General features: G+C 67.6%; 102 protein-coding genes and 1 tRNA gene (2 of these 103 running past the window's edge). 49 read left to right on the top strand and 54 right to left on the bottom strand.

The window, feature by feature from the left end; all coding sequences use genetic code 11:
* The 3 genes in view from HV786_RS01285 to HV786_RS01275 are tightly spaced (at most 42 nt apart) and all read right to left on the bottom strand, a layout consistent with a single transcriptional unit that may run on beyond the window.
* Positions 1-144, bottom strand: partial view of a LysR family transcriptional regulator gene (locus HV786_RS01285; protein WP_128829012.1) — the 5' end (the start) only. It extends 783 nt beyond the left edge of the window; the window shows 144 of its 927 coding nt (coding positions 1-144); its start codon is at positions 142-144; its stop codon lies beyond the left edge, outside the window.
* Positions 145-147: 3 nt separating this feature from the next.
* Entirely contained in the window at positions 148-846 is a 699-nt protein-coding gene (locus HV786_RS01280; protein WP_128829013.1) for a glutathione S-transferase N-terminal domain-containing protein, read from the bottom strand.
* Positions 847-888: 42 nt separating this feature from the next.
* On the bottom strand, positions 889-1320 hold the full coding sequence (locus HV786_RS01275) for a hypothetical protein (RefSeq protein WP_128829014.1): 432 nt from the start codon (positions 1318-1320) through the stop codon (positions 889-891).
* A gap of 345 nt (positions 1321-1665) precedes the next feature.
* Between HV786_RS01275 and HV786_RS01270 the strand changes: the two genes are divergently transcribed.
* The 8 genes from HV786_RS01270 (at position 1666) to HV786_RS01235 (ending at position 10983) form a co-directional block, all read left to right on the top strand.
* Complete coding sequence (locus HV786_RS01270; RefSeq protein WP_254599431.1) at positions 1666-2937, top strand: hypothetical protein; 1272 nt, start codon at positions 1666-1668, stop codon at positions 2935-2937.
* Positions 2938-2993: 56 nt separating this feature from the next.
* Positions 2994-3158: a hypothetical protein gene (locus tag HV786_RS01265; protein ID WP_128827555.1), complete on the top strand. Its 165-nt coding sequence runs from the start codon at positions 2994-2996 to the stop codon at positions 3156-3158.
* Between the two features lie 145 nt (positions 3159-3303).
* Positions 3304-4524 (top strand): CaiB/BaiF CoA transferase family protein, encoded by a 1221-nt coding sequence (locus HV786_RS01260; protein ID WP_175209773.1) that lies wholly within the window; start codon positions 3304-3306, stop codon positions 4522-4524.
* A gap of 17 nt (positions 4525-4541) precedes the next feature.
* A complete protein-coding gene (locus HV786_RS01255) occupies positions 4542-5339 on the top strand; it encodes an enoyl-CoA hydratase/isomerase family protein (protein ID WP_420809618.1) in 798 nt (265 codons plus the stop codon).
* A 10-nt stretch (positions 5340-5349) separates the two neighbouring features.
* Positions 5350-6573, top strand: coding sequence for a CaiB/BaiF CoA transferase family protein (locus tag HV786_RS01250; RefSeq protein WP_128827554.1), 1224 nt, complete (start codon positions 5350-5352; stop codon positions 6571-6573).
* Complete coding sequence (locus HV786_RS01245) at positions 6570-8933, top strand: acyl-CoA dehydrogenase family protein (protein WP_175209771.1); 2364 nt, start codon at positions 6570-6572, stop codon at positions 8931-8933. The genes HV786_RS01250 and HV786_RS01245 overlap by 4 nt, the downstream gene beginning before the upstream one ends.
* Before the next feature lie 46 nt (positions 8934-8979).
* Positions 8980-9951 carry a Bug family tripartite tricarboxylate transporter substrate binding protein gene (locus HV786_RS01240; protein WP_128827553.1) on the top strand — a complete coding sequence of 324 codons (972 nt, stop codon included), beginning with the start codon at positions 8980-8982 and terminating at the stop codon, positions 9949-9951.
* A 69-nt stretch (positions 9952-10020) separates the two neighbouring features.
* The gene (locus HV786_RS01235; RefSeq protein ID WP_056325137.1) at positions 10021-10983 is read left to right on the top strand and encodes a LysR family transcriptional regulator; all 963 of its coding nucleotides are present in this window, start codon (positions 10021-10023) and stop codon (positions 10981-10983) included.
* Positions 10984-11049: 66 nt separating this feature from the next.
* On the opposite strand, the gene HV786_RS01230 is transcribed toward HV786_RS01235, so the two are convergent.
* The 7 genes from HV786_RS01230 to HV786_RS01200 form a co-directional block, all read right to left on the bottom strand.
* A complete protein-coding gene (locus HV786_RS01230; protein WP_128827552.1) occupies positions 11050-11973 on the bottom strand; it encodes an amidohydrolase family protein in 924 nt (307 codons plus the stop codon).
* A complete protein-coding gene (locus tag HV786_RS01225) occupies positions 11970-12581 on the bottom strand; it encodes a carboxymuconolactone decarboxylase family protein (protein ID WP_175209833.1) in 612 nt (203 codons plus the stop codon). The genes HV786_RS01230 and HV786_RS01225 overlap by 4 nt, the downstream gene beginning before the upstream one ends.
* A 13-nt stretch (positions 12582-12594) precedes the next feature.
* The gene (locus tag HV786_RS01220; RefSeq protein ID WP_175209770.1) at positions 12595-13209 is read right to left on the bottom strand and encodes a glutathione S-transferase family protein; all 615 of its coding nucleotides are present in this window, start codon (positions 13207-13209) and stop codon (positions 12595-12597) included.
* A 38-nt stretch (positions 13210-13247) separates the two neighbouring features.
* Complete coding sequence (locus tag HV786_RS01215; RefSeq protein ID WP_128827551.1) at positions 13248-13892, bottom strand: flavin reductase family protein; 645 nt, start codon at positions 13890-13892, stop codon at positions 13248-13250.
* A 19-nt stretch (positions 13893-13911) separates the two neighbouring features.
* Complete coding sequence (locus HV786_RS01210; protein ID WP_175209831.1) at positions 13912-14877, bottom strand: tripartite tricarboxylate transporter substrate binding protein; 966 nt, start codon at positions 14875-14877, stop codon at positions 13912-13914.
* 54 nt (positions 14878-14931) lie between these two features.
* Positions 14932-15912 (bottom strand): Bug family tripartite tricarboxylate transporter substrate binding protein, encoded by a 981-nt coding sequence (locus tag HV786_RS01205; protein WP_128829119.1) that lies wholly within the window; start codon positions 15910-15912, stop codon positions 14932-14934.
* A 102-nt stretch (positions 15913-16014) separates the two neighbouring features.
* On the bottom strand, positions 16015-16761 hold the full coding sequence (locus HV786_RS01200) for a 5'-methylthioadenosine/adenosylhomocysteine nucleosidase (protein ID WP_128829118.1): 747 nt from the start codon (positions 16759-16761) through the stop codon (positions 16015-16017).
* A gap of 428 nt (positions 16762-17189) precedes the next feature.
* Here HV786_RS01200 and HV786_RS01195 point away from each other — a divergent pair, with 428 nt between their 5' ends.
* Positions 17190-18230 (top strand): DUF2235 domain-containing protein, encoded by a 1041-nt coding sequence (locus tag HV786_RS01195; protein ID WP_128829117.1) that lies wholly within the window; start codon positions 17190-17192, stop codon positions 18228-18230.
* A gap of 28 nt (positions 18231-18258) precedes the next feature.
* On the opposite strand, the gene HV786_RS01190 is transcribed toward HV786_RS01195, so the two are convergent.
* On the bottom strand, positions 18259-18540 hold the full coding sequence (locus HV786_RS01190; RefSeq protein ID WP_056325101.1) for a helix-turn-helix domain-containing protein: 282 nt from the start codon (positions 18538-18540) through the stop codon (positions 18259-18261).
* Positions 18541-18629: 89 nt separating this feature from the next.
* The gene (locus tag HV786_RS01185) at positions 18630-19484 is read right to left on the bottom strand and encodes an IclR family transcriptional regulator (RefSeq protein ID WP_128829116.1); all 855 of its coding nucleotides are present in this window, start codon (positions 19482-19484) and stop codon (positions 18630-18632) included.
* A 161-nt stretch (positions 19485-19645) separates the two neighbouring features.
* Here HV786_RS01185 and HV786_RS01180 point away from each other — a divergent pair, with 161 nt between their 5' ends.
* Positions 19646-20635, top strand: a complete 990-nt coding sequence (locus HV786_RS01180) for a Bug family tripartite tricarboxylate transporter substrate binding protein (protein WP_128829115.1) — start codon at positions 19646-19648, stop codon at positions 20633-20635.
* Positions 20636-20787: 152 nt separating this feature from the next.
* A complete protein-coding gene (locus HV786_RS01175) occupies positions 20788-23139 on the top strand; it encodes a cytochrome P450/oxidoreductase (protein WP_128829114.1) in 2352 nt (783 codons plus the stop codon).
* Positions 23140-23213: 74 nt separating this feature from the next.
* On the opposite strand, the gene HV786_RS01170 is transcribed toward HV786_RS01175, so the two are convergent.
* The 17 genes from HV786_RS01170 to HV786_RS01090 all read right to left on the bottom strand — a co-directional run bounded on the left by HV786_RS01170 (position 23214) and on the right by HV786_RS01090 (position 44055).
* Positions 23214-24518 carry an ABC transporter substrate-binding protein gene (locus tag HV786_RS01170; protein ID WP_062839934.1) on the bottom strand — a complete coding sequence of 435 codons (1305 nt, stop codon included), beginning with the start codon at positions 24516-24518 and terminating at the stop codon, positions 23214-23216.
* A 37-nt stretch (positions 24519-24555) separates the two neighbouring features.
* Positions 24556-25680 carry a zinc-dependent alcohol dehydrogenase family protein gene (locus HV786_RS01165; RefSeq protein WP_128829113.1) on the bottom strand — a complete coding sequence of 375 codons (1125 nt, stop codon included), beginning with the start codon at positions 25678-25680 and terminating at the stop codon, positions 24556-24558.
* Positions 25681-25748: 68 nt separating this feature from the next.
* Positions 25749-26501, bottom strand: a complete 753-nt coding sequence (locus tag HV786_RS01160) for a glucose 1-dehydrogenase (RefSeq protein ID WP_056559207.1) — start codon at positions 26499-26501, stop codon at positions 25749-25751.
* Between the two features lie 27 nt (positions 26502-26528).
* Positions 26529-27965: an aldehyde dehydrogenase family protein gene (locus tag HV786_RS01155; RefSeq protein ID WP_128829112.1), complete on the bottom strand. Its 1437-nt coding sequence runs from the start codon at positions 27963-27965 to the stop codon at positions 26529-26531.
* A 20-nt stretch (positions 27966-27985) separates the two neighbouring features.
* Positions 27986-28642: an ABC transporter ATP-binding protein gene (locus HV786_RS01150; protein ID WP_063956832.1), complete on the bottom strand. Its 657-nt coding sequence runs from the start codon at positions 28640-28642 to the stop codon at positions 27986-27988.
* A gap of 3 nt (positions 28643-28645) precedes the next feature.
* Entirely contained in the window at positions 28646-29386 is a 741-nt protein-coding gene (locus HV786_RS01145) for an ABC transporter ATP-binding protein (protein WP_056325083.1), read from the bottom strand.
* Between the two features lie 2 nt (positions 29387-29388).
* Positions 29389-30369, bottom strand: a complete 981-nt coding sequence (locus HV786_RS01140) for a branched-chain amino acid ABC transporter permease (protein WP_128829111.1) — start codon at positions 30367-30369, stop codon at positions 29389-29391.
* Positions 30369-31274, bottom strand: a complete 906-nt coding sequence (locus HV786_RS01135) for a branched-chain amino acid ABC transporter permease (protein ID WP_056325078.1) — start codon at positions 31272-31274, stop codon at positions 30369-30371. The genes HV786_RS01140 and HV786_RS01135 overlap by 1 nt, the downstream gene beginning before the upstream one ends.
* 292 nt (positions 31275-31566) lie before the next feature.
* The gene (locus tag HV786_RS01130) at positions 31567-32097 is read right to left on the bottom strand and encodes a DUF4340 domain-containing protein (RefSeq protein WP_254599429.1); all 531 of its coding nucleotides are present in this window, start codon (positions 32095-32097) and stop codon (positions 31567-31569) included.
* On the bottom strand, positions 32094-33473 hold the full coding sequence (locus HV786_RS01125; RefSeq protein WP_175209766.1) for a GldG family protein: 1380 nt from the start codon (positions 33471-33473) through the stop codon (positions 32094-32096). Before HV786_RS01125 ends, HV786_RS01130 begins: the two co-directional genes overlap by 4 nt.
* Positions 33470-34183, bottom strand: a complete 714-nt coding sequence (locus HV786_RS01120; protein WP_056325070.1) for an ABC transporter permease — start codon at positions 34181-34183, stop codon at positions 33470-33472. Before HV786_RS01120 ends, HV786_RS01125 begins: the two co-directional genes overlap by 4 nt.
* Entirely contained in the window at positions 34180-35199 is a 1020-nt protein-coding gene (locus tag HV786_RS01115) for an ABC transporter ATP-binding protein (RefSeq protein ID WP_175209764.1), read from the bottom strand. Before HV786_RS01115 ends, HV786_RS01120 begins: the two co-directional genes overlap by 4 nt.
* A 9-nt stretch (positions 35200-35208) precedes the next feature.
* Positions 35209-36069 carry an N-acyl homoserine lactonase family protein gene (locus HV786_RS01110; RefSeq protein ID WP_056325066.1) on the bottom strand — a complete coding sequence of 287 codons (861 nt, stop codon included), beginning with the start codon at positions 36067-36069 and terminating at the stop codon, positions 35209-35211.
* A gap of 261 nt (positions 36070-36330) precedes the next feature.
* Complete coding sequence (locus HV786_RS01105) at positions 36331-38337, bottom strand: aconitase family protein (RefSeq protein WP_175209762.1); 2007 nt, start codon at positions 38335-38337, stop codon at positions 36331-36333.
* 10 nt (positions 38338-38347) lie between these two features.
* Positions 38348-39322 (bottom strand): Bug family tripartite tricarboxylate transporter substrate binding protein, encoded by a 975-nt coding sequence (locus tag HV786_RS01100; RefSeq protein WP_252870262.1) that lies wholly within the window; start codon positions 39320-39322, stop codon positions 38348-38350.
* A gap of 152 nt (positions 39323-39474) precedes the next feature.
* Positions 39475-40377 carry a LysR substrate-binding domain-containing protein gene (locus HV786_RS01095; protein ID WP_128829109.1) on the bottom strand — a complete coding sequence of 301 codons (903 nt, stop codon included), beginning with the start codon at positions 40375-40377 and terminating at the stop codon, positions 39475-39477.
* Positions 40378-40515: 138 nt separating this feature from the next.
* Complete coding sequence (locus HV786_RS01090) at positions 40516-44055, bottom strand: indolepyruvate ferredoxin oxidoreductase family protein (protein ID WP_175209760.1); 3540 nt, start codon at positions 44053-44055, stop codon at positions 40516-40518.
* 112 nt (positions 44056-44167) lie between these two features.
* Between HV786_RS01090 and HV786_RS01085 the strand changes: the two genes are divergently transcribed.
* Positions 44168-45073: a LysR family transcriptional regulator gene (locus HV786_RS01085; protein ID WP_128827091.1), complete on the top strand. Its 906-nt coding sequence runs from the start codon at positions 44168-44170 to the stop codon at positions 45071-45073.
* A 29-nt stretch (positions 45074-45102) separates the two neighbouring features.
* Here HV786_RS01085 and HV786_RS01080 read toward each other — a convergent pair whose 3' ends face one another.
* Positions 45103-46011 (bottom strand): LysR family transcriptional regulator, encoded by a 909-nt coding sequence (locus tag HV786_RS01080; RefSeq protein ID WP_128827090.1) that lies wholly within the window; start codon positions 46009-46011, stop codon positions 45103-45105.
* A 122-nt stretch (positions 46012-46133) separates the two neighbouring features.
* Here HV786_RS01080 and HV786_RS01075 point away from each other — a divergent pair, with 122 nt between their 5' ends.
* From HV786_RS01075 to HV786_RS01045, 7 genes are all read left to right on the top strand, one after another.
* Positions 46134-46736: an amino acid synthesis family protein gene (locus HV786_RS01075; RefSeq protein ID WP_056325045.1), complete on the top strand. Its 603-nt coding sequence runs from the start codon at positions 46134-46136 to the stop codon at positions 46734-46736.
* Positions 46733-47557, top strand: coding sequence for an alpha/beta fold hydrolase (locus HV786_RS01070; protein WP_175209758.1), 825 nt, complete (start codon positions 46733-46735; stop codon positions 47555-47557). The genes HV786_RS01075 and HV786_RS01070 overlap by 4 nt, the downstream gene beginning before the upstream one ends.
* Before the next feature lie 103 nt (positions 47558-47660).
* Entirely contained in the window at positions 47661-48632 is a 972-nt protein-coding gene (locus HV786_RS01065; protein ID WP_175209756.1) for a Bug family tripartite tricarboxylate transporter substrate binding protein, read from the top strand.
* A 185-nt stretch (positions 48633-48817) separates the two neighbouring features.
* A complete protein-coding gene (locus HV786_RS01060; RefSeq protein ID WP_128829015.1) occupies positions 48818-49552 on the top strand; it encodes a GntR family transcriptional regulator in 735 nt (244 codons plus the stop codon).
* Positions 49552-52167, top strand: a complete 2616-nt coding sequence (gene acnD / locus HV786_RS01055; protein ID WP_128829016.1) for a Fe/S-dependent 2-methylisocitrate dehydratase AcnD — start codon at positions 49552-49554, stop codon at positions 52165-52167. The genes HV786_RS01060 and acnD overlap by 1 nt, the downstream gene beginning before the upstream one ends.
* A 69-nt stretch (positions 52168-52236) precedes the next feature.
* The gene (prpF, locus tag HV786_RS01050; protein ID WP_128829017.1) at positions 52237-53421 is read left to right on the top strand and encodes a 2-methylaconitate cis-trans isomerase PrpF; all 1185 of its coding nucleotides are present in this window, start codon (positions 52237-52239) and stop codon (positions 53419-53421) included.
* Positions 53422-53641: 220 nt separating this feature from the next.
* Positions 53642-55486, top strand: a complete 1845-nt coding sequence (locus HV786_RS01045) for a methyl-accepting chemotaxis protein (RefSeq protein ID WP_128829018.1) — start codon at positions 53642-53644, stop codon at positions 55484-55486.
* Between the two features lie 34 nt (positions 55487-55520).
* Here HV786_RS01045 and HV786_RS01040 read toward each other — a convergent pair whose 3' ends face one another.
* Together HV786_RS01040 and HV786_RS01035 are read right to left on the bottom strand one after the other, a co-directional pair.
* Entirely contained in the window at positions 55521-55997 is a 477-nt protein-coding gene (locus HV786_RS01040; RefSeq protein ID WP_175209754.1) for a PaaI family thioesterase, read from the bottom strand.
* 4 nt (positions 55998-56001) lie between these two features.
* Positions 56002-56799, bottom strand: a complete 798-nt coding sequence (locus HV786_RS01035) for an IclR family transcriptional regulator (protein ID WP_081259812.1) — start codon at positions 56797-56799, stop codon at positions 56002-56004.
* 168 nt (positions 56800-56967) lie between these two features.
* On the opposite strand from HV786_RS01035, the gene HV786_RS01030 reads away from it, so the two are divergent.
* From HV786_RS01030 to HV786_RS01015, 4 genes are read left to right on the top strand one after another with little or no spacing between them, the layout of a single operon-like run.
* Entirely contained in the window at positions 56968-58545 is a 1578-nt protein-coding gene (locus HV786_RS01030; RefSeq protein WP_128830305.1) for an acetate--CoA ligase, read from the top strand.
* A 40-nt stretch (positions 58546-58585) separates the two neighbouring features.
* Positions 58586-59731, top strand: a complete 1146-nt coding sequence (locus HV786_RS01025; protein ID WP_056559293.1) for an FAS1-like dehydratase domain-containing protein — start codon at positions 58586-58588, stop codon at positions 59729-59731.
* Positions 59732-59760: 29 nt separating this feature from the next.
* Positions 59761-61005 carry a CaiB/BaiF CoA transferase family protein gene (locus HV786_RS01020; protein WP_128830304.1) on the top strand — a complete coding sequence of 415 codons (1245 nt, stop codon included), beginning with the start codon at positions 59761-59763 and terminating at the stop codon, positions 61003-61005.
* Between the two features lie 43 nt (positions 61006-61048).
* Positions 61049-62014: a Bug family tripartite tricarboxylate transporter substrate binding protein gene (locus tag HV786_RS01015; protein ID WP_175209752.1), complete on the top strand. Its 966-nt coding sequence runs from the start codon at positions 61049-61051 to the stop codon at positions 62012-62014.
* A gap of 34 nt (positions 62015-62048) precedes the next feature.
* Here the strand turns inward: HV786_RS01015 and HV786_RS01010 are convergent, their stop codons facing one another.
* Positions 62049-63461, bottom strand: coding sequence for an MFS transporter (locus HV786_RS01010; protein ID WP_254599428.1), 1413 nt, complete (start codon positions 63459-63461; stop codon positions 62049-62051).
* 144 nt (positions 63462-63605) lie between these two features.
* Here HV786_RS01010 and HV786_RS01005 point away from each other — a divergent pair, with 144 nt between their 5' ends.
* The gene (locus HV786_RS01005; protein WP_175209749.1) at positions 63606-64508 is read left to right on the top strand and encodes a LysR family transcriptional regulator; all 903 of its coding nucleotides are present in this window, start codon (positions 63606-63608) and stop codon (positions 64506-64508) included.
* A 59-nt stretch (positions 64509-64567) separates the two neighbouring features.
* On the opposite strand, the gene HV786_RS01000 is transcribed toward HV786_RS01005, so the two are convergent.
* The 3 genes from HV786_RS01000 to HV786_RS00990 all read right to left on the bottom strand — a co-directional run bounded on the left by HV786_RS01000 (position 64568) and on the right by HV786_RS00990 (position 71034).
* Positions 64568-66082 carry an argininosuccinate lyase gene (locus HV786_RS01000; protein ID WP_128829022.1) on the bottom strand — a complete coding sequence of 505 codons (1515 nt, stop codon included), beginning with the start codon at positions 66080-66082 and terminating at the stop codon, positions 64568-64570.
* Positions 66083-66257: 175 nt separating this feature from the next.
* Positions 66258-68753, bottom strand: a complete 2496-nt coding sequence (locus tag HV786_RS00995) for an autotransporter family protein (RefSeq protein WP_158216710.1) — start codon at positions 68751-68753, stop codon at positions 66258-66260.
* 241 nt (positions 68754-68994) lie between these two features.
* On the bottom strand, positions 68995-71034 hold the full coding sequence (locus tag HV786_RS00990; RefSeq protein ID WP_175209747.1) for a sensor histidine kinase: 2040 nt from the start codon (positions 71032-71034) through the stop codon (positions 68995-68997).
* A 78-nt stretch (positions 71035-71112) separates the two neighbouring features.
* Between HV786_RS00990 and HV786_RS00985 the strand changes: the two genes are divergently transcribed.
* Positions 71113-71811 carry a response regulator transcription factor gene (locus HV786_RS00985; protein ID WP_128829025.1) on the top strand — a complete coding sequence of 233 codons (699 nt, stop codon included), beginning with the start codon at positions 71113-71115 and terminating at the stop codon, positions 71809-71811.
* Positions 71812-71850: 39 nt separating this feature from the next.
* Here the strand turns inward: HV786_RS00985 and HV786_RS00980 are convergent, their stop codons facing one another.
* The 6 genes from HV786_RS00980 to HV786_RS00955 all read right to left on the bottom strand — a co-directional run bounded on the left by HV786_RS00980 (position 71851) and on the right by HV786_RS00955 (position 79143).
* A complete protein-coding gene (locus HV786_RS00980) occupies positions 71851-74319 on the bottom strand; it encodes a TonB-dependent receptor (RefSeq protein WP_254599427.1) in 2469 nt (822 codons plus the stop codon).
* A 139-nt stretch (positions 74320-74458) separates the two neighbouring features.
* The gene (locus tag HV786_RS00975) at positions 74459-75451 is read right to left on the bottom strand and encodes a FecR domain-containing protein (RefSeq protein WP_175209745.1); all 993 of its coding nucleotides are present in this window, start codon (positions 75449-75451) and stop codon (positions 74459-74461) included.
* Entirely contained in the window at positions 75448-76002 is a 555-nt protein-coding gene (locus tag HV786_RS00970; RefSeq protein WP_420809620.1) for a sigma-70 family RNA polymerase sigma factor, read from the bottom strand. Before HV786_RS00970 ends, HV786_RS00975 begins: the two co-directional genes overlap by 4 nt.
* Before the next feature lie 161 nt (positions 76003-76163).
* A complete protein-coding gene (locus tag HV786_RS00965; protein WP_128829027.1) occupies positions 76164-76940 on the bottom strand; it encodes an SDR family oxidoreductase in 777 nt (258 codons plus the stop codon).
* 61 nt (positions 76941-77001) lie between these two features.
* Positions 77002-77916, bottom strand: coding sequence for a beta-keto acid cleavage family enzyme (locus HV786_RS00960; protein ID WP_128829028.1), 915 nt, complete (start codon positions 77914-77916; stop codon positions 77002-77004).
* Between the two features lie 9 nt (positions 77917-77925).
* Positions 77926-79143 (bottom strand): ABC transporter substrate-binding protein, encoded by a 1218-nt coding sequence (locus tag HV786_RS00955; RefSeq protein ID WP_128829046.1) that lies wholly within the window; start codon positions 79141-79143, stop codon positions 77926-77928.
* Between the two features lie 147 nt (positions 79144-79290).
* Here HV786_RS00955 and HV786_RS00950 point away from each other — a divergent pair, with 147 nt between their 5' ends.
* Together HV786_RS00950 and HV786_RS00945 are read left to right on the top strand one after the other, a co-directional pair.
* Entirely contained in the window at positions 79291-80043 is a 753-nt protein-coding gene (locus HV786_RS00950; RefSeq protein WP_230964946.1) for a Crp/Fnr family transcriptional regulator, read from the top strand.
* Positions 80044-80289: 246 nt separating this feature from the next.
* Positions 80290-81252: a tripartite tricarboxylate transporter substrate binding protein gene (locus HV786_RS00945; RefSeq protein WP_128829029.1), complete on the top strand. Its 963-nt coding sequence runs from the start codon at positions 80290-80292 to the stop codon at positions 81250-81252.
* A 96-nt stretch (positions 81253-81348) separates the two neighbouring features.
* Here the strand turns inward: HV786_RS00945 and HV786_RS00940 are convergent, their stop codons facing one another.
* On the bottom strand, positions 81349-82146 hold the full coding sequence (locus HV786_RS00940; RefSeq protein ID WP_128829030.1) for a flavin reductase family protein: 798 nt from the start codon (positions 82144-82146) through the stop codon (positions 81349-81351).
* A gap of 11 nt (positions 82147-82157) precedes the next feature.
* Positions 82158-83222 carry an LLM class flavin-dependent oxidoreductase gene (locus HV786_RS00935; protein WP_108005979.1) on the bottom strand — a complete coding sequence of 355 codons (1065 nt, stop codon included), beginning with the start codon at positions 83220-83222 and terminating at the stop codon, positions 82158-82160.
* 108 nt (positions 83223-83330) lie between these two features.
* On the opposite strand from HV786_RS00935, the gene HV786_RS00930 reads away from it, so the two are divergent.
* Positions 83331-84272: a LysR family transcriptional regulator gene (locus HV786_RS00930; protein WP_128829031.1), complete on the top strand. Its 942-nt coding sequence runs from the start codon at positions 83331-83333 to the stop codon at positions 84270-84272.
* Positions 84273-84286: 14 nt separating this feature from the next.
* Here HV786_RS00930 and HV786_RS00925 read toward each other — a convergent pair whose 3' ends face one another.
* Positions 84287-85171: an SMP-30/gluconolactonase/LRE family protein gene (locus HV786_RS00925; RefSeq protein ID WP_128829032.1), complete on the bottom strand. Its 885-nt coding sequence runs from the start codon at positions 85169-85171 to the stop codon at positions 84287-84289.
* 274 nt (positions 85172-85445) lie between these two features.
* Between HV786_RS00925 and HV786_RS00920 the strand changes: the two genes are divergently transcribed.
* Genes HV786_RS00920 through HV786_RS00890 form a run of 7 tightly spaced genes read left to right on the top strand, consistent with a single transcriptional unit; the run spans position 85446 to position 93180 of the window.
* Positions 85446-86216, top strand: a complete 771-nt coding sequence (locus HV786_RS00920) for an enoyl-CoA hydratase/isomerase family protein (protein ID WP_056324996.1) — start codon at positions 85446-85448, stop codon at positions 86214-86216.
* A gap of 2 nt (positions 86217-86218) precedes the next feature.
* Entirely contained in the window at positions 86219-88351 is a 2133-nt protein-coding gene (locus HV786_RS00915; RefSeq protein WP_175209743.1) for an acetate--CoA ligase family protein, read from the top strand.
* An 8-nt stretch (positions 88352-88359) separates the two neighbouring features.
* Complete coding sequence (locus tag HV786_RS00910) at positions 88360-89565, top strand: acyl-CoA dehydrogenase family protein (protein ID WP_175209719.1); 1206 nt, start codon at positions 88360-88362, stop codon at positions 89563-89565.
* Positions 89562-90506, top strand: a complete 945-nt coding sequence (locus HV786_RS00905; protein WP_175209717.1) for an acyl-CoA dehydrogenase family protein — start codon at positions 89562-89564, stop codon at positions 90504-90506. Before HV786_RS00910 ends, HV786_RS00905 begins: the two co-directional genes overlap by 4 nt.
* Positions 90507-90515: 9 nt before the next feature.
* Positions 90516-91274 (top strand): SDR family NAD(P)-dependent oxidoreductase, encoded by a 759-nt coding sequence (locus HV786_RS00900; RefSeq protein ID WP_175209715.1) that lies wholly within the window; start codon positions 90516-90518, stop codon positions 91272-91274.
* Positions 91274-92455: an SDR family oxidoreductase gene (locus HV786_RS00895; protein ID WP_175209713.1), complete on the top strand. Its 1182-nt coding sequence runs from the start codon at positions 91274-91276 to the stop codon at positions 92453-92455. The genes HV786_RS00900 and HV786_RS00895 overlap by 1 nt, the downstream gene beginning before the upstream one ends.
* Positions 92443-93180 carry a carboxymuconolactone decarboxylase family protein gene (locus HV786_RS00890; protein ID WP_175209712.1) on the top strand — a complete coding sequence of 246 codons (738 nt, stop codon included), beginning with the start codon at positions 92443-92445 and terminating at the stop codon, positions 93178-93180. Before HV786_RS00895 ends, HV786_RS00890 begins: the two co-directional genes overlap by 13 nt.
* Before the next feature lie 17 nt (positions 93181-93197).
* On the opposite strand, the gene HV786_RS00885 is transcribed toward HV786_RS00890, so the two are convergent.
* Both HV786_RS00885 and HV786_RS00880 read right to left on the bottom strand, forming a co-directional pair.
* The gene (locus HV786_RS00885) at positions 93198-94607 is read right to left on the bottom strand and encodes an amidase family protein (RefSeq protein ID WP_175209711.1); all 1410 of its coding nucleotides are present in this window, start codon (positions 94605-94607) and stop codon (positions 93198-93200) included.
* A gap of 83 nt (positions 94608-94690) precedes the next feature.
* A complete protein-coding gene (locus HV786_RS00880) occupies positions 94691-95668 on the bottom strand; it encodes a Bug family tripartite tricarboxylate transporter substrate binding protein (RefSeq protein ID WP_175209709.1) in 978 nt (325 codons plus the stop codon).
* 142 nt (positions 95669-95810) lie between these two features.
* Here HV786_RS00880 and HV786_RS00875 point away from each other — a divergent pair, with 142 nt between their 5' ends.
* The 12 genes from HV786_RS00875 (at position 95811) to HV786_RS00820 (ending at position 108521) form a co-directional block, all read left to right on the top strand.
* The gene (locus tag HV786_RS00875) at positions 95811-96719 is read left to right on the top strand and encodes a LysR substrate-binding domain-containing protein (RefSeq protein ID WP_128827570.1); all 909 of its coding nucleotides are present in this window, start codon (positions 95811-95813) and stop codon (positions 96717-96719) included.
* An 85-nt stretch (positions 96720-96804) separates the two neighbouring features.
* The gene (locus HV786_RS00870) at positions 96805-97437 is read left to right on the top strand and encodes a GntR family transcriptional regulator (protein ID WP_175209707.1); all 633 of its coding nucleotides are present in this window, start codon (positions 96805-96807) and stop codon (positions 97435-97437) included.
* Between the two features lie 27 nt (positions 97438-97464).
* Positions 97465-98454 carry a tripartite tricarboxylate transporter substrate binding protein gene (locus tag HV786_RS00865; protein ID WP_128827568.1) on the top strand — a complete coding sequence of 330 codons (990 nt, stop codon included), beginning with the start codon at positions 97465-97467 and terminating at the stop codon, positions 98452-98454.
* Positions 98455-98486: 32 nt separating this feature from the next.
* Positions 98487-99491, top strand: a complete 1005-nt coding sequence (locus tag HV786_RS00860; protein ID WP_175209705.1) for a Bug family tripartite tricarboxylate transporter substrate binding protein — start codon at positions 98487-98489, stop codon at positions 99489-99491.
* A 32-nt stretch (positions 99492-99523) separates the two neighbouring features.
* The gene (locus HV786_RS00855) at positions 99524-100585 is read left to right on the top strand and encodes an isocitrate/isopropylmalate dehydrogenase family protein (RefSeq protein WP_175209703.1); all 1062 of its coding nucleotides are present in this window, start codon (positions 99524-99526) and stop codon (positions 100583-100585) included.
* A gap of 2 nt (positions 100586-100587) precedes the next feature.
* A complete protein-coding gene (locus HV786_RS00850) occupies positions 100588-101460 on the top strand; it encodes an amidohydrolase family protein (protein ID WP_175209701.1) in 873 nt (290 codons plus the stop codon).
* A 25-nt stretch (positions 101461-101485) separates the two neighbouring features.
* Positions 101486-102400, top strand: coding sequence for a LysR family transcriptional regulator (locus HV786_RS00845; protein WP_056324957.1), 915 nt, complete (start codon positions 101486-101488; stop codon positions 102398-102400).
* A 194-nt stretch (positions 102401-102594) separates the two neighbouring features.
* Entirely contained in the window at positions 102595-103569 is a 975-nt protein-coding gene (locus HV786_RS00840; protein ID WP_175209699.1) for a tripartite tricarboxylate transporter substrate binding protein, read from the top strand.
* Positions 103570-103598: 29 nt separating this feature from the next.
* Entirely contained in the window at positions 103599-104747 is a 1149-nt protein-coding gene (locus tag HV786_RS00835; RefSeq protein ID WP_128829310.1) for a mandelate racemase/muconate lactonizing enzyme family protein, read from the top strand.
* On the top strand, positions 104744-105751 hold the full coding sequence (locus HV786_RS00830) for a D-2-hydroxyacid dehydrogenase (protein ID WP_175209697.1): 1008 nt from the start codon (positions 104744-104746) through the stop codon (positions 105749-105751). The genes HV786_RS00835 and HV786_RS00830 overlap by 4 nt, the downstream gene beginning before the upstream one ends.
* Positions 105752-105979: 228 nt before the next feature.
* A complete protein-coding gene (locus HV786_RS00825) occupies positions 105980-107833 on the top strand; it encodes an ABC transporter ATP-binding protein (RefSeq protein WP_128829313.1) in 1854 nt (617 codons plus the stop codon).
* An 82-nt stretch (positions 107834-107915) separates the two neighbouring features.
* Positions 107916-108521: a hypothetical protein gene (locus HV786_RS00820; RefSeq protein WP_252870313.1), complete on the top strand. Its 606-nt coding sequence runs from the start codon at positions 107916-107918 to the stop codon at positions 108519-108521.
* A gap of 32 nt (positions 108522-108553) precedes the next feature.
* On the opposite strand, the gene HV786_RS00815 is transcribed toward HV786_RS00820, so the two are convergent.
* Together HV786_RS00815 and HV786_RS00810 are read right to left on the bottom strand one after the other, a co-directional pair.
* The gene (locus HV786_RS00815) at positions 108554-108949 is read right to left on the bottom strand and encodes a hypothetical protein (protein WP_128829314.1); all 396 of its coding nucleotides are present in this window, start codon (positions 108947-108949) and stop codon (positions 108554-108556) included.
* A 327-nt stretch (positions 108950-109276) separates the two neighbouring features.
* Positions 109277-110182, bottom strand: a complete 906-nt coding sequence (locus tag HV786_RS00810) for a LysR family transcriptional regulator (protein WP_128829315.1) — start codon at positions 110180-110182, stop codon at positions 109277-109279.
* Between the two features lie 186 nt (positions 110183-110368).
* Between HV786_RS00810 and HV786_RS00805 the strand changes: the two genes are divergently transcribed.
* Together HV786_RS00805 and HV786_RS00800 are read left to right on the top strand one after the other, a co-directional pair.
* Entirely contained in the window at positions 110369-111118 is a 750-nt protein-coding gene (locus HV786_RS00805; protein WP_128829316.1) for an SDR family NAD(P)-dependent oxidoreductase, read from the top strand.
* Positions 111119-111239: 121 nt separating this feature from the next.
* Entirely contained in the window at positions 111240-111626 is a 387-nt protein-coding gene (locus tag HV786_RS00800; RefSeq protein ID WP_128829317.1) for a VOC family protein, read from the top strand.
* A gap of 144 nt (positions 111627-111770) precedes the next feature.
* On the opposite strand, the gene HV786_RS00795 is transcribed toward HV786_RS00800, so the two are convergent.
* From HV786_RS00795 to HV786_RS00775, 5 genes are all read right to left on the bottom strand, one after another.
* Positions 111771-111844 (bottom strand) — tRNA-Gly (locus HV786_RS00795).
* Between the two features lie 132 nt (positions 111845-111976).
* A complete protein-coding gene (locus HV786_RS00790) occupies positions 111977-112918 on the bottom strand; it encodes a Bug family tripartite tricarboxylate transporter substrate binding protein (protein WP_128829318.1) in 942 nt (313 codons plus the stop codon).
* 74 nt (positions 112919-112992) lie between these two features.
* The gene (locus HV786_RS00785) at positions 112993-113946 is read right to left on the bottom strand and encodes a hydroxymethylglutaryl-CoA lyase (protein ID WP_128829319.1); all 954 of its coding nucleotides are present in this window, start codon (positions 113944-113946) and stop codon (positions 112993-112995) included.
* On the bottom strand, positions 113943-115136 hold the full coding sequence (locus HV786_RS00780) for a CaiB/BaiF CoA transferase family protein (protein WP_175209695.1): 1194 nt from the start codon (positions 115134-115136) through the stop codon (positions 113943-113945). Before HV786_RS00780 ends, HV786_RS00785 begins: the two co-directional genes overlap by 4 nt.
* A 121-nt stretch (positions 115137-115257) precedes the next feature.
* Positions 115258-115343, bottom strand: partial view of a LysR substrate-binding domain-containing protein gene (locus HV786_RS00775; RefSeq protein WP_056324924.1) — the end only. 811 nt of this gene lie beyond the right edge of the window; 86 of the gene's 897 nt are visible here — the last part of the coding sequence; the start codon falls outside the window, past its right edge; the stop codon is at positions 115258-115260.

Raw genomic sequence — 115343 nt, 5'->3', positions numbered from 1 at the left:
CAACAGGCGCGTGGACAGCTCGCTTTCAAGGCGGCTGATCTGCTGGCTGAGCGCCGAGGTGACCATGCCGATCGACATGGCCGCCCGGCCGATGCTGCCTGCCTCGACCACCCGCACAAAGTAACGAAGCTGGCGCAGTTCCATGGGTCAGCCCGGGATGGTCAGTCCCTTGGCGACGGCCGGGCGCGCGACGAACGCGTCCAGCACGCGCGCGACGTTCTTGAACGACGAAAAGCCGACGAGATCGCCGGCGTCGTAGAAGCCCACCAGGTTACGCACCCAGGGAAAGATCGCGATGTCGGCAATGGTGTATTGGTCTCCCATCACCCAGTCGCGCCCTTGCAGACGCTGGTCCAGCACCGTCAGCAGGCGCTTGGACTCGTCGACGTACCGGTCGCGCGGCCGCTTGTCCTCGTAGTCCTTGCCCGCGAACCGATGGAAAAAGCCCAGCTGGCCGAACATCGGTCCGATGCCGCCCATCTGGAACATCACCCATTGCAGCGTCTCAAACCGTCCGGCCGTATCTGCCGGAATGAACTGGCCGGCCTTGCTGGCCAGGTAAACCAGGATCGCGCCGGACTCGAACAGGCCCAGCGGCTTGCCGTCCGGCCCGTTCGGGTCAAGGATGGCCGGGATCTTGTTGTTCGGGCTGAGCGACAGGAACTCGGGCGTGAACTGATCCTTGGTATCGAAGGCGACACGGTGGACCTCGTAGGGCAGACCCGTCTCTTCCAGCATGATCGACGCCTTCACGCCGTTGGGCGTCGGCAGCGAATAAAGCTGGATGCGGTCGGGGTGCTGGGCGGGCCACTTCTTGGTGATGGCAAAGTCGTCTAGGGAGGACATGCGGGGTTTCTCCGGGGCAGGCGGGGTTGGGTGACGACAATCCTAGCGCAAAACCCGGTGCAATCCCCACCGCAGCGCGGTTGCCGCCACCGCAATGGGCAGCACCATGGGCCATTGCGCCAGGAACAGCTCGCGTGTCGCCTCGCCGGGCGCCCAGGTGTTGCCAAACACCTGCGGCGACGGCGGCGCCAGATACAGGGCAACGAGGGCCGCGGCAAAGGTCGCCAGCAGGCGCCAGGGCGTGGATCGCCGCAGCCGGGCCGGGCGCTCGGCCACGATCAGCACGATGACGCCCGCCAGCCCGGCCAGGACGGCCTCGGCGTAGAAGTCGCGCACGCCGTAGAGGTAAGGCGCGACGGGGACGACCCAGCCATAGGCGCCGGTCGTCAGCACGGAGGTCAGGCAAGCGCCGAACAGCGCGGCGGCGAAGGACAGGAGAAGCAGGTCGAGGGTTCGCGCTAGGAGTTTGGACATGAGCGGATGGCAGCAAGGACGTGGCGGGAGAATGCCATACGTTCCTGCCGAGCGCTGGGCGGGGCGGGCAACGGGTTTGTGATGCACAATCCGCCTCGCGCCCGCAAGGCGGCGCCCTGCCCCGCAGGTCACCCCATACCGCCGTGGCGCCCGCCGCGCCCGGCGCCACTGGCAGTCTCCATGAAGCACCCGCAGCAACGTTCCGGACAACCCGCCACTTTCCATCGCCGCCTCATCCCGGCCCGCGCAGATTGGCGCATAGGGGCCGCTGCGTCATGCCTGGCCGCCGCAGCGTGGCTGACCGGTCCGGCCGCGCACGCCGCGGGCCAGGACACCGCGCAAGCAGTGTCTGACACCCCTGCGGCGCCGGCGGCTGACACCCTGCGCACTACGCGCAGCCTGACGCTGACACTGTGGGATGGCAAGCGCGCCGCCCCCGCGCCCAACACGCCGTACCGCGCCTTCGTCACCGGCAAGGACGACGCCATCCTCGAGACGCCTTCCGGCGACGGCATCCTGCACGGCGTCACCGATGGCGAGGGACGCACGGCGCCGATCCGGACGACGCTGCCGCACGCGGAGGACGACTTCACCCTGATCCGCCGCATCGGCGATGGCCCGTGGGGCCACTTCTTTCAGTTGCACAGCAGCGGCTCGCCCGAGCCCTTGCCCGGCTGGCCGTACATCATGACCATGCGCCAGCGCTGGGGCGAAGCCTGGGTGGACCTGGGCTACACCAACCGCCAGGGCGCGACGGCCTACTTCAGCCACGACGTGCCGGCCGGTGCGATCTCGCTGCACATCGACGCGCAGGTCACGCGCGACGGGCCGTGCTTTGCCGAGCTGGACGCCGTCAACCGCGCGTTCGCCCGGAACGACACCGACGGCGCCCGCGCCCTGATCGACGGCATGCGCTGCACCCGCAGCGCCGACCAGAAGCTGGACCTGGCGCGGCTGCTGCTGGCCGCCGGCCAGCCCGGCCTGGCGCGCCATTGGCTGCTGCAGGCACGCCAGCGGCCATTTCCGGACATGTTCAAGCCCGTCGACCCCGGCGAGCGGCGCAAGCGGCTGGAAGTGGCGCGCCTGCTGGGGATGCCGGATCTGGTGTTGCAGGAGTCGAACGTCCTGCAGGACCTCGCGCCCGGAAAACGCGGCGCGCGTGCCGCCGGCGCAGTGGACCTGGCAAACAACACGGCCTACTACCTGGCGGATTTCCCGGACTACCTGCCGCAAGCCGAGGAGCAGGCCCGCCGCTCGCTCGACCGCGTCGGCCCGCGTCCGTACAACCAGGGCACGCTGGGGTGGATCCTGGCCCTGCGCGGCCAGACCGCCGAAGGCCTGCGCCTGATGCACACGGCGTACCGCGACCTGCCGCGCGACGAGGAGATGGTGGCCGACTACGGCCTCGCGCTATGGCGTAGCGGGCAACGGGACCAAGCCACGCAGCTGTGGGACGAGGCGCAGCGCGAATGCGTGTGGGGCGTGCGCATGCACGCCGCCTTGCGGGAGGCGGGATACCCGCACCCCTACTTTCAGCCCGCGGATTCCGATGCGGTGAACGACTATCGCGCGCGCTGCGCGAAACCGCGGATCAAGGCGAAGACGGCAGGCCTATAATCCGCCCATACGCTGCGAGTAACGCGCCTGCTGAGGGGCAGTCGCAGGAGACCTTTATGAAATCCTTCCCGACGCGCCTGCTTGCTCTGCTTGCCGCCGCACTGCTCCTGGCCGGCTGCGGCGCCGGCCCCGGCGGACCGCCCCACCCCGGCGCGGTCAATCCCTACAGCACCGGCGGCTTCCGTGACGCGGGGCCCAACTATCCCGATACCGGCCGTTGACGCCGCCGCACCCGCCCGGCGTGCAGGGCACCTTGCCGCCGCCGTGACGGCCAGAACCGCATAACAGCTTTGCGCCTGCGGGCCCCTCCCGCGGCGCCCGCCAACTCCTAGACTGCCTGCACATACCGCAGTCAAGGAGAAGGCTTTGCAGCCGCTGTTATCGAATCTCAAAGTGCTGGACCTGAGCCGCATCCTGGCCGGTCCTTGGGCCAGCCAGATCCTGGCCGACCTGGGCGCTGACGTCATCAAGGTCGAGCGGCCAGGCCAGGGCGACGACACGCGCACCTGGGGCCCGCCGTTCCTGAAGGATGAAGACGGCCAGGACACCCGGGACGGCGCCTATTTCATTGCCACCAACCGCGGCAAGCGCTCCATCACGCTGGACCTGCAGACGCCCGAAGGCCAGGCGCTGGTCAAGGACCTGTGCCGCGACGCGGACGTGGTGCTGGAGAACTACAAGGTCGGCACGCTGGCGCGCATGGGGCTGGACTACGAGTCGCTGTCCAAGATCAATCCGCGCCTGGTGTATTGCTCGGTCACCGGCTTCGGCCAGACCGGACCGCGCGCCGCCGAACCCGCGTACGACTTCCTGATCCAGGCGATGGGCGGCCTGATGAGCGTCACGGGCGAACGCGACGACCGGCCCGGCGGCGGCCCCCAGAAGGTGGGCGTGCCGATCGTGGACCTGACCACCGGCGTGTACGCCGCGCTGGGCATCGTGGCCGCGCTGTTGCGCCGCGCGCAGACCGGCAAGGGCGAGTACATCGACGTCGCCATGCTGGACGTGCAGGTGGGCCTGCTGGCCAACCAGGCGATGAACTTCCTGCTGGGCAACAAGGTGCCGCGCCGTACCGGCACCGCGCACCCGAACATCCAGCCGCAGCGCACGTTCGCCTGCGCCGACGGCGACATCGTCATCGTGGTGGGCAACGACGGGCAGTTCGTCACGCTGTGCGAGATGCTGGGCAAGCCCGAACTGGCGCAAGACCCGCGCTACATCACCAACAGCCAGCGCGTGCGCAATCAGGACACGCTCGATCCCGTGCTGGACGCCATCTTCGCCAGCCAACCACGAGCCCATTGGCTGGCCGCGCTGAAAAAGGCGGGCGTGCCGGCCGGGTCAATCAATACCGTGCCCGAAGTCTTCGAAGACCCGCAGGTCGTGCACCGCGGCATGCTGCGGCGCCTGCCGCATCCGGCCGCCGGCTCGGTGCCGCAGGTGATGAACCCGCTGCGATTCGGCAGCTCGGCCCTGCGCGCCGATGCCGCGCCGCCGCTGCTGGGCCAGCACACCGCCGACGTGCTGGCCGAACTGGGCCTGTCCGCCGAGCAGATCCAGGACTATCGCGACCGCAAGATCATCTGAACAACAAGGAGAGAGACATGAGCATGCCGGAGAACCTGGCCGGGCCCTACACGGCGCTGGACGTCGCGATCGCCGACGGCGTTGCCACCATCCTGCTGGCCAACCCGCCCGTCAACGCGCTCAGCACCGAGATGATGAACGAGCTGTCCTGGGTGCTGGACCGCATCTCGGAAACGCCCGAGGTGCGCGCGGTGGTGCTGTCGGGCCAGGGCAAGACGTTCTGCGCGGGCGCCGACCTGAAGAACCGCGCGGCCACCATCAAGGGGCCGGGCGACCTGCCGCAACACTCGCGCCGCACGCGGGAATGCTTTCATGCGATCCGCGAGTGCGCCAAGCCCGTGGTGGGCGCGATCAACGGCGCGGCGCTGGGCGCGGGCCTGGCCATCGTGGCCTCGTGCGACATCCTGATCGCCGCCTCCACCGCGGTCGTGGGCCTGCCGGAAATCAACGTCGGGCTGCTGGGCGGCGGCCGCCACGGCATGCGGCTCTTTGGCCACTCGCGCCTGCGCCGCATGATGCTGACGGGTCTGCGCGTGGACGGCGACGAACTCTACCGGCTGGGCATCGTCGAGGCCAGCGTCCCCGCTGAAGAATTGATGGACCGCGCGACGGAACTGGCGCGCGAGCTGGCCAGCAAGAGCCCGCTGGCGTCCGTGCTGGCCAAGCAGACGCTCAACGCCATCGAAGACATGAGCCTGCGCGACGGCTACCGCTACGAACAGGACATGACGGCGGCCATCGCCAAGACCGAGGACGCGCAGGAGGCGCGCCGCGCCTTCCTCGAAAAGCGCGCGCCGGTGTTCCAGGGCAAATAAGGGAGCCGCCATGACCAGTGCATTGGAAGGCGTGAAGGTCCTGGACCTGAGCCGCGTGTTTTCCGGGCCGTGGGCCGCGCAGATGCTGGCCGACTTCGGCGCCGAGGTCATCAAGGTGGAGCGCCCCGGCCGCGGCGACGACGTGCGGCACCAGGGCTATCCCATGCCGGACCGCGACGGCAAGCCCAGCCGCGAGACCTCTTCGTTCGTCGCGATGAACCGCGGCAAGAAATCCGTGACGCTCGATATTTCGCGTCCCGAAGGCCAGGCGCTGGTGCGCCAGCTTGCGCAGAAGGCTGACATCGTCATCGAGAACTTCAAGGCGGGCGACCTGAAGCGCTACGGGCTGGACTACGCCTCGCTGTCGGAAGTGAATCCGCGGCTGGTGTATTGCTCGATCACCGGCTTCGGCCAGACCGGCCCCTACAGCCACCTGCCGGGCTACGATCCGATCTTCCAGTCGATGAGCGGCCTGATGAGCGTGACGGGCGTGCCGGACGGCGAGCCCGGGGCGGGACCGGTCAAGGCGGGCTATTCCGTGTCGGACCTGACCGCGGGCTTTTATGCAGTGGCGGCCATACTTGCCGCGCTGCGGCACCGCGACCAGATCTCCGGCGTGGGCCAGCACATCGACCTGGCGCTGCTGGACGCGCAGATCGCGGCCATCTCGCACATCGGCATGAACTACCTGGCCAGCGGCCAGTTGCCTGCCCGCATGGGCTCGGCTTCGCAGATCACCGCGCCGTTCCGCGCCTTCGAATGCCGCGATGGCCATCTGATGGTGGCGGTGGGCAACGACTCGCAGTTCCGCAGCTTCTGCAACGTGATCGGCCTGCCCAACCTGGCCGCCGATCCGCGCTTTGACACCAACCCCAAGCGCGCCGCGGCGCAGGCCGATCTGTCCCGCATGATCGAGCCGGCGATGCTGGCGCGCACGGTGGCGGACTGGAACCAGGCGCTGGCAGCCGCCAATGTGCCCTGCGGGCCGATCTACACCATGGATCAGGTTTTCGAGGATCCGCAGGTGCGGCATCGCGAAGTGCTGGGCAGCGTGACGCATCCGGCGCTGGGCAGCATGCCGGTTGTGCGCAATCCCATTCATTTTTCCGGCACGCCCATCGCACTGGGATTGCCGCCTCCCATGCTGGGCGAGCACACGGCCGACGTCCTGCGTGCCGAGCTGGGCCTGACCGACGCGGCGATCGCGCAGCTGCACGCCGAGGGCATCGTATGAGCGCCGCCGACCACGAACTGATCGAGGAAATCCGCGACAGCGCGCGCGACTTTCTGCAGCGCCGCGACCAGCGGCAACGCAAGCGCCGCACCCCGGGCGGCGACCGCGCGTACTGGCAGGAGATTGCCGCCGTCGGCTGGCTGGGCATGAGCGTGCCCGAAGCGCTGGGCGGTCTGGGACTGGGCTGGCACGCGATGGCCGCCGTGCTGGAGGAAGCGGGCCGCGCCCAGTTGCCCGAACCGCTCGTCGGAGCGGGCGTGCTGAGCACCGCGCTGCTGGCGCGCGTCACCCCGGCGGGCGATGCCGCTACCCGCGACGCGTTGCTGCAAGCCTTGTGCGCCGGTGAAAAAATGGTGGGCCTGGCTTGGCAGGAAACCGAAGGACAGCTCGAGGCCGGCGAATCCGCCGGGGCGTTTGGCGTCACGTTCACCGCGCGCGAAGGCGCCTATGTGCTGAACGGCGAAAAGCGCCACGTCCTCCCCGGCGCGGACGTGGACGGCTGGCTTGTCACGGCCGATGGCGAGACGGGGTCTGCGCTGTTCTATCTGCCCGCCGGCACGCCCGGCGTCACGGTGCAGACGCACGAACGCGCGGACGGCTCACCGGCCTGCCATCTGACGATCGAGTCCGCGGTGGTTGGCGGCGAGGCGTTGCTGGCGCGCGAGGGCGTGCTGGACGCGGTTGACGAGGCGCTGGACTACGGCCGCCTGATGCAGTCCGCGGAACTTGTGGGCATCGCGCGGCAGGTGCTGGCCGATTCGGTGGCCTACCTGAACACGCGCAAGCAGTTCGGCCAGACGCTCTCGTCGTTCCAGGCGCTGCAGCACCGTTTGGTGGACGCGACCCTGCAGGTCGAACTGGCGTCCAACAGCCTGCTGGACGCGCTGAACGCCATTGCCGCGGCGCCGGGCGACGTCAAGGCGCGCAAGGCGGCCGCCAGCCGGGTCAAGGCCCGCGCCGCACGCGCCGGCATCGACGCGGCGCGGCTGGCCATCCAGCTGCACGGCGCCATCGGCTACACCGACGAATGCGACGTCAGCCTGTATTTCCGCAGCGCCCTGCACCTGGGCGCCTGGCTGGGCAACGCCACGGCGCATCGCCAGCGTTATGGCGTGCTGGCGGTCGACCCGGCGCCGGAGACGGACGATGCGGCAGAGGACGCCCGGGACGACGAGCCCCCCGGCCTGGATGCCACCGAGTTCCCGCGCGACGCAGACTGGAACGCCATGCCGGAAGCGGCGTTCCGCAAGCTGCTGCGCCGGTTCTTTCGCGCGCATTACCCCGATCACCTGCGGCACGTGCCGTGGCGGCTGCATTGGGACGAGATCAAGGCGTGGTACTTCACCTTGGCGCGCCAGGGCTGGATTGCGCCGTCGTGGCCGCGCGAGCATGGCGGCATGGCGCTGTCGCCCGCCCGGCAGATCGCGTTCATCGAGGAAGCCGAACGCTACGGCGTGGCGCGCGCGCCGGACCAGGGCCTGGTCATGCTGGGCCCCATCCTCATCCGCTACGGCACCGAGGCGCAGCGCGCACGGTTTCTGCCGGGCATCCTGTCCGGCGAGGCGGTGTGGGCGCAAGGCTACTCGGAACCGGACGCCGGATCGGACCTGGCATCGCTGCGCTGCGAGGCGCTGATCGACGGCGACGAACTGGTGGTCACCGGCCAGAAGACCTGGTCCACGCTGGCGCAGGACGCGACGCACATGTTCATGCTGGTGCGCACCGACAAGACCGTGAAGAAACAGGCCGGCATCAGCTTCCTGCTGGTGGACCTGAATAGCCCGGGCGTCAGCCGCCGTCCGATCCGCACGCTGTCGGGCCACGAGGAGTTCTGCGAGGTCTTCTTCGACCAGGTCCGCGTGCCGCGCGGCAACGTGGTCGGCGAACTGAACGCGGGCTGGGGCATCGCCAAGGCGCTCCTGGGGTTTGAGCGCCTGTTCAGCGGCAGCCCCAAGCACGCCAGCCACGCGCTGCAGCAGATCTTCAGCCTGGCGCGCCAGCGCGGCCTGCTGGCCGATCCGGCGTTCACCGACCGGCTGGCCGAACTGCGGCTGGACAGCGCCGACCTGACCGCGATGTACCGCGTGTTTGCGGACATGGCCAAGGCCGGCCGCCCGCTGCCGCCGGAACTGTCGCTGCTCAAGATCTGGGCCACCGAGACGCACGAGCGGCTGGGCGCCCTGCTGATCCAGATCGCCGAGGAGTACGGCGGCGCGGCGATGCGCCTGGGCTATGGCAACGGCGGCGTGCAGGCGCTGGCGCCTTACGTCAATGCGCTCGCGGCCACCATCTTCAGCGGCACCAACGAGATCCAGCGCAACATCTACGCCAAGCAGGTTCTGGGCCTGCAAGGCGCCTGACAATGACAACGCGCCGGCCCGAGCCGGCGCAACCGGAGAGAGACAAATGAAAAAAGCAACCGTACTGGCGGTGGCGGCAATGATCCTGGGCGGCGCCGCCGCGCCCACCGCCTACTCGGCCCAACCTTGGCCAAGCCAGCCGATCCGGCTGATCGTGCCCTACCCGCCCGGCGGCTCGGTCGACAACCTGGCGCGCCTGCTTGCGCCGTCGCTGGGCGAGCGCCTGGGCCAGACCATCGTGATCGAGAACAAGGCCGGCGCCAGCGGCACCATCGGCGTGGACGCCACCGTGCGCGCCACGCCCGACGGCAACACGTTCGGCTTTGGCGTGCCGGGCGCCATCACCGGGCTGCCCCACGTCATGAAGGTGCCGTACGACGTGTCCAAGATCCAGTACGTGTCGCTGGTCGCGCGCATTCCGCAGGTGATCATGGTCAACCCGTCGCTGCCGGACACCACCCTGGCCGCCTTTGTCGACAGCGCCAAGAAACACCCCGGCAAGTACAACTACGGCTCGGCCGGCAATGTCACCACCCCTCACCTGGGCGGCGAACTGCTCAAGCAGCAGACCGGCATCGACATCATGCACGTTCCCTACAAAGGCGCCGCGCCCGCGGTGACCGCGCTGCTGTCCAACGAGGTGCAGATGTTCCCCGGCGATGCCTCGGCCGCGCTGAGCTTCATCAAGGCCGGCAAGCTGCGCGCGCTGGCCGTGGCCAGCCCCGAACGCTTCGAGGGTCTGCCCGACGTGCCCACCACCAAGGAGGCGGGCTTTCCCGGCATCGTCGTGGAATCGAACTACGGCGTCATCGCGCCCACCGGCACGCCCAAGGACATCGTGGACAAGATGTCGGACGCGATCGCCAAGTCGCTGGCCGACCCGGCGCTGCGCCAGAAAATGATCGACCAGGGCGCCATCCCCGTCGCCACGTCGCCGGACGCCTATCGCGCCCTGATGGAGGCGGAGTCGAAGAAATGGGGCGAGGTCATCAAGCGCGGCAAGCTGGGTTTGCAATAACGCCATGCCCGCACGCTTTTGCCGTACGCTTATGCCGATTCCACCGACTGCCGACCTGCGCCATCGACCATGCCATCCGCAAAAGCCACGGGCCTGAGCCTGGACCTGACCGCCGACCTTCACAAATGGCGGGCCTTCCTGGCCATCGCGGAACTGGGCAGCATCACGCGCGCGGCGCTGTATCTGGACCAGGACCAGTCGGTGCTGAGCCGCCGCATCAATGCGCTGGAACGCGAGTGCAATGCGCGGCTCTTTAACCGCACCGGGCGCGGCGTGAACCTGTCGGAAGTGGGCGAGCGCCTGTTCCCGCTGGTGCAAACGCTGCTGGGCGACGCCGAACGGCTTGAGCTGGAACTGAACGGCGAGGCCCGCGAACCTGCCGGCGAGGTCACGCTGGGCCTGTTGCCATCGACCGCGCACCCGCTCATCCGCCGGCTGTTTTCGCGGCTGCGCCAGCAGTTTCCCAAGGTGCATCTGAAAATCCTGGAAGGCTCCAGCGGCCAGATCGAGGAATGGCTGACCGACAGCCGCGTGGACATCGCCATCCTTTACCGCTACGGCGACAAATGCCCGCCCGGCGAGCAGGCGCTGGCGTCCGTGGACTCTTACCTGGTGGGCGCGGCGGGCGATGCGCGCACGCAGGCCGGCGAGGTCACCTTCGATCAGCTGGACGGGTTGCCGTTCATCCTGCCCGGCGCGCCCAATGGCCTGCGCAACGCGCTGGACGGCCTGGCGCGGGCGCGCAAGATCACCATCGCGCCCCTCATCGAGGCCGACTCGCTTCCGCTCATGAAGTCCATCGTCGAGCACGAGAAGATGTACACCGTGCTGCCCCTGCACGCCGTCTGGCAGGAGGTGCAGGAGGGGCGCCTGAGCATCGCCGCGCTGCGCGATCCCACGATGAGCCGCATCATTTCGATGGCGTTCTCGCGCTCGAAGGGTCCCGGACGCACGGTCACAGAAGTTGCCACGCAGATCGAGGCGCTGGTGCGCGAGATCGGCGGCGAGGGCGTCTGGCACGCCAGCCCGTAAGCGGCGTCCACCAGTGGGTCAGGGTGCGGGTTCAGCGCGGGGGCTCAGCGAGCCCCCCGCTTGTATTTATGCAAAGCCGTACAGACGCTCGGGGTTGTCCACCCAAACCTGCTTGCGCAGCGCGTCGTTGCCCAGCCAATCGTGCGCCAGGTCCACCAGCGCGTCCGCGGACGGCGCCGCCGCCCCCATGCGCACGAAGGGCCAATCCGATCCCCAGAGCACCTGATCCGGATTGGCGGCGGTGAAGGCATCGTGGATGCCGCGCGCGTTTTCATAATCGGGCGCGGTGCCCACCCGGCACACCGTCAGCTTCATCCAGATCCTGCCGTCGGCCAGCAGCCGGCGCAGCAGCTGAAACACCGGATCGGCCTCGCCGCGCGCCGGGACCAGGCTGCCCAGGTGGTCGATGACCAGCGGCAAGTCCAGCTTTGCCAGTTCGGGCAGATGGCGCAAATAGGTATCGCACGGCGCCCACAGCTGCGCGTGCAGGCCGAACTGCTTCATGCGCGGCGCAAGCGCCGCGACCTGATCGAATCCCACGCTGCCGGGAAACAGGTTTCCCGCGGGGTCGCGCGCCTCGACAAAGCGCAGGCCGCGCACGCCACCGTCATGCAAGGCTTGCAGCTGTGCATCGGTGACGGACGGGTGTGCCACCGCGATCCCGCGCAGGCGGCCTGCGCCCGCGCGCAGCGCGTCCAGCAAGGCATCCGGGTTCGTGCCATAGGGCGCCGGCTGCACCAGCACCCCGCGCGATGCGCCCAGCGTGTCCAGCATGCGCAGATAGCGCGACGCCGGCGCATCCGGCGCGGCGTAGGACGAGGGATGCTGCAGGGGAAAACGGTCGTAGGGACCAAAGACATGGCAATGCGTGTCGCACGCGCCCGCCGGCAGGGCATGGCGAGGCGTCACCGGCATGCGGGGCGTTTCCACGCTGTCCGGCACATAGGCGCGGGCCTGCCCGCCTGCGGCCGGATGTCCGGCGGCGCTCATGGCTGGCTCCCGGTCAGGGGCGCAAGCCGGCTCAGCACCGGCGCGCCCGCCTGGCGCGGCGTATCCAGCGGCGGCGGCGCGTCGTCGGGCATCGGGATCTCGTGCGCGTTCAGCGTCATGGACACCATCGTGTAGTAGCCGATCACGGCGGTCAGTTCCACCACACCCACGGCGTCCCACCGCGCGACGGCCTGCGCATACAGGCCGGGGTCGACCTGGCCAGTCTCCTGGATCTGCCGCGCAAACTCGTAGACCACCGCGTCGTCGGGACTGTCGAACACGGGAGTTTCGCGGGCCTGGATCGCGTCCAGCACGGCGTCCGAGATACCGGCGGCGCGCGCCGCCTGCGCATGGATGTGCCATTCGATCTGGCTGTTCCAGCGGCGCGCCGTCACCACAATGGCCAGTTCGCTGACGCGCGGCGCCAGGCTGGTGCCAAAGCGCAGCAACGCGCCCAGCGCCTGCCAGCGCTCGGCCAGTTCCGGGCTGTGCAGCGCGGCGCGCAAGGGGCCGACAAGGCGTCCGCGCGGACCGGAAACGATCTTCTCGTATACGCGCTTCTGATCGTCGGTCATGGTGTCTGGCGTGGGCAGCGGGATACGGCTCATCATCGTCCTCTCGTTACGGGGTTTCGTCGGGCTGCGTGCGCATCACGGACGGGCGCGCGGCAAACCGCGCGTGCCAGGCCGCCAGCGCCGGGTGGCCGTCGCGCCAGGCGATATCCGGGAAACGATAGTCCATGTATGACAGTGCGCAGCCGATGGCGATCAGGCCCAGGTCGAAGCGGCTTGCCTGCAGCGCGGGCGCCTCGGCCTCCAGTGCGGCCAGCACCGCCCGGGTCTTCAGCGCAAAGGCGTCCAGCCACGCGGGCGTCTGCCGCGCCTCGGGCTTGTTGCGCTCCTGGCGGAACAGCAGCAGCGCGTCCAGAAAGCCGTCGCCCAGCGCCTGGCGGCGTTCGGCGGTCAGGCGCGCCTGCGGGTCGGCCGGCACCAGGCCGCAGCCCGTCAACGCGTCCAAGTAGGCGCAGATGACGCGGGAGTCGTACAGCGCCTGGCCATCGTCCAGCACCAGCGTCGGCAACTTGATGAGCGGATTGTCGGGCACCAGGTCCAGGTTGGGCTTATCCATCGCGACCGGCGTGCGCACGAGCGTCACGCGGTCCTCGATGCCGGCCTCGTGAATGACGATCATCACCTTGCGCACGAAGGGCGATCGCGGCGACCAATGCAGTTTCATCGACAGGCTCCAAAAGGGTTCAAGGTCTTCTCGGGCATTCAATGCCCCTGCGCGGGCCGAACGGCGGGATCGTTGGCCGCGTCGGGCGTGCGCATCTGAAAGAGATCGCTGGTGTGCGCATACCAGCCCGCGCCGTGCATGCGGCCCAGAAGGCGCAGCGCGGGCGTGTCCACGTAGAATTTTTCGGCGTTGAGCAAGGCGTCGTCGCGCAGGTACAGCGCCACCACGCGCGCCAGCACGATCACGCGCTGCGGCGCAGCATCCAGCACCTGCCAGACCTCGCACTCCAGCGCCGCGGGACTTTGCGCGATGCGCGGCGGCCCCACGATCAGGGATGATTCTGTCGACAGACCCGCGCGGGCCAGTTCATCGATGCCGGCGTCGTAGTCCAGGCTGGTGTGGTTCATCTGCTCGGCCAGCTCCGCCGACACCAGGTTGATCACGAACTGCCCCGTCTGCAGGATGTTGCGCGAGGTGTCCTTCAACTGGCCGCCGCGCGGTCCGATGCCCAGCGCGACGATGGGCGGATCGCTGCTGACCACATTGAAGAACGAGAACGGCGCGGCATTGCGCGCGCCTTGCGGCGACTGGCTGACCACCCAGGCGATGGGCCGCGGCACGACCACGCTGGAAAGCAGCTTGAAGGCGTCGGCCGAGGCCAGTTTGCTGAAATCGAAGTTCATGGCGCGGGAGGATTGATCGTCATTTGGCCAGCAGCCCCAGCGTGCCGAGCAGCCGCTGCATATCGGCGCGGTCCTTGCGGACATAAGCGCCAGCGTCCTGGGGCGACAACGCCATCAACGATATCGCCTGATCCTGCATGACGCGGCGGTAGTCTGGATCGTCGTTCACGCGCCGGACGGTGTCGCTCAGCGTCTGCACGATGTCTGCGGGGGTGCCGGCGGGCGCGGCCAGGCTGTACCAGGTGGCGGCCTGCGCGCCCGGCACCCCGGCCTCGTCCAGCGTCGGCACGTCGGGCAGCAGCGGCGAGCGCTCGCTGGCCGCGTACGCCAGCGGCAACAGCCGGCCCTGGCGGATGAACGGCAGGCTGGCCGACAGGTTCAGCATGGCCAGGTCGATCTGTCCGCCGACGGCGTCATTGATCGCCGGCGACGCGCCCGCGTAGGGAATGTGATTGAGCTGCACGTGCGCGGCCTGCTGGAACAGTTCGGCGCCCAGGTGCGTGGCGCCGCCCACGCCGGCCGAGCCATAACTGAGCTTGCCGGGCTCGGCCTTGGCGCGGGCGATCAGCGCCTGCACCGTCTTGATGCCGCGCGACGGGTTGACGACCAGCATGATGGGCTGCACCGCCACCACCGAACAGAATTCGAAGGCCTGGATGCCGTCATACGTGGTCTTCTGCATCAGCGGCGTCACCACGTGGCCGGCCGAGGTGCCCAGCAGCAGCGTGTAGCCGTCAGGCTTGGCGCGGGCCACGAAGCCCGTGCCGATGGACGCGCCCCCGCCCGGCTTGTTCTCGACCACGACGGGCTGGCCCAGCCGCTTTTCCAGGGCGCGCGCCAGGCTGCGCGCCACCACGTCGGCCGGGCCGCCGGCGGCGTAAGGATTGATGAGCGTGATGGGGTGGTCGGGATAAGCCGCCGCGGCGGGCGCGGCCAGCGAGACGGCGGCGAGCGCGGCCGCCGCCGTCAGCAGGATTCGAAGCATCGAAGGCATGGCAGGTCCTTGCGTGAAAGAGGCGATGGCGAGACGGGGTGGCGCTCAGTCGGCGCGTGCGCCGGAGGCCTCGATGATGCGCGCCCACTTCTGCGTATCGGCGCGGATGCGCTCGGCAAACGCCTCAGGCGTGCTGTAGGTTGTCTGGATGCCGTATCCGGCCATGCGCTCGACCATCTGCGGCGCCAACATCACGCTTTTGATGTCCGCATTCAGACGGTCGATGATCGGGCGCGGCGTGCCCGCGGGCGCCAGCACGCCTGACCACAAGCTGACTTCGAAGGATTCGAAGCCCGGCGACTCCGAGATGGCGGGCACGTCGGGCAGCGCCGCCAGGCGCTGGCGGCTGGTCACGCCCAGCGCCTTGACCTTGCCCTGCTTGACCTGTTCGACAAAGTTGGACGAGGTGTCGATCATCATCGAGATGCGTCCGGCCATGAAGTCGTTGATCGCCCCAGACGTGCCCTTGTACGGAATGTGGCGGATATCCGCGCCGGCCGTGGACTTGAACATCTCGCCCGACAGATGGCTGGTGGTGCCGCTGCCCGAGGAACTGAAGGTCAGCTCGCCCGGCTTCTTGCGGGCCAGTTCCGCAAGCTCCGCGACCGAGTTCACCTGAAGCGCCGGATTCACCACGAGCAAGTTCGCGGTCAGGTTGGTCATCGCGATCGGCGCAAAGCTTTTCTGCGGGTCGTAGCGCAGCTTGGCGTACAGCGTGGGGTTGATCGTCAGCACCCCCATGGTCGAGTACAGCAAGGTGTAGCCGTCCGGCGCGGCATTGGCCACCGCCTCGGCGCCAATCGCACCGCCGGCGCCGCCCCGGTTCTCCACCACGACGGATTGGCCCAGTTTCTCGCCCAGCCCCTGCGCCAGGGCGCGGGCCATCAGGTCGGTGGCCCCGCCCGCCGGAAACGGAACGACCAGCCGCACGGGCCGGTCGGGATAGGTGGACGCGGCCCCCGCCACGGAAATCAGTCCCATGCCAAGGCAAAGCCCGGCCGCGGTCAGCGCACTTGCGATTTTCATGCTGTCTCCAAACTTCGTTCTTGTGTTTGCAGCATGGTAGGCGCGGGACCTGGCCGGGGCTATGCGCGGGATCGCATATCTGGTTTGCGCGGGGATTGAAATTCAGGCGTCGCGCAGCGCGCCCGATTGCAGCAGCGGCTTCAGGATGCCGGCGGTGTACAGCCGCGCCAGATTCACCAGAAAGTCCGTGAAATCCGTCTTCGCCGCGTGATCGGCGCTGTCGGAAATCACGCGCATCACGGCGAACGGCACGCCGAACTCGTGGCACACCTGCGCCATCGCCGCGCCTTCCATCTCCAGGCACAGGGCATCGGGCAGACGCTCGCGCAGCGTGTGCGCCAGGTCGTTGTCGTTCACGAAAATGTCGCCCGTCGCAATCAGGCCATGATGGACACGCGGCGTGGTGGTTGCGGCCGGCAGGCCGCCCTTGCCCGCAAAGTCCCGGGCGCTGTCCAGCAGCAGCGCGCTCAGCGCGGCATCGGTATCGAATCGTTCGCGTCCCAACAGCGGGATTTCATGGCGGCCGAACAAGGGACGCGCGTCCATGTCGTGCTGCATCAGGGCATTGGCCACGACCACGTCGCCCACGCGCACCTGCGGATGCAGGCCGCCCGCCAGGCCCGTGAAGAGCACGCGCGTCACGCCAAATTCCTGGATGACGATCGACGCCGTCGCCGCCGCGGCCACCTTGCCGATGCGGCTGAGCGCGATGACGCACGGCGTGCCCCACAGCGTGCCCACCTGGAAATCGCGCATGGCGATGCGGCGCGTTTGCGCGCCGGGGTCCATGGCCGCCAGCAGGTCGGCGATCTCTTCGTGCAGCGCGCCCAGAATGGCGAGACGTCCCATGTGTGGTGTTTCCGTGATCGTTGCGTTGCGCGGCCCGTGCCGCCAGCGCGCAACATACTCCAATGCCGCCTTGCCCGCCAATGACGGGGCTTTGCAGTTCCGGATCGTCTGACCCGGTTTCAAGTGCCCTGTAAAAGCGGCCTGCGGGCCGCTTTTTTGCGCTGGCCGGATACCAACCTCGCCAGCCGTGGATTGCTACTGATGCGGTAGTGCCGGCGCACTCCAGCAATCGGCGGATCGGCTGTTTTCCCGTGCAATTCAGGATGACGCCCACCTCGGGCTAGGCAAAAAGGTGGTGTACGGACATGCAGCAGGGAAACCCCGCGCCCTGCTGCGATCGCCGCGCATGCTAGCTTGCCTCACGCAGGCGTTGTCCCGGCCAGCGGCATAGGTATCGCAAGCCTTTATCTGTGTGTGGGGAGACGATCATGGTCAAGAAGAACCTCGCCGTTTTCTTCGACGGCACGTGGAACGAACCCAACGACCGCACCAACGTCTACGAGCTCTACAAAGCCGCGCCCGAGACCAGCACGCAGGAAACGCTCTACATCGAGGGCGTGGGCACGCAGGGCCAGGGCCTGTGGGCAGCCATCGACAAATTCATGGGCGGCGCGTTCGGCGCAGGCCTGTCGGCCAACATTCGGCAAGGCTACCGCTGGCTCTGCCAGCGTCACCAGCCCGGCGACCGCATCTTTCTTTTCGGCTTCAGCCGAGGCGCCTACTCCGCACGCAGCCTCGCGGGCATGGTGCGCAAATGCGGCCTGCTCAATGAAGCCACCGAGGCCAACGTGTCCGAGGCCTACGCGCTGTACCGCGACGACTGCACCCCGTCATCCCTGGAAGCCGCCGCCTTCCGCGACCGCTTCTCGCGCGATACCGACCTGCACTTCGTCGGCGTCTGGGACACCGTCGGCAGCCTGGGCATCCCCGTGGGCGGCATCTCGTTTCCCGGCTTTTCCAGCTTCTACAACTTTCACGACACGGAACTCAGCAACCACGTCCTGAACGCATACCACGCCATCGCCACCAACGAATACCGCGAGCCGTACTTCCCCACGCTCTGGACCCGCCGCGCGGGCTCGCCGCCACGACCCGCGCACCTGCCCGTCGAGCAACGCTGGTTCATCGGCGCGCATTCCGACGTGGGCGGCGGATATCAGGATGGAAGCCTGCAGACGCTGCCGGCGTCGTGGCTACAGGAAAAGGCCCGGCAGGCCGGGTTGGAGGCGGGGACGGTGCAGCGGATCTCGACGGATTATGAACAGTGCGAACCGCATGATTCGTATAAGGAATTCACGGAGAAGGTGCCGATTCCGGTGAAGAAGCGTCCGCGATTGTGGGACCGTGACACCGTGCTGAATCTGACGATCGATGATCGGCTGGTCAGGCGGTTCGAGCGCAATCTGGCGTTTCTGAAGGAGTATCCGGATTTCCGGGATGCGTTGGGGAAGTTGGAGGTGGGGAGGTAAAGCTTCCGCCACGAAATACGAGGGGTGATCAGGCAGCCTCGTGCAGGCGCATTTCCACACGCAGCCCGGCGGCCGCCGCCATGTTGACCAAAGCGTCTAGCCCAAACAGGTTTATCTTGCCGCGCATCAGGTCCGACACGCGGGGCTGCGTTACTCCAAATAGGCGGGCGGCCTGGGCCTGGCTCATCCCCGACTGCGCCAGGTGACTCGTCAAAGCCATCATGAGGGCGGAACGCAACTTCATGTTTTCCGCTTCCGCTGGCGTGCTTTCGATGGCGTCCCACACGCTGTCGTATCGTTGCTTGCTCACGGTTTCAGCTCCTTCATCGAACACTGTCGCAAGGCGCGATTGGAGTGTCGATGAGGAATGGTCTGAATCTGTGGGGCTTCTGCGCAGGATCACCCCGCCACGTACCCCAACGCCACACTGGCCGCCAGCGCCTCGCGCTTTACCGCGGCCACCACCGCCCCGCTCTCGGAAACGTCAAAACCGCCGGTCGCGCCCAGCGCCGTCAATACCGCGCAGACCCGGCCGGTATGGTCATACAGCGGCGCCGAGACGGCGCTGATGCCGCGCAGGTTCGTGTCCTTCACCGTGGCGCACCCCAACGCCCGCACGTCTCGGCGCAAGACGCCGATGGGATCGTCGCGATCCAGCAGCTCTCGCTGCTCGGCAGGCGCGCCGGCCAATTCAGCCTCCGCCAGCGCCCGCACGGGCGCCTCGTCCAGCAAGCCAAGAAACGCGCGTCCCGTCGCCGACCACAGCATCGACAGCACCGACCCCACGCGTACGTTCACGGTAACCGGCAGGCCGGGTTCCTCAAACCGCACGATGGTCGGACCTTTGTTGCCCATGACGGCGATGAAGCACGTGACGGCCAGGCTTTCGCGCAGGCGAACGAGCGCGGGTTCGCCGATGCGTAGCGGGTCGGCCTGGCGCATGGCGGCTACCCCTACATAAAGCGCTTCCAGGCCCAGGTGATATTGCTGCGTCGCCACTTCCTGGTCGACCAGGCCTTCGGCGATGAGGCTCATCAGGTAGCGGTGCACCTTGGCGGGGCTTTCGCCGACGTGGGCGGCCAGTGCGGTGAGGCTGGCTCGGCCGCCTAGGCGGGCAAGCCCTTTCAGGACGGACATGCCGGTTTCCGCGGCCTGGACCCGCTGCCGGCGTTCGCGCGGCCGGACGGTAGGGGCTTCGGCGGATTCAAGATCAGACGCGAGGTCGGATTCGGGCGGCAAGACGGCTTTGCTCATGGGGGAATACAACTCCGAGGGCAGGCGCTCGCCGGCAAACGAGGGACCGAAAGCCTGGAGCGGCACTAAGGTTAACCCTTCTTCAAAAATTACGCATTGCGTATATGATTTACGCAAATAAGGAATGCACTTTTGACATTCCACAACTAGGAGACTTGTCCATGCGCAGTGTCAAACACCACATCCTGGCCGGCCTGATGGCCCTGCCCCTCTTGGCTTGTGCCAGCGCGTCCGCGCAGCAGGCGGCTGCCGATTACCCGTCCAAGCCCGTGCGCTGGATCGTGCCGTACGCCGCCGGCGGCGGGTCGGACTTCCTGGCGCGCAGCATCGGGCATGGCCTGACCGGACGCCTGGGCCAGCCGGTGGTGATCGAGAACAAGCCGGGCGGCAACACGGCAATTGCGGCGTCGGAAACGGCGCGCGCCCCGGCCGACGGCTACACGATGTTGTCCGCCGACAACGGCACGCTGGTGTTCAACCCCGCCCTCTACAAGAAGCTGTCGTATGACCCGGCGAAGGATCTGGCGCCGGTCACGCTGATGGGGCGGTTCCCGATGATCCTGGTGGTCGGCCCGGCCATGAAGGTCAACTCGGCCAAGGAGTTCCTGGCCGAAGCCAAGGGACGCAAGGAGGGCCTGGATTACGCCTCGGCCGGCGCCGGCAGCCCGCACCACCTGGCGATGGAATTGCTGAAGGTCGAGGCGGGCCTGACGATGACCCACGTGCCGTACCGTGGCGCCTCGCCTGCGCTGGCGGATGTTGCCGGCGGTCAGGTGCCCGCGATGATGGTGGACCTGGCCGCGGGCGCCGGCTTCATCAACGGCGGCAAGGTCAAGGCGCTGGCGGTCGCCAATCCGACGCGTCTGCCGCAATTGCCCGACGTGCCGACGTTCGCCGAGATCGGCCTGAAGAACGTGGAAGCCGCCGCGCAGGTCGGCGTGGTGGTGCCGGCCGCCACCCCCAAGCCGGTGATCGACGCCCTGAACAAGCAGGTGGTCGCGACCATCAATGACCCGGCCACGCGCCAGCGCCTGGTGGAGTTCGGCATCGAGCCGATCGGCAACACGCCCGCGCAATACGCCGAGATGCTGACGGCCGAACGCGCCCGCTGGCAGAAGCTGATCAAAGATCTGGGCATCACGCTGGATTGAGCATTACGCGGGAATGCGCGTCATGCCGGCCTAGGCATCACGCTCGACCGCATCACGTTGAACCCCGCACCACCGGCCCGCCGCATGCATATGCCGCAAGCATGTGCCGCACCCCGCGGCGGGCCCGCAAGACGAACACACGGAACGACCTCATGAACCAAGCATCCGCCACGCCGCGCCCCTCGGGCTGTCCCATCGATCACGCCGCGCTGTCCGCCGCGCAAAGCCCGACGGGCTGTCCGGTCAGCCCGCGCGCCGCCGCGTTCGATCCCTTTGGCGACGGCTATCAGCAGGACCCGCCCGAATACGTGCGCTGGGCGCGTGAGCAGGAGCCGGTGTTCTACAGTCCGCAGTTGGGCTACTGGGTCGTGACGCGCTACGACGACATCAAGGCGATCTTCCGGGACAACATCACCTTCAGCCCGTCGATCGCGCTGGAGAAGATCACGCCGACGGGGCCGGAGGCCAACGCGGTGCTGGCGTCGTATGGCTACGCCATGAACCGCACGCTGGTGAACGAGGACGAGCCCGCGCACATGCCGCGCCGCCGCGTGCTGATGGACCCGTTCACGCCCGAGGAGTTGAAGCACCACGAACCCATGGTGCGTCGCCTGACCCGCGAATACGTGGACCGCTTTATCGACGACGGGCGCGCCGATCTCGTCGACCAGATGCTGTGGGAAGTGCCGCTGACCGTGGCGCTGCACTTTCTGGGCGTGCCCGAAGAAGACATGGACCTGCTGCGGCAATATTCCATCGCGCACACGGTGAACACCTGGGGCCGCCCCAAGCCCGAGGAGCAGGTCGCCGTTGCGCATGCGGTCGGCAACTTCTGGCAGCTGGCCGGCAAGATCCTGGACAAGATGCGGCAGGACCCGTCGGGCCCCGGCTGGATGCAATACGGCTTACGAAAGCAGCAGACGCACCCGGAGGTGGTCACCGATTCGTACCTGCATTCGATGATGATGGCCGGCATCGTGGCGGCGCACGAGACCACGGCCAATGCGTCGGCCAATGCCATCAAGCTGCTGTTGCAGCATCCGCAGGCCTGGCGCGAAATCTGCGAGGATCCGAACCTGATCCCCAACGCGGTCGAGGAATGCCTGCGTCACAACGGATCGGTTGCCGCGTGGCGCCGCCTGGCCACGCGCGACGTCGAAATCGCAGGCGTGGCGATTCCGGCCGGGTCGAAACTGCTGATCGTGACCTCGTCTGCCAACCATGACGAAGGCCAGTTCGAAGACGCCGACCTCTTTGACATCCGCCGGGAAAATGCCAGCGATCAGCTCACGTTCGGTTATGGCTCGCATCAGTGCATGGGCAAGAACCTGGCGCGCATGGAGATGCAAATCTTTCTGGAAGAACTGACGCGCCGGCTGCCGCATCTGAAGTTGGCGGAGCAGTCCTTCACCTATGTGCCCAACACCTCCTTCCGCGGGCCGGAGCACCTGTGGGTGGAATGGGATCCGGCGCAGAACCCGGAGCGCGCGAACCCGTCCCTGCTTGAAGACAGGCATCCCGTGCGCATCGGCGAACCTTCATCGCACGCCATCACCCGGCCCGTCGTGGTGCAAAGCGCAGAGCAGGCCGCGGACGGCATCCTGCGGCTGCGCCTGGTGTCACCCGACGGCAAGCCCCTGCCCCGCTGGTCGCCCGGATCGCATATCGACGTGGAATGCGGCGACACCGGCCTGTCGCGCCAGTACTCGCTGTGCGGTGACCCGGCCGAGACCGGCGTGTTTGAAATTGCCGTGCTGCGCGAGGCGGATGGCCGTGGCGGCTCGGCCTGGATGCACGCGAACGCCACACCCGGCGCGCGCCTGCGCATCCGTGGCCCGCGCAATCACTTCCGAATGGACGAGTCGGCTTCCAAGCTCATATTGATCGCGGGCGGAATCGGCATCACGCCCATCAGCGCGATGGCGCGGCGCGCGCGTGAGCTGGGGCTGGACTATGAATTGCATTACAGCGGGCGATCGCGCGGTTGCATGGCGCTGGCGGACGAACTGGCGGCGCTGCACGGCGACCGGCTGCATCTGCACGTCAAGGACGAAGGCAGCCGCGCCGATTATGCGGCCCTGCTTGCCGAACCGCGCGCGGGCGCACAGGTATATGCGTGCGGTCCGCAGGGGCTGCTGGATGCGCTGACCGATTGCTGCGCGGCGTGGCCGGAAGATGCGCTGCGGGTGGAGCACTTCCATTCCACGCTTGGGACGTTGGATCCGTCGAAGGAACAGGCGTTTGAAGCGGTGCTGAAGGATTCGGGCATCGTCATCACCGTGCCTGCGGACCAGACACTGTTGACGGCATTGCGTGGCGCCAACATCGATGTGCAGAGCGACTGCGAGGAAGGGTTGTGCGGGTCGTGCGAGGTACACGTGCTGGAAGGCGACATCGACCACCGCGACGTGGTGCTGACGCGGGCGGAACGCGAGGCGAATAACAAGATGATGGCGTGTTGCTCGCGGTCTTGCGGGGGGAAGAAGGTGGTGTTGGAACTGTAGAAAAAAACGCCCCGGCGTTCACGCCGGGGCCATCCCTGCACTACACACACTGCTGCTTGCTCAGTCCACCCCGATCAGTTCGGGAACACCTTGATCTGGTCGCTTTTCAATACCTCAGGCGTCAGGCTCTTTTCGATCCACGCCATCGACGTATCCGTCACCCCCGGCGTAACCAGCTCAGCCGGCACAATGGTGATGTCGGACAGGACCTTGAACGGGTACTTGTCGCTCTTCTTGGTCACGCCGAACAGCTGCGCTTCCAAAGCCTGGCCGTCGGCGCGGTGCATCTTCACTTCGCGGCCGTAGCCCTTGAAGGTCACGTCGTGCATGGCGGCCGCGACCTGTTCAGGGGTGGGCCAGTTGCCGCCGTTGTCCTTGATGGCCTTTTCGTAGCCGGCTTTCAGGCCGTAGATGCCTTGCACCATGTGATAGACCGAGTAGATCGGATAGGCGCCGGTCTTGTCGTGGAATTTCTTCACAAAGGCCTGGTGCTTGGGATCGTCCTTGGTTTCCGGATGCAGGAAATAGTGATCGCCGCGCGCGCCAACCAGGACGCCTTCGGGCAGGGCGTTGCCCAGGCGTTCCAGCGAGCTTTCCGCCAGCGACAGCACGAACGTCGAGTTCTTGAACAGGTTGCGCTGCGAGGCCTGGCGAACGAAATTGTCCAGGTCGCCGCCCCACGAGGTGGAGACGATGACATCCGGGCGCAGCGCCTGCAGGCGGCTGATTTCGGTGGAGAAGTCGGCGGCGCCGAACTTGGGGAACATCTCGGCGACGACCTTGACGTCGGGCTTGAACTTCTTCAGCGCAGCCAGGAAGATGTCGCGCGAATCGCGGCCCCAGGCGTAGTCCTGGTTCACGATGGCGATGGTCTTGAAGTCGGGCTTGACCTTCATCAGGTACAGCACCTGCGCGACCATCTCAGTCGTGGCGTTGGCCTGCGTGCGCACGACGTATTTGTACTTCTTGCCTTCCAATGCCTTCTCGGTGCCGCAGTCCCACAGCACGTTCAGCACCTTCAAGTCCTCGGCCACGGGCGCGACGATGTTGCAGTGGCCGCTGGAAATGGCCGACAGCATCACGCGCGTGCCGCCTTCGGCCAGGCGCCGGTATTCGGACAAGAGCTTTTCGCCGCCGCCGCCTTCGTCGATGTAGCTGGGCACGATCTTCACGCCGTCGATGCCGCCGCCCGCGTTGATCTCTTCGATCAGGATGTCGGCCGCATCGCGCGCCGGCACGCCGAACACGGACGCCGAGCCCGACAGGAAGGTCGAGATGCCGACGTTCAGTTCCTTGGGTTTGTCGGCGGCGATGGCCAGCGTGGCCAGGCCCGACAGCAGGGTGGCGCCCAGCAAGGCCGCCAGTCTTGAGGTCTTCATGGTGTTGTCTCCAGTGTTGTTGATCGGGTCTGTGCCCTTAGAAAACGATGGCGTCGCGCAGGCTGCCGCCGGTGGCGAGGTGATCGAACCCCTCGTTGATCTGGTCCAGCGAAAACGATTGGCCCATCATCCTGTCGACCGGCAGGCGGCCGGCCTTGTACAGGTCGATGTAGCGGCTGATGTCGATGGCGGGCACGCCCGAGCCCAGGTAGCTGCCCCGGATCTCGCGCTCTTCGCCCACCATCTGCGACAGCGACAGCGGAAAGCTGAATTTGGGATTGGGCAGGCCGGAGGTGACCGTCGCCCCGCCGCGGCGCGTGAGCTTGTAGGCGGTTTCGAAGGCCGGCACGGCGCCGGCCATGTCAAAGCCGAAGTCCACGCGGCCGCCGGCCAGATCCATGAGGTCGTCGTCGGTCTTGATCTGTTTTGGGTTGACGAGGTGCGTGGCGCCCAGTTCCTTGGCCAGAGCCAGCTTCTCGTCGCTGAGGTCGATGGCGACCACCCGGCGCGCGCCCGCGGCCACCGCAGCCAGCAGTGCGCTCAGGCCCACGCCGCCCAGCCCGACGATGGCGGTCGTGTCGCCCATCTTGATCCGTGCGCGGTTGATGACGGCGCCAGCGCCGGTCAGCACGGCGCAGCCGAACAGCGCGGCCTCGCGGTGGCTGAGTTCCACATTCACCTTGACGCACGAGCGCCGCGACACCACGGCGTATTCCGCAAAGCAGGACACGCCGGTGTGATGGTTGATGTACTCGTCGCCGATGTGCAGCCGGCGCTCGCCGCCCAGCAGCGTTCCTTTCGTGTTGGCCACGGCGCCCGGTTCGCACAGCGCGGGCCGGCCTTCCATGCAGGGGTTGCAGCAGCCGCAGCTGGGCACGAACACCATGGCGACGTGATCGCCGGCCTTCAGGTCCGTAACGCCAGGGCCGGTCTCGACGACTTCGCCCGACGATTCATGGCCCAGCACGATCGGCACGCCGCGCGGCCGGTCGCCGTTGATGACGGACAGGTCCGAATGGCACAGCCCTGCCGCACGGATTCTGACCAGCACCTCGCCGAAGCCCGGCGGGTCCAGCTCGATGTCCGTGATGGTCAGGGGCCGGGACTGCGCATACGGTCCTTCGACCCCCACTTGCCGCAATAACGCCGCTTTGATTTTCATGCGTCTTCATCCACAGAAGTGATCCGGACCGCGGGTGGACGCGGCATCCGGCATGCTGGCGCCCAACCCTACACCGTGCGGCCGCCGTCGACAGGGAACTCCACGCCGGTGATGAACTCGGCGGCGTCGCTGGCCAGAAACAGCGCGGCCGCAGCCACATCGGAAGGCTGGCAGAAGCGGCCCAGCGGTATGGTCGAGACGAACTTGGCGCGGTTCTCGGGCGTGTCGGGCAGGCCCATGAAGAGTTCGAACATGCCGGTCACGCCCATGACCGGGCAGATGGCGTTGACGCGGATGCCTTCACCGCCCAGCTCCACGGCCATCGACTTGGACAGCACGTTGACCGCGCCTTTGGACGCGTTGTACCAGCTGAGGCCCGGGCGCGGACGGATGCCGGCCGTCGATCCGATGTTCAGGATCACGCCGCGCTTTTGCTTGCGCATGACGGGCACGACGGCCTGCGCCATGTGGTAGATCGACTTGACGTTGATGTCGAACATGCGATCGAAGGTGGCCTCGTCCACGTCCAGCATCGGCTGGTTCTTGTGGGTGATGGCAGCGTTGTTGACCACGATGTCCACAGTACCGAATTTGTCGAGCGCGGCGCGCACCACGTTGTCGATGTCGGCGCGGCTGGACACGTCGGCCTTCACGGCCAGCGCGGCGTCGCCGATTTCGGCCGCCACGCGGTCGGCGGCCTCTTTATTGATGTCGGCGATCACGACCTTGGCGCCTTCCTTGGCGTACAGCTTGACGATGCCCTCGCCGAAACCGTTGCCCCCGCCCGTGACGATGGCAACCTTGCCTTGCAACTGGCTCATTTTCTGTCTCCGTATTGTGCGCGGCGATCACTCGCCATAAAACTGAATCAGGGTCTTGGTCGTGCTCATTTCTTCCAGCGCGATGAAGCCCTTCTCGCGGCCATGGCCGCTTTTCTTCACGCCGCCAAAGGGCAGCTCCACGCCGCCGCCCGCGCCAAACCCGTTGATGTAGACCTGGCCGCACTTGATGCCGCGCGCCACGCGCTGCTGGCGCCCGCCGTTCTCGGTCCAGACCGCGCCCAACAGGCCATAGTCCGTGGCGTTGGCCAGGCGGATGGCCTCGGCCTCGTCCGCGAAGGGCAGCGCGACCAGCACGGGCCCGAAGATCTCTTGCGTGAGCAGGTCGCTGTCGTGATTGGCAGCGGCAAACAGCGTGGGTTTGACGAAGAAGCCGCCCTTGGGCACGCCGTCCGCGATGCCGCCCTCGGCAGCCACTTTCAGGCCGTCGGATAGCCCCTTGGCGATATAGCGGTTGACACGGTCGTATTGCGCCTTGTTGACGACGGGTCCGCAGGTCAGATCCATGTCCGGCGTGCCGGCGCGCACCTTCGAGAATTCCTCGCCCAGCGCCTTCATGAAGTCCGCGTAGATGCCCTTCTGCACCAGCAGGCGGCTGCCCGCCGTGCAGGTCTGGCCGGTGTTGTGAACGATGCCCTTGACGATGGCCGGAATGGCGAGCTTGTAGTTGGCGTCGTCAAACACGATGTGCGCCGACTTGCCGCCCAGCTCCAGCACGCACTTGACCGCATTGAGGGCGGCCGCCTGCTGGACCAGCACGCCGACTTCGTTGGAGCCGGTGAAGGTGATGAAGTTGATGCCGGGATGGCGCGACAGCGCGGCGCCGGCTTCTTCGCCCAGGCCCGTCACGATGTTCAGCGCGCCCGGCGGAAAGCCGACTTCCAGGGCCAGTTCGGCCACGCGGATGATCGACAGGCAGGCGTCCTCGGCGGGTTTGACGACGGCGGCGTTGCCCATGGCAAGCGCCGGCGCCACGCTGCGGCCGAACATCTGCGCGGGGTAGTTCCACGGAATGATGTGGGCGGTGACGCCCAGCGGCTCGCGGATGAGCTGCACCGAATAGTCTTTCTGGAACGGGATGGTCTGGCCGTGGACCTTGTCGGCCGCGCCGCCGTAGAACTCGAAGTAGCGGGCCAGCACCGTGATGTCGCCGCGCGCGGTGGACATGGGCTTGCCGGTGTCGCGCGACTCCAGCTGCGCCAGCTCTTCGTGGTGCGCCAGCACGCTCTCGCCCAGGCGCATCAGCAGGCGGCCGCGCTCCAGCGCGGTCATGTCGCCCCACGCGCCTTCCAGCGCGTCGCGCGCGGCCTGCACTGCCGCGTTCACGTCTGCCTGCTGACCGCGCGGGATGGTGGTGAAGACCTCGCCGTCTACGGGGGAAACGACCTCGATCGTGCGCCCGTCCTGGGCATCGACCTGGCGGCCGCCGATAATCATCTGCGTCATGGAAATGTCTCCGTGGGGTATCAGTTCAGCGTGATCGAGCCGCGCTCGATCGTCCATATCTGGTCGGGGATGTCGCCCAGCAGCTTCACGTTGGATTCCGTGATGACCACGCACAGGTCGGGCTGCATTTCCTTCAGGCGGCCCAGCGCCTCGGTGTAATCGCGCGCCAGCTTGGGCGCGAGCCCCTGAAAGGGCTCGTCCAGCATCAAGAGCCGGGTGCCGACCATGACGGCGCGCGCCAGCGCCACCATCTTGCCCTGCCCGCCCGACAGCGCGGAGCCCGAGCGCTTGAGCATCGGTTCCAGCTGCGGCACCACCTTCAGCACCGTGTCCATGCGGGCCTGGATCTCGGCCTTGGACTGGCCCTGCACCTCGCACGGCAGATGCAGGTTTTCTTCGACCGTCATGGTCGGGAAGATGACACGGTCCTCGGGCGCGTAGCCCACCTTCATGGCGGCGCGTTTGTGCCCGGGCAGCGACGTCAGGTCGGTGCCGTCGAACGCGATCTTGCCGGAGCGAATGCGCGTCAGGCCCATGATGGTGCGCAGGAGCGTGGTCTTGCCCGCGCCGTTGCGGCCCACGATGCCGATGGTGCGGGACGCTTCAAAGTTGGCGCTGACGTCGCGCAGGATGCGATTGCCCGCCAGGTCGACGTTGATGGCCGATAGGTTCAACATGGTTCAGGCCCCCAGCACTTCGCTTCTGATCTGCGGATTGTTCAACACGTCCTCGGGCGAGCCGTCCGCGGCCACCTTGCCCGCGATCCAGGCCGCCACGCGGGTGGCGTAGCGCGACACGATGTCCACGTCGTGCTCGACGAACCAGCTGGTGACGCGGCGCTCGTCCAGCGCGTGCATCACGGTTTCCATCAGCGCGAACTTGTCTTCCGATGCAACGCCGCTGGTGGGTTCGTCCATGATCAGCAACTTGGGCTGCAACGCCAGCGCCATCGCCACGTCCAGCAGCTTGCGCTTGCCTTCGGGCAGCTCGATGCAGGCTTCGTCGGCATCGGGCAAAAGGCCCACCAGGTCCAGCGTCGCGTCCACCTCGCGTGCGTCGATGGTGCTTTCCAGCGACCGGAACCAGCTCAGTTCCTTGTTGCGCCGGGCGGCCGCGATCTGCACGCACTGGCGCACGGTGTGTTCGGTAAAGAGCTGCGGAAGCTGGAACGAGCGCCCCATGCCCAGCCGCACGATCTTGCGCGGGGCCATCGCGGTGACGTCCTTGCCGTCGAAATAGACCTTTCCCTTGGATGGCGTGAGGTAGCCGGTGCAGATGTTGATGAAGGTCGTCTTGCCCGCGCCGTTCTGGCCGATCACGGCCAGCCGTTCGCCTTCGTGCAGTTCGAAGTTGATGTTGTCGGCGGCCACCACGCCGCCGAAGGCCAGATAGAGGTCGGTGGTTTGAATGAGCGGTTTCATCGTCAATTCCTTGCCGCGGCCTGCAGGGGCGCCTGCGCGCGGCGCTGGGCGCGTTCCCGCGACCGGATGCGCTTGGTGATCTGGCCGACGAAGCCGGTGGGGAACATGAAGATGACCAGGATCAGCGTCAGGCCCAGCAGGAATTGCCACAGGCCGGGGAAGTAGGCGGCGGACACGAGCTTGACGGATTCGAAGCCCACCGCGCCCAGGAACGCGCCGGCGGCATGGCCCGCGCCGCCCAGGATGGTGATGAAGACGAACTCGCCGGAACGTAGCCACGAGCCGATTTCCGGCGTGACCAGCCCCTGCATCAGCGCCAGGATCGCGCCCGAGAATCCGACCACCACGGCGGACAGCAGGTAGCCCTTCCACATGATGAAGTAGGCGGAAAAGCCCAGGTATTCGATGCGGGTTTCGTTGGTCTTGATGGCCGACAGCGCCTGGCCGCTGCCCGAGCGGAAGTAACGCTGCACCCACCAGGCCAGCACCAGCGAGAGCATCAGCGTCAGAACCAGCAGCGCGCGTTCGAAGGATTCGCGCTCCATCACGATGCCGGCCATGGTCGGGCGCACGATGCGCATCCCGTCCGAGCCGCCGGTCAGCGTGTAGAGCTTGCCCAGGAGCGCGAACAGCACCATGCTGAGCGCCAGGTTCAACATGCCGAAGAAGATGCCGCGGTAGCGCACGACGAACAGGCCGATGACCACGGCGGCGACAAAGCTGGCGACCACGCCGGCCAGGATCAGGACCAGCGCGTCCAGGCCGGGCATGGCTTTGGCCAGGAACGCCACGGTGTAGGCCGAGATGCACGCGAACATGGCGTGGCCGAACGAGATCTGGCCGGCGCGCGCCATCACCGACACGCCCAGCGCGGCAATCGCGTAGGTCAGGCCGATGACGATGGGCGTGATGGTCCAGGAATAGGTGTAGCCAAGAAACAGCGTGAACAGCGCGGCCAGCACGCTCAGGACAGGGACTTTCATCAGATCGTCCTCGCTTGGGCAACGGTGAACAGACCGTGCGGTCGGATGATCAGCACCAGCACCATGATGATGTAGGGCACGGCGACTTCCAGTTCCGGCGCGGCGTACACGGCGATGGCGCGGATGATGCCGATGAGCAGCGCGGCGATCAGCGCGCCGGTGATCTGGCCGAGGCCCGCGGTGGCGACCACGGCAAACGACAGCACCGTCATGTCCGTGCCCGCCCCCGGCACCAGCGAGGTGGTGGGCGAGGCCAGCGCGCCGCCCAGCGCGCCCAGGATGGTCGCGATCACGAAGGTGACGTAGCCGATCTTCTTGGCGTTGATGCCGAGTGACGTGGCGACTTCGCGGTTGTGCGTGGTGGCCACCGTCTGCTTGCCCAGCTTGGTGTGACGCAGGAAGAATTCCAGGCACACGTAGGCCAGCAGCGCCGTGGCGGGCACGACCACCAGTTGATACGTCGTATAGGTGATGTCGCCGATCTCGATGTTGCCCAGACGGTTGACGACTTCGCTGGCGCTATAGGGCTGCGCGCCCCACAGCATGCGCTGGATGTCTTCCAGCATCAGGAAGGCGCCGAAGGTGAGCAGCAGCTTGAGGATGGGGTCGTAGTTCTGTGCGCGGCGGATCAGGACGAATTCCATGATGCTGCCAAGCAGTAGCCCGATGGCGATGGCGGCCACGAACAAGGCCGCGAACAGGAGGATGGGCGAGTCGGTCTTGGGCGCCAGGAACATGACGAGGCTGGCCGCGGCGTAGCCGCCAAAGGCGTAGAACGCGCCGTGCGCGACGTTCAGGATGCCCATCACCCCGAACACCAGGGTTAACCCCATCGATACCAGGAACAGCAGACTGGCGTATGCCACGCCATCCACCAAGGCGAGAGGCAATAGATCCAAGGTCAAGCGTCTTCTCCCAATACGCTGAGCACGGCGGCGGCGATTTCAAAATGCCACGCGCGGCGTGCGGGCTTGCGCCCGGGCGCGCCCGGCGCGCCCTTGTCTCGTTATCAACCTTTCCGTGCTGACTTGCGCACAGCGCCAGCCGCCGGAAGGCCCTTTTATTGCAGGCTGTGGGCCCGCCCCGCTACGGCTTGGGCACCTGCGCCTGTGTATGTGTGCGAAGTATAGGTAGGGGTGAATCGGCCTGCTATTTATCTTTGTGCAAGGCGGGTTTAACAAGCGATGGAGTGGGTGCCTATTGCCCCAACGCCGCCAGCGGCGCCCGCGTTTGATAGTCCGGGATAATCCGGATCTGCGCCTCGTCCGGCAGGCGTACATAACGGCCTAGTCCATCCGGCGCAAGCGCGCCGACGTCCAACTGGGCAAGCGTCACGCCCGCGGCATCGCGCACGGCGATGCGCAACTGCGGCGGTGTAAGCCCATACGTTTCGCCGTCCTCGGGCGTGAGCGTGCGGTCGCTGCGCGCCTGCGAAAACAGCGCCACAAAGCCCGCCGCATCAAAGCCCGCCGCCGTGCCGTCCGGGGATGCGACCCAGCCCTGCGCCTGCCGTGTCAGGCGGACCGAGCCACCCGGACCGTCCAGCGTGACCAGCGCGGCCTTGTCGGCCTCCCAGGCGTAGAGCCTGGCGGGCTTGCCACTGTCGTCATGCAGGTGGGTATGGCCGTGATGATGCGCCGGGGCATGCGCGGCCTCTTGCCATTGCCATGCCGACAGCGCGATGCCGGCCGCCAGCAGCCCGGGCCACAGCAGGCGCCCGGCCTTCAACGGCGCCTCCACCACAGCAGCAGTCCCGTCAGCAGCGCAAGCAGCGGCAGGGCCACCGTGCTGGTCCAGAACACCGCGCGCATCTGGCGGTTGGTCAGTTCCACGCGGCGGTTCTCGTAGTGACGGGGCCGGATCGTCAGCAAGGCGTCTTCGCCCGCCAGCAAGGTGACGGCGTTGGTGAACAGGGCGCCATTGCCCAGCGTGGCGAAATGCCGGTTGATGGCGAAGTCGCTGTCGCCCGCCACCAGCAGCGTGGGATGGGCCGCGCCTTCCGCGCTGGCGGCCTGCGCGTTGCGCGTGGCCAGCGCCATCAGCGTGTAGCGCGAGGGAGGCTGCCCCGGAGGATGCGCTGCGGCTGACGTCTGCGCGAGCGGCGTCACGACCACGCCTGGCGGCAAGGTGTCGCCCGCCGGCTCAAGCCCCGCCGCGCCGGGAAAGAAGCTCAGCGGCAGGCCGCGCGTCATCTTGTGGCGCGTGTAGTCGCTGACCGCGGGACTGCCGGGATCGTTGCGGTAGTGGCTGCCCGGATCGGCCAGCGCGCCCGGCGCGAGCGCGATGCCGAAGTCCGCCAGCAGGCCGTCCAACCCATGCCGCGTGTCGGGTTCCAGCAGCAACAGCGTCTTGCCGCCCGCGCCGGTCCAGCGGCGCAGCGCCTGCGCATCGTCGTCGCCGAACGGCGTGCGAGGACCGGCCGCCACGACCACGGCGCAACCCGGCAAGGCCTGCGCCAGGCTGCCCGCGCCCACCGCGCGCGTGGAAAACCCCAGCGTCTGCAACGCATTGCGCGCCATCGCCATGCCGTGCTGTTCGTGGACCTCGACGCGCGCCACCAGGTTTTCGTCGCTGCTGTGATCTTCCAGGTCGTCCAGCGACGTCAGGCTGTCTAGCGTTGCCTCGCGATGGCCCTGCGTGAAGCAGACCGTCTGCGCCCCATTCTGGCTGATGCGGATGAGCGCATTCGTGAAGTCCGTTTCGGTGCCGCCGTTGATCGTGGTGCGCCGCGCGCCCGAGGCCAGCACCGCACTGCCCGCGAACTGGATGCCGGCGGCGCGCGCCTCGGCCGGACGCAGCGCGGGGTCCACGCCGCGCACGCGGATCAGCGGATTCTCGCGCTCGTACTGGCGCAAGAGTTCCAGCGCGTCGACCATGCTCTTGTTGCGCAGGTCGTAGAACCACGTCACCTCGACGGGCTGACGGATCTGGCGTGCGACCTCCAGGCTTTCCGGGGCCAGGCTGTAGACCCGCTGCGCGGTCAGGTCAATGCGTCCCAGATTGCGCGACGCCCACAGGTTCAGCGCCAGCAGCAACGCGGCCACGGCCATCACCGGCAGCCACAGCGACAACCGCCGCCCGGCGCGGCGCACGGCGGGACTCATCGCAGCCTCCAGCGCTTCAGGTTGACCGAGGCCACCATCAGGGCCAACACGGTGACGCTGGCCAAGGTCACCGTGGCCGGTCCGGGCAGCACGCCCCGGATGAAGTCCACATGCTGGGCCGACAGCGACAACGCCTGAAAGAACGGCGACAGCGCCGGAAACGCGTCCAGCGCGGCCGGATAGTCAATGAACCACAGCAGCACCAGGATGCCCCACGTGGCGCTGGCGGCCACGATCTGGTTCGAGCAGGCGCTGGACACGGCAATGCCGATCGCCAGGAACAGCGCGCCATACAGGAACACGCCGATGTAGCCGCCCACGATGGGGCCGTAGTCGGGCTCGCCGTACCAGGCCAGCGGCAGCACCGCCGACATGGTGCCCGCCAGCATCAGCGCCAGCATGGTCAGCCCCGCGGCATACTTGGCCGCGACCAGCGTGAAGTCCGACAGCGGCAGCGTCAGCAGCAATTCCAGCGTGCCCTGCCGCGCCTCTTCCGCGAAGGCGCGCATGCTGACCAGCGGCATCACCAGCATCAGCAGGATGGTCATGTTGTGAAACGCCGTCACCATCTGCCCGGTGCTCACAAAGAACAGGTTGAAGCTGAACAGGTAGCCCGACAGGGCCCAGAACACCGCCACCACGGCCAGCGCCACGGGCGAGCCGAAGTCGGTGCGCAGTTCCTTGCGGTACAAGGCCGCGAAACCCTTCATGCGCGTCTCCGTAACGGGGGATCGTTGGGCGCCAGCGCCGCCAGCAGGCGGGCCTCGACCGCTTCCTGCGCGGGCAGCACGGCGCGCAGTTCCGCGTGTGCCAGCGCCGTGCGCATGACGGCGTCGCAGGCGGCGGCGTTGGGGGTCGGGTTGGGAGTCGGGTTGGGAGTCGGGTTGGGAGTCGGGTTGGGAGTCGCGCTTGGACCCGGCGGGTCCCACGTAACCCGCCACTTGCTGGTGCCGGCATCCAGCAGCGTGATGTCCACGGCCTTCACGCCCGGGCACGCGCACAACGCCGCGTGCAAGGCGGCATGCCCGGCAGTGGGCAGGGACAGCTGCATTTGTAGCGCTGCCTGCGATCCGCCCAGCGGCTGGTCCTGGACCAGCCGGCCCTGCCGCAGGATCGCGATGCGCGAGCACAGCGCCTCGACTTCCTGCATCAAATGGCTGCTGAACACCACCGCGCGGCCTTCGGCGCAGCGCCGGATCATCGCGCGCGCTTCCACGATCTGCACGGGATCCAGGCCGTTGGTGGCTTCGTCCAGCAGCAGCACGGGCGGGTCGTTCAGCACGGCCTGCGCCAGCCCCACGCGCTGGCGCTGCCCCTTGGACAGCCGCCCGATCAACGAGCGCGCCACGCCTTGCAGGTCAAAGCCGTCGATGGCGCGTTCGATGGCCTGCCGGCGCGCGCGGGCGCCGCCCTGCACCTTCACGCCGGCGCCGAACTCCAGATACTGGGTCACCGTCAGCGCGTCATAAAGCGGTGCGCGCTCGGGCAGATAGCCGATGTCGGCGTTGCCGCGTCCCGGCACGGGCTCGCGCCCCCGGATGGCGATGCGTCCGCTGTCGGGCGTGTAAAAGCCCGCCATCAGGCGCAGCGTGGTGGTCTTGCCGCTGCCGTTCGGTCCCAGGAGGCCCAGGATTTCCCCGGGCCTGACGGACAGGCTCAGGGATTCAAGGACCTGACGGGAACCGAACGACTTGCTGACCTGATGCAAGGCGACGGCGGGCTCCATGGGGGGCCTTCAGTCGAAGACTTTGGTCTTGGCGTTCTGCGCGTGCTGCTCCGCGTCGTGGCTGTACCAGAGCTGGCCCTGGCGCGCATCGCGGATCTGCTTGAGGCGGTCGATGGCCTGCATGGACGCTGCCGTGTTCCAGGTGATGCCGGGGATGACGCCGGCCTCGTTTTCACCCGTGTAGATGGCGTCCGCGGCCAGCAGCACCGTACCGGTCTTGGGCAGCTTGACCTGCAGCGACTGGTGGCCCTGCGTGTGGCCCTTGGTGTCCAGCAATACGATGGTGCCGTCGCCAAACAGGTCGAAGTCGCCTTCCACCTGGATGAAGTCGTAGTCGCGCGTGGTGTCGAAGTCCTTCATGACGTAGGCGGCGCGCTGGAATTTTTCTGGCCACCAGGCGGCGCGCAGCTCGGCCTTCTGCACGACGTGCTTGGCCTTGGGGAACATCTTGATGTTGCCGGCGTGATCCAGGTGAAAGTGCGAGTACACGACGTACTTCACGTCGCTGACGTCAAAGCCGGCGGCCTTGAGCTGGCGGTCGATGACCTCGTCGCGGCCCTGGATGGAATTGAAGGCGCCGCACAGCCCCTGCCCCCAGTAATTGGCGCAGTTGCCATCGGCCGTGGCCTGGTTCATGCCGGTGTCGAACAGCACCAGCCCGCGCGGGTGCTGGATCACATAGGCCGGCACCGGAATCTTGATCTTGGTGCCCACGTCCACCATGGCGGTCATGAAGCCCTTGTCCAGCTCGATCTTGCCCACCGACAGCTGCATCAGCTTCACGTCCACCGGCGGCGCGTCGGCGGCGTGCGCCCATCCGCCCGCCATGACCGCCACCGCCCCAACCATTGCCTTCCAGCTCTTGCGCATTGTTGTCTCCTCGGACCAACAGGGGGAAGCCGCAGCCCGGACGGCGCGGCCGATCAGCAAGCTCCCGGTGTGTCCCGGGTTCACATCGTCGACAGGTGTTTTTTGTGCGAAGGCGCCTTGCGGCGGGGCCACGCGCAGCGCGTGGCCGGAAACGGCATCTGGCGGCCGTTTTCTCTGTTGCGCACTCTGACGCAGCCCGGATTGGCTGCCAATTAAGGATTTGTGAAGCTGGGCTTCGCGGCGGACGAAGTGGGGGGAACCCTAGTACCGCACCTGCAGTTCGGCAAACGACGCCAGCTCTCCGGCCAGCGCGCTGGCCATGACCGTGGGCGGGCTGGCCAGCCAGACGCTGCCGGGGCCCGAGCGGCCGGGGAAATTCCGGTTGATGGCGCTGATCGTGACCTGCGAGGCGTCGGTGGATGACCCCGGTCCGCAGTTGGCGCACGCGCCGCAGGACGGCTGCAGGATGCGCGCACCCACGGCGGCAAAGGTCTTGTCGTAGCCCCGCGCCACGCAGTAGTCGCGCACGGCCGTGGTGCCGTATTGCAGATAAAGCGTCACGCCGTCCGGCAGCCGCACGCCGCGCGCCACCGCCCACGCCAGCACCTGATGGTAGTAATCGAAATCCTCGCGCTTGCCGGCCGTGCAGGAGCCGCCATACGCGATGTCGATGCGCGGGCGCGCCGTCAGGCTGGACAGGGGCACGCCATTGCCCGGATCGCCCGGCGCCGCCACCAGCGGCGACAGCGCCGCGCAGTCCACGCGCAGGGTGGCCGCGTAGACCGCGCCCGGGTCGCTGTGCATCCACGGCGCGATGCCGGCATCCACGCCGCGGCGTTCCCGCAGGAATCGCGCGGTCTCGGCGTCGGGCGCGACGATGCCCGTCAGGCCGCCCAGTTCGGCGGTCATGTTGGTCAGCGTGGCGCGTTCGTCGATGGACAGGGCCGCGATGGCCTGGCCGGCAAACTCGAACACCTTGCCCACGCCCGCGCCCGCCCGGATCTCGGGCAGCGCCAGAAGATGCAGCACGATGTCCTTGGCCGTGACGCCGGCCGGCAGCGCGCCGTCCAGCTCGACGCGCAGGGACGCGGGCAGCGTCAGCCGCACCGCGCCGGTGACGAACGCGTTGGCCATGTCGGTGGTGCCCACGCCGAAGGCCACGCAGCCCAGCGCGCCGCTGTGCGGCGTGTGCGAGTCGGTGCCCACGACGACCTGCCCCGGCAGCGCGTAGTGTTCGGCCATCATGGCGTGCGAGATGCCCGCCACGTTGGCGCCGGTGTCGCGCGCGGCCTCGGCCTCGGTCAGCGTCCGGTGCTGGCGCAGGCCGTAGACGTCGGCGAAGTCGCGCTGCGCCTGGCACATGGCGCGCACGTTGGGCACGATGCCGGCGCGCACGTGATTGGGGCTTTCCTCGACGTAGGACGTGTGGTCCTCGAACACCACGATGCGATCCGGGTCCACCAAACGCAGGGGCCGGCCAAACCGCGCATGCAGCATATGGGCGGCCATGCCGGAGTAGTACTCATGGATGAAGCGCCAGTCCGCGCGCAGGAAGACGCCATCGCCTTGCCGGGGGTCGGCGGCGGTGGCGGGCGTTTGCAGGAGATGGCGCAGGATGATCTTTTCAAACAGGGTGCGCGGCGGCCCGCCGTCCGGCGCGGCGGGATCGGCCGCAGGATGCCCGGCAACCAGACCGGCCGCCACCGACACATCGCGCAGCTGCGCCTGCCCAAACGCCAGCAGACCACCCGCCTTGACGATGGCCGCAGCCAGCGCGTCGCGACCCGCCACGATCTCGTCGACCGTGATGCATTCGCCCGCCTGAAGCCGCGCCACCAGCCCCATGTCGGTGCTGGTGTAGAGCCCGATGTTATCGGCGTTCTGGCGGTAGATGCGTTCAAAGCTCTCGGCGATCACCAGCCGCACGCCGGCGGACTTTTCGGCCATCGGGCTGTGCTCGCGCGACGAGCCCTTGCCATACCGCTTGCCCGCGACCACGACGTTGATGCCTGCCTGCCGGATCGCGTCGATGCCGATGGGCTGGGTGTCGCCCGCCCGATAGCCCGTGTACGGATACCGGCCCAGTTTCTCGTCGAAGTGCGTCAGGATCGGCACCGGCGTGATCTCGTCGGTGGAAATGTCGTCGCGCAGCGGCGCGGCCTCAGGCAGCGTCAGCGCCGCGCCGCCCAGTTGCGCGGCCACCCCGATTGGGTCCTGCGTCAGAAACAGCAGGCGGGCCGGGGCGTCGAGTACAGATACGGCAGTCATGGCAGTCCGGTCATTCGATGGTAACGCCCGCCGCCTTGACCAGCGTCTGGCTCTTGGTGACCTCGGCGGCCAGGGTCTGCGCCGCCTGCTCCGACGTGGTGCCCTGCGCCACAAAGCCCTGCGGCGACAGCGCCTTGAGCACCGCCGGCTCCTGCATGGTCTTGCGCGTGGCGTCTTGCAGCTTCTGCACGACATCGGCGGGCAGCCCCGCCGGCCCGATCAACGAGATCCAGGCATCGTACGAATAGCCCTTCACGCCGGCCTCGTCCAGCGTGGGCACATTGGGCAGGATGGCCAGGCGCTCGGGCGTGCTGACGGCCAGCGCGCGCAGCTTGCCCGCCTGCACCTGCGCCAGCACGGACGGGGTGGCCAGGAACGCGACCTGGATCTGCCCCGACATGACGTCGGTGATCAGCGCGTTGCCGCCCTTGTACGGGATGTGCATCATGTCCACGCCCGCCTTGGACTTGAGCAGTTCGCCGGCCAGGTGCAGCACGCTGCCCGTGCCGGACGAGCCGTAGTTGATCTTGCCGGGCTGTTCCTTTGCGGCCTTGAGCAGGTCGCCCATCGTCCTATACGGCGAGTTCTCGGCCACCACGACCACAAGCGGCGTCGTGCCGATGACGGAAATCGGCGTGATGTCCTTGACCGTGTCGTAGGGCAGGCTCTTGTACAGGCTGGGATTGATGGCATGGTTGGACGACACGATGCCCAGGGTGTAGCCGTCGGGCTTGGCCGACACCAGTTGGCGCGTGCCCGGAATGCCGGCCGCGCCCGCCAGGTTCTCCACGATCATGGGCTGGGCCAGCGTCTTGCCCAGGTTCTCGGCCACGACGCGCGCGACCACGTCGGCCGTGGAGCCGGGCGAGGTGGGCACGATCAGACGGATGGGACGGTCGGGGTAGCCGGCCGCCGACGCGGCAGGCGCCGCGCCAAGGACGCCAAGCGCAAGCGCACAGCTCGCGAGCAATCTGGTGGGGGTCATGATGTCTCCGTATGGGACGCAGCGGGGTCTGGATGCCCCGTACCGGCGATGAACGCGCCTTGACTATACGAACGCCGCCGGCAACGGCGAAGTGTCATCTCGGCAGCCCCGCCATCGCGAATGGCGAGGGCGGGTTCCGACGGTGCGGCCCGTCAGCCCTGCTGCGACAGAAACCGGACCAGCTTCCCGGCGGTGGCCGACAGCTGCGCCTGGCTGGGAAACACGATGCAAAGCTGGCGCCTTGCCCAATCGTCCGACAGGGGACGCACCACCACGTCCAACGCCTGCAGGTAAAGCTCGGCCACCTGCTGCGGCATCACGGCAATGCCCAGGCCCGCGTGCGTCATGCGGCACAGCGCATCCAGACTGGCCACGCGGATCTTCACCGATAGCGTCTTGCCCTGTTCGGCGGCCCGCGCCGCCAGCAGCTGCGTCAACGCGCTGTTCTCGCGCAGGCCGACAAAGGTCTCGTCGGCGATGTCCTGCAGGCTGAGCTGCCGCGCCGCCGCCTTGGGGTGCCCGGCCGGCAGCATCACCGCCAGCCGGTCGCGGCGGTAATCCAGCTGTTCCAGCCCTTCCGCGCCAGCGATCCGGTTACAGATGCCGAAGTCCGCCGCGCGCTCTCGCACCAGGCGCAGCACGTCGGGGCTGTGCTGCTCTTCCAGGTCGATATCCACGTCCGGAAACAGGCGCTGAAACGCCGCCACGTCCTCGGGCAGGAACTGCACGATGGCCGACAGGTTGGCCACCACGCGCACGTGCCCTTTCACGCCTTCATAAAAGCGCGACAGCTCCGCCCCCATCGCCTCGACGTCGCCGATGATCTGGCGCGCATGGCGCAGGACGGTCTGTCCGGCGGGCGTCACCGACACGCCGCGCGTATGGCGCGCGATGAGCGGCAGGCCGATCAGCGCTTCCATGTCCGCAATGCGGCGGCTGACGGCAGACGGCGCGATGAATTCGCGCTCGGCCGCCCGCGCGATGCTGTTCTCCTGGCACACCGCCACAAAAAGGCGCAGTGAGGTCAGGTCGAGTTTGCGTAGGATGCTTTCCATGGCGGATCGGACGAGAGCGGCGGGGACGGCCCCCGCATCGACCGGGGGATCGTACACCACGCCCCTCGCGGTATGGGACGGGAGGCCCCGCCGCGTATCTGAGGGCCATCCGCGCCGCCGGGCCGCCCTGCGTCGCGTTCAGGCCGCCAGCCGGTCCGCGCCGCCGCCGCGATACCGCTCCCACAGGCCGGCCTGCCGGACGCGGGCCTGCTCGACGCTCTTTTCCTTCACATGCCCATACCCACGGATCGCATCCGGCACGTTGGCCAGTTCCAGCGCCACGTCGCGGTTGCCGGCGTCCAGCGTGCGGGCAAATTCGTCGGCCAACGCCAGATAGTCGGCCGCGAGCTGACGCTCCATGCGGCGCTCGGCCGTTCTGCCGAACACGTCCAGCCACGTGCCGCGCACGCGCTTCAAGGGCGCGAGCAGCCGGAATGCCGATTCCATCCAGGCGCCGTACGCACGCTTCTGCAACCGCCCGCGCGCATCGCGGCGCGCCAGGATGGGCGGCGCAAGGTAGTAACGCAGCGTGTAGTCGCGGCCCGGCTCGCCCTCGAACTGCGCGCGCAGCCGGTCCTTGAATGCCGGATCGGCATGCAGCCGCGCCACCTCGTATTCGTCCTTGTACGTCATGAGCTTGGCAAGGTTGCGCGCCACGGCGCGCGTCACGTCCTGCCGCTTTTCTCCCAGCGCGGCTTCACGCACGCGCACCGACTCCACCGCCGTCAGATAGCGCTGCGCATAAGCCTCGTCCTGGTAATCACGCACGTGCGCCGCCAGCCGTTTGACCAGCGCGTCCAGCGATTCCGGCATGGCCACCACCCGCTCGGCCGCCGTGGGGCGCAGCGCATCCACGCCGCGATGCGCGGCCTGGCGGCCCAGTTCGAAGGCGGCCAGATTCTTGTCCACCGACACGCCGTTGATCTGGATCGCGCGGCGCAGGCTGTCCAGCGACAGCGGCAGTCCGCCCTTTTGCCACGCGTATCCCAACAGCAGCGGGTTGGCGTAGATGCTGTCGCCCAGAAGGGCCTCGGCCAGCGGGCCGGCCTCCAGGAAGTCGCAATTGCCTCCCGTGCTTTGCGTCAGCGCAGCCTGCGCCTGCGCCCCCGGAAAACGCCACGTGGGCTGCGACAGGAACGCGGCCGTCGGCGCGGCGCTGCTGTTGACCACCGCGCGGCCATGGTCGGGCCGCAGGCGCGACAGCACCTCGGGCGACGCCGACACCAGGGCATCGCAGCCGATCACGAGGTCGGCCTCGCCCAGCGCGACGCGCGTGGCGTGCAGGTCCTCGGGCCGGTTGGCCAGCTGCACGTGGCTGAGCACCGCCCCGCCCTTTTGCGCCAGCCCGGCCATGTCCAGCACGGTCACGCCCTTGCCTTCGATGTGCGCGGCCGCGCCGATCAGCGCGCCCACCGTCACCACGCCCGTGCCGCCGACGCCGGCCACCACCACGCGATATGCCGCGCCCGGTGCAATGACAGCCTGGCCGGGCCGCGGGACCTCAGCCAGCGACGGCGCGCCGCCCTGCTTGCCGGGCTTGCGCGGCGTGGCGCCTTCGGCCGTCACGAAGCTGGGACAAAATCCCTCCACGCACGAAAAATCCTTGTTGCACGACGACTGGTTGATGCGCCGCTTCGTGCCCAGCGGCGTATCCAGCGGTTCCACCGACAGGCAGTTCGACTGCACCGAGCAATCGCCGCAGCCTTCGCACACCGCTTCGTTGATGAAGGCGCGTCGGGGCGGATCGGGATACTCGCCGCGCTTTCTGCGGCGGCGCTTCTCGGTCGCGCAGGTCTGGTCGTAGATCAGCACCGTGGCGCCGTCAATGTCGCGCAGCGCGCGCTGCACGTCGTCCAGCGCCTTGCGGTGGTGGACCTCCACCCCTGCCGGCAAGGTCTGCGCCCCCGTGTACTTGTCGGGTTCGTCCGTCACGACCACCGTCTTGACGACGCCTTCGGCCAGCATCTGCGCCGCGATCTGCGGCACGGTCAGGACGCCGTCCACCGGCTGCCCGCCCGTCATGGCGACGGCGTCGTTGTAGAGGATCTTGTAGGTGATGCGCGCGCGCGCCGCGATGGCCGCGCGAATGGCGAGCAGGCCCGAATGAAAATACGTGCCGTCGCCCAAATTGGCAAAGATATGGCGCTCGGACGTGAAGTCCTTCTGGCCCAGCCACGCCACGCCCTCGCCGCCCATCTGGCTGAAGGTGTCGGTATTGCGGTCCATCCACATCGCCATGTAATGGCAGCCGATGCCCGCCACCGCGCGCGATCCTTCCGGCACGCGCGTGGAGGTGTTGTGCGGACAGCCCGAACAGAACCAGGGCTTGCGTTCTTCGACCAGCGTGGGGCGGCTGGCCTCGCGCTCCTTGGCATCGATGACGGCCAGGCGCGCCGCAATGCGCGCGCGCAACGCGTCGGACAGGTTGGCTTTTTCGAGGCGGGCGGCAATGGCGCGAGCGATCAGCGCGGGCGACAGCTCATACCGCGCCGGCAGCAGCCAGCCGCCGCGCGGCGTGGACCATTCGCCGCCGCCATTCTCGCGCTCGTCGAACTTGCCAAAGACACGCGGCCGCACGTCGTCGCGCCAGTTGTACAGCTCTTCCTTGAGCGCGTATTCCAGGATCTGGCGCTTTTCCTCGACGACCAGGATCTCTTTCAGACCCGTGGCGAATTCGCGCGCGTCCTGCGCGTCCAGCGGCCAGATGCAGCCCACCTTCAGCACGCGGATGCCCGCCTGCGCACAGGCCGCATCGTCCAGCCCCAGGTCGTTCAGCGCCTGGCGCACGTCCAGATACGCCTTGCCGGCCGTCATGATGCCGAAGTGCGCGTTGGGCGAGTCCAGCACCACGCGGTTCAGCTTGTTGGCGCGCACATAGGCCAGCGCCGCGTACCACTTGTAGTCCAGCAGCCGCGCCTCCTGCGCCAGCGGCGAGTCCGGCCAGCGGATGTTCAGCCCGCCCGGCGGCAGGCTGTCCTCGGGCAGCACGATCCGCACGCGTGACGGGTCCACGTCCACCGAGGCGCTGGACTCCACCACGTCCGTCACGCATTTCATCGCCACCCACAGGCCCGTGTGGCGGCTCATGGCCCAGCCATGCAGGCCGTAATCCAGATACTCCTGCACGTTGGACGGGTACAGCACCGGGATGCCGCTGGCGATCAGCACGTGTTCGGACTGATGCGCCACCGACGAGGACTTGGCGGCGTGGTCGTCGCCAGCCAGCATCAGCACCCCGCCATGCGCGGACGTGCCGGCCGAGTTGGCGTGCTTGAGCACATCCACCGACCGGTCCACCCCGGGCCCCTTGCCGTACCACATGCCAAAGACGCCATCGCGCTGCGCACCGGGAAACAGATTGAGCTGCTGCGATCCCCAGACGGCGGTCGCGGCCAGGTCCTCGTTCAGGCCGGGCTGGAACACCACATCGTTGTCTTTCAAATGACGCTTGGCCTTCCAGAGCGCCTGGTCCAGGCCGCCCAGCGGCGATCCCCGGTAGCCCGACACATACCCGGCGGTGTTCAGGCCGGCCTCCTGGTCGCGCTGCTTTTGCATCAGGGGCAGGCGCACCAGCGCCTGCGTGCCGCTCAGGTAGACGCGGCCGGTGGGCTGCGCGTATTTGTCGTCCAGCGACAGGCCATGGGTGTCGGCCACGCCAGGGGGTAGAGGGGCGTTCATGGGGTTGTCTCCTGCAATCTGCGGTGCGGGCATTTACGTGTTTTCCGCAGTGTAGGAACGCGAAGTCCTATCGTATATTCATATATTCGACTAGCTGGTATGTGAAAAACACATGGCTAATGAGGTCACGCTCCGCCAACTCCGGTACTTCGCCGCGGCCGCCCGCACAGGGCGGTTTTCCATGGCGGCGGCCGACGAGCACGTGTCCCAATCGGCCGTCACCAACGCCGTGCTGGCGCTGGAGGCACAACTGGGCGTGCGCCTGTTCGACCGCCATGCGCACGGCGTGACGTTGACGCCCGAAGGCCACAACTTCCACCAACGCGCCCGCGACGTGCTCGATTCCCTGGACGACGCGCTGCGCGAACCGGGGTTCCAGCGGTATGCGCTGCGCGGTTCGGTGCGGATCGCGGCGTCCTACACGGTGCTGGGGTATTTTCTGCCCGACCTGCTGGCGCGGTTCCGGCGGCGCTATCCGGACGTCGTGCTGGACCTGGTGGATCTGGACCGCCCGGAGATCGAACAGGCCGTGGCAAGCGGCGACGTGGAGCTGGGCGTGGCGCTGCTGTCCAACGTGGACAAGCGCGAGCGCTTCGGCCATCACGTACTGGTGCGTTCAAGGCGCCAGCTCTGGACCGCGGCCGGGCATCCGCTGACGCAGGCGGCCGCGCCCGCGCTTGCCGACATCGCGCGCTATCCCTACATCCTGCTGGAAATGGACGAAGGCGAGCGATCCACGCTGGGTTATTGGCGCGGTCACGGCCTGCAGCCCGACATCGCCTTTCGCACGCGGTCGATGGAGGCGCTTCGCGGCCTGGTCGCGCATGGCTTTGGCGTCACGATGCTGTCGGACATGGTTTACCGGCCCTGGTCGCTGGAGGGGCGCAAGATCGAAGCCGTGCCCATCACCGATGCCGTGCCGCCCATGGAGGCCGGCCTGCTGTGGCACCCGCGCGCAGCCATGGCCAAGCCGGCCGAGGCCTTCCGGCAGTTCATGATCTACGCGTGCGGAGGATGACGCCAGCCGGCGCCGCAGGCTGCCCGGCCCTACACCAGCACCGCACCCTTGCGCCGCGTGAACTGCGCCAGCGACCGCAGCGCCAGCGCGTGCATGGCGGCCACCGACGGCAGCAGCGTCTCGTCCTTGCGCGTCAGCACGCCGACGATGCGTTCGACCACGGGTTCGGCCAGCGGCACAAACGCCAGCCCGCTGCCGGCCGCGGGCCGCGCCAGCACCGGCAACACCGTCACACCCAGGCCGCCCACCACGCTGGCTAATAGCGAGGCGCGGTTGGACACCACGATCGCCGGGTCGTCGATGCCGCTGCCCAATTGACGGTTCTTCAGCGTTTCAAAGGTGGCGTTGCCGATCAGCCGTTCATCGGCCAGCGCCGCCCAGGACACCGGGCCGCGCCGCCGGGCCAGCGGGTGGCTCTTCTTGCAGACCAGCCCGAAGGCGTCGCGCGCCACGGGCGTGAACGCCACCTCGTCCGTGCGCGGGGCCTGCCCGGCCACGCCCACCTGAACCTCGCCTGCCAGCACCAGCCGGTGCACTTCGGGCGAGGTTTCGTCCAACGCGCGGATCCGCACGTCAGGATGGGTGTGCGCAAAGCGGGCGAGCAGCCGCGGCAGCCATTCGTCGGCCAGCGACGGCATGACGGCCATCGCCACCGGCCCCTGACTGCCCGTGCCGAACTGCCGCGCCGCATCCAGCACCCGGTCATGCGTGGCCAGCAGCTCGCGAAACAGCGGCGCCACCGCCTGGCCCAACGCGGTCAGCTGGGCGCGCTTGCCGGGTTCGAAGAGCGGCGCGCCCAGTTGTTGCTCCAGGTCCTGCATGGCGGCCGACACCGCCGCCTGCGACCGGAACGTGCCCTGCGCGGCGACGCGAAAACTGCCGTGATCGGCGGCCAGCAGGAACTGGCGCAGGTGCTGGATCTTCAGGGAAGTAGGCATGGGGAAAGCCGCCGTGAATTCGGATTTTCTGAAATTAGCTCACGTTAATTTGGATTGTCAAAATCGCACGCAGCGTCGAACAATGGGTTCGTCATTCATCCCCACGATTTCGGAGCAAGTGCATGTCGCTGCAAGTGCGCAAGGTAGTCAGTTACGTCGAGAAAACCCTGATTGAAGGCGGCCGAGCGGCCGAGCGCCCGCTGGTGATGATCGTGGCCGCCGCCGTGATCCGCAATCCGTGGGCCGGCCTGCCGTTTCAGGAAGACCTGCGGCCCGGCATCCTCGAAGCCGCGCCGCCGCTGGGCGAACTGCTGGTCGGCGAGATCCTGCGCCAGGCCGGTTCGGCGGACAACATCGAGGCCTACGGCAAGGCCGCCGTGGTCGGCACCGCGGGCGAAGTCGAACATGCGTCCGCGCTGATCCACACGCTGCGGTTCGGCAACTTCTACCGCAACGCGGTGGGCGGCACCAGCTATCTCAGCTTCACCAACATGCGCGGCGGACCGGGCTGCGTGATCTCCGTGCCGCTGATGCACAAGCTGGACGAAGGCCTGCGCTCGCACTACCTGACGGTGCAGACCACCATCAACGACGCGCCGGCGCCCGACGAGATCGTGATCGCGCTGGGCGCGGCCACCTCGGGCCGTCCGCATCACCGCATCGGCAACCGCTATTCAGACATGAAGGAACTGGAGCAGGAAGCACAGGAGGCGCGCGCAAAATGACCATGCAACGGCGGCGCACCGGCCGCGGCGAACCGCTGGTCCTCTTGCACGGCGTCGGCCTGGACCACACGCTGTGGGACGACCTGGCTCCCCTGCTTGAGCCGGACTTCGACGTGCTGCGTTATGACCTGCTGGGCCACGGCGCCGCGCGCGCGCTGCGCGGCCCGGCGGACATCCACGACTTCATCGCGCAACTGGATGCCGAACTGGACCGCGCGGGCTGGCAACACGCGACCGTGCTGGGCTATTCCATGGGCGGCCTGATCGCGGGCGCCTACGCGGCGGCGCGCCCCGAACGCGTCAGCCGGCTGGTGCTGCTGAACACGGTGTTCCGGCGCACGGACGAAGAAGCCGTCGCCGTGCGCGCCCGGCTGGATGCCGCGGCCACGCAAGACCCCGAAGCTGCCGCCAAGGTGTCGCTGACGCGTTGGTTCACGCCGGCCTTTCAAGCCGCGCACCCCGCGCGCGTCGCGCAGATTGAACAGCGCCTGCTCGGCAACGACCGCCAGAGCTTTCTGTCCGCGTACGCGCTGTTCGCGTTGGGCGACCCGCTGCTGGCGCAGGCCGCGCCGGACATTGCCTGCCCCGTGCTGGTCATGACCGGCGAGCATGACGTCGGCTCCAACCCGCGCATGACGCGAGACCTGGCGCGCGCCCTGCCCCGCGCCTGCGCCCGCGTCGCCCCCGGCCAGCGTCATATGCTGCCGGTGGAGGAACCGGGCACGGTGGCCGCCGCGCTTCGCAGCTTCGTGTCGGCGCATCCGGCAGTGGCCCATCCCGCGCAGTCGCCCTCGACGCAGGCGCATGCCGCAAAGGCCTAGCCGACGCAATCGCCACTCTGATTTCCCCCGAACCCTGACATCGTCCGCCGACAGAGACGATGCGCGACAACCCCGCCACGACGCGGGGACGGAGACAAGACACATGGACCGCAGAACCCTCATCAAGACCCTGGCGGCACTGTCGCTGGCCCCGCTGGGCGCCGCCGCCCCTCGGCTGGCCGCCGCGCGCGAAGCGCCCCTGCGCGTGATCGTGCCGTTCCCGCCGGGCGGCGGCACCGACGTGCTGGGCCGCGTCATCGCCGCCTCGCTGGAAGGCGCGCTGGATCGCCCCGTGGTCGTGGAAAACAAACCCGGCGCCAGCGGCATGCTGGGCGCGGACTACACGGCCAATGGCGCGAAAGACGGCAGCATGCTGCTGTTTGCCGGCCTGGTGCCGTCGGTGCGCTACTACGCCCGCCCGCCCGAAGACGTGCTCAAGCAGTTGGCCCCCGTCTGCCCCATTGCGCGCTCGCCCTACATGGTGGCGGTCAATAGCGACCTGCCCGCCAAGACGCTGGCCGAACTGGTCGCGCAGGCGCGGCGCGAGCCCAAGGGGCTGACCTTTGGCACGCCCGGCAACGCCACGCCCCAGCACCTGGCCACCGAACTGCTGCAAGCCGCCTGCGGCATCGAGATGCTGCACGTCCCGTATCGCGGCACCGGCCCGATGATGACCGACCTGCTGGGCGGCCAGATCCAGGTCGTCGTGGCCACGGTGGCCGCGGTCGAACCGTATCTGAAGAGCGGCCGCCTGCGGGTGCTGGCCGTGACAAGCCCACAGCGCCTGCCGAAATATCCGGATATCCCCACCGTTGCCGAAAGCGGCTTTGCGGGGTTTTCGGCGCAGATCCAGTTCGGAACCTACTGCGCGGCGGGCACGCCCGAAGCCACCATCGCGGCGCTGAACCAGGGCATCAACCGCGCCCTGAAAACCGAATCCGTCCACACCAAGCTGGCCGAGCAGGGATTCGAGCCCACCGGCGGCACGCCGGCGCAACTGCAGGACGCGCTGCTGGCGGAGATCCGGGACGTGGCCGGATTGGTGAAGGCGGGCAAGGTGCGGGTCGACCTCTAAGGTGATGGCCCGCCTGCGCAGGCGGCCCTGAACCGACCGGGCCTGCGCCCTGTCCGGCGCCCGCCTCCGGGACCGGGGGCCGCTTGCACCCGCGCCCTTGCCGGGAGTAAATTGTTGACAATTCAGCGCACCAATCGCGCTTTATTCCGAAAATACCCCCTTTAACGGAACGAATTGTCAACACCATGAGCAAAGTGCTCACCTTGCCGGGCGCGCAGGCGACCGATGGCGCCCCCGTTGGCGAACCCATCGGCGAAACCCTGTCGGACCACATCTTCCGCAAGATCCAGTCCGCCATCGTCAAGGGCGAGATCGCCCCGGGCAGCAAAATTTCCGAGCCCGAGCTGGCGCGCATCCACGGCGTCAGCCGCGGCCCGCTGCGCGAGGCCCTGCACCGGCTGGAAGGCCAGAAGCTCCTGGTGCGAGTGCCGCACGCAGGCGCGCGCGTCGTGTCCCTGTCGATCCAGGAACTGATCGAACTCTACGAAATCCGTGAATCGCTGGAAGGCACCGCCTGCCGCCTGGCCGCCGAACGCATGCCGCCGTCGGAAATCGACGAGCTGCGCGGCGTGCTGGAAGCGCACGAACGCGACGAAGCCTTCCAGGCCGGCCTGGGCTATTACCAGCAGGAAGGGGATTACGATTTCCACTACCGCATCGTCAAGGGCAGCGGCAACCAGATGCTGTTTCGCATGCTGTGCGACGAGCTTTATCAATTGGCGCGCATGTACCGCATCCAGTATTCGACGACGCCCAATCGCCCGCGGCAGGCCTACGCCGAGCATCACCGCATTCTGGACGCCATCGCCGACGGCGATGGCGAGCTGGCCGAACTCCTGATGCGCCGGCACATCCGCGCATCCCGCATCAACATCGAACAACAGATCGCGCAAAGCACCCAACAGCGCACGGAGGCATGATGAACAAGTCGTACCGCAAGAACCTGCCCGGCACCCGCCTGGACTACTTCGACGCCCGCGCGGCCGTGGAGGCCATTGCCCCCGGCGCATATGACGGCCTGCCCTACACGTCCCGCGTCCTGGCCGAAAACCTGGTGCGCCGCTGCGATCCCGCGCTGCTGACCGACGCGCTCAAGCAGCTGATCGAACGCCGCCGCGATCTGGACTTTCCGTGGTTTCCGGCGCGCGTGGTCTGTCATGACATCCTGGGCCAGACCGCGCTAGTGGACCTGGCGGGCCTGCGCGACGCCATTGCCGACAAGGGCGGCGACCCGGCCAAGGTCAATCCCGTGGTGCCGGTGCAGCTGATCGTCGACCACTCGCTGGCCGTGGAATACGACGGCAACGACCCGGACGCCTTTGCCAAGAACCGCGCGGTGGAAGACCGCCGCAACGAAGACCGCTTCCATTTCATCGACTGGACCAAGCAGGCCTTCGAAAACATCGAGGTCGTGCCGCCAGGCAACGGCATCATGCACCAGATCAATCTGGAGCGGATGTCGCCCGTCATCTACACGCAGGACGGCGTGGCCTTCCCCGACACGCTGGTCGGCACCGACAGCCACACGCCGCACGTGGATGCACTGGGCGTCATCGCCATCGGCGTGGGCGGCCTGGAAGCCGAAAACGTCATGCTGGGCCGCGCGTCGTGGATGCGCCTGCCCGACATCGTCGGCGTCGAACTCTCCGGCCGCGCGCAGCCCGGCATCACCGCCACCGACATCGTGCTGACGCTGACCGAATTCCTGCGCAAGGAAAAGGTGGTGGGCGCGTACCTGGAGTTCTACGGCGAAGGCGCCTCCAGCCTGACGCTGGGCGACCGCGCCACCATCTCGAACATGGCGCCTGAATACGGCGCCACCGCGGCGATGTTCTCCATCGACCAGCAGACCATCGATTACCTGCGCCTGACCGGCCGCGAAGACGAGCAGATTGCGCTGGTGGAAAACTACGCCAAGACCGCCGGCCTGTGGTCCGACAGCCTGAAGACCGCGCAGTACGAGCGCGTGCTGCGCTTTGACCTGTCCACCGTCGTGCGCACGCTGGCCGGCCCGTCCAACCCGCATCGCCGCCTGCCGGTGTCCGACCTGGCCGAACGCGGCATTGCCGGCGTGGTCGAGAACCAGCCCGGCCTGATGCCCGACGGCGCCGTCATCATCGCCGCCATCACCAGCTGCACCAACACCAGCAACCCGCGCAACGTGATCGCCGCGGGCCTCCTGGCGCGCAACGCCAACCGCGCGGGCCTCGTGCGCAAGCCCTGGGTCAAGAGCTCGCTGGCGCCCGGTTCCAAGGCCGTGCAGCTTTATCTGGAAGAGGCCGGCCTCACGCACGAACTGGAACGACTGGGCTTTGGCGTCGTGGCGTTTGCCTGTACCACGTGCAACGGCATGTCCGGCGCGCTGGACCCGAAGATCCAGCAGGAAATCATCGACCGCGACCTCTATGCCACCGCTGTCCTGTCCGGCAACCGCAACTTCGATGGCCGCATCCACCCGTACGCCAAGCAGGCCTTCCTGGCCTCGCCGCCGCTGGTCGTGGCCTATGCGATTGCCGGCACCATTCGTTTTGACATCGAACGCGACGTGCTGGGCGTGACCGCCGATGGCCGCGAGATCCGTCTGAAGGACATCTGGCCCAGCGACGAGGAGATCGACGCAATGGTCAAGTCGGCGGTCAAGCCCGAGCAGTTCCGCAAGGTCTACGCCCCAATGTTCGGCATCAAGGACGACCGCCAGACCGCCGTCAGCCCGCTGTACGACTGGCGCCCGCAAAGCACGTACATCCGCCGTCCGCCGTACTGGGAAGGCGCGCTGGCCGGCGAACGCACGCTGCGCGGCATGCTGCCGCTGGCTGTGCTGGGCGACAACATCACCACCGACCACCTGTCGCCGTCCAACGCCATCCTGATGGACAGCGCCGCGGGCGAATATCTGCACAAGATGGGTCTGCCCGAAGAGGACTTCAACTCGTACGCCACGCACCGCGGCGACCACCTGACCGCGCAGCGCGCCACCTTCGCCAACCCGAAGCTCTTCAACGAAATGGTGAAGAACGCCGACGGCACCGTGAAGCAAGGCTCGCTGGCGCGCGTCGAGCCGGAAGGCAAGGTCATGCGCATGTGGGAAGCCATCGAGACCTACATGGACCGCAAGCAGCCGCTCATCATCGTGGCCGGCGCTGACTACGGCCAAGGTTCTTCGCGCGACTGGGCCGCCAAGGGCGTGCGCCTGGCCGGCGTGGAAGCCATCGTGGCCGAAGGCTTCGAGCGCATCCACCGCACCAACCTCATCGGCATGGGCGTGCTGCCGCTGGAGTTCAAGCCGGGCGTGAACCGCAAGACGCTGGCGCTGGACGGCACCGAAAGCTACGACGTCATTGGCGAGCGCAAGCCGCGCGCTGACCTGACGCTGGTCATCCACCGCCGCAACGGCAGCACCGAACAGGTGCCCGTGACCTGCCGGCTGGACACCGCCGAGGAAGTGTCCATCTACGAAGCCGGCGGCGTGCTGCAGCGCTTTGCCCAGGATTTCCTGGAAGCCGCTTCCGCGTCGGACGCCGGCAAGCTGGCCTGACCCGCGCTGTAAAGACCGGCGGGCGGTTGCAGCGCCCGCCGCCCTACTCCGATATTTCAGGATCGTTTCATGTCACATGCTCCCCAAACCAAGATCGCCGCCACCTACATGCGCGGCGGCACCAGCAAAGGCGTGTTCTTCAAGCTGGACGACCTGCCCGAATCGGCCCGCGTGCCGGGCGCGGCGCGCGACGCGCTGCTGCTGCGCGTGATCGGCAGCCCCGACCCCTACGGCAAGCAGATCGACGGCATGGGCGCGGCCACCTCCAGCACCAGCAAGACCGTCATCGTCGCCAAAAGCACGCGCCCCGGCCATGACGTGGACTACCTGTTCGGCCAAGTCTCCATCGACCAGCCCTTCGTGGACTGGAGCGGCAACTGCGGCAACCTGTCCGCCGCGGTCGGGCCCTTTGCCATCACCAACGGCCTGGTCGACGCCGCCCGCATCCCGCAGGACGGCATTGCCATCGTGCGCATCTGGCAGGCCAACATCCAGAAGACCATCGTCGCGCACGTGCCCATCACCGGCGGCGCGGTGCAGGAGACCGGCGACTTCGAACTGGACGGCGTGACCTTCCCGGCCGCCGAAGTGCGCCTGGAATTCATGGACCCGGCCGAAGAAGGCGACGGCGGCTCCATGTTCCCCACCGGCAACCTGGTGGACAACCTGGAAGTCCCGGGCGTGGGCACGTTCAAGGCCACGATGATCAACTCCGGCATTCCCACGATCTTCCTGGAAGCCGACGCGCTGGGCTACAGCGGCACGGAACTGCAGGACGCCATCAACGGCGATGCCGCCGCGCTGGCCCGCTTCGAGACCATCCGCGCGCACGGCGCCGTTCGCATGGGACTCATCAAGGACATCGCCGAGGCGGCCAGCCGCCAGCACACGCCCAAGGTTGCCTTTGTTGCCTCCCCGAAGGAATACGTGTCCTCCAGCGGCAAGAAGATCGGCACCGGCGACATCGACGTGCTGGTGCGCGCCCTGTCGATGGGCAAGCTGCACCACGCGATGATGGGCACCGCGTCCGTCGCGATCGCCACCGCGGCCGCAGTGCCCGGCACGCTGGTGAACCTGGCGGCTGGCGGCGGCGAGCGCGACAACGTCTGCTTCGGCCACCCGTCGGGCACGCTGCGTGTCGGCGCGCAGGCGCAGTTGGTCGATGGCGAATGGAAAGTGACCAAGGCCATCATGAGCCGCAGCGCGCGGGTGCTGATGGAAGGCCGCGTGCACGTGCCGCGCGAAGGGTTCTGACCCCGCTTTCTTTCGTGCTTGATGCGCAAACGGGGCAGATTCTGCCCCGTTTCTTTTTGCGCTGAAAGCCGGCTGAAACCGCCGCGACGATATTGCTCCGGTTCTGGCGCGGCCCCCTAAAGTCGCCGCCTGCATCTGCCGTTAGCGGGTTGCGGCCGGGGGTTTCCTGGCCGACTTGCAACCCGCCGGCCTTCCCCGCCGGCGTATCCAGTACACGAGCATGAAGATAACGTCGCTGCGCAACCGCATTTTGCTTATTACCTGCTTTACGGTGGTGGGAGCCCTCACGCTCTCCGGCCTCATCACCTACCAGATCGTGCGCGACAACATGATGTCCACCATCGCCGCCACGTTGGACGCCGTGGCCTCGGGCAACGCCAGCGCCATCGAGCGCTGGTCGGCCGACAAGGCGCAGGCGGTCGACGCCACCGCGAAAGTGGTCGAAAAGGGCGATCCCCGCGGTCTGACCCCGCTCATGGGCCAGACCAATGGCTTTCCCATCACCACCATCGGCTGGTCGGACAAGACCTTCTTTTCCACCACCAAGACCGCGGCGGATTACGATCCGACCGCCCGGCCCTGGTACAAGAGCGCCGTCGCCGCCGGCAAGCTGACGGTCACCAAGCCTTATGGCGATTCCACCACCGGCGTGCTGTACGTCGCATTCACCGCGCCGATGATCCGCAACGGCCAGACGGCGGGCGTGCTGAGCGGCGCCGTGCCGCTCGATGGCGTGAAAGACATCATCAAGGCCATCCACCCCACGCCTTCCAGCAGCGCCTTCGTGGTGGCAACCGACGGCCAGGTGATTTCGCACCTGAACGACAAGCTGGCGCTCAAGCCGTCGACCGACATTTCCCCGGCGTTGACGGCCGATGTCGTGGCATCCCTGGCCCGCGACGGCGCCGCCCCCGCCGACATCATGCTGGACGGCGCGCAAAAGCTGCTGAAGGCGCGCCGCGTTCCCGGCACCGACTGGTATCTGGTCGTGGCGCTGGACAAGGCCGAAGCCACGGTCGGCCTGACGCAGGTGCTGCACGCAACCCTGATCTCGCTGGTCGTCCTGACACTGATCGCCGTGACCATCGCCAGCGTGATCACGTCGCGGGCGTTCAAGCGCCTGTCCGCCGTGCGCGATGCCATGGACACCATCGGCTCGGGCGACGGCGACATGACGCACCGCCTGGCCGTGGTCGGCCACGACGAGGTCGCGCAGATCTCGGCTTCGTTCAACGCGTTCGTGGAGAAGATCACCCACGTCATGCGCGAAGTGCGCAGCGGCGTGCATTCAATGAGCGCCGCCACGCGAGAAATCGACATGGGCAACCGTGACCTGTCGCAGCGCACCGAAACGTCGGCCGCCTCGCTCGAGGAGACCTCTTCGGCGCTGACCGAACTGGCGTCCAGCGTGCGCCAGACCGAGGAAACCGCCGAGCACGCAACGCGCCTGGCCGACGAAGCCAGCGCCGTCGCCGCCCGCGGCGGTCAGGTGGTCAACGACGCGGTCAGCACGATGGACGAGATCTCGAAGTCGTCGCAGCGCATTACCGAGATCATTCGCGTGATCGACGGCATCGCGTTTCAGACCAACATCCTGGCACTGAACGCGGCGGTCGAAGCCGCCCGCGCAGGCGAACAAGGCCGCGGCTTTGCGGTGGTGGCCGGTGAAGTGCGCACACTGGCGCAGCGCAGCGCCGCGTCGGCGCAGGAGATCAAGACGCTGATCGAGGCGTCCGTCCAGAACGTCAAGAGCGGCACGCAACGCGTGCAGGCCGCGGGTTCGACCATGACCGAGATCGTTGACGGCATCAACCGCGTGCAGCGGATGGTGAGCGAGATCCACGGCGCGATGGCCGAACAAAGCACGGGATTGGGTCAGATCGACCGCTCGGTCGCCGACATGGACCAGGCCACGCAGCAGAATGCCGCACTGGTCGAGCAGTCCACGGCGGCGTCCGGCATGCTGAGCGATCAGGCGCGCGTGCTGGCCGATGCCGTGGCGCGTTTCAAGCTGCGCGAGGAAGAAGCGGCGGGTTCAGCCAGGCTGATCGCGCTGCCGGCCTGATCGCGGGCGTGCCTGGCGGGATCCGGGGCGGGGTTTACTTCGCCGCGGGACCGCCCGCCGCGGGATCGCCCGCCGCGGGACCGCCCGCCGCTGCCCCCACCTGCTTGAGCACGGCAACGGCCGTCGCAACGACCTGCCCGTCCGTGCTCAGCTCTCCTTGCATGAACACCAGCGAGGACGTCGCCCGCGCCACGCGGCCGCGCACTTCCAGAAACTGCCCCTCGCGCGCCGCCGCGAGAAAATGCGTGTCCAGCTGCACGGTCACGCAGGCGCGCCGGCCCAGCGCTTCCCACGCGATCGCGCTGATGCCGTGATCCAGCAACGCCGTCAGCAATCCGCCATGCACCACGCCAGCCGGATTCAGGTGATCGGCGGTGGCCAAGAGGCCATACGCCCAGCTCTCGTCCTCCTTGCGCACCCACAACGGCCCGATCAGGCCCGCAAAGCCCGCAAGCCCTCTTTTGCGCCACCCTTGCGGCACGGCCGGTTCGACATCCGGTTGCGTGGTCATGCGCTCAGCTCCTGGCGGCCATCAGTTGCGACAACGCGCGGGACTCGTCCTGCAGCGCGCGCGCCAGCGATTCGACGCGCGCCGCGTCAAGCTGTTCGGCCAATCCCGCGGCCACCAGCGCATGCGTCAGGCGCTGATGGCTGTCGAAGACGGGCACCGCGATCACGACGACGCCGTTGATGTAGTTGTTGCGGTCCACGCTGTAGCCTTGGCGGCGCACCGCGTCCACGTCGGCCTTCCAGGCCGAAAACTCGGGCGCCTGATCCCAGCGCAACGCCTTGAAGCGCCGCTCCAGTTCCTTTTCCGACAAATCCGCGAAGGCCGCGACGAGCCGGCCGGTCGCGCTGATCAACGCGGGAAAGCGGCTGCCCACGTCCACGTGCAGCCGGAACGGCGCATTGGACCGCGACAACGCCAGCACGACCATGTGATCGCTGCCTGACACCTCGACGCCGATCGCGGTGACGCTGGCCGCGTTGGCGATCCGGTCCAGCACGGGTTGGGCCAGCGCGGGAAACGGATTGCTCTCGATCACGCTGCGCGCCAGCGTCAGCATGCCCACGCCCAGGCTGTAGCGCTTGGCGCCGGGATCGACCTTGACCAGGCCTTCTTCCACCAGGACGCGAAGAATGTGCAGGCAGGTGCTGGTCACCATGCCCAATTCCTGCGAGATGGCCTTGAGCGTCATGGGCTCGCCGCCACGCCCGAGCAGGCGCAGGATCGCGATCGATCGCGTCACGGCCGGCACCGGCCGCACGCGCGGGCCGGCGGCGGCAGGGTCCGGGGTACTGGTTTCACTCATCGGTTTCTCCGTTTTTATTGCGGCAAGCATACCGTGCGGCGACCGCGTCGCGGGTCCGGCCTAGCGCCACGAAATTGTATATATACAATCCATAAACGCGATTGACAATTTATTTGGTGGCGCGCATAGTGAGTTCCACAGGTTGCCGACCCACACAGGTACGACGAAATGACCAAGCTGACCGATACCCTTTCTTATGCGGACGCCCAGGCGCTTTGCGCCCCCGACAAGCTCTGGGAGCTTTTCGACGGCAACCGCGAACACATGAACATCGCGCACGAATGTATCGATCGGCACGCGGACAAGGCCGAGCCGGCGATCATCCTGGTGCGTGCGGCGGGCGGGGACGAAACCTACTCGTTCCGCCAGATCGCCGAGCAATCCTCGCGCCTTGCGCACTACCTGGCCGAACAGGGCATCCGCCCCGGCGACCGCGTGGCCGTCATGCTGGAACCGTCGCTGCCGTTCTACGTGGCCATGTTCGGCGCCATGAAGATGGGCGCGATCGCCGTGCCGCTGTTCACGCTGTTCGGCCCCGACGGCATCCAGCTGCGCGTGCAGGACTGCCAGCCGCGCATGCTGGTGACCAACGCGGAAAAAGCGCCGCTGGCCGCGGGCGGCGAGGACATGCGCGTCGTGATCGCCGACGAGGCGTTTCTCGGCACGCTGGCCGCCTATCCTTCGCACTACGAATGCCGCACGCGCGGCGACGATCTGGCCATCTTCCAGTACACGTCCGGCACGACCCGCGAGCTGCCTGACGCCGTCAAGCACACGCACCGCGCCCTGGTCACGCTGATGCTGGCCGCGCTGTACGGCACCGGCATCCGCCCGGGCGACCGCTACATGTGCCCGTCCTCGCCCGCCTGGGGACATGGGCTGTGGCACGGCACGCTGGCGCCGCTGGCCTTGGGCGTCACCATCGGCGCGTATGCCGGCAAGTTCAACGCCGAGCGCCTGCTGCAGGCCTTGCAGGAGCACCGCTTCAACAACATATCGGCTGCCGCCACCCATTACCGGATGATGCGCAACAGCGGCGCGGCCGGGCGCTACCGCTATCACCTGGACAAGGTGTCCTTCACCGGCGAACCCATCGACAGCGAGACCGCCGCCTTCGTGGAAGCGACCTTCGGCCGGCCGGTCTGCAGCATGTACGGCACGACGGAGATCGGGGTCTGCCTGGTCAATTACCCCGGCGCGCCGGACTTCACCGTCAAGGCCGGCTCGCTGGGCAAACCCGTGCCGGGATTGCGCGTCGAGGTCCAGGACGCCAACGGCCAGCCCTGCGCGCCTGGCGAAACCGGCGAACTCAAGCTCTGGCGCCGCGACGCATGGGTCGCCACCAAGGACCTGGGCCGCGTGGACGAAGACGGCTACTTCTGGCACGGCGGCCGCGCCGACGACGTCATCATTTCGGCCGGCTGGACCATGAGCGCCGTCGAGATCGAAGACGCCATCCTCAAGCACCGGGACGTGGCCGAGGCTGCCGCCATCGGCGTGCCCGACCCGCTGCGCGGCCAGGTCGTCAAGGCCTTCGTGGTGTCGGCGCGCGCGGGCGACGACACCTTCGTGGAAGAAATCCAGGACGCCGTGCGCAGCCGCCTCGCGCAGCACGAGTATCCGCGCCAGGTGGTGTTCGTGGCCGAGCTGCCCAAGACGCCCGCCGGAAAGATCCATCGCAGGAAATTGCGGGAGCAAGAGCTTGCGACCGCCAACACCACGCCCGCCGGGGCCGCCCACGCCTAGGGCAGTCCGGCACAGGCCATCTTCAAAACCAGGAGACATCATGCTGACCCAGACCAAGACCGAACGCAGCTTTCCCAAGATCACCGAACGCGGGCTGGACGAGCTGCGCGAACGCATCGGCGTGAAGATCGGCGCCACCGCCGAACCGTGGTGCTACGAGGCCACGCGCGACAACATCCGCCATTACGCCCACGGCATCGGCGATGACAACCCCCTGTGGTCGGACCCGGAATACGCGGCCAAGACCCAGCACGGCGGCATCATCGCGCTGCCCAGCTTCCTTTTTGCCACCAGCCGCATCGTGTCCGGCTACGTGGGCGGGCTGCCCGGCGTGCACGCCATGTGGTCGGGCGCGGACTGGACCTGGCACAAGACCGTCAAGCGCAACGACACCATCTCCACCGAAGCGCACCTGAAGAACCTGATCGAACACCAGACGCGCTTTGCCGGCCGCGCCGTGCAGCAGATCTATCACGTGGACTTCTTCAACCAGGACGGCGACAAGGTCGCCGAGGCCGACAGCTGGTGCTTTCGCACCGAACGCGACCACGCGCGAGAACAGGGCAGCAAGTACGCGGAAGTCCGCGCACGCGAGCCGCGCCGCTACAGCCCCGAGGAAATCAAGGAAGCCTACAAGCTCTACGCCCAGGAAGAAGTGCGCGGCGCCACGCCGCGCTACTGGGAAGACGTGAAGGAAGGCGAGGAACTGCCCGTGATGTTCAAGGGCCCGATGACAGTGACCGGCTTCATCGCCTTCGCGCAGGGCTGGGGCGGCCTGTACATCCGCGCCAACAAACTGGCGTGGCAGCTCATCGACGCGCATCCGGGCGTGGGGATCACCAACCGCTTCGGCATTCCCGACGTGCCCGAACGCGTGCACTGGGAAGAAGACTTCGCGCTGGAAGTCGGCGCGCCCGGCGCCTACGACTACGGTCCCGAGCGCAACTCGTGGCTGACCCATCACCTCACCAACTGGATGGGTGATGCGGGGTTCCTGCGCAAGTCCACGTGCAAGATCCGCCGTCACAACCCCGAGGGCGACATGCTGTTCTTCAAGGGCAAGGTCGTGCGCAAGTACGTCGAAGACGGCCGGCACCTGGTCGAGATCGAACAGGAAGCGCGCAATCAGGACGACGAGCTGTCCGTGCTGGGCTCCGGTGTGGTCGAATTGCCTACCCGCGCCTGACCGGCGGCAACCCCAAGACGAGGTGGGCGATGTCTGATTCATCGGAACAAGCTGCACCCTGCCCCGCGCCTCGCGCGCGGGGCGCGCTGGACGGCCTGCGCGTCATCGACCTGTCGCGCGTCCTGGCCGGTCCGCTGTGCTCGCAAATGCTGGCGGACCAGGGCGCGGACGTCATCAAGATCGAGCCGCCCGGCGGCGACGAGACCCGCAGCCTGGGGCCGCCGGTCAACGAAGCGGGCGACGCGGCCTACTTCACCGCCGTCAATCGCGGCAAACGGGCCATCGGGCTGGACCTGTCCCGGCCCGCCGGCCGCGACGTGCTTTTCGCGCTGCTGGCCGATGCCGACGTCCTGATCGAAAACTTCATCCCCGGCACGATGGCCAAATGGGGGCTGGACTACGAGGCGGACCTCAAACCCCGCTTTCCCCATCTGATCTACTGCGCCATTACGGGCTTCGGTGACGACGGCCCGCTGGGCGGCCTGCCCGGCTACGACGCGGTGCTGCAGGCCATGTGCGGCCTGATGAGCATCAACGGCGAACCAGCCAGCGGCCCGACCCGCATCGGCGTACCCATCGTCGACCACCTGACCGGCTACACCGCGCAGTCCGGCATCCTGCTGGCGCTCTACCACCGGGCGCGCACCGGCCTGGGCCAGCGGGTCGAGGTCACGCTGTTCGACACCGCGCTCAGCCTGCTGGTGCCGCACGCCGCCAACTGGATGCACACGCAGCAAACGCCCGGCCTCTTGGGCAGCGCGCATCCCAACATCGCGCCGTATGACCGCTATGCGTGCCGCGACGGCGAGATCTTCCTGGGCGTGGTGAACGACCGCCAGTTCCGCCGCTTCTGCGACTACGCCGGCCTGACGGCATTGCCCGAAGACCCGCGCTTTGCCACCAACCGGTCGCGGCTGGCGCACCGCGACGCATTGCGCGACGCCATCGAACACGCCCTGGCGTCGCGTTCACGGGACGCGCTATGCGCCGAGCTGATGCAGCTGGGCGTGCCGGCGGGCCCGATCAACAGCGTGCCCGAAGCCTTTGCGCAGGCGCACACCGCGCATCGCGGCATGCGCGTGGATCGCGATGGCTATCACGGCATCGGTCCGGCAGTCCGGCTCTCGCAGGCGCCCGCGCGCGTCAAGCGCCCGCCGCCCGCCTATGCGCAACACACCGTCGAGGTCCTGCGGGAGGCTGGCTTTGACGACTCACAGATCGCGGCGTTGCAGGAACAGGGCATCCTGCCGCGATGGCCGCCTCCCAAGCCCTAGCCGCACCCGCATGCAGCACACCATAAAAAACGAGGAGACCACCATGAAGACCATACGCCTCATCGCCGCGCTCGCGGCGCCGCTGCTGTTCGCGCAACCTGCCTCGGCCGCCGACAGCTATCCCTCCAAACCCGTCAAGATCATCGTCCCCTATCAGGCCGGCCAAGGCACCGACGTCGCCGCCCGCTACCTGGCCGAATACCTGGCCCGTGACCTGGGCCAACCGTTCATCGTGGAAAACCGCCCGGGCGCTGGCGGCAACATCGGCGCCTCCGAGGTCGCGCGCGCCGCCCCCGACGGCTACACGCTGCTGATGGGCACCAACGGCACGCACGTGCTGAACCAGTACATGTACGCGTCCACCAACTTCGACCCGGAGAAAGACTTCACGCCGGTCATGCTGGTCAGCTCGTTTCCCATGGTGCTGCTGACCACGCCGTCCTCGCCCTACGCCAGCCTGGCCGACCTGCGCAACGCGTCCAAGGCCAAGCCCGACAGCGTCAACGTGGGCATGCCCAGCACCACCGCACGCCTCGTCTACGAACTGCTCAAGCAGCAGGGCGTCAACAGCATCCGGGGCATTCCCTACAAAGGTTCGGCCACCGCCACCACGGACCTGATGGGCGGTCAGGTGCAGCTCGGCATCGACACCGTCAGCGCCGCGCGCTCGTTCATCACCAGCGGCAAGTTGCGTCCGCTGGCGGTGACCTCGTTGAAGGAGTCGGCCCTGCTGCCCGGCGTGCCTTCCGTGGCGGCGCAGGGGCTGGACGGCTTCCAGGTGATCGCCTGGAACGGCCTGTATGCGCCCAAGGGCACGCCGCCCGCCGCCGTGAAGCGGCTGAACGACGACCTGACCAAGATCCTCGCGCGTCCGGAAGTCCGGCAGAAGCTGCTGGACCTGGGCCACGAACCGGGCGGCGGCACGCCCGACGAACTGGCGGCCTTCGCCCGCAGCGAACGGCTGAAGTGGCAGCCGCTGATCGTGCAGGCGGGCCTGAAGGCGGAATGATGCGCTGACGGCGGGCGGCCCGGTCCGGACTGCATTACGGCTGGACGGCGGCAAGCCGCTTGCCGCTTGCCGCGACGGCGGCCATCGCCAGCACGCACAGCACAGCGGCCAAGATAAATGTCGCGCGCAGCCCGGCCGCAAGCGCGGCGGGCGGCGCATCGGCCAATGACGCGGCCCCGGCGCCCGCGGCAAACACCGCGCCCATTGCCGAGGCGCCCGTGATCAGGCCCAGGTTGCGCGACAGGTTCAGCATGCCCGACACGGCGCCGCGTTCGCTGCCGCCTGCGGCCGCCATCACCGCCGTATTGTTGGCTGCCTGGAACAGCGCGTACCCCGCCGTCATCGTGGCAAGCGCCGCGACGTAACCCGTCACGCCGAACGCCTGCGCGGCAGCCGGCAGCGCGGCGCAGGCGCCGCCCACCGCGCCCAGCGAAAGCAACGTCATCGGCCGGCTGCCGAAACGATCCACGCAGCGGCCCGCCGGCACGCCGGCCAGCGCCGCCACGAGCGGGCCGCAGGACATCGCCAGCCCGACCTGCACGGCGCCCAACCCCAGCCCTCCCGACAGATAGAACGGCCCCACCACCAAGGTCGCCATCATCACCGTGGCGACCAGCGCGTTGGCCGCAAACCCGCCCGCCAGCAACGGGTTGCCGATCATGGCCGGCCGCACCAGCGGCTGCGCCGTCCGCGCCTGCACCCACATGAACAGGCCCGCGCCGCCTGCCGCCGCAGCCAGCAGAATGACATTGAGCACCCCAAGACTGCCGCGGCCCAGTGTCATGGACAGCGCATAGGTGGCCAGCGTCAGCGCCAGCAGCATGCTGCCCGGCCAGTCGAAGCGAACCGGTTGATGCGCGGCGCGCTGCGCATCGCGGGGCAGGCGCCGCCAGGCCAGCCAGAACGCCAGCAGCCCCAGCGGCAGATTCACCAGGAAGATCGCCCTCCACCCCGACCCGGCGATCAAGGCCCCGCCCAGCGTCGGCCCGAGCGCGGTGCCGGCCGCCGACATCGTGCCCAGCAGACCCATGGCGCTGCCGGCCCGCCCCTTCGGCGCCGCCTCGCCGGCAAAGGCCATGGCAAGCGTCATCAACACGGCCGCGCCCATGCCCTGCGCGGCGCGCGCGGCCACCAGCGTCCACAGGCCTGGCGCCACCCCGCACAGCACCGACGCGGCGGTAAACCACGCCAGCCCGAACAGCATCAGGCGCCGCCGGCCGATCAGGTCGCCTAGCCGCCCGGCGCTGACGACCGCAATCGTGATGGCCAGCAGATAAGCCAGCACGACCCACTGCACCGACTGGAAGGGCGCGCCGAATGCCTGCGTGAATGCCGGCAGGCCGACGTTGGCGATGCTGGTGCCCAGCGAAGACAGCAGCATCGCCAGCGACAGGCAGCACAGCAGCGCCAGACGGGGCTGGGATGGCGAGGGATCGGAAATCGGCATGATGGCGTCCTGAATGGAAGAGACAGGACACCAGCGTAGGCCGCAATATCACCTGGCGGAAGGCGCAGCATTTGCAGCTAATACCTGCACACGGCGCCATGCCAAATGTCAGCGCGCCGGCCGCCGGCGTGCTACGTTTGCCGCATGTCCATGCCCGACCTGAACCTTCTCATCACCCTGGACGCGCTGCTCGCGGAAGGCAGCGTGGCCGGCGCCGCCCGCCGGTTGCGCCTGAGTCCCTCCGCCATGAGCCGCGCGCTGGCGCGGCTGCGCGACGTAACAGGCGATCCGCTGCTGGTGCGCGCCGGGCGCGGATTGGTGCCCACGCCCCGTGCGCTGGCGCTGCGCGAGCAGGTCGGCGGGCTCGTCCGGGACGCGCAGGCCGTGCTGCGCCCCACCGAAACGCTGGATCCCGCGGCCCTCGTGCGCACCTTCACCCTGCGCGTCACCGACGGCTTCGTGGAGAACTTCGGCGCGCGCCTCCTGGCCCGCATCGACACGCAAGCGCCGGGCGTGCGGCTGCGCTTTCTGCAGAAACTGGATAAGGACAGCGCGCCGCTGCGCGACGGCGCCGTGGACCTGGAGACCGGCGTGGTGGGCCAGTCAGCCAGTCCCGAGCTGCGCACGCGCGCGCTGTTCCAGGATCGTTTTATCGGGGTCATGCGCGCGGGCCATCCGCTGGCCCGCAGCAACGTCACGCTGACGCGCTACGTGAACGCCCGCCACATTCTGGTGTCGCGCCGCGGGCGCGAATCCGGCCCGATCGACGAGGCGCTTTCGCAGGCTGGCCGCGCGCGGCATGTCGCCACGATTGCCAGCGGTTTTTCCACAGCGCTTGCGCTAGTGCGCGACACCGACCTGATCGCCACGGTGCCGGACAGGCACACCGCCGCGCTACGCACAGGCATGCGCAGCTTTGCGCTGCCCTTCTCGATGGCGCCCTTCACGGTGTCGATGCTGTGGCATCCCAGGATGGACGGCGATGCCGCCCATCGCTGGCTGCGCGGCTGCGTGCTGCAGGTCTGCGGGGAAGACAGAGCCGCCTAGAAGGGGCCGCCCAGGTGGGGCCGCCTCCGTAGGACGGCCCCAGCGCGTTTCATCCGCCGCTACGGCTTCGGTGCGCTGGCCACCAGCGCGTCGAACTGCTTGTCCAGTTCCGCCAGCGAATCGCGGATGTGCGCGCGGCGCGCCTTGATCCACTTGTCCTGTGCGGCCAGCTGCTCGCGCGCCTCCTGGATCATGCGATCCATCTCCTTGGGCTGCGGTCCGCCGCTGGTGGCGCGGTTCTTCACGATGGCCACGGGATCCAGCGTCGCGCGGAACTCCGCTTCGCTCATCGGCAGGTCCGTGCCGTACTTGGAATCCTTCATGGCGTCGGCATAGATGCGACGCGCCTGTTCGTACGGAAAATCCAGCGGCTTGATGTTGTTGGCCTTGGCGTACGACACTACCTCGGACGCAAAATGATGGCCCGCGCGGAACGGCAGCTTGTATTTGTGCATCAGCACGTCCGCCAGTTCCTGCGAGGCCGTCCAGTCGCTGTTCAGCTCTTCCAGCGCGCGGTCCGGGCTGATGACCATCGCCTTGAGCACGCGGTCCCAGCGCTTGAGCGCAGAGATCGCGCTGTCGACCATCGCGGAATTCTGCTTCACGTCCTTGGGATCGCTCATGCCGGGCGTGATGTTGTGCGTCTGCAGCACGGGTCCCATCGCCAGCGTCACCGCGGTGGAGGCATCGCTGCGCGTGTCGTTGAGCAGGCCGGGATTGCGCTTTTGCGGCATGGCGCTGGACACGTAGGTATTGCCGCCGCCTTCCTGCAGCAGGATCCACGGACGCGACTGTGCATACTGCGTCATCACGTCTTCGACGAAATTACCGGTACGCAGCGCGATGCTGGTGACGATGGACGCGACCTCGACCGGCTGGTCCATGGACGAGATCTGCGAGGCGTCGTAGGCGTTGTCGACCAGCGCCTCGAAGCCCAGATATTGCGCCATGCGCTTGCGGTCCAGCGGCCAGCTCGTGCCGTTCAGCACGGTCGTGCCCATGGGCGAGCGGTCGATGCGCACGTAGGCCTCGCGAATGCGCTGCGCATCTCGCGCCAGGCCCGCCGCCTGGCCCAGCAGGTAATGTCCGTAACTGTTGGGCTGCGCGGCCACGCCGTTGGTGTAGTTGGGAACGATGGTGCCCGCATGCTTGGCGGCCAGCTCCACCAGCGTGGTCGACGTGGCGTTCAACTGGTCGGCCAGTTCCAGCAGCTTGTCGCGCAGGATCGCGCTGCGATAGGTGGCGTGCATGTCCTGGCTGGAACGGCCCGCGTGCAGCAGGGTCACATCCTCGCCAGCGGCCTTGATCAGCAGGGGCTCGAAGGTGATGACCGTGGCCGCCCGCTTGGCGCCGGGCTGATTGCCGTCGCTGATGACCTTGGCCACGCCGGCGGCGATCCGCGGCGCCATGGACTTGTCGAGCAGACCCTCGTCGGTGTTGATCACCGCCGTGGCCTTGTTGATTTCTCCCAACCAGAAGAAGGGATCGCGGGGCGGGGATTGCTGCGCGGCGGCGGCGTTCGCGGCCAGCGATAGCACCAGGGCGGCGCCCAGGGTCGGAAGCATCTGTCTCATGGCGTTCTCGTTATAGGGGTGGCCAGACAGTGTATCGAAGCGCCATGCCGCCGGACACCCGGTATTGCACCGAGGCGCGGGCGCCTGACACCATGCCGAGCGAAGACGGGCCCCGCACGAAAAAAGGCCGGCCTCCAAGAGGCCGGCCTTCGCATCCGATCAGAATCGAATCGCCTTAGAAGCGCCAGCTCACGTTGACCGTGCCGGTGTTCTGGCGGTTGCCGTCGCCGAACTGGCCGGAGTACGCCAGACCCAGCGTGGCGTTCTTGCTCATCGCCAGATCCACGCCCACTTCCATGACCGCCGCGTCACGCGCCAGCGGGTTGCCCGCGACGGTGAACGGCTGGCTGCCGTCGAACGACATCGTGGCTTCCGGATTGAGGTCGCCGTAAGCATGGCGCCAGCCCAGCATGCCGCGCAGGCGGCCCGCGTTGTCCTTCACATCGAACGTCGTCTGTGCGCGCAGGCCCAGCGTGGTGGTGCCCACGTTGTTCGTGCTGCTCTTGCCGCTCAGCGCGGCGTCACCGCCCGATTCCGAGAAGCCGCGGGTGCGCAGGTCGCTGAAGTCCGCGCCGAAGAACGGCTCAAGGGTGACGCGGTCGTTCAGCGGGATGGCGTAGCCCACGTCGGTGAAGACCTGGCCGGTGCTGGCGCTGTAGTCGGCCTTCAGCTCCTGGTACTGGCCCGCCGCGTTGATGTTGCGCTTGCTGTCGATGTCGTGCCACGTGTAGGCCACGCCGGCGGTGAAGTTGATCTTGCCCGAGCCGGCTTCGAACGACTTGCCGCCGTACAGGATCGCGCTGTAGCTGTTCACGTCGGACTTGGCCGAGCGGTCGTCCACCGTGATGCGGCTGTCGGTGTAACCGAACGCGCCGCCCAGACGCCAGCCGTTGCCCACGCCGTGATCGCCACCGACGAAGATGCCGACGTCGCGTTCACGGGACTTGGCGACGTCGCCGTTGCCGTCCATCGTGCGCCAGTTGCCGAAGGCCTGCGCCCACAGCGGCTGCGCGTTCGAGCGCGGCAGCATGGAGGCGTCTCCACGGCCGACCTGCGCCGTGGGGGGGCCGGCCACGAAACCGGCATTCATGTTGGCGCGCAGCTGTGCCGTGGGCAGGCTGGCCACGTTGTTGCTGACGTTCTGCATCGCCGACACGCTGCTGCCGAACGATTCGCCGGACAAGTCGGCAAACACACCGGCCGGCGCGCCGTTGGGCAGGTTCAGGACGCGCGTGTACAGCGCGCTGGTCTTGGGCAGGCTTTGCAGCGCGTTCGCGGCCGAGCGCTGGTTGCTGGTCACAGCCAGGTCGGCGAATTCGATCGGGCGGGTGCCGCCGTTGCCGATGGGCGTGGGGGCCGGTTCGGTCGGTGTGGGAGCCGGTTCGGTCGGCGTGGGAGTCGGCTCGGTCGGCGTGGGAGTCGGCTCGGTCGGCACTTGCTTCTTGTCGAGCGTCAGCACGACCTGGTTGCCTTGATGGCTGAGCGACGGTTGCAGGAAGGCCATGTCGCTGGTCGCGCTGTCGAAGTGGCCGTTCAGGGTGTTGGCCGACAGGATGGTGTAGGCCGTCGATTCAGCGTACGTGCCGCCAGAACCCACGTGCACCACAGAACCCGCCAGATTGGCCGTGCCGGTGACCTTGACGCGGTCGCTCTTGCCCTCGGCGGTGGCGTCGACGCGATAGGTCGAGCCCGGCTTGAAGGTCAGGTCGCCATTCACCGTGATGGTGCCGATCGGCGACGGCGGGGTGACGACAACCGGCGACACCGACATCATGAAGATGTGGTTCGACTGCGCCGCGGCGTTGGGCGACAGGGTCGAACCCGACTCCAAGGTGGTCGGGCCGACTTCGCCGGAACCCGCCAGCGTGCCCTTCACGTTCACCAGGCCCTTCATGGTGTTGCCGTTCAGCGTCAGCGTCGCGGCCGGCGCGACGTTGATCTGGCCGACGCTGATCTTGGAGGTTGCCCCGAAGTCGCCATTGATGTTCATGATGGCGTCGGGGCCCACGACGCCGCCCGTAATGGTGCCGCCGGTGATGTCCAGGGTGGACGTGCCAAGCATCACGTCGCCGGCGATCGTGCCGCCGTTGACGATCGTCATCGGCGCACTGGCGCCGGCGACGTCAAGTGCAATGCCATCCATCTTGGCATTGATGACGCCGTTGTTGACGATGCCGCCGGTGACCGTGCCGTCCGAGACAACGATGCCCGCGTCAATGCTTCCGTTGTTGATGATCTTGCCCAGGACCGTGCTCGAGGTGATCACTTCGATACCGACGCCCGCGCTGTACTCGCCCGAAATCCGATATTCGTTGATGATGTCGCCCTTGACCATGCCGCCATTCGAAATGCTGATGCCGGCGCGATTGCTGGTCAGTTGCCGGGCGGCCTGGTTGATGATCGAGCCGTTGACGGTCGACCCCTGCACCTTGATGCCGCCGTTGGGGCTGAAGGACATCGGCCACATCAAGCCATCGTTCACGACGTCGCCGTCCACGATCGTGCCGCCGATCAGGGTAATCGAGGTGTAATCGCCAATGTTGACAACGGTGGGCACATTACCGGCGTGGAGGATGTAGTCGGTGGGCTGTGCAAGCGCCGACGGGGCAGAAAACGGCAGGCTCAGGCTAAGCAAAACGGCGAGGCGGGTAAGCGGAAAGCGGCGAGACATTTTGTAGTGACCATGTAAATTTCGTGTCTGAAATGTACCGATCATTGCAAAACGGAATCTGAGCGAATCTGAGCAACTTGTAATAGCTGCGGCCGCTTCTCGTCGAATAGGCACAAATAGGCCCAAAAGACCGCGCTTTTCCCCCGTTTGGACCGTCGGCGGCCCGCGAGGGCTGGCGTCGAATGGAGGCATTTACGCAACAATTGCCGCGCACTTCGCAATATTCGCGGCAGTACCGCCTTCAGTCGGCTCGCAGGTGAGGCAACGTAATGCAAAAGCGCACCGGCTCGACGCCCCCGGCCGCTTCCAGTGCCACCGAACCACCCAGCCGCGCTGCGATGGAACTGACCAGATACAGTCCCAGTCCCGCCCCCGGATGCCGGGTGGCATTTTGCCCCCGATAGTATTTCTGAAACAGCCGCTCTTGCTCTCCGGCGGGAATGGCGCTGCCGGGATTGGAAACCGCAATGCGCAACTGGTCCCCGTCTTCGCGCACCGACACGCTGACCGTCCCGCCCTCGGTGCAATGCCGGTCGGCATTGGCCAGCAGGTTGCGCAGCGCGATCCGCAGCAGGCCCGCGTCGCAGTCGAGCGTCCGGGTCTTCGATTCGTAGGCGCACTGCACCCTGCCCGGCGGATACTCGCTCGCCAGATCCTGCAACAGCGCAGGCAGGTCGCACCGGGTCAAGCGCAGTTCGGCGCGCGGCTCGCGCATGCGGTCATCGGTCAGGTATTCGTCCACCAGCGCCAACAGTCGCATGGCCGCATCGCGGATGTTGGCGCAGCGCGCCAGGCTCTTTTCCAGCGGCGCGGCAAGGTTGCGGCCCAATTGCTGGGCCGACGTCGTGATGATCGCCAGCGGCGTGCGAAACTCGTGCGACACCATCGCCACGAATTCACGCTGCTCGGTGAACATCTGCCGTTCCTTTTCCAGCGAGGTGCGCAATTCGCCTTCCAGCGCGACCCGGCGTTCGATCTCGCCCTGCATTTCTGCCGTGCGCAGGGCCACTTCGCGTTCCAGCCAATGGCTGTGCTGGCGCGCCAGATCGGCCGCCAGATTGGCCTGCTGCAATTCCCGGACGCGGCGCCGGCGCTCGTAGCGTCCCACGATGAACAGGCTGAGCAGCAGCATGTGCAGCATCGTGCCCAACGTGGACACGTACTCGGTGAAGGCGTTGACCGGGAACACTCCCAGGTTGCGCAGGAAGGCGATCAGCACGCCCACGTAGAACACGCCAAACGCCAGCGCGAAAAAGCGCGCCGGCCGCCAGCCCCGCTTGAGCAGGTACGCGCCCAGGACGATGAACGCGATGATCACCAGCAGCCCCAGCGTCTGGATCGGCAGCATGCCGGCGCCATAATGCCCCGTCACGATCAGCGCCGAGCACACGGCGGCAATGCCCCAGAACAGCCAGTACAGGCCGCGTACGGCTCGCGGATACAGCGCTTCCAGATTCAACTGGCGGAACGCGACGCGCAGCGCCACCGGCAGGCTGACGGCAATGCCCACGCCCAGCAGGCGGTCGCTCCAGGCAACGGGCAGGCCCGTCAACTGCTGCACCAACCCCAGCGACAGCACCTCGTTGAAGACGCAATTGCCGATGTAGGCCAGGAACAGGCCGCTCATGGGCGCGCGCGTCACCAGCCAGAACGCGGCGTGCGCGCAGATCAGGAGCAGGTAAAAGCCGAAGTACAGCCCGAACAGCAGGCCTTCGCGGCGCGACTGGTTATCGAACGCCAGCCGCTGCCAGACTTCCAGCCGCGTCGCCAGCGCGTTCTTGCTTTGAAGCCGCACCAGGATGACGTAGGCGCCGGGTTGCGACGGATTGAACTGGATCACGGGGCTGCGATAGTCCACCGGCCACTTGCGCCGCGCCAGATCCTCGCCGCTGCGCCCCAGCATCGTCCAGCCGCCGGCGTGGCCCACATAGATGCGCACGTCGTCCAGCAGCGAATTGCTCAGGCGCAGCATCCAGCCGCCGTGCATGACCTTGTCCACCTGCACGGGCAGGCGCAGCCAGATCGTCGCGGGCGTGAACCCCGCGCTCAGGCTGCCCGGCAGCGCCGTCCAGCCGTCCGCGGCGGCCGCGTGCGCGACATCAAGTCCGCCATCGGGATCGATCAGCCGCTCAAGATGGCCGCTTGCGTCCTGCACGCGCTCCTGGCCGTCCAGGCGCAGCGGCTCGGCGCGCGCCGGCCCGGCCGCGGCTACAAGACCCGCGAAGAGGCAGGCCAGCAGCGCCAGCCACAGCGTGGCCCTGGAGTAACATTCCCGTTTCATCAATCGCAATTTACGCAGCATTCCCGTGCAACCCGGCAGATTACACCAGCCCTTCACGCGGCATTCCGCGGGCGCGCCATGCCCGAAGTGATCCTGCTCGAAGACGAACCCGTGCTGCGCCAGGAGCTCGGCGAGTTCCTCGAAGAGTTGGGATACGCGCCTTCGTGCGTGTCCAGCCTGCAGGAATTCGACCAGCGCTTCGACCCCAACCGCCACCATCTTGCCGTCATCGACATCGGCCTGCCGGACGGTTGCGGCCTGGACCTGATCCAGCGGCTGCGCCAGCAAGGCCAGCAGGTCGGCATCGTGGTGTTCAGCGCGCGCCAGACCGGTCGCGACCGGATTTCGGGCCTTGGCATGGGCGCCGATCACTACCTGGGCAAGGGCTGTGACCTGGACGAACTGGCCGCCACACTCGCCGCGCTGGTGCGCCGCCTGGGACTGCCCCAGCCGGGCCAGGATCAGCCGCTTCCCAGCTGGCTGCTTGAAATCGGCCCGCGCCGCCTGCACATTCCCGGCGCCGAAGCCATGCCGCTGTCGCAGCAGGACCTGACCGTGCTGCATGTCCTCATGAGCCAGCCCGGCGAAAACATCAGCCGCCGCCAGATCGTCGAGGCGCTGGGCGCCGACTATCTGGAATACGACCAACGCCGGCTGGACACGCAAATGCGCCGGTTGCGCCGCCGCGTCGAAGCCCTGAGCGGGCAGACGCTGCCGGTCAAGACGCTGCGCAGCAGCGGCTACTGCTTTTATCAGTCAGCGCAGGTCAAAGGCTGACGGCCGGGCGGATCGTGGCCCGGCAACCGAAGGCCAGCTTCAGAATTCCGTGCTGACGGACAACAGCACCGTCAGCGGCGCTCCGACCGTCAGGCCTTCGCGCGCCGCCGACTGCCAGTAGTTCTTGTTCAGCACGTTCTCGACCATCGCGCGGATGACCACGGGCTTGCCGTTGGCGTTGAAGGCATAGCGCGCGCCCACGTCGAACCGCGTCCAGCCCGGGATCTCCTGCGTGTTGGCGACGTCGACGATCTGCGAGCTGGTGCGCAGCATGCGCGCCGTCAGCGTCAGGCCCGGCACGAACGGCGTGTCCCATTCGGCCGACGCGTTGAACTGCAGGCGCGGCACGGCGGGCGCGCGGTTGCCGTCGTTCACGCCGCCTTGCGTGCGCGTCAGCCGCGCATCCGTGTAGGCCACGCCGCCCAGCAGCCGTACACCGTGGGTCGGCTCGCCTTGCACCAGGAATTCCAGGCCGCGGTTGCGCTGCTCGCCGTCGGACACGTAGCGCAGGGAGGCCGGATCCAGGTAGCTGCTGGGGCGTTCGATCTGGAACGCGCTGAGGGTGGTTTCGAACTGGCCGAAGTCGTACTTGGCGCCCACTTCGAACTGCTTGGAGATTTCCGGCGCAAACACTTCACCGGCGTTGACGGCCCCTTGGGGCGCGGTTCCGCCCTGGCTCAGCCCTTCGATGTAGTTGCCGTACAGCGACAGACGCTCGGTGGGTTTGACGGTCAGCGCAAACGCCGGCGTGACGGCGGACTCGTTGTAGTTCGACGTCTGGCGGCCGCTCATCGCGTCGAAGTTGGTGGATTCCACGCGCTGGTGCCGCACGCCCGCAATGAACTGCACGCGGTCGTCGGCCAGGGAAATCGTATCGGCCAGCGCAATGCTGTACAGCCGCGAGTCGCTGACACGGGGCAGATCCGACGGACGCGCGATGTTCGGCTTGGCAAGGTCCACCGGGTTGTAGATATTGGAGAACACCGTGCTGGACCGGATCCGCGCCGCCGAATAGTCGATGTCCAGCACGCTGGCGCTCAGCGCCGGCTCGTGCTTGAGCGGGCCGGTCTGCACGCGGCCGCGCACACCCACCTCGCCTGTCTTGCTGATCAGCGATTCGTTCAGGCGGGCCGGCACCGCGCCGATGTCGCCCGCTTCGTTCAGCATGAGCCAGCTGGTCTGCATGCTTTCAAAATCATGCTTGCGCGCGCCCACCGCGCCGTAGACGGTCCAATCGGGCGATACGTCGTATTCGGCGCGCAGCGCGCCCGACCATTCCTTGGTCTTCCAGTAGGTCCACGACGGAAAGAAATTGCGGCGCGCGTCCGGCGCCCGGCCGATATCGACGCCCGAAGGCGGCGGGAACAGGAGGCCGCTGCGCGCATCGGTGGTGCGGTTCTGGTAGTTGATGTCGCCTTCCAGGCGCAGGCGCTCACCCTGGTAGTCCAGGCCCAGCGCCACCGCGCCCAGGTCTTCCTTGGCCCCGTCCATCGGCAGGTCGCCGCCGCTGCCCGCCACGTTCAGGCGCACGCCCCATTCCTGACTCTCGCCATAGCGGCGCGACAGATCGGCGTGCGCGCCGAACTGGCTGTCGCTGATGTAGGACACGGTAAAGCGGTTCAGCGGATCGGCGCCCGCGCGCTTCGGGACTAGGTTGATGGACCCGCCCACCGATCCATACGGCGCCATGCCGTTCAGCAGCGCGTTGGGGCCGCGCAGCACTTCCACCCGCTCCACGCCGATCAGCGAACTCGAATTGCGCGGCGACACGCCGTACAAGCCGTTGAACGACACGTCGTAGTTGAACAGCGTGAACCCGCGGATGTTGAACTCGTCGCGTCCCGCGCCGCGCGAATACGTATTGCGCACGGTCGGGTCGTTGACCAGCACGTCGCCGATGTTCTGCGCCTGCTGGTCCTCGATCAGCTTGGCGGTGTACTGCGTCGCGCTGAACGGCGTGCTCATGTCATCGCGGTCGCCCAAGAGGCCCAGGCGCCCGCCCCGCGCCACCTGGCCGCCGGCGTAAACGGGCGGCAGGCCGCTGGACAGGCTTGACGCCGTCACGGTCACCGGTTCCAGCGTCGTGGCCTGCGCGGTGGGCAAGAGGCTCAGCCGGTACTGGTTCGGCGCCTCGCGCGTGGCGCGCAGTCCCGTCCCGGCCAGCGCCCGGTCCAGGGCCTCGTGGCTGGTATAGCGGCCCCGCACGCCGTTGCTCTGGCGGTCGGCCACCAGCGACGGCTGGGCGGCCAACAGAATGCCGGATTCATTCGCCAGCCGCGTCAGCACCTGGTTCAGCGGCGCGGGCGCAATGTCGAAGGTGATGAGATCGGCCACGCCAGCCGCGGCGGGCGCCGCCTGCGCGTGGGCGGGCGGCCCCCAGACGGCGGACATGGCCATCGCCAGGGCCAGCGGCAAGCCCCAGGACGGGATTCGCCCGCGGCGGCGGGCCAGGGCGCGCGCGCGGGTCACGGGGAAGGCCGCGGCGGGGCAGGAATGACGGTGGGACATGACGGGACCAGTGCTCTCGTGCGTAGGGTTCGGGAAGTCAGAGCGGCGCGCCGGCCCCGCCGATGGCAGGGCGCGAGCGTCTCTTACTCTCCTTATTCGAACGGGCAGGCAAAACCCGGAACCGTTTCGCGGATTTTTTTCAGGCCCGCGCTTCGAGGCTGATCCACCAGGGCATCGTGCGGCGCACCTGGACCGGCAGCACCGAGGCCAGCATGTTCAGCGCGCGGTCCGTTTCGCGGATGGGATAGCTGCCAAAGACGTGCAGGCCGGCAACTTCAGGCGCCACGGCCAGGTGGCCGAAGTGATACCGGCGCAATTCGGCCACCACGTCGGCCAGCGGCGTGTCGTCGGCCACCAGCACGCCGCGCGTCCAGGCCTCGCGCGCCGGATCCGCGGGCACGAAGCCGTCCAGCGCGTTTGCGGTGAATCTCGCCTGCTGCCCCGCCGCCACGATGCCGCTGGCGCGGCTGGCCGCCGTGTCGATTCGGACGGCCCCTTCATGCACGGCGACCACCACGCCATCGTCTTCGCCACGCACCGTGAAACGCGTGCCCAGCGCCTGCAGCCGCCCCTGGGCGGTGTCGACCACAAAGGGACGCAAAGGATCCTTGGCGGTATCGATCAACAGTTCGCCGGCGACCAGCTGCAACCGGCGCAGCGTGGCGCCATAGTCGACATCGAACGCGCTGAGCGCCTTCAACCAGACCTGGGTGCCGTCCTCAAGGGCGATCTGCCGGGTTTCGCCCAGTCCCGCCCGATGATCCGCGCCCCAGGTCGAGGCGACGAGCGGCAGCGGCGTCTGCCGCCACGCCGTCCATCCCAGCCCCGCCATGCCCAGCGCGCCCGCCATTCCCAACAGCAGTTGCCGGCGCGCGCGGGGCCGGGCCGACGCGGCTTGCCCGAACGCCGTCACGGCGGCATCCCGGTCCGGACTGGATTGCAGGGGCGCAAAGCGGCGGCCGATGCGTTCGACGTAACCCCAGGCTTCACGGTGTTCTGCCGCGCGGTCGATCCATTGCTGCCATTGCTGGCGTTCGGCGGCCGACGCATCGCCCGACCGCAGCAGCGCATACCATTCGGCGGCCTGCTCCATCGCGCGATGGGAGGGCTCGCGCGCTTGCGCGGCGGTCATGGGGCCGCCACCTGCGGCGTGCCCGCCATTCCCGCCGCCAGCCGCGCTTCCAGTTTCATGCAGATCAGCATGGCCTGCGCGACATACTTGCGGACCATCCGCGATGACACGCCCAGCACGTCGGCCACTTCCTGGTCGGTCATTTCGCACGCCACCGCCATCACGAAGGCGTGCGCGGTCTTGGGCGGCAGTCCGCGCAACATGGCGTCGATCTCGCCCAGCGCCTGCAGCACCATGGCCTGGTCTTCGGCCGACGACACCATGGGTTCCGGCTGCGCCGCCAGGGCGTCCAGCCAGGCCTGCTCCAGGTCTCGGCGGCGCCACAGGTCGATGCACATGCCGTTGGCCATCCGGCGCAGATAGGTCCTGGCATGCCGGGCGTTGTCGAACTTGCACGGGCGCGTCAAAAGGCGCACGAACGCGTCGTGCGCCAGGTCGGCGGCATCGGCCGCATTGCCCAGGCGCCAGTTCACCCAGGCCAGCAGCCAGCCGTGGTGATTGCCGTACAGGCTTTCGAAGTCCTGGGATGCCCCTTCCGATCCGCTCACGATCCCGCCCGCGACACCCTTCGCATTGACAATAATGCGAACGGTTATCAGTTAACAAAGCGCAGATTATGGACCGGGGCGGCGGGATTTGGCAACGGGTCCGAAGGGGGGCAGGCGCGGCTGACGGCGGGCGCCGGCGGCAAAGAGCGCGCCCCGCCACGGCGTCACCCCAGATACTCCACGTTCCCGCACACGGAAATGCTCTGCCCGCTGATCATCGCCCCTTGATCCGAACACAGGAACACCACCTGATTCGCCACGTCTTCCGGACGGGTCATGCGGCGCAGCGACACCTTTTCCACAAGCTGTTCGCGCATCACCTCGCTACTGACCCCGCCGGCCTCGGCGCGAGCGGCGATGATGCGCTCGACCCGGTCGCCCGACACGACGCCCGGCAGCACGGAATTGACGCGGATGTTCGACGGTCCCAGTTCCATCGCCCAGGTCTGGGTCAGCCCGGCCAGCCCAAATTTGCTGGCGCTATACGGCGAGCGCAGCGAAAACCCCAGCCGCCCCGCCACCGACGAGATGTTGACGATGGCGCCGCCGCCCGCGGCACGCAGCAGCGGCACCGCGCTGCGCGCGCACAGGAACGTGCCCGTCAGGTTGACGTCCAGTGTGTTGCGCCACGCGTCCAACGTGGTGTCCTCCAGACGGCTGGTCGGCCCGGACACGCCTGCATTGTTGACCAGCACATCCAATGCGCCCCACCGCCCGCGCAGCGCCTCGAACATCGCCAGCACCTGCGATTCGTCAGACACGTCCGTCCGGCTGGCGCTCAGGGCGGGCAGGCTTTCCCGCGCTGCCTGGAGCGACTGTTCGTCCACGTCGCAGATATGCACGTCGGCGCCCAGACCGAGGAACCTGCGCGCGATCGCCAACCCGATGCCCTGCGCGCCCGCCGTGACCAGTACGCGGGCGCCTTTCAATGATTCGGTCATGTCCTTTCCCGATGATGAATGGCGGCGGCGCGGCCCTGCGCCGCACCGCCTGACGGTTGCGTCAAAGCGCGAACTCCGGGCGGATGCCGCTTTTGAGCGGCAGGCCCATGATTTCGCGCGCCTCGGCGGGCGTGGCCGGCTCCATGTCCATTTCGCGGATGATGCGCACAATGCGCTCGGTCAGCTGCACATTGGTGGCCAGCTCGCCGTGCCGGTAGTACAGGTTGTCTTCCAGCCCGACCCGCGCGTGGCCGCCCAGCAGTAGCGCGCTGATGTTGGCCTCCAGCTGCGACGGCCCGATACCGCTTACGCAGAAGACGCTGTTCCTGGGCAGCAGGTCCACCATCATCTGCAGGTGCCGCGGCGAAAACGGCATGGCGTTCTGGAAGTTGCGATGCACGTTCATGACCAGATTGATGAAGTGCGGGCCTTCGTCCAGGTCCTCGTTGATGAGCGTGGTCACGTCCTGCAGGATATGCGTGGGACTGAACACCTCCCACTCGGGCTTGATGCCGCGCGCCTTCATGCCGGCCGCCAGCTCGCGCCCCTTGCTGAGCGGCGTGTTCATCAGGTATTCGCGGTCGCCGAACGCCAGGTTCAGCGTGGTGGCGTCCAGCGTGCACATCTCGGCGCCCGCATCCATGCCCTTCAACCGCTCCTCCCACAGGATCTCCCACGTGCCGGGCGACGTCTCGGCCACCATGTCGCCGTGCACGCCGCCGCCGGTGGAGTTGTTCAGGACGATGTCGCACCGCTCCCGGATGAGCTGGTTCATTTTCCGGTACACGCCGGCATCGCACGTCGCCAGGTCATCCGCGCGCCGCGCATGCAGCGCCACGACGCTTGCGCCGGCGTTGTAGCAGCGGTAGACATCTTCCGCGATCTCCGCGGGCTGCGTCGGCAGGTGCGGATTCTGGCCCTTCAAAGCCATGCCCCCCGTCGGGGCGATGGTCACGATCACTTTGCGTTTGGCCATGCTGTTCTCCTAGGATTTCCACAGCGCGCAGCGGCTTTCTGACTGCTTCGTGAAGGCCTCGTTGCCGTCGATGGCCTGCACCACCGTGAAGTAATCCCAAGGCTCTTTCGACTGGTCTGGGCGCTTGACCTGCAGCAGGTACATGTCGTGCACGACGCGGCCATCGGGACGCACGACGCCGTCCTTGATGTAGATGTCGTTCAGCTTGTTTTCGCGCAGGTAAGCCAGCACCTTGTCCGCGTCGTCCGTGCCGGTTGCCTTGACCGCGCGCAGGTACTGCAACGCCGCCGAATAGTCCGCCGCCTGCAGGGAGGACGGCATGGCCTGGCGGCGCTCGAAGAACTTGCGAGCCCAGGCGCGCGTTTCGTCCGACGCGTTCCAGTACCAGCTGTCGGTCAGGTACATGCCCTGCGCGGCCGGCAGGCCCATGGCGTGGATGTCGTTGATGAACATGATCATGCCCGCCAGCTTCATCGTCTTGGTGATGCCGAACTCGTTCGCGGCCTTGATCGAATTGGTCGCGTCCGCGCCGGCATTGGCCAGCGCCAGGATCTCCGCCTTGCTGCTTTGCGCCTGCAAAAGGAACGACGAGAAATCGCTGGCGGCCAGCGGATGCTTCACACTGCCCACGACCTTGCCGCCGCCCGCCTCGACGACCTTGGTGGTATCGGCCTGCAGCGCGTGTCCAAAGGCGTAGTCGGCCGTCAGGAAGTACCAGCTCTTGCCACCCGTCTTGACCACCGCCGCGCCGGTGCCGCGCGCCTGCGCGACGGTGTCGTACGCGTAGTTCAGCGTGTAGGGCGTGCACTGCTCGTTCGTCAGCGCGGGCGCGCCGGCGCCCACCACGATGATGGGTTTCTTCTTGTCGGCCGCCACCTTGGACATGGCCAGCGCCGTGCTGGAATTGGTGCCGCCGATCAGCATGTACAGACCGCGCTGGTCGAACCATTCGCGCGCCTTGGCCGAGGCCACGTCGGCCTTGTTCTGGTGGTCTGCCGTCAACAATTCGATCTTCTTGCCGTCGATCTGGCCGCCCATTTCCTCGATCGCCATCTTGATGGCTTCCGCGCCGCCCGGGCCGTCCGGGCCCGAGTAGACGCCGGACATGTCGGTGATGAATCCGATGCGGATCACGTCGTCCGAAATTTGCGCGTGCGCGGCCGTGGCGGGCAGCAGCGTGACGGACAGGGCGCCGGCGATGGCGGTGGCGGACAGCAGGCGTGGCATTGACAACATACCGGTCTCCTCTTATGGTTTTTGGCCCGTAGGCGTCAAACATTCTGCGGTCCGGCTGCCCTTGCGGACAGTCATCACGTTGACAAAGAATCCTAGGGTTTACCTGGGCCGCATCCCACCTCCAGACAGGGAACGAACATGCGTGAACCGCCTGCCCTGGCGGGCAACGACGTGTCGAACGCAAGCCGCCGGCCGGTGCGCAGCGCGGTCGACAAGATGCTCGACGTGGTGCCCTGGTACAAGGGCCTGCCGGAACTCGAGCGCGACGTGGTGCGCGCCGAACTGCGCACGGTGTCCCTCGCGGCCGGCGAATACCTGTTTCGCGCGGGGTCGCGGTCGCCCGGCTGGTATGGCGTGGTCGAAGGGCTGGTGAAGTGGTCGTCGCCCGGCACCGACGGCCGCACGCTGTCGCTGGCCGGCTTCAGCACGGGCAGCTGGTTCGGCGAAGCCACCATGATCCGCCGCGAGCGCTTCGAATACGAAGTCGTTGCCCTGCGGCCCAGCCGCATCGTGATCCTGCCGCGCGACACCTGCGAACGCCTCTGGAACAACAACATCGAATTCACCAAGGCGCTGATGACGCACCTGGCGCAGCGGGTCAACTGGCTGATGGGCTGCTACACGGGCAACGTGCTGCTCGACGTCGACACCACCGTTGCGCGCGCCGTCGCCGCGCAGCTGGACGCCGAGGTTCATTCGGGAACGCAGGGCCGGCTGCGGATCTCGCAGGAAGAAATCGCCGGCCTGTGCGGCGTCTCGCGCCAACGCTGCAACGCCGCACTGACCCGGCTGGCGCGTGAGGGGGTCCTGCAAACGCATTACGGCGGATTGACGGTGCTGGACAAGGAAGCGCTGTACCGGTGCGCAAAGATCAGCCGCGATCCGGCATAATGCCGGTCACGCGCGCCGCCGCCACAAGATGGCGATGCCGCCGCAAGCCGCAGTATTGCTGGCTTCGCAGAACAGTTCTGCAGATCGATGGGGTAATCGCCCGGTCCGATAAAAATTATCATCGGCAATGAGACAACCCCAGGCCGGACCCTGATTCCGGCCGACCCAGCCGCCAGCGTCAAAGCAGAAGAACCGGCCCGCGCAAGGCACGGTCCCGCGTGGCGGCGGGAACCTGGAGAGAGACAGATGCGCAAGCTAACGCGCCGCGGCTTCATCGCGGCCGGCACCCTCATGATGTTCGCCCGTCCGTTGCGGGCCGCGGCCAAGCCCGTGACCCTGATCGTGCCTTATGCGGCGGGCGGCCCCAACGACAATTTCGCGCGCCTCCTGGCCGAAGGCATGGGCGCCGAACTGGGCATCAACTTCATCGTCGAGAACAAGCCCGGCGCCAACGGCATCATCGGCGCCTCGCAGGTTGCGCGCGCACCCGCCGACGGCAGCATGCTGCTCATGGGCGGTTCCGGCCCCCTATCCCTGAACATCCTGCTGCGCCCCAGCCTGAACTACAGCTTCGACAGCTTCAAATCCGTCGCCATGATGTTCGACGGTCCGCTTACGATCACCGTGCCCGCGAAGATGGGCGTCAATTCCCTGGCGGAACTGGTCGCCTATGCAAAGCGCGAGAACCGCGCGCTTACCTACGGCTCGCTGGGCCCGGGCAGCGTCACTGACCTGTACGGGCTGATCATGTCCAAGACCCTGGGGATCCCGCTGACCGCCGTGCCTTACAAAAGCACGCCCACCAGCCTGATCGACCTCATCACCGGGCGCAATGATCTTTCCTACATGACGCCCATCGCCCTGGCCGACCACCAGAAGGCCGGCGCGGTGAAGATCCTGGCGCTGACCACCGACCAGCGCGATCCGGCGCTGCCGGAAGTGCCCTGCGTGACGGAACTGGGTTATCCCCAGCTCAAGGCCAGCTACTGGACCGCGCTGCATGCGCCCAAGGGCACCCCGGACGCGATCGTGCAGGCCTATTCGGCCGCCGCCATCAAGACCGTCCAATCCGAGAGTTTCCGTAAGCTGCTCGTGGCCAACGGGCAGACCGAGAAAGCCGGCGGCCCGCAGGCGCTGGAAGCCCAGCTGGAAGCCGACCGCCAGTACTGGGGCAAGGTCATCAAGGAAAACGGCATCGTCCTCGATTGAACCCGCGGGCGCCGGCATCGCGCCGGCGCATCGTGTCCGCCATGCAAAAGCCCGCCAAATGGCGGGCTTGTCGTTCAGGCAAATGAGGTCATCGGTTCATTGCAGCTGCGCTGGCGCAATGCCGTGCGTGGCGGACTTGAAGTTGATCACCGGCCGCGCCTCGCGGCAGGCCGTCCTGCGAATCTTGCCCACGATGAGATCGTGCGTGCCGAGCTTCTCGGTGCAGACGATGTCGCACTCGATGCTGGCCAGCGCATCGGGCAGCACGGGCGCGCCATGTTCGTTCATCACCCACCCGCCCTGAGCGAACCGCGCCTTGCCCTGAGGATTCTTCATGAAGGCCTCGATCACCTCGCCGTGGCCTTCTCCCAGGATGTTGGCGACGAAACGGCCGTTGCGCAGCAGCGGCGCGTGCGCCGACGCGGTCTGCTGCACAAAGAACCCGACCATCGGCGGGTCGGCCGAGATCGATGTCAGGCTGGAAACGATCATGCCCGCCATGTCGTCGCCGTCACCCGTGCTGACGGCGCTGATGCCGGCCGGCAGCGACCGCATCGCCGCCTTGAAGTCATCCACCGACACCACCTCGTCGCATTCGTTGACCACCATGTGCGCACGGATGTCGCCGCGTTCATCGACCCATCCGTGCCGCGCCGCGTAGTCCACCATCTTCAAGAAGCTGGCTTCCCAGGCCGGTTCGCCCGCATGCTGCGACAAAAAGCGCAGCACAGACGGCGACAGCCGCACGTGCCGCTCGTCCTCGCGCCGGCCGATGCGCGCGATCGCGCGTTCCAGCCGATCCGCGGGCTGCGGGTCCGCCATGACATCCAGACGGCCGAAATCGGCCGCATCGCGCAGCGCAATGGCGCCGGCATTGCTCAGGTAGATACGCATGCTGCCCTCCTTCAGGCAAGGACGGTCGTGCTGCCGACTTCCTTGCGGATCGCGGGAATGATCTTGTCGCCCCAGAGTTCGATCTGCTTGAGCATCGTCTTCTGGTCGAAATCGCCAAGCTGCGTTTGCAGCGCAATGTGCTTCGGACGCAGGATGCTGATCTCTTCCAGCATCTTGTCGATGACCTCGTTGACCGAACCCACCGGCAGGTTCTTGCGCAACTGCTCGAACGTCGGGTCCGTTTCCGAAGGCACTTCCTTGACCATGTAGCCGTCGTCGCTCTGCGCGCGGCGAAACTTCAGGCTTTCGGAAATGCGGCGCTGAAAGCGCGCGCAATCCAGATAGGCATCTATCTCGGCCTTGTTGTCCGACGCATAGCCACAGCGCAGAAAGCCGAACTTCACGTCGCGGTCCAGGTCCTTGCCGTTGTCCTCGGCCACCTTCTCCAGCCGCCCGCGCAGTTCCGCAATGGCGTCGTTGCCCTTGAGCAGCGCCGTCACGAACAGGTTGTGGTTCTCACGCACGCCGCGGCCAAGCGTCACCGGGTTGCCCGACGTGATCCACAGCGGCGGCATCGGATCCTGCACGCAGCGCACCGCGATCGAGCTGGGCGGAATCTTCAGGAACTTGCCGTCATGCTCGAAGATCTTTTGCGTCAGGCCCTTGGGAATGACGTCCAGGAACTCATTGAAGATCGCGCCCGACTCCTCGATCTGGACGCCGAAGCGCTCGAACTCGAATTGCTGGTAACCCGACCCGACGCCCAGATCCAGCCGTCCGTTGGACACCGTGTCCACGAAACCAACCTCTGCCAGAAAGCGTGCGGGGTGATACAGCGGCAGAATGCACACTGCCGTGCCCAGGCGGATCCGGCGTGTCTTGGCCGCGGCATGGGCCACCGTCATCAGCGGCGACGGCGACAGGGAGTAGTTGTTGAAGTGATGCTCGGCGTACCACGCCGTGTTGAATCCGGCTTGCTCGGCCGCCACCGTCTGCTCGATGGAGTTGTTGATGACTTGCGCGGAGGACTGGTGGTAACCTCGTTGCTGCGCCAGAATGAATACGCCGAATTCCATTGTGTCTCCTCATTGATGCTTGAATCCTTGAGGAAATTCTAGAGGCCGGTAGTCATGGGCTGGAATACAAGAAAAGCGGCGTTCTGTGCTGCATAAAGTGGAGGAATGATGGACAGACTGCGCGCCATGGAGCTCTTTCTGTCGATCTCGAAGTCCGAGAGCTTCTCGGAAACCGCGCGCCAGTTCGGCATCTCTGCCACCTCGGTGTCGCGCATGATCACCGACTTCGAAACCGAGCTCAACGTCAAGCTGCTGCTGCGATCCACGCGGCAGGTCGTGCTGACCGAAGCGGGCCAGGAATACGCGCGCCAGCTCGAACCCATCCTCTGGAACATCAACGAGGCGCATCGCAACATCACCGAGATCCGCGCCGCGCCCAAAGGCGTGCTGCGCGTGCATTCGCGCATGATGTTCGGTCTGGGCGTGCTGCCGCAGCTGGTCGCGGCCTTTCGCGAGGCCTACCCCGAGATCCACATCGAACTCGTGCTGTCGGAAGCCAAGACGGATCTGAGGCGCAACAACTTCGACATCGATTTCCGCATCTCGCCGCCCGTCGAGGCCGGCCTGAAGCGGCGCATCCTGTTCAAGAGCGAACGCTATCTCGTCGCTTCGCCCGCGTATCTGGCCGATCGCAAGCCGCCCGAAACGCCGGCCGACATCGCCCAGCATGCGTGCCTGGCGTACCTGCTTCCTGGCGACCAGTACCTCTGGCGCTTCAAGCAGGGCGAGGTCATCGATGAAGTGCCGATCCAGCCAAGACACGTCACCAACAATGGCGTGGCGTTGCTGGAACTGGCCAGGCTGGGGGAAGGAATCGCGCTGCTGGACGACTACACCGTGCACCACGACATCGCGCGCGGCACGCTGGTGCGGCTGTGTCCGGACTACCGCGTCACCAACACCACCTTCGAAGAAGGCATGTACGCCACCATCCTGGACACGGCCATGATCCCCGTGAAGATCCGGCTGTTCCTGGATTTTGTCGCCTCGCACGTGTCGGGCGCCGAGCTGCGATTCGCTGCGTACGGCAAGCCGGCGGCCGACGCCTGACCCGGCGGTAAGCGTCAGGCGCCGGGCCGGATCGCGCAGCGCGGGCGCGGCGCGCCTGCGTAACCCGCGCCGCGGATCCGCAGCAGCGCGCCGTCCAGGGGGCCATTGGCCGACAGGCGTCCGCTGTCGCTGATGGACGTGACGTAGAGGTCGGTCAGGTCGTCCCCGCCAAAGCACAGCGACGCCGGATGGGCGACCGGCACGTCGATGCGCCGGTCCAGTTTTCCGTCTCGGTCGAACCGGACGACGGCGCCCGCATGCACCAGCGCCGTCCAAAGCCCGCCTTCCCGGTCAAAGCAGCAACCGTCCGGCGCCGATCCAAGCGCGTCCGTGTCGGCAAACACCTCGCGGCCCGATAAGCCTGCCTGCGCATCCATGCGATACCGGTAGATGGAGCGCGCCGCGCTGTCGCACACATGAAGGTGCGTGCCGTCCGGATGCAGGGCCGGGCCGTTGACCACGCCGATCCCCTGCGCGATCCGGGCAAGCGTGCCGCGCGTATCCAGGCGATACAGTCCACCCAGCGGCGCCTCGCCGGCCTCGCGGTAGATGTGCATGGTGCCCGCGACAAAGCTGCCGTCCGGCAGGGGCGTGCCGTCATTGAGCCGCAGGTTGGGATGGCTGACGCCGATATCGGCCAGCGTTCGCAGGCTGCCGTCCGCCGGCCGGAAAAGCGCAAACGATTCCTTCAACGCCACGACCAGCTCGTCCTCGCCGTTGAAGGCAAATGACCCGAGCGGCGCGGGCAGCTGCCAGCTTTGCAGGCGGCCCGAATCCGGCGTCACGGACAGGATCAGCCCCTTGCGGCAATCGGCCATCCACAGCTGCCCGCCCGCCGCGTCCCACACCGGGCATTCGCCCAATGCCGCACGCAGCGTTCCGATACGTTCGATCTGCATCTGCCTCCCTCTCTTTAACACGCGCGCTGGCGACGATTTTTCCCCATGGTATCGGCTGCGGGGAGCCCGGAATATGCGCCATTCCTGCAGAACACAACCACCGTTTTTGCCGTAGATCGGGCCCAGGCCCCTTCCTAAAATCAAAAAAAGTCCAGTGCCGGCAGGCGTGGACAGCAGACAAGACCGGTCATCAGACCCCGAGGAGACTTACGATGCAGCATGCCCACGGCGCCCGGCGCCCCGCTATGTGTTTCCAATCGAGCGAGGTGCGGGCATGAGCGACACCCCCGTCAAGTTCGAAGTCAATGAAGGCGTGGCGCTGGTCACGCTGAACAACGCGCCGGTCAATGCGCTCAATCGCGCCATGCGCCGCCGCATCGTGGCGATCTTCGACGAGATCTCCGAGCGCGATGACATCCGCTGCGCGGTGCTGACCGGCAGCGGCACGGTCTTTTGCGCCGGCGCCGACCTGAAGGACCGTCCCAACGCCGACATCGCCGGCGACTTTCTTGAACACAACCGCATCACCCGCGAAACCGGCAACGCCATCAAGGAATGCGCCAAGCCAGTCATCGCCGCTGTCAACGGCGCGGCGCTTGGCGCGGGGCTGGGCCTCATGGCCGCCTGCGACATCATGTATGCGTCCGAGAACGCCACCTTCGGCATGCCCGAGATCAACGTGGGCCTGGCTGGCGGCGCGTCCATGCTGCGCACGCTTTTCGGGCGTTCGACATTGCGCCGCATGTTCTTTACCGGCCAGCGCCTGACCGCGCACGACCTGCTTCGCCGCAACGTGCTGGAAGACGTGCTGCCCGCCGACCAGCTTCTGCCCGCCGCTCTGGCGCTGGCGCACGAAATTGCCGGCAAGGCGCCGCTGGCCGTGCTGTACGCCAAGCGCGCCGCGAACATGGTCGACCTCATGCCGCAGCGCGACGCCTACCGCTTCGAGCAGGACTTCACCATGGCGCTGGCCAAAACGGAGGACGCGCGCGAAGCCCGCATGGCATTCCTGGAAAAGCGCCAGCCGCAATTCAAGGGACGTTGAGCATGGATACGCAGCATCAACGCCCCGGCGCGGGGCTGGCGCCCTTTTTCCAGGCCGCGGGCATCGCCGTCATCGGCGCCTCGGACGACATCACCAAGATCGGCGGCCGTCCCGTCCACATGCTGATCAAGCACGGTTACCGCGGCGCGGTGTACCCCATCAATCCCAAGGGCGGAACCATCCAGGGGCTGCCGGCGTACGCCAGCGTGACGCAGACACCCACGGCGCCCGACCTTGCGATCCTGGCCGTGCCCGCCCCCGCCACGCCCGCCGCGCTGCGCGACTGCGCCGCGCGCGGCGTGAAGGCCGCCATCGTGCTGTCGGCCGGCTTCACGGAGGCCGGCCCCGAAGGCGCCGCGCTGCAGGCCGAATTGGTGGCCATCGCCCGCGAACACGGCATGCGGATCCTGGGCCCCAACTGCCTGGGCACGGTCAATGTGGCCGAGCGCCTGATCGGTTCCTTCTCGATCGCGCTGGAAGAGAACATGCCGCCCGTCGGCCACGTGGGCATCGTGTCGCAGTCGGGCAACGTGGGCAGCCACACCATGCAAAGCGTCGCCCGCCGCGGCATGGGCGTCAGCCGCTTCATCGCGACCGGCAACGAAGCGGATGTGGATGCCGCCGACGGCATCGCCGCGCTGGCCGACGATGCGGACACGCGCATCATCCTGTGCTGCATGGAAACCTGCCGCGACGCCGGCAAACTCATCGGTGCGCTGCGCCTGGCGCGCGAGCGCGCCAAGCCCGTCATCATCCTCAAGATTGGTTCCACGGAAAAAGGCCAGGCCGCCGCCGCCTCGCACACTGGCGCCCTCACCGGGTCGGACGCCGTGATCGACGCGGTCTTTCGCCGCCACGGGGTGCTGCGCGTGCGCTCGGTCGAAGCGCTGATCGACATCGGCCACGCCGCCTCGCTGCTCTTGCCCCGCCGCCTGCCGGCCAACGATGCGGTGACGCTCGTGGCGGCGTCCGGCGGCTTCGGCATCATGATGGCCGACGCCATGAGCGAGGTGGGCCTGTCCCTGCCCCCGCTCGCGCCCGACACGCAGCGGCGCATCCGGGAAGCCGTGCCCACCGCCAGCACCGGCAATCCGGTGGACGCGTCCGCCCAGATGTCCGCCCGTCCGGACATCCTGCTCAAGATGCTGACCGCCCTGCTGGAGGACCCGTCGGCCAGTTGCGTCGCGCTGTTCATGTCGCTGTCGCTCTACAACGCGCGGCTGCGCGGCATCTACCTGCAAGCGCTGGCCGAGGTGCGCGCCAGCCACCCGCACCGCCTCTTGATGGTCATCAGTCAGGGGCCGGCCGACGCCGTCGAGCAGATCAACGCGCTGGGCATTCCGGTGTTTTCCAGCATCGACGCCGCCGCCACGGGGCTGGCCGGGCTGGTGCAGCTGGGCCGCCTGCGCAATTGCATTCCCGACGACACGGCGCTGCCCGCTTCGGAACCCGTCGACCCGGTCGTGTTCCGCAACGAATTTCACGCCAAGCAGGCGCTGGGCAAAGCCGGCATCGATGTGCCGCGCGAGATCATCGCCCGCGATGCCGACGAGGCCGTGCGCGCGGCCGGCGCCATCGGCTATCCCGTGGTGCTGAAGATCGCCTCCGAAGACGTCGCGCACAAGACCGAAGCCGGCGGCGTGCTGCTCGACCTGGCCGATGCGGGCGCCGTGCGTCAGGGCTACGCGCAAATCCTGGCCAACGTGGCGCGGCACGCGCCTGCCGCGCGCATCGACGGCGTGCTGGTCGCGCCGATGGTCGCGGGCGGCACCGAGCTGATCGCCGGGGTATCGCAGGATCCCGTCTTCGGTCCCATCGTCATGGTGGGCATGGGCGGCATCTACGCCGAGGTGTTGAAGGACGTCGCCGTGCAGGCCGCGCCCGTCAGCGAGGCCGAAGCCGCCGAGATGATCCGGTCGCTCAAGATGTTTCCCATCCTGGATGGCGCGCGCGGCCGGCCCAAGGCCGACATCGCCGCCGCCGCGCGCAGCGTGGCGCGCCTGTCCGAATTCGCGTACCGCCACCGCGCGGACGTGTCCGAAATAGACATGAACCCCATTCTGGTGCGGCCGCAGGGCCAAGGCGTCGTCGTCCTGGACGCGCTGATGATTCCGCGCGCCGCCCCCGCCCACTGAGGACAGCCATGCAATTCGAACAACACGCCGCGGTCCCGGATCCTGCCGCGGGCCCCGAGGTCTACCGCCAGCACGCGCGCACCTGGCTGCGCGCCAACCTGCCCGGCTTCATGCGCGCCGACAGCCTGGACTGGCGCGCCCCCTCGCTCGCCGAAAGCAGCGCCTGGGAGGCCGCGATGTACCAGGCGGGGCTTGCCGGCATGACGTGGCCCAAGGCCTACGGCGGCCATGGCCTGACGCTGCGCGAGCATCTGGCGGTGAACAAGGAGATTGGCGCGCTGCCCATGCCCGAGAGCGTCAGCTCCATCGGCAAGGAACTGGCCGGTCCCATCATCATGGCCGTGGGCACCGAACAGCAGAAACAGGACTTCCTGCCCGCGATCCTGGCGATGCGCCAGTACTGGTGCCAGGGGTTTTCGGAACCGGACGCGGGATCGGACCTGGCCCGCCTGCGCACCAAGGCCGAACAGCAGGGCGACACGTGGCGCATCAATGGCCAGAAAATCTGGACCAGCGGCGCGGCCAAGGCGCACTACTGCCTGCTGCTGACGCGCACCGGCACCGTGGCCGACAAGCATCGCGGCCTGCTGATGTTCGCGGTCCCGATGGACACGCCGGGCATCCGCGTCGTTCCCATCAAATCCATCGACGGCAAGGAATCCTTTGCCGAGGTGTTCTTCGATGACGTGGTGGTGCCGGACAGCGCACGCCTGGGCGCCCCCGACGAAGGCTGGAACGCCGCCATCCGGGTGCTGTCCATCGAGCGCGCCACCAACCGCATGTACCGCCCGTGGCGCTTCGAATGCGAACTGCGCCAGCTCATCGCCGCCTGCAAATCCGATGCGCAACTGGCCCCCGCGCTTGACGACGGCTACGTGCAGCGCCGCGTCGGCGACCTGGTCTGCGAGATCGACGGCTTGAAGGGTCTGGTCGAACTGACCGTGGCCCGCATGCTGCGTGGCGAGACCATCGGCGCGCGCGGTTCGCTCACCAAACTGTATTGGTCGGAATGCCATCAGGGGTTCGCCGGACTGGCGCTGTCGCTGCTGTCGCAAGTGGGGCCGCATTCCAGTGCCCTGGCGCGCCGCGCGCAGAAGGCCTTCACCACCGCCTACCTGTTCTCGCGCGCCGAGACGATCTATGCCGGCACCACCGAAGTGCAGCTCGACGTCATCGCCCAGCGCGTCATGAATCTGCCCAAGGACCTGACATGAGCCACGAAGAACTGCGTCCCGAGGAATTCGCGCAGGCCGCCGACGCCGCGATCACCGATGCCCTGACCCGCCAGGATCCCCGCGCCATGGCCCAGGTGCTGGCGCAGGCGGGGCTGTGCGGGGTCATGGCCGCCGAGGACGACGGCGGTCTGGGTCTTCCGCTCGAATTCGCGCTGCCGATCGCGCATGCGGCCGGGCGTCTGCGTTTGCCCTTGCCGCTTCCCGAACAGATCCTGCTTGCGGGCGCGCTGGCCGGCACGCCGCAGGCAGCGGCCCTGGCCGCCGGCGAACGCCTGGCCGGCATCGCCTGGCATGGCAGCCTGCAGGCTGGTCACGCGCGACTGGATCAGGGCCCCGCCGACTGGGTGCTGGTGGCCGACGGCGCGGGCGCGGCCCTTGTCGATGCCACGGTATTGCCGCGCGACGACCAGGCGGCGCTGGATCCCGATCATCCGCAAACCTGGATCGCGCTCGCGGACGCGCCGGTGCTTGCGCGGCTGGACGAAGCCGCATGGGCCGCGCTGCGCCGCCAGGCGCACCTGCTGCTGGCCGAGTTCGCCAACGGCGCCGCCGAAGGCGCGCTGCAAGCGGCGGCCGATTACATGGCCACCCGCGTGCAGTTCGGCCGGCCGCTGTCGGCCAAACAGGCCGTGCGCCACTTGCTGGCCCGCATGCGGCTGCTGCAGGACGTCTCCAGCGCCGCGATACGACGGGCTGCGCACGCCGACGAATACGGCGCGCCGCGCGACACGCAGCCCGCGCTGGCTGGCGCGCTTGCCAACGCGGCCTTCGTCATCGAAAAAGCCATCCACCTGCACGGCGGCATGGGCTTCACGTGGGAACTGCCCCTGCATCGCGCGCTGCGCGCGGTGCGCAAGCTGGACGCCGCGTTTGCAGGGCTGTCGCGCGGCGCCGGCCACGCATTCATTCAATCGGTATAGGAAGCAACCATGGCACAAGATCTCGCCGGGCGCGTCGCGCTCGTCACTGGCGCCGGCGCCGGCATCGGGAGGGCCACCGCCCGCCTGCTCGCCGCGCGCGGCGCCACGGTCGGCGTCAACGACCTCAAGCAGGAACTGGTGGATGACGCCGTGGCCGGCATCGTGGCCGAAGGCGGCAACGCCTTTCCCGTGGTGCAGAACGTCGCCACGCGCGAAGGCATCGGCGCAGCCGTCCGGCAGGCCGCCGAGCACGGCTCACGGCTGGATATCCTGGTCAACAACGCCGCCTGGGTGCGCTACCAGAGCGTGCCCGACATTCAGCCCGACACGCTGGAGCGCATGCTGGACATCGGCTTCAAGGCCGTCATCTGGGGCATTCAGGCGGCGGCCGAAGTCATGGACCCCGAGCGCGGCGGCGCCATCGTCAACGTCGCATCCACTGCCGCACTCAAATCCGCACCCAATTCCATCGTGTATTCGGGCATCAAGTCCGGCGTGCTGGGCGTGACGCGCGCGGCGGCCGCCGAACTTGGTGCGCGCCGGATCCGCGTGAACGCCGTCTGCCCGTCGGCGGTGCCTACGGAAGGCACGCAGCGCAACCGCAACGCCGAGCGCGACGCGCGCCGCGTCGCCAGCACGCCGATGGGCCGCCTGGGTACGGTGGACGACATCGCCGAAGCCATCGTGTTTCTTGCCAGCGACGAGGCCCGCTTCATCACGGCGCAGGCGCTGGTGGTGGACGGCGGCATCACGTTCACGACCCTTTGATGGACACCGTCCTGCTCACGGGCGCGGCCAGCGGCATTGGCCGTGCGGCGGCCCGCCGGCTCGCGGCCGCGGGCCATCGCTGCGTCCTGGTCGATCGCAATGCGCCGGCGCTGCAGGCCCTGCGGGTCGAGCTGCCCGCGCCCGCCGATGGAGAGCATCTCGCGCGCGTCACTGACCTGACGGACGCGTCGCAGATTGCCGCCCTGGCGGACGGCATGCCGCGCCTGGATGCGCTCATCAACAACGCCGGGATGACCGACAGCAGCAATAGACCCACCGTCGACCAGGCGGCCGGCGACTGGCAACGCCTGCTCGATCTGAACCTGCGCGCGCCAGCTCGCCTGGTGAGCGCGCTGCGCAGCCGCCTCGTCCCCGGCGCGCGCATCGTCAACGTGGCTTCCGGCGCGGGACTGCGCGCCATCCCGTGGCGCGGCGGCTACAGCCCCAGCAAAGCCGGACTGATCGCGCAGAGCCTTGCGCTGGCCCAGTCCGATCCGGGCCTACGCGTCACCGTGCTCTGCCCCGGTTACGTGCAGACGGAACTGGTGGACGGCCTGATTGCCTCGGGCCGCCTGGACCCCGCACGCGCGGTGGCCAAGATTCCGCTGGGCCGGTTGGCCGACCCTGACGAGATCGCATGCGCCCTCGCCTTCCTGGCCAGCACGCAAGCGGCCCCGCTTGCCGGCGGACTCGTGTGCGTGGATGGCGGTTCGTCGGTGTACGGCGGAAGCCAGACCTATGCCCCTGCCGCCGGAAACGGGCACGTTCCGACGGATACGCCCCTATCGCTTACCGTTCGCGGCGACTGGCCGCCGCTGCCCGGTGAATCCGCTGGCGACGGCTACCCGGCCGTGCTGGACGCAACGGTGCTAGCCAGCGCACCGGGGCAACGGCTGGCGGCGGCATTGCAGGCCGCGCAGCGCTTTACCGCTGACGGCCCCGCCAGCCTGACGCTGCTGCTGCCCGATGACGACGACCTGGATTGGGAACACGCCGGCGATCACGCCGCCGCGCGCATGCTGATCGCCTCGCTGGCCTGCGAATGGGGACCGGCGGCGCGTCGCATCAATGCGGTGCAGGTCGCGCAAGGCACGGCGCCCGAGGCGCTGGCGCCCCTGCTGCGCTTTGTGGCCGGCGCGCAGGCCCAATATCTGACGGGGCAAGTGCTATGCAGCCGCTGACCGACCTGGACGAGATCAAGGCCCGCTTCATCGCCGCGCGCGGCTATTGGCGCCCCTGGACGGACGCGATGCTGCGCGCCAACCCCGGCTTTCTGGCGCATTACGCCGAGTACGCGGGACACCCGGCCAAGACGGGACCGCTGACGCCGCGCATGGTCGAGCTGATCTACGTGGCGCTCGATGCGTCGGCCACGCACCTGTTCGAGCCGGGCCTGACCACCCATCTGCGCATGGCGCGCGAGGCCGGCGCCACCGATGCCGACGTGTTCGACGTGCTGCACCTGGTCACGATGCAGGGCCTGAGCGCGGTGCTGCAAGCCGCCGACCTGCTGCACGAGGCCGCGCCCCAACCGGCGCTGAATCCGGGCGACGCCCTGCGCGCCCGCATCGCCGCGCTGTGGCCGGAACAGGCGGGCAGCCTGCTGCGGCTGGCGGCGATGGACCCGGGCTACGTCGCTGTCCTGCTCGACTTTCTGGAACATGGCGCGCCTGCCGGTGGATTGACCCGCGCGGAGCGCTTACTGGTGCGGGTCGCCCTGCACGCCTGCTTCACGCAGGGCGACATGGACACCACGCGTGCGTTGATCAACGAAGGATTGGCGCAAGGGGTGACGCGCCAGGCCCTGTTGCAGGCCATCCAGCTGGGCGCGCATCTGGCCGTCCACGGCGCGGCGCTGGGCGCCGCCGTCCATGCGCGGCAGAAGGATCCAGGCGCTTCGGGTTAGGTCCGCAACGGACGCCGTCAGATGCCAAGCCGTTCCAGCACCGACCAGCCGGCCCGCGCCTCGATGACCTCGCCGGCCGCCAGGCACAGGTCTTCGCGGAACCGACCGGCCACCAACTGCACGCCAACTGGCACACCGTGCGCCACCCCCACCGGCACCGACAGCCCCGGCAGTCCCAGAATCGCCGTCGAGATCAACGGACTCTGCGCCCGCAGGATATCCGCCATCACGTCGGCGCCCTGCTGATCCCGATCCACCGGGAAAGGCAGCGCGAAGGACACCGGCATCAGCAGGACCGGATAGCGTTCAAAGAAGCGGCCCCATTCGCGCAGGATCGTCGTGCGCATCGCCATGGCTTGAACGAAGCCGTCCTTGTCCCGGCGCGGCGTGTGCGCCAGCATGCTTTGGTACGCGTTCTGGATGGCGCGGTCGCCCGCGCGCTCGATCTCGCGCTGCATGGACCCGGCGGCTTCGTTCATCAGCACGTCCAGCCACAGCGCGGCCGCGGCGTCGAACTGCGGCGGCTCGGCGACTTCGACGATATAGCCCGCGTCCTGCAGCCAGCCGGCGGCACGTTGCAGCGCGTCGGCCACTGCGGCGTCGGCCTTGTGCTGCGCCGTGCCCGCGAACAGCGCGACGCGACGGTTGCCTTGCAAATCGGGAAACGCCAGGGGCGCAGGCACCCACCAAGGATCGCGCGCGTCGCCACCCGACATCGCCGCCAGTCCCAAGCGCAGATCGGCGACGGTACGCGCCAAAGGCCCTTGCGTGGCCGCCATCTGCGATGCCACCGGGCGCTCCGAGCGCTGCGTGGCGTTGTAGCCCGGCACCCGGCCCTGCGAGGGCCGCAGCCCCGCAACGCCGCAGCAATACGCGGGATAGCGGATCGAGCCGCCCTGATCGCTGCCATGCGCAAGCGGCCCGACGCCCAGCGCCGCCGCCACCGCCGCGCCGCCGCTGGAGCCGCCCGGCGTGCGCGCCACATCGAACGGATTGACGGTGCGGCCGTGCAGATCGTTGTCGCTGAACCAGCGCCACGAAAACGCCGGAACATTCGTGCGTCCGATGACGATCGCGCCCGCGCGGAGCCAGTTGTCGACCGCCGGATTGTTCTCCTGCGCGATGAGGTCCCGATAGGCTGTCACGCCGTTGGTCGTGGCGGTGCCAGCCAGATCCGCGTTGGCCTTGATCGTGACCGGCACGCCATGCAGCGCGCCCAATGCCTGCTTGCCGCGCACCGCCGCGTCGGCGGCATCCGCGGCGCGCAGCGCCTGTTCCGCATACGTCTCCGTCAGCGGATTGAAGGCGGCGTTGACCGCGCCAGCGCGGTCCAGGCAGCTTTGCACGGCTTCGCGGCTGGATACTTCACCGTCGCGGATGGCACGGGCCAGGTCGAGCGCGTTCCAGCGCCAGAGTGCGTTCGTCATGTTGTCTCCCTATTCTGATAACCCTGTTCTGCGCGGACCGCTCCGGAGCATGCGCGCTGCAATACCCGTTCCGCGCCGCACACTCAATCCGCCGATGCGCCGGACTGCTTGACCATCGCCGCCCAGCGCGGAATCTCCGCGGCGATGAGGCTGGCAAACTGCTCGGGCGTGGACGGCGTGGCATCGACCGACAGGGTCTCGTTCTGCTTCTGCACCGCGGGGTCTTGCAATGCCTTGGCAATGGCGGCGTTCAGCTTGGCGATCACCGGCGCCGGGGTGCCCGCCGGCGTCACGATGCCGCCCCACGACACGACCTCAAACCCCTTCAAGCCCGATTCGTCCAGCGTCGGCACATCCGGCAGCACCGGCACGCGCGTCAGGCTGGTGGCGCCCAGCACCTTGACCTGGCCCGCGCGGATAAAAGGCAGCACGCCCGCCACGTTGTCGATCATCACGTCCAGCTGTCCGCCCGCCAGATCCACCACGGCCTGCTGGCCGCTCTTGTACGGCACGTGCAGCATGGTGGTGCCGGTCTCGCTCTTGAGCATCTCCCCCGCCAGATGCGCGCTGGATCCTACGCCCAGCGATCCCACACTCACCTTGCCCGGATGCTGCTTCGCGTACGCGGCCAGCTCCTGCACGTTGCTGGCCGGCAGGCCGTTGCGCGCGATCAGCACCAGCGCATTGCTGATGGCCAGGCTGACGGGCGCCAGGCTGCGCTGCGGGTCGTAGGGCAGCTTGGCGTACATGCTCTTGTTGATCGCCAGCGTGACGATATTGCCGAAGCCGATGGTGTAGCCATCGGGCGGGGCCGACGCCAGCGCCTGCGTGCCGACGATGCCGCCCGCGCCGCCCCGGTTCTCCACGATGACCGGCTGCCCCAGCTCGCGGCCCAGCGCGTCGGCGATCGGGCGCAGCACCACATCCGGGCCCGACCCCGCGGCATACGGGACGATGAGCTTGATCGGCCGCTGCGGCCAGTCGGCGCGGGCGGCGCTGGCGCCGGTGGCGGCCACGAGGACAAGAAACAAGGAAACGGCACGGCGGGCAAAGATCGGCATGGCATTCTCCTGAAGCGCTTTTCGGGCCAGGCCATCGGTCTTTCCGGGCCTGATCGACGATCAGCTTAGGGATGGTCCGCGCTGCGTGTAAGGCTATATTTTTGTTAAGGTGACCACCCCAGGTTGTCAGGGGCACATCGCCGTGAAAGACCATCAATTGCGCGCGTGGCTGAAAGTGGCCGAACTGCGCAGCATCCGCGCCGCCGCGCGCAGCCTGCACCTGAGCCAGGCCGCCGTGACCAAGGCCATCAAGGAACTCGAAACCGAACTGGACGCGCCGCTCCTGACGCGCAGCCCCAAGGGCATCGCCGTCACGGAATGCGGCGAGCACCTCACGGTTCGGGCTCGCCTCGCGCAGGCGCAGCTCGCGCTGGCCCGCCAGGACATCCGCCAGTTGCTCAGCGGCGCGCAGGCGCGCGTGGCGGTCGGCGTCACACCCATGGTGATGATGAGCGTGCTGCCCGACGTGCTGGCCGAATTCCGCGCAAGCATGCCGGCCGCCAAGGTCAAGGTCTCCGAGGGATTGCTCCCCTCGGTGATGCCCGCGCTGCGCAACGGCGCCCTGGATTTCGCGCTGGCCTCGCGCATGAACGACGGCGCCGGCGGGCAGGAATTCGACTTCGAGGAACTGCGGCCGCTGGAATTCATGATCGCGTGCCGCAAGGGGCATCCCCTGGCGCGCGCACGGCGTTGGGACGACATCCGCGGCTGCGAATGGCTGCTCAACGTATCGCCCGGCAGCCACACCGAAGCCTTTCTGCGAGGGCTGCGCGCGCACCGCCTGCCCGAACCCGAGCGGGTCATCGAGTGCGACACCTTCGGCGTCATGTGGAACCTGATGACCCGCAGCGACGCGCTCATCCTTTGCCCGTCCGGCATGCTGGACATCAAGCCCTACGGCGACGAGGCCCGGCGCATCCGCGCCGACGTGCCCATGCCGGTGGCAAGCATCGGCATCATGACGCTGCAGGGCACGCCGCTGTCGCTGGCGGCGGCCACCATGGCGGACCTGTTCCGGCGCCACCTGTCGCGCGCGCCGCTGGGCGGATAACGCGGCCAAGCATCTATTTTCAGGGGCCGGATTGTCGGCCGATTTTTTGTATGCAAAAATATACAAAAAACGCATTGAGACAGCCTTGCCCATTCCCAAGAGCAGTTCGCAGGCCTTCGCGGCCTACAACGAGATCAAGCGCCGCATCCTGGCCGGCATGTTCACGCCCAGCCACCGGTTGCGCGAAGTGGAAGTCGCCGACCAGCTCGAAATGGGCCGCACCCCCGTGCGCGAAGCGCTCAAACGCATCCAGGACGAAGGCCTCATTACGCACGAGCCCGGCCGCGGACTGGTCGTCACCACGATGGACCAGCAGGAAGTCGGCGAGCTTTACTCCATGCGCGAAGTGCTTGAGGGCGCTGCCGCCGCATTCGCCGCGCGCCATGCCACGGACGCCGAGGTCGCCAACATGCAGGCCATTCTGGACGAAGGCGACGGCGGCGACCCCGTCGCCCAGAACCTGCGCTTTCACCAAGCCATCTACAGCGCCGCGCACAACCGCTACCTGATCCGCTCGCTGCATTCGCTGACCGAGACCACCTACCTGCTGGGCCGCAGCACGCTCAGCTCATCGGAGCGGGCCGGCCGCTCCAACCAGGAACACCAGGCCATCGTCGACGCCATCCGCGCCCGCGATGTCCAAGGCGCGCAAGACGCCGCGCAGCACCACATTCACCAGGCCCTGCTGGAACGCCTAAAGATGCTGCGCCAGGGTTAAGCGCGGCCATCGATCGGAGACAAGTCGATGAAGCAGTTCAACGTATCCCCGCAGCGGCTGCTTGCGGGGCTGGCCCTTCTGTTGCCCGCGCTTTGCGCGCCGGTGGCAGCATCCGCCGATTCCTACCCCAGCCGACCCATCACGTTGGTGGTGCCCTTTACGGCAGGCGGCGGCACCGACAGCATTGCGCGGGACATGGCGCGCACGCTGGCCGACAAGCTGGGCCAGTCCGTGGTCGTGGAAAACCGCGGCGGCGGCGGCGGATCCATCGGCGCCGCGCTGGTCGCCAATGCGCGGCCCGACGGCTACACGCTGCTTTTTGCGACGTCCACATTCGTCACCAACGCCGCCGCTGGCATCAGCACCACCTATGACGTGCGCAAGTCCTTTGCGCCCATCGCGATGCTGGGCCGCGGCCCGCTCTTCGTGGTGACGGCCAAGGACCTGAAGCTGAACTCCATCGCCGACCTGCGCCAGCTTGCCGCCAAACCGGGCGCAGACCTGAACTTCTGCTCGGCAGGCAACGGCAGCATCAACCATCTGGCCGGCGAACTGTTCAAGCAGAAGACCAACGCCGCCATGACGCACGTGCCCTACAAGGGCAGCGGACCGGCCACCGTCGATCTGCTGGCCGGGCGCGTCCAGGTGTTTTTCGCCACCGTGCCCACCATCCTCTCGCAAGTGCGCGACCAGCGCGTGGACCTGCTGGCCGTCACGGGCAAGACGCGCTCGCCGCTGTTCCCCGACACGCCCACCGTGGCCGAGGCAGGCGTTGCCGACTTCGACATCACGACGTGGTGGGGCGTGCTGGCGCCGGCAGGCACGCCGCCCGAGGTCGTCGGCAGGCTGAACCAGGCCATCAACGACGCCGCCGCCGACAAGCTGGTCGCCGACCGCCTGAAGCACGAAGGCGCCCAGGCCATCAGCGGATCGCCCGACGACTTCGGCAACGCCCTGGCCGCCGAACTGGAGATGTGGGAAGGCGTGGTCAAGAAGTCCGGCATGAAGCTGGACTGACCGGCCCGCCGCACGCACAACAAGGAGACACCATGCAGCAGCCCCAACATCCCCTGAACCCCGCGCGCCGCCGCCTGCTGCAAGGCGCGGCGGCCGGCGTGGCGCTGACCCTTGCCGGCGCGGCGCGAGCGGCGGATGCCTATCCCGCCAAGCCCGTGACGATCATCGTGCCCTATGCCCCCGGCGGGCAGGGCGACGTCTTCGCCCGCATCCTCGCCGAACGCCTGGGCACGGAATTCAAGCAGACCTTCATCGTCGAGAACCGCCCCGGCGCCTCGGGCGCGGTCGGATCGCGCATCGTGCTGCGCGCGCCCGCCGACGGCTACACCCTGCTGCTGGGCCAGACCGGCGAGATCGCCGTCAACCCATATGCCATGAAGTCGCTGGGCTACGACCCGCTGCGCGAGTTCGCGCCGGTGATCCTGGTAGGGGATTCGCCCCTGGTTCTGGTCGTGCCGGAAAAGTCGCCGCATGCGGACCTGGCCGCGCTGATCGCGGCCGCCCGCGCCAAGCCGGACGCCATCGCATACGCGTCGTCGGGCACCGCCACGCCGGGCCATCTGGCCGCCGCCGCGCTGGCGCTGGGCACGCAAACACGCATGATCCACGCGCCGTACAAGGGCGCCGGCCAGGCCATGTCGGACCTACTGGGCGGGCACGTCGACTGCTTCTTCTCCAGCGCATCGGCCGCCATGCCGCACATCAACAGCGGCCGGCTGCGGGCGCTGGCGGTATCCTCGCGGGAGCGCCTGGGCATCCTGCCCAAGGTGCCCACCATCAGCGAGGCCACCGTGCCGGACTTCCAATTCAGCTTGTGGGGCGGCGTCTTCGCGCCCGCAGAAACGCCCTCCGCGGTGGTCGAGCAGCTCAATGCAAAGCTGAATGCCATCCTGGCCGAACCCGCAATCAAGTCGCGGCTCGAAGGCGACGGCGCGGCCGTGCGGCCGAACACCTCGCAGGAATTCACGGCCTTCGTGCGCAGCGAAGCCGCCAAATATCAGAACCTGGTGCAAGCCACCGGGGTCCAGGTCGATTAAGCCTGGCCGAATCATCCACAGGAAAACGCTCCATGAAAATCGTTGTACTCCCCGGCGACGGCATCGGCCCCGAAACCATGGCGGTCGCTGTCGACGTGCTTGAAGCCGCCTCGCGCCGCTTCGGCCTGAACCTGCAGTTCGACCACGACATCGCGGGCCACGACAGCCTGAAGCAGCACGGCGCCACCGTCACGCCCGCCCTCCTTGAAAAGGTCAAGGCGGCCGACGGCCTGATGCTGGGACCCATGGCCACCTATGACTTCAAGGACGAAGCGCGCGGCGAAATCAATCCGTCGATGTACTTTCGCAAGAAGCTGGACCTGCACGCCAACATCCGTCCCGCGCGGACCTATCCCGGCATGCAGGCGCGCCTGGGCGAATTCGACCTGGTAGTGGTGCGCGAGAACACCGAGGGCTTCTATGCCGACCGCAACGTCGAGTCCGGCGGCAGCGAGATGCTGATCACGCCCGACGTCGTCGTGTCGCTGCGCCGCATCACCCGCCAGTGCTGCGAGCGCATCGCGCGCACGGCGTTCGAGCTGGCCATGACGCGCAACAAGCACGTCACGATGGTGCACAAGGCCAACGTGCTCAAGCTGGGCGACGGCATGTTCCTGGAGATGTGCCGCCAGGTCGCGCAGCAATTCCCCGACGTCCGCGTGGACGACGTGATCGTCGACGCCATGATGGCGCACGTGGTGCGCGCGCCTCAGCGCTACGACGTCATCGTCACCACCAACATGTTCGGCGACATCCTGTCCGACCTGACAGCCGAACTGTCGGGCAGCCTGGGCCTGGGCGGCTCGCTGAACGCCGGCCGCGACTACGCGATGGGACAGGCGGCGCACGGCTCGGCCCCCGACATCGCCGGCCAGAACATCGCCAACCCGATCTCGCTGATCCTGTCGGGCGCGATGCTCTTGAACTGGCACGGCCAAAAGACCGGCAACCAGGCCTTCCTGCAGGCCGCCGCCGCCATCGAGGCCACCATCGCCGACACCATCCTCGCGAAGGAATGCACGCGGGACGTGGGCGGCAACCTGGGCACGCGCGAAGCCGGCGCGGCCTTCGTCGCGCGCCTGCAGGCGGGCTGACCATGACGGCGCCGCAGCTTGCCGCCGGCGCCTGCGATTGCCACGTGCACGTCGTGGCGCCGCAGGCCAATTACCCCATGCTGGCGGACCGGCCCTACACGCCCGGCCCCGCGTCCGCGGATGCGCTGCGCGCGCATCTGCAGCGCCTGGGCCTCGCCCATGCCGTGATCGTGCAGCCCAGCATCTACGGCGTCGACAACCGCCTGCTGGTGGACAGCCTGCTGGCGCTGGACGGCGCGGCACGGGGGGTGGCCGTCGTGGATGATGACGTGGCGGACGTTGAACTCTCGCGACTGCACGATGCCGGCGTGCGCGGCCTGCGCGTCAACCTCGAAAGCACGGGCGCCAGCGACGCCGCCACGGTCAGCCGCGCGCTGTCGGCCTGGGCCGGCCGCGTTGCGGGGCAAGACTGGCACCTTCAGGTCTACGCCTCGCTCGACGCCATCGCCGCCGCTGCCCCCGCGCTGGCCCGGCTGCCCGTGCCGGTGGTGCTGGACCACTTCGCGATGATTCCGGCAGCGCTGCCGCTGGACGATCCGCGCGTGCGGCAGGTGCTGGCGCTGGTCGGTGACGGCGCCGCGTACGTCAAGCTGTCCGCGTCGTACCGCATCAGCGCCAACCCCGATGACACTGAAGAGTCCGCGCGCGTCACCGCGTTGGCCCGCGCTTTCATCGACGGCAATCCCGAACGGGCGCTATGGGCCAGCGATTGGCCACACACCAGCCGCGAGCCCGGCAAAGTGCCCACCGACGTCAGCGCCTATCGCGACGTTCCGCCCGAACGCCTGCTGCGCGAAATCGCGGCCTGGCTGCCCGACGCGGCGTTGCGCCGCCAGGTGCTGGCGGCCAATCCCGCGGCGCTGTATGGTTTCTAGTCCTTAGCGCAGCGGAGTCCGCCGCATGAACCTATCGCTACGCCACATGAAGGCCTTCACGGCCCTGGCGGCATTGCGCAGTTTCACGCGCGCGGCCGAGCACTGCTGTCTGACGCAGAGCGCGTTCAGCGCCCTCATTTCCAACCTGGAAAGCGACCTCGGCGTGAAGCTTTTCTCGCGCAGCACACGCAACGTCGAGCTGACCGCCGAGGGCGAGGCCTTTCAGAACATCGTCGCGCACCTGCTGCCCGAAACGGAGCGCGCCCTGGCCGAAATGCGCGACCACGTCGAGCGGCGCAAGGGCCGCGTTGCGCTCGCCGCGCTGCCGTCGATTTCGTCGGGCATCCTGCCCGGGCTGATCGCCCGCTTCGGCGACGACTACCCCGGCATCAGCGTGCAGGTTCAGGACGTGGCCAGCACCGTGTGCATCGACATGGTTCGCAACCGCCAGGTGGATTTCGCGCTGTGCGCGGCCGCCTATCCCAGCACCGACCTCGACATCGAGGTGCTGGCGCGCGACACCTTTCACTTCATCTGTCCCGCAAGCCACCCGCTGGCGGCCCGCCGCCGCCTGTCGGTGCAGGATGTGCTGGACTATCCCATCATCGGCTTCGAGAGCAACAGCAGCATCCGCCAGCACCTGGACGCCGCCATCTATCCCCGGCAGTGGCTGCGTTCGCACCAGGTCAACAGCCTGTCGACGGCGGCCGGATTCATCGCGGCCGGCCTGGGCGTCACCATCGCGCCAACCCTGGCGCTATTTCAGTTTCGGCTAGCCGGGCTGAAGGCCGTGCCGCTGTCCCTGCCGATCAACGAACGCGACATCTGCCTGGCGCGGCGGCGCGACGCCACCGATTCGCTGGCTGCGCAGGCTTTCCTCGCGCTGCTGCGAGAACACCTGCAGCCCTCCGTCCAGGCGCTGGCCCGCACGCTGGACTGACGCTTTCGCCTGCGATGCCAGACGGGCGGGCGCCTTGCCGCCGGCGCACCCCGCCCGCATTGACGCGCCCGCTTTTCGCCTCGCGCGCATTTATCGATTTCTTCGATTTTCTTATCAAAATTATCCATTCATCGACTGAGACGCGCTGTCTATCATGGGGTCACAACAGCAGAACAATTCAAGGAGACAACCCCATGAAGCGCCTCGCCCGTGTTCTCGCTGGCGGCTGCCTGTCCGCCGCCTTCGCCTGCGCCGCCCCGCTGGCATTTGCCGATACCTACCCCGCCAAACCCGTGCGCCTGATGGTTGGCATGGCGCCGGGCGGATCCAACGACACGGTCGCCCGCATGGTGGCGGCCGAATTGTCCAAGACGTGGCCGCAGCCGATGATCGTCGAGAACAAGCCGGGCGCGAACAGCACCATCGCCACCGGTGAACTGAAGCGCTCGCCCGCCGACGGCTACACGTTGATGCTGGTGATCTCCTCGCACGTGACAAACACGCTGCTCTACCCCAACCTCACCTACACGCTCACGGATTTCGCGCCCGTCTCGCTGATCGCCGACACCCCGTTCGTGCTGGTTGCCAATCCCAAGTTCGAGCCCAACACCACCAAAGACCTGATCACCCTGGCCAAGAAGAAAGAGCGCGGCATCGACTTCGGCACGCCGGGCCAGGGCTCCACGCAGCACATCTCGCTGGAGCTGCTGGACCAGATGGCCGGGATCCGTATGAACCACATTCCCTACAAGGGCGGCGCGCCCGCGCAGACCGACGTGATCGGCGGGCTGATTCCGCTGATCTTCGCCACGCCCACGCAGAGCCTGCCCTTCATCAAGCAGAACAAGCTCAAGGCGCTGGCCGTGACGTCAAAGGAGCGCCTGCCGCAACTGCCCGACGTGCCGACGCTGGCCGAATCCGGCGTGCCCGGTTACGAAGCCAACGTGTGGTTCGGCATCATCGCGCCCGCCGGCACGCCGCCGCAGGTCGTCGAATTCCTGCACAAGGAGATCTCGCGCGTGGTCAGCCAGCCTGCCATGCAGGCGCGCCTGAACGAAATGGGCCTGAAGCCGCTGGATGAATCGCCCGCGCAGTTCCAGCAATTGATCGACAGCGAAAAAGTGAAGTGGGCTGGCGTCATCAAGCAAAGCAACCTCAAGTTCGACTGATCCCAATCCAACCCGGAGCATCCCTGCATATGCCTACCATCGAATCCGTCTCAGTCTGCATCGCCCGCGTGCCGCTCGCGAATCCGGTGACGTTCTCCACGCGCCAGGTCAAGGCGCGCGAATACTGCCTGGTGCGTATCCGCTCGACCGACGGCCACGAGGGCCTGGGATACTGCTACGCGGTCAACAGCGCGGGACGCCTGCTGTCCGTGGCGGTGACCGACCTGCTGGCGCCGCGGCTGTTGGGCCAGGAGTCCCTGCGGGTCGAAGGTCTGTGGACCGAGCTGTACCAGGAGGCGCTGCTGCTGGGCCGCGCCGGCGGCGTGATGCGCGCGCTGTCCGCCCTGGACACGGCACTGTGGGACCTGAATGCCCGCAGCGCCGGCGTGCCGCTCTTCCAGTACCTGGGCGCCACGGTGAAGGACCGCGTGCCGGCCTACGCCAGCGGCGGTTACTACCAGCCGGGCAAGACGCCGGACAAGCTGGCCGCCGAAATGGCGCAGCACGTCAAAGAGGGCTTTCGCGCCGTCAAGATGAAGGTCGGCCTGGAAAGCGTGGCCGGCGAACGCAAGCGCATCGCTGCCGTGCGCGAGGCCATCGGCGAAGACGTGCGCCTGATGCTGGACGCCAACAACGCATGGCGCGACCTGCCCACCGCGCTGGAGTACATGCGCGCGTTCGAGCCCTATCACCCCTTCTGGATCGAAGAACCCTTCTCGCCCGACGACATCGACAACCACGTGCGGCTGGCGCGCGCCACGCCGGTCACCGTCGCCACCGGCGAAGTCGAAGCCGGCCGCTGGCGCTTCAAGGACCTGATCGCCAGCGGCGCCACCACCATCCTGCAGACCGACGCAACCGTGTGCGGCGGCATCACCGAATGGCGCCGCATCGCGGCCACGGCGGACAGCCACGGCATCACCGTCGCGCCGCACGCGTGGCACGACGTGCACATCCACCTGGCCGCCAGCGCGCCCAACGCGACCTACGTGGAATGGATGCCGGACGATCACATCGTCAACTTCCGCCGCCTCATCGACCGCCAGCTGCAGGCCGAAGACGGCAACCTGCTGGTGCCCAAGGAGCCGGGGCTGGCCTTTCGTTTCGATGACGACGCGATCGCCGAATATGGCGTCGTCTATCCCGGCGAACGCGACCGGTGGCAGGTCGTCCGTTGAGTTCATCCGCCCCCGCGCTAGGCCTGCTGCTGTCGGCCAAGGTCGATACCGCGCACGGCCCGCGCCTGGACAGCCTGGCCCAAGCGGGCGGCGTGCGCCTGCAACGCCATCGTGTCGAGGCCGCGGACCCCGGACACATCGACGTGGCCTTCTTTTCGCGGGACCTGTACGAAGGCAGCTCGCTGCGCAAGCCCGGGCCGCTATCCGATGCATTCTTCCGTGTGGCGGACGCCGCGCCCAACCTGCGCTGGCTGCACGTGTGCTCATCCGGCCAGGACCTGCCCCAGTACGCACCCACGTTGGCGCGCGGCATCTCTGTCACCGCGTCAACCGGCGTCACCGCCGCCCCCATTGCCCAGACGGCGGTGGCTGCCATCCTGGCGCAGTCACGCGGCTTCGACCGGTGGCTCGCGTCGCAGGCGCAGCGTGCATGGCAACCCTTGACGGGCGACGCGCGGCCCCGCGACCTCGCGTCGATGCGCGTGGTGGTGCTGGGCGCAGGCGCGATCGGGCAGGAGATCGGGCGTTTGTGCTCGGCGCTTGGCCTGTCCACCACAGCCGTGCGCCGCCATGCCGAACCAACGCCAGGCTTTGACACAGTCATCGGTTTGGATCAACTGGACGACGTCCTGCCGCATTGCGACTGGCTGGTGCTGGCGCTGCCCCTGAACGCATCGACCGCTGGCATCGTCGGCGACCGCCAGCTCGCGCGGCTGCCGCGCGGCGCCCGCATCGTGAACGTCGCCCGGGGCGAGCTGGTCGACCAAGCCGCGCTGACGCACGCGCTGGCCACCGGACACCTGGCGGGTGCGTACCTCGACACCTTCACCGAAGAACCGCTGCCCGCGGGGTCGCCCCTCTGGTCGCTGCCCTCGGTGTGGATCAGCCCCCACAACAGCGCGGCGTCGCTCGGCCACGAGGACCGCGTCGTCGACTGCTTTGCGGATCGGTTCCAGCACTGGCTGGCGGCTCACGCGGCGGCGCTGTGCGCTGCGCGCCGCTAACCCCCGTCTTCCGGGTTCCTTCCGCGTCGACCCCGCCCCTTCCCCGCCGGCCAATCGACCGGGCTTTCACCTCGCGCCGCCGAATCGCTCCCCGCATTTCCCGGCGTTTTGCCGAATGCGCTTAAATATCGCTTTGCGCCGGGGCTTGCTCCCCCCGGGCCCGCCGCGGCCGTGCGCGCCACGCCAGCGCCTCATCGAAAGCCCCATCCAGATTCCGGAGACTCTGCCTTGTTCCGCAGATTTGAAAGCCAGCTCAACCCCTTCCCTTCCGAGAACGTGCCCCCGCCGCCCACGGGATTCTTCGCGTTCCTCTGGTTCTGCACGCACGGCTCGCGCCGCTACATCGCCGCACTGGCGATCCTGAGCGCGGCCGTCTCCATCTACGAAGCATGGCTCTTCGCCTTCCTGGGCCAGGTCGTCGACATGCTGACCGCCTGGAACGCCGGAGAGCCCGCCTCGGCGCACGAGCAGCGGGTTCTGTGGGGCATCGCCATCGTCCTGTGCGCCAGCGTCGGCGTCGTCGCGCTGCGCACGCTGGTCCAGCATCAGGTGCTGGCCATCAATCTGCCGCTGCGCCTGCGCTGGGACTTTCACCGCATGATGCTGCGGCAAAGCCTGTCGTTCTTCTCCGATGAATTTGCCGGCCGCGTCACCACCAAAGTGATGCAGACCGCTCTGGCCGTGCGCGAAGTGCTGCTGACCTTCTGCGAAATCGTGCTCGGCATCGCCGTCTACTTCATCACCATCGTCGCGCTGGCCGGCGGGTTCGACTGGCGGCTCATGCTGCCCTTCATCGGCTGGATGGCGCTTTACGGGCTGGCCATGATGTATTTCGTGCCGCGCCTGGGCAAGGTCGGCAAGGAACAGGCGCATGCCCGCTCGTCCATGACGGGCCGCGTCACCGACGCCTACACCAACATCACCACCGTCAAGCTCTTCTCGCACACCAACCGCGAGGCCCGCTTCGCGCGCGCCGCCATGGAAGACTTCAAGGAAACCGGTTACCGGCAGATGCGCCTGGTCAGCCAGTTCGAGATCGTCAACCAGGCGCTGGTGTCGGCATTGATCCTGGGCGCCGGCGGTTACGCGCTGTGGCTCTGGCATGGCAGCGAAATCGGCACCGGCGCCGTCGCCGCCGTCACCGCCATGGCGCTGCGCGTGAACGGCATGTCGCATTGGATCATGTGGCAGATGACCTCGCTTTTCGAGAACATCGGCACCGTGCAGGACGGCATCGCCACCCTCACCCACGCACCCAAAGTCCAGGACGCGCCCAACGCGGCCACCCTGCGCGTCACGCGCGGCGAAGTTCAGTTCGACGACGTCTACTTCAACTACAACAATGAGCGCCAGGTCCTGAACGGCCTTACGCTCACCGTGCGCCCCGGCGAAAAGATCGGCCTGGTAGGCCGCTCGGGCGCGGGCAAATCCACGCTCATCAACCTGCTGCTGCGCTTTTACGATGTCGAACGCGGCCACATCCGCGTTGACGGCCAGGACATCTCGCAGGTCACGCAGGACAGCCTGCGCAGCGCCATCGGCATGGTTACTCAGGACACGTCCCTGCTGCACCGGTCCATCTGCGACAACATCGCCTACGGCCGCCCCGACGCCAGCCGCGAAGAGATCCGCGCCGCCGCGGCCCGTGCGCAGGCCGACGAATTCATCGAACAGCTCAGCGACTCGCACGGCCACACCGGCTACGACACGCTCGTCGGCGAACGCGGCGTCAAGCTGTCTGGCGGACAACGCCAGCGCATCGCGATCGCCCGCGTCATGCTCAAGAACGCGCCTATCCTGCTGCTGGACGAAGCCACCAGCGCGCTCGACTCGGAAGTGGAAGCCGCCATCCAGGAAAGCCTGGACGAAGTCATGCAGGGCAAAACGGTCATCGCAATCGCACACCGCCTGTCGACCATCGCCGCCATGGACCGGCTCATCGTGATGGATCAAGGGCGCATCATCGAACAGGGCAGCCACGCGGAACTGCTGGCGATGAATGGCGTGTACGCGCGCTTGTGGCGTCATCAAAGCGGCGGTTTTCTGGCGGAAGACCCCAGCGAACCCAGCCAGCAGCCGTGACCGGAGAAGTTTCGTTGCACTTTATTAGGGACGCAATAGAGGTCCGATCGGATAATCCTGGCGCCATTCGATAAGGATCTATATGTTGAAGTTGAAAGCTGCCCTCCTCATCTCGGCGCTCGGCGCCGCCGCCGTTCTGCCTGCGCACGCCGCCTCCCAGCGCTCCGTCGATGCCCGCGAGTTCGACGTTGCCGGCGTCAAGACCGGCATGGACTTTGACGAAGCGCTCGCCGCTGCGGCCAAGAATTTTCATGTGGGCAAGAAAGACATCCGGATCGGCTACGCGACGAACAACCCCGTCACGAACTCCAAGATGCCGATGAATTTCAGCTACGAGAAGGACGGCGTCAACTTCATCGTCCACTTCGAACCGCGCGTGCCCGTCGACAAGCAACGCCCGCTCGTGGTGTCGCAGATCCGCTATGAACTGCCCTGGACGCCGGCTAACAAGGAAGCGATGGGCAAGGCGGCGCTGGAGAAGTACGGCCGCCAGTCCAACTATCCCAACGACCTGAATATGGAGTGGTGCGCCAAGCCCAGCTCGAATCCCGGCATGGGCTGCTCGAACGACATGACGCAGGCGGTACTGAAATACAGCGGCGTCAGCATCCAGATGGTTGACCCGGCGTGGACGAAAGCACGGATCGAGTTCGTGCAACGTAGCCAGTCGAGAAAGCCCAGCTTCTGATGCGCCGCGGCAAGCGGCAGGACCGCCTGCCGCTACAGCAGCGTCACCGCGGCGGCCGCCCCGGCAATGGCCGCTAGCCAGGCCCAGCGTGGTCCCGGAAAAATGGCCTGGAGCAGGCTGCCCCGCTCCAAACGTGCGACATGACTGTCGATCCCGCGCTGGCACAACGCTTCCATCTCCGCCAGGGCCTGGCGACGCGTCGCATTGCGGTCGACAGTACCCTCGGACACGGCCGATTCGAACATTTCATCCAGATCCAGTTCGGACAGGATGTCCTCGGCCGCCAGCCAGACCAGGGCGCCGCCCAGCGTCATGAAGGGCGCCTGCGACAGCGCTTGCAGCCTAAGCAGCGCCGCCGCATGGTGGTCAGCGCGAATGACGCCGTCGACGCGCAGGCGATCAAGAAGCGGGAGGGGAGCCTGCGTCATGCCGGCATGCCAAACAAAAGGAACGCACGCTGGCGCGACATGGATTGAGCACTCCCCAGTGACGAAGTCGATGGCGGGTCCCTTGCGGCAAAAAAGCCGACTCGGATTCCCCTCATGACGGCGAAGACAAGGAACGCTTCGCCATCGTTTTCGACGTCGTTTTACCAGCCGCTGTCCGCCCTTAGTGCCCTTCCTTGGCTGTCCGTTGATTGAGGGCAGGACAGACCTCAATTACGCGAAACGCACCGCATATTCGAAATGGATCGATGGAAATTTTCCTGCGTTTACCCACGCGCCGGGTAATCGAGAATTGCCCAACAGCCAGGTTCAAACCTTGAGCCGCGACGGAATCTGCGCCAAGAGCCAGTCAATGAACACGCGCAGCCGGTGCGTGACATGGCGGTTGTGCGGATACACCACATGAAAGGGATAAGGCTGGGGCCGCCACGGTTTCAGGATCTCGACGAGCGCGCCGCTCTTCAACGCGGGGCCCGCCGCATAGGTAAAGGTCTGCACAATGCCCAAGCCCGCCAGCGCCGCCGCCAGATGCGCGTTGCTTTCGTTGACGCCCACGCGATGTTCAACCTTGATCTCCGTCTTCACGCCATCGCGTTCAAAGCGGAATGGAAATGCCCGGCCGTTCTGCGGCGACAGGTAACTGACCAGTTTGTGGCCGTTCTTCAACTCATCCGGATATGCCGGCGTGCCGAATTGCTTGAGGTATCCCGGCGTGGCGCACGTGATCAGGTCCGCCTTGCCGATCTGCCGCGCCACCAGCGATGAATCGTCAAGCGGACCGCCACGGATCACGCAATCCACGTTGTCGCTGATCAGATTCACCGCGCGATCCGACACGCCAAGATCGATCCTGATGTCGGGATAACGCGCCAGGAAATCGGGGATCGCCGGGATCAGCACATCGCGCGCCGTGGATCCGCCCACATCGATGCGCAGATGGCCTTTGGGCTTTCCTTGCACGGCCTTGAAACCGCCGTCGATGTCTTCAAGATCGCGCACGATGCGCAGCGTCTTCTCGTAGTACTCGCGGCCCTCGGGCGTGACGGTCACCCGCCGGGTCGTGCGTTGCAATAGGCGCACGCCAAGGTGCGCCTCCAGATCCTGGACCATCTTGCTGAGCGTCGCGTTCGGCATGTCCAGCGAATCTGCCGCCCGCGTGAAGCTGCCCGCCTCCACCACGCGGGCAAAGCCGCGAATCGCCGTCAATTGGTCCATGCCGCAGTCTCCTCAAGCGTGCAGATTATCCATAAATATGAATAGTTCTTTCAATCTTACCGGGTTTATTCATTATCCAGGCGGCCCTACAGTACCTCCATGCCCAGTCATTACCGGCCTCTCAGCGGAATTCGCCGCACCGGCACATGACGGTCAACCTTCACTTTCAAAAACATGGAGCGCATCATGAACAACCAACTGAACGGCAAAATCGCCCTCGTCACCGGCGGCACCACGGGTATCGGCCTGGCAAGCGCCCAGGAACTGGCCGCGCAAGGCGCGCGGGTCTTCATCACCGGACGCCGCCAGGCGGAACTTGACGCAGCCGTGGCCAGCATTGGCGGCGCGGCGACGGGCATTCGCGCCGACGCGTCGGTGCTGAGCGAGCTGGACACGGTCTACGCCCAGATCGCCGAAAGCGCTGGCCGGCTCGACATTCTCTTCGCCAACGCCGGCGGCGGCGACATGATGCCGCTGGGCGCCATCACCGAAGAACACTTCGACCGCATATTCGGCACGAACGTGCGCGGCACCTTGTTCACCGTGCAAAAGGCGCTGCCGCTGCTGGTCGACGGCGCGTCGGTGATCCTCACGGCCTCGACCGTATCGATCCAGGGAACGGCGAACTTCAGCGTCTACAGCGCCAGCAAGGCCGCCGTGCGCAACTTTGCGCGTTCGTGGGCGCTGGATCTCAAGGACCGCGGCATCCGCGTGAACGTCGTCAGCCCCGGCCCAATCCGCACGCCGGGACTGGGCGGTCTGGTCCCGGACGAGGCGCGCCAAGGGCTGTTCGATCACCTGGCCGCGCAGGTGCCGCTGGGCCGCCTGGGCGAGCCGCAAGAGATCGGCAAGGCGGTCGCGTTTCTGGCTTCCGACGCGGCCAGCTTCGTCAATGGCGTCGAACTGTTTGTGGACGGCGGCATGGCGCAGGTGTGAGCGAACGCCGCCCCAGCCCCATGCAATCGCCTCGACTTGCGATACATCGCTTCCGTGTCCGCCCTCATGGCCTATGCTGATCGCTCCGGCCCGGGGGGCCGCCTTGCTGAAGGAGCAGTGCATGCTGGACCACATCACCATCCATGTGAGCGACTTCGCGCGCAGCCGCGCGTTCTACCAGAGCGCGCTGGCGGCCTTGGGCTATGTGCCACGCAAGACTTTCGAGACCGACATGGGCTTTGGCGCCGGCGATCCCGCCGATGCCGACAACCCGGGCGGCGGGTTCTGGATCCATGAAGGCACGCCTTGCACCCCGCGCGTGCATGTGGCCTTCCGCGCCCGCAGCCGCGACGAGGTCGACGCCTTCCACCGCGCCGCCTTGGCCGCCGGCGGCCGGGACAACGGCCCGCCGGGATTGCGGCCCCACTACCACCCCAACTATTACGGCGCCTTCATCCTGGATCCCGACGGCTACAACGTCGAGGCCGTGTGTCACCGCCCCGTCTGACCGCACAGCGCGCGCGGGAACACCTCAGCGCACGCCAACGCGGACATCCGCACGCGGGGCATTGAATCGATGCAGGAAATGAAATGCCGACGCGGCAGAATCGAAGGATTCGCGTCGCGGGGAGGGGAGCTTGCTGGGGATTGATGGAGCGGGTGAAGGGAATCGAACCCTCGTATGAAGCTTGGGAAGCTGCCGTTCTACCATTGAACTACACCCGCTCGGGTGTCGTGCCGCAGCCGTGGGCCGGGCAGAGCCGCGATTATAGCGCGGCTTTTTTTCGGGCGGGGCGGCGGCAAACCGCCCCGTTCCGGTCAACTGCTACGGTAAATCGCTACGATCCCCCGCAGCGATCAATTCGCCGTGATGTTGGCCGCCTTGACCACCTTGCCCCAGCGGTCCAGTTCGGTCTGCGTATAGGCGCCCAGTTCCTTCGGACCCATGAACGTTGCCTCGGCGCCCTGCTCGGCCGCCTTCTTGCGGAACTCGTCGGTCTTCATGATCTTCTGGATCTCGCCGGCGATCTTGTCCACGACTGGCGCGGGCGTGTCCTTGGGCGCATACATGGCAAACCACGACGAGACGATCAGGTCGGGGTAGCCGGCTTCGGCGGCCGTGGGCACGTCGGGCAGCGACGGCAGGCGGGCGTTGCCCGTGACCGCCAGCGCGCGCAGCTTGCCCGCGGCGATCTGGCCCAAGAGATCGTTCAGCGCGGGACCGGTGCCCTTGTAGGGAATGTGCGTGATCTGCGTGCCGGCCATCTGGTTGAGCAGTTCCGTGGCGACCTGCTGCAACGAGCCATTGCCCGACGACGCGTAGTTCAGCTTGCCCGGGTTGGCCTTGGCGTAAGCGACCAGTTCCTTCAGGGACTTGATGGGCAGGTCCGGGCGCACGACCACGACCTGCGGTGCCGACAGCACGTTGGCGACGGGCGAGAAGTCCTTGATGGGATCCCAGCCGGCGGCGGGCGTCACGTGCGGGGTAATGACCTGAAAGCCCGAGTATTGCAGCAACAGCGTGTAGCCGTCCGGCTTGGCGCGGGCGACGGCCTGCGCGGCGATGCCGCCCGAAGCGCCGGGCTTGTTCTCGACGACGACGCTCTGGCCCAGTGCCGCGCCCAAGGGCTGGGCGATCAGGCGGGCGGCGATGTCGGTGGTGCCGCCGGGCGCGGCGGACACGATCAGCGTGACGGGGCGATTGGGGAAATCGGCCTGCGCGCTGGCGGCGCCGGCGGCAAAGGTCAGGGCAAAGGCGGCGCTGGCGCGCAGGGCGGTGGGCAGGCGGAAAGAGGCCATGCGTTGTCTCCTGGGTATTGTTATCTGTGGGTGGTGTCAGGTACTGCAGGTACTGCTGAAAAACGGCTGTTCAATCAGACGCCGGCCGGAAACCGCTCCGCCAGCCACGCCGGCGGCGCATGCAGGGCCAGCCTGGGGCCCGCCTGCAACAGCGCGTTGGACAGATCCCGCTGAACCAGGCCCGGCAGACCGCGGACGATGGCCAGCAGCGGTTCCAGCGACACGCCGGTCTGCACGCCCATGCACGCGAACATGTGGACCAGTTCTTCGGTATTGACGTTGCCGCTGGCGCCCGGCGCATAAGGACATCCGCCCAGGCCGCCCGCCGCCGCGTCAAAGCGGATGATGCCGGTCTGCCAGGCCGCGATGGCGTTGGCGAGCGCCATGCCGCGCGTGTTGTGCAAGTGAACGGTCAGCGGCGTGGCCGGCAGGCGGGCGGCAGCCTGTTCGCACAGCGCCCCCACTTGCGTCGGAAACGCCATGCCCGTCGTGTCGCACAGCGTGATGCCGGCAGCGCCCGCATCGACCAGCCGCGCGGCCAGGTCCAGCACCGTGTCGGGAGGCACGTCGCCATCGAAGGGACAGCCGAAAGCGGTCGACAAGGACACGTTGCAAGGCGCGCCGGCGTTCGCCGCGGCGGCCAGCACCTGCGACAGCTCGGCAAACGACTGGTCGCGCGTCATGCGCAGGTTGGCGCGGTTATGCGTCTCGCTGCACGACATGACCAGGTTCATTTCGTCGGTGCCGGCTTCCAGCGCGCGTTCCAGCCCGCGCACGTTGGGCACCAGCGCGGTGTAGATCACGCCGGGACGGCGGCTGATGCGTCGCATGACGTCGACGGCGTCGGCCAGGGCGGGAATGGCCTTGGGCGACGTGAAGCTGGTGACCTCGATGCGCGCGAAGCCGCATTCGGACAGCGCGTCCACGAAGGCGACCTTGTCGTCGGTGGACACCAGGGTCTTTTCGATCTGCAGGCCGTCGCGCGGGCCGACCTCGTTGATCTCGATGCGGTCGGGTCCGTGGTTCATGCAATCACTCCCTTGGCGCGCAGCGCGGCGCGCTGTGCTTCGGTCAGGCCAGCGGACGCCAGCACCGCGTCGGTATGTTCGCCCAGCGTCGGCGCGCGCTCGCGCACCGCGCCGGGGTTGGACGACAGATATGGGAAGACGGCGGGCATCTCGACCTGCACGCCCGCAGCCGATTTCATCGACGTGATGGCGTTGCGGGCGCGGTAGTGCGGGTCCTTGGCAATATCGGCCACGGAATAGATGCGGCCGGCCGGCACGCCCGCTTCCAGCATCGCGGCCAGCACGTCGTCGATCTGGCGTTGCTGCGTCCACGCGCCGATGGCGGCGTCGATCTCGTCCACGCGGCGCGCGCGTCCGTCGTTATGCGCCAACGCCGGATCCTGCCCCAGGTCGTCGCGGCCGATGCGTGCCATCAAGCGGGTGTAGATAGCGTCGCCGTTGCCGGCGATGAGCACATAGCCGTCCTGGCAGGGATAGGCATTGGAGGGCGCGATGCCGGGCAGCGACGCGCCGGCAGGCTCGCGGACCGCGCCGAACACCGAATACTCGGGCAGCAGGCTCTCGCTGAGATTGAAAAGGCTTTCATACAGCGCGGTGTCGATCACCTGCCCCACGCCGCCCCGCGCATCGCGCTGGTAAAGCGCCAGCATCACGCCCAGCGCGCCGTGCAGGCCGGCGATGGTGTCGCCCAGCGACAGTCCGGCGCGCACCGGCGCGCGGCCCGGCTCGCCGTTCAGGTAGCGCAGGCCCGCCATGGCTTCGCCAATCGCGGCAAAGCCCGGTTCGCGCGCCTTCGGGCCGGTCTGGCCGTAGCCCGAGATGCGCAGCATGATGAGGCGGGGATTCAGTTCGTGCAGCGCCTCCCACGACAGGCCCCACTTTTCCAGCGTGCCGGGACGGAAATTCTCGATCAGCACGTCGGCCTCGCGCGCCAGCAGGCGCACGATGTCCTGGCCTTCCTGCTGGCGCAGGTCCACGCAGACCGACTGCTTGTTGCGCGACTGCGCCTCCCACCACACCGACGTGCCCTCGTGCAGAAGGCGCCATTTGCGCAGCGGATCGCCCTGGCCCGGAGGTTCGATCTTGATGACCTGCGCGCCAAAGTCGGCCAGGGTCTTGGCCGCAAAAGGCCCTGCGATGAGTTGTCCCAGTTCCAGCACACGAATGCCGGCAAGAATCTGCCCTGCCATATCGCCTCCCAGGCGCGTCCTACGGTAATGATGGGCGGCAGTGTGCGCGCAAAACGTCAGGATGCGGAATGGACAATCGGGGAAAGGGGCATTCCCGGAACGAGAAACCCCGGGCTAACCCTCAGCTCTCGCCACGCAGATGGGCCAGCAGCAGCCGCGCGGCCACGGTGAGGGTGTCGGCGTCGCGCACGCCCAGCAGCAGCCAGC

This window comes from Achromobacter mucicolens, from assembly GCF_902859725.1.
Classification (GTDB): Bacteria; Pseudomonadota; Gammaproteobacteria; order Burkholderiales; family Burkholderiaceae_B; genus Achromobacter; species Achromobacter mucicolens.
Note: the sequence above shows the minus strand (reverse complement) of the source record. Positions and strands in the feature narration are given on the sequence as shown.

Bases quoted from the DNA above. Each gene is read 5' to 3' on its own strand.
- HV786_RS01280 (WP_128829013.1), bottom strand. From the start codon at position 846: ATGTCCTCCCTAGACGACTTTGCCATCACCAAGAAGTGGCCCGCCCAG.
- HV786_RS01275 (WP_128829014.1), bottom strand. From the start codon at position 1,320: ATGTCCAAACTCCTAGCGCGAACCCTCGACCTGCTTCTCCTGTCCTTC.
- HV786_RS01265 (WP_128827555.1), top strand. From the start codon at position 2,994: ATGAAATCCTTCCCGACGCGCCTGCTTGCTCTGCTTGCCGCCGCACTG.
- HV786_RS01255 (WP_420809618.1), top strand. From the start codon at position 4,542: ATGAGCATGCCGGAGAACCTGGCCGGGCCCTACACGGCGCTGGACGTC.
- HV786_RS01250 (WP_128827554.1), top strand. From the start codon at position 5,350: ATGACCAGTGCATTGGAAGGCGTGAAGGTCCTGGACCTGAGCCGCGTG.
- HV786_RS01245 (WP_175209771.1), top strand. From the start codon at position 6,570: ATGAGCGCCGCCGACCACGAACTGATCGAGGAAATCCGCGACAGCGCG.
- HV786_RS01240 (WP_128827553.1), top strand. From the start codon at position 8,980: ATGAAAAAAGCAACCGTACTGGCGGTGGCGGCAATGATCCTGGGCGGC.
- HV786_RS01235 (WP_056325137.1), top strand. From the start codon at position 10,021: ATGCCATCCGCAAAAGCCACGGGCCTGAGCCTGGACCTGACCGCCGAC.
- HV786_RS01230 (WP_128827552.1), bottom strand. From the start codon at position 11,973: ATGAGCGCCGCCGGACATCCGGCCGCAGGCGGGCAGGCCCGCGCCTAT.
- HV786_RS01225 (WP_175209833.1), bottom strand. From the start codon at position 12,581: ATGAGCCGTATCCCGCTGCCCACGCCAGACACCATGACCGACGATCAG.
- HV786_RS01220 (WP_175209770.1), bottom strand. From the start codon at position 13,209: ATGAAACTGCATTGGTCGCCGCGATCGCCCTTCGTGCGCAAGGTGATG.
- HV786_RS01215 (WP_128827551.1), bottom strand. From the start codon at position 13,892: ATGAACTTCGATTTCAGCAAACTGGCCTCGGCCGACGCCTTCAAGCTG.
- HV786_RS01210 (WP_175209831.1), bottom strand. From the start codon at position 14,877: ATGCTTCGAATCCTGCTGACGGCGGCGGCCGCGCTCGCCGCCGTCTCG.
- HV786_RS01205 (WP_128829119.1), bottom strand. From the start codon at position 15,912: ATGAAAATCGCAAGTGCGCTGACCGCGGCCGGGCTTTGCCTTGGCATG.
- HV786_RS01200 (WP_128829118.1), bottom strand. From the start codon at position 16,761: ATGGGACGTCTCGCCATTCTGGGCGCGCTGCACGAAGAGATCGCCGAC.
- HV786_RS01195 (WP_128829117.1), top strand. From the start codon at position 17,190: ATGGTCAAGAAGAACCTCGCCGTTTTCTTCGACGGCACGTGGAACGAA.
- HV786_RS01185 (WP_128829116.1), bottom strand. From the start codon at position 19,484: ATGAGCAAAGCCGTCTTGCCGCCCGAATCCGACCTCGCGTCTGATCTT.
- HV786_RS01180 (WP_128829115.1), top strand. From the start codon at position 19,646: ATGCGCAGTGTCAAACACCACATCCTGGCCGGCCTGATGGCCCTGCCC.
- HV786_RS01175 (WP_128829114.1), top strand. From the start codon at position 20,788: ATGAACCAAGCATCCGCCACGCCGCGCCCCTCGGGCTGTCCCATCGAT.
- HV786_RS01170 (WP_062839934.1), bottom strand. From the start codon at position 24,518: ATGAAGACCTCAAGACTGGCGGCCTTGCTGGGCGCCACCCTGCTGTCG.
- HV786_RS01165 (WP_128829113.1), bottom strand. From the start codon at position 25,680: ATGAAAATCAAAGCGGCGTTATTGCGGCAAGTGGGGGTCGAAGGACCG.
- HV786_RS01160 (WP_056559207.1), bottom strand. From the start codon at position 26,501: ATGAGCCAGTTGCAAGGCAAGGTTGCCATCGTCACGGGCGGGGGCAAC.
- HV786_RS01155 (WP_128829112.1), bottom strand. From the start codon at position 27,965: ATGACGCAGATGATTATCGGCGGCCGCCAGGTCGATGCCCAGGACGGG.
- HV786_RS01150 (WP_063956832.1), bottom strand. From the start codon at position 28,642: ATGTTGAACCTATCGGCCATCAACGTCGACCTGGCGGGCAATCGCATC.
- HV786_RS01145 (WP_056325083.1), bottom strand. From the start codon at position 29,386: ATGAAACCGCTCATTCAAACCACCGACCTCTATCTGGCCTTCGGCGGC.
- HV786_RS01140 (WP_128829111.1), bottom strand. From the start codon at position 30,369: ATGAAAGTCCCTGTCCTGAGCGTGCTGGCCGCGCTGTTCACGCTGTTT.
- HV786_RS01125 (WP_175209766.1), bottom strand. From the start codon at position 33,473: ATGAGTCCCGCCGTGCGCCGCGCCGGGCGGCGGTTGTCGCTGTGGCTG.
- HV786_RS01120 (WP_056325070.1), bottom strand. From the start codon at position 34,183: ATGAAGGGTTTCGCGGCCTTGTACCGCAAGGAACTGCGCACCGACTTC.
- HV786_RS01115 (WP_175209764.1), bottom strand. From the start codon at position 35,199: ATGGAGCCCGCCGTCGCCTTGCATCAGGTCAGCAAGTCGTTCGGTTCC.
- HV786_RS01110 (WP_056325066.1), bottom strand. From the start codon at position 36,069: ATGCGCAAGAGCTGGAAGGCAATGGTTGGGGCGGTGGCGGTCATGGCG.
- HV786_RS01105 (WP_175209762.1), bottom strand. From the start codon at position 38,337: ATGACTGCCGTATCTGTACTCGACGCCCCGGCCCGCCTGCTGTTTCTG.
- HV786_RS01100 (WP_252870262.1), bottom strand. From the start codon at position 39,322: ATGACCCCCACCAGATTGCTCGCGAGCTGTGCGCTTGCGCTTGGCGTC.
- HV786_RS01095 (WP_128829109.1), bottom strand. From the start codon at position 40,377: ATGGAAAGCATCCTACGCAAACTCGACCTGACCTCACTGCGCCTTTTT.
- HV786_RS01090 (WP_175209760.1), bottom strand. From the start codon at position 44,055: ATGAACGCCCCTCTACCCCCTGGCGTGGCCGACACCCATGGCCTGTCG.
- HV786_RS01085 (WP_128827091.1), top strand. From the start codon at position 44,168: ATGGCTAATGAGGTCACGCTCCGCCAACTCCGGTACTTCGCCGCGGCC.
- HV786_RS01080 (WP_128827090.1), bottom strand. From the start codon at position 46,011: ATGCCTACTTCCCTGAAGATCCAGCACCTGCGCCAGTTCCTGCTGGCC.
- HV786_RS01075 (WP_056325045.1), top strand. From the start codon at position 46,134: ATGTCGCTGCAAGTGCGCAAGGTAGTCAGTTACGTCGAGAAAACCCTG.
- HV786_RS01070 (WP_175209758.1), top strand. From the start codon at position 46,733: ATGACCATGCAACGGCGGCGCACCGGCCGCGGCGAACCGCTGGTCCTC.
- HV786_RS01065 (WP_175209756.1), top strand. From the start codon at position 47,661: ATGGACCGCAGAACCCTCATCAAGACCCTGGCGGCACTGTCGCTGGCC.
- HV786_RS01060 (WP_128829015.1), top strand. From the start codon at position 48,818: ATGAGCAAAGTGCTCACCTTGCCGGGCGCGCAGGCGACCGATGGCGCC.
- acnD (WP_128829016.1), top strand. From the start codon at position 49,552: ATGAACAAGTCGTACCGCAAGAACCTGCCCGGCACCCGCCTGGACTAC.
- prpF (WP_128829017.1), top strand. From the start codon at position 52,237: ATGTCACATGCTCCCCAAACCAAGATCGCCGCCACCTACATGCGCGGC.
- HV786_RS01045 (WP_128829018.1), top strand. From the start codon at position 53,642: ATGAAGATAACGTCGCTGCGCAACCGCATTTTGCTTATTACCTGCTTT.
- HV786_RS01040 (WP_175209754.1), bottom strand. From the start codon at position 55,997: ATGACCACGCAACCGGATGTCGAACCGGCCGTGCCGCAAGGGTGGCGC.
- HV786_RS01035 (WP_081259812.1), bottom strand. From the start codon at position 56,799: ATGAGTGAAACCAGTACCCCGGACCCTGCCGCCGCCGGCCCGCGCGTG.
- HV786_RS01030 (WP_128830305.1), top strand. From the start codon at position 56,968: ATGACCAAGCTGACCGATACCCTTTCTTATGCGGACGCCCAGGCGCTT.
- HV786_RS01025 (WP_056559293.1), top strand. From the start codon at position 58,586: ATGCTGACCCAGACCAAGACCGAACGCAGCTTTCCCAAGATCACCGAA.
- HV786_RS01020 (WP_128830304.1), top strand. From the start codon at position 59,761: ATGTCTGATTCATCGGAACAAGCTGCACCCTGCCCCGCGCCTCGCGCG.
- HV786_RS01015 (WP_175209752.1), top strand. From the start codon at position 61,049: ATGAAGACCATACGCCTCATCGCCGCGCTCGCGGCGCCGCTGCTGTTC.
- HV786_RS01010 (WP_254599428.1), bottom strand. From the start codon at position 63,461: ATGCCGATTTCCGATCCCTCGCCATCCCAGCCCCGTCTGGCGCTGCTG.
- HV786_RS01005 (WP_175209749.1), top strand. From the start codon at position 63,606: ATGTCCATGCCCGACCTGAACCTTCTCATCACCCTGGACGCGCTGCTC.
- HV786_RS01000 (WP_128829022.1), bottom strand. From the start codon at position 66,082: ATGAGACAGATGCTTCCGACCCTGGGCGCCGCCCTGGTGCTATCGCTG.
- HV786_RS00995 (WP_158216710.1), bottom strand. From the start codon at position 68,753: ATGTCTCGCCGCTTTCCGCTTACCCGCCTCGCCGTTTTGCTTAGCCTG.
- HV786_RS00990 (WP_175209747.1), bottom strand. From the start codon at position 71,034: ATGAAACGGGAATGTTACTCCAGGGCCACGCTGTGGCTGGCGCTGCTG.
- HV786_RS00985 (WP_128829025.1), top strand. From the start codon at position 71,113: ATGCCCGAAGTGATCCTGCTCGAAGACGAACCCGTGCTGCGCCAGGAG.
- HV786_RS00980 (WP_254599427.1), bottom strand. From the start codon at position 74,319: ATGTCCCACCGTCATTCCTGCCCCGCCGCGGCCTTCCCCGTGACCCGC.
- HV786_RS00975 (WP_175209745.1), bottom strand. From the start codon at position 75,451: ATGACCGCCGCGCAAGCGCGCGAGCCCTCCCATCGCGCGATGGAGCAG.
- HV786_RS00965 (WP_128829027.1), bottom strand. From the start codon at position 76,940: ATGACCGAATCATTGAAAGGCGCCCGCGTACTGGTCACGGCGGGCGCG.
- HV786_RS00960 (WP_128829028.1), bottom strand. From the start codon at position 77,916: ATGGCCAAACGCAAAGTGATCGTGACCATCGCCCCGACGGGGGGCATG.
- HV786_RS00955 (WP_128829046.1), bottom strand. From the start codon at position 79,143: ATGCCACGCCTGCTGTCCGCCACCGCCATCGCCGGCGCCCTGTCCGTC.
- HV786_RS00950 (WP_230964946.1), top strand. From the start codon at position 79,291: ATGCGTGAACCGCCTGCCCTGGCGGGCAACGACGTGTCGAACGCAAGC.
- HV786_RS00945 (WP_128829029.1), top strand. From the start codon at position 80,290: ATGCGCAAGCTAACGCGCCGCGGCTTCATCGCGGCCGGCACCCTCATG.
- HV786_RS00940 (WP_128829030.1), bottom strand. From the start codon at position 82,146: ATGCGTATCTACCTGAGCAATGCCGGCGCCATTGCGCTGCGCGATGCG.
- HV786_RS00935 (WP_108005979.1), bottom strand. From the start codon at position 83,222: ATGGAATTCGGCGTATTCATTCTGGCGCAGCAACGAGGTTACCACCAG.
- HV786_RS00930 (WP_128829031.1), top strand. From the start codon at position 83,331: ATGGACAGACTGCGCGCCATGGAGCTCTTTCTGTCGATCTCGAAGTCC.
- HV786_RS00925 (WP_128829032.1), bottom strand. From the start codon at position 85,171: ATGCAGATCGAACGTATCGGAACGCTGCGTGCGGCATTGGGCGAATGC.
- HV786_RS00920 (WP_056324996.1), top strand. From the start codon at position 85,446: ATGAGCGACACCCCCGTCAAGTTCGAAGTCAATGAAGGCGTGGCGCTG.
- HV786_RS00915 (WP_175209743.1), top strand. From the start codon at position 86,219: ATGGATACGCAGCATCAACGCCCCGGCGCGGGGCTGGCGCCCTTTTTC.
- HV786_RS00910 (WP_175209719.1), top strand. From the start codon at position 88,360: ATGCAATTCGAACAACACGCCGCGGTCCCGGATCCTGCCGCGGGCCCC.
- HV786_RS00905 (WP_175209717.1), top strand. From the start codon at position 89,562: ATGAGCCACGAAGAACTGCGTCCCGAGGAATTCGCGCAGGCCGCCGAC.
- HV786_RS00900 (WP_175209715.1), top strand. From the start codon at position 90,516: ATGGCACAAGATCTCGCCGGGCGCGTCGCGCTCGTCACTGGCGCCGGC.
- HV786_RS00895 (WP_175209713.1), top strand. From the start codon at position 91,274: ATGGACACCGTCCTGCTCACGGGCGCGGCCAGCGGCATTGGCCGTGCG.
- HV786_RS00890 (WP_175209712.1), top strand. From the start codon at position 92,443: ATGCAGCCGCTGACCGACCTGGACGAGATCAAGGCCCGCTTCATCGCC.
- HV786_RS00885 (WP_175209711.1), bottom strand. From the start codon at position 94,607: ATGACGAACGCACTCTGGCGCTGGAACGCGCTCGACCTGGCCCGTGCC.
- HV786_RS00880 (WP_175209709.1), bottom strand. From the start codon at position 95,668: ATGCCGATCTTTGCCCGCCGTGCCGTTTCCTTGTTTCTTGTCCTCGTG.
- HV786_RS00865 (WP_128827568.1), top strand. From the start codon at position 97,465: ATGAAGCAGTTCAACGTATCCCCGCAGCGGCTGCTTGCGGGGCTGGCC.
- HV786_RS00860 (WP_175209705.1), top strand. From the start codon at position 98,487: ATGCAGCAGCCCCAACATCCCCTGAACCCCGCGCGCCGCCGCCTGCTG.
- HV786_RS00855 (WP_175209703.1), top strand. From the start codon at position 99,524: ATGAAAATCGTTGTACTCCCCGGCGACGGCATCGGCCCCGAAACCATG.
- HV786_RS00850 (WP_175209701.1), top strand. From the start codon at position 100,588: ATGACGGCGCCGCAGCTTGCCGCCGGCGCCTGCGATTGCCACGTGCAC.
- HV786_RS00845 (WP_056324957.1), top strand. From the start codon at position 101,486: ATGAACCTATCGCTACGCCACATGAAGGCCTTCACGGCCCTGGCGGCA.
- HV786_RS00840 (WP_175209699.1), top strand. From the start codon at position 102,595: ATGAAGCGCCTCGCCCGTGTTCTCGCTGGCGGCTGCCTGTCCGCCGCC.
- HV786_RS00835 (WP_128829310.1), top strand. From the start codon at position 103,599: ATGCCTACCATCGAATCCGTCTCAGTCTGCATCGCCCGCGTGCCGCTC.
- HV786_RS00820 (WP_252870313.1), top strand. From the start codon at position 107,916: ATGTTGAAGTTGAAAGCTGCCCTCCTCATCTCGGCGCTCGGCGCCGCC.
- HV786_RS00815 (WP_128829314.1), bottom strand. From the start codon at position 108,949: ATGACGCAGGCTCCCCTCCCGCTTCTTGATCGCCTGCGCGTCGACGGC.
- HV786_RS00810 (WP_128829315.1), bottom strand. From the start codon at position 110,182: ATGGACCAATTGACGGCGATTCGCGGCTTTGCCCGCGTGGTGGAGGCG.
- HV786_RS00805 (WP_128829316.1), top strand. From the start codon at position 110,369: ATGAACAACCAACTGAACGGCAAAATCGCCCTCGTCACCGGCGGCACC.
- HV786_RS00800 (WP_128829317.1), top strand. From the start codon at position 111,240: ATGCTGGACCACATCACCATCCATGTGAGCGACTTCGCGCGCAGCCGC.
- HV786_RS00790 (WP_128829318.1), bottom strand. From the start codon at position 112,918: ATGGCCTCTTTCCGCCTGCCCACCGCCCTGCGCGCCAGCGCCGCCTTT.
- HV786_RS00785 (WP_128829319.1), bottom strand. From the start codon at position 113,946: ATGAACCACGGACCCGACCGCATCGAGATCAACGAGGTCGGCCCGCGC.
- HV786_RS00780 (WP_175209695.1), bottom strand. From the start codon at position 115,136: ATGGCAGGGCAGATTCTTGCCGGCATTCGTGTGCTGGAACTGGGACAA.